General features: G+C 33.0%; 119 protein-coding genes (2 of these 119 only partly in view). 53 read left to right on the forward strand and 66 right to left on the reverse strand.

What is annotated here, in order from left to right:
• On the forward strand, nucleotides 1-2,301 hold the 3' portion of the coding sequence (locus RM538_RS02445; RefSeq protein ID WP_311331801.1) for a VPS10 domain-containing protein. 837 nt of this gene lie to the left of the window's left edge; the window shows 2,301 of its 3,138 coding nt (coding positions 838-3,138); its start codon lies beyond the left edge, outside the window; its stop codon occupies nucleotides 2,299-2,301.
• Nucleotides 2,302-2,397: 96 nt separating this feature from the next.
• On the opposite strand, the gene RM538_RS02450 is transcribed toward RM538_RS02445, so the two are convergent.
• Genes RM538_RS02450 through RM538_RS02460 form a run of 3 tightly spaced genes read right to left on the reverse strand, consistent with a single transcriptional unit; the run spans nucleotide 2,398 to nucleotide 4,544 of the window.
• Complete coding sequence (locus RM538_RS02450; protein WP_311331802.1) at nucleotides 2,398-3,303, reverse strand: EamA family transporter; 906 nt, start codon at nucleotides 3,301-3,303, stop codon at nucleotides 2,398-2,400.
• A gap of 9 nt (nucleotides 3,304-3,312) precedes the next feature.
• Complete coding sequence (locus RM538_RS02455; RefSeq protein ID WP_311331803.1) at nucleotides 3,313-3,477, reverse strand: Lacal_2735 family protein; 165 nt, start codon at nucleotides 3,475-3,477, stop codon at nucleotides 3,313-3,315.
• 29 nt (nucleotides 3,478-3,506) lie between these two features.
• Nucleotides 3,507-4,544 (reverse strand): glycosyltransferase family 9 protein, encoded by a 1,038-nt coding sequence (locus tag RM538_RS02460; protein WP_311331804.1) that lies wholly within the window; start codon nucleotides 4,542-4,544, stop codon nucleotides 3,507-3,509.
• Between the two features lie 426 nt (nucleotides 4,545-4,970).
• Between RM538_RS02460 and RM538_RS02465 the strand changes: the two genes are divergently transcribed.
• Nucleotides 4,971-5,585, forward strand: coding sequence for a hypothetical protein (locus tag RM538_RS02465; protein ID WP_311331805.1), 615 nt, complete (start codon nucleotides 4,971-4,973; stop codon nucleotides 5,583-5,585).
• Between the two features lies 1 nt (nucleotide 5,586).
• On the opposite strand, the gene RM538_RS02470 is transcribed toward RM538_RS02465, so the two are convergent.
• Nucleotides 5,587-7,146 carry a DEAD/DEAH box helicase gene (locus RM538_RS02470; protein ID WP_311331806.1) on the reverse strand — a complete coding sequence of 520 codons (1,560 nt, stop codon included), beginning with the start codon at nucleotides 7,144-7,146 and terminating at the stop codon, nucleotides 5,587-5,589.
• Between the two features lie 79 nt (nucleotides 7,147-7,225).
• Nucleotides 7,226-7,840 (reverse strand): YqaA family protein, encoded by a 615-nt coding sequence (locus tag RM538_RS02475; RefSeq protein ID WP_311331807.1) that lies wholly within the window; start codon nucleotides 7,838-7,840, stop codon nucleotides 7,226-7,228.
• Between the two features lie 153 nt (nucleotides 7,841-7,993).
• Between RM538_RS02475 and RM538_RS02480 the strand changes: the two genes are divergently transcribed.
• Nucleotides 7,994-8,554 carry an ExbD/TolR family protein gene (locus tag RM538_RS02480; RefSeq protein WP_311331808.1) on the forward strand — a complete coding sequence of 187 codons (561 nt, stop codon included), beginning with the start codon at nucleotides 7,994-7,996 and terminating at the stop codon, nucleotides 8,552-8,554.
• Here RM538_RS02480 and RM538_RS02485 read toward each other — a convergent pair.
• The gene (locus RM538_RS02485; RefSeq protein WP_311331809.1) at nucleotides 8,551-8,799 is read right to left on the reverse strand and encodes a DUF1456 family protein; all 249 of its coding nucleotides are present in this window, start codon (nucleotides 8,797-8,799) and stop codon (nucleotides 8,551-8,553) included. The two genes, RM538_RS02480 and RM538_RS02485, sit on opposite strands and share 4 nt — an antisense overlap.
• Nucleotides 8,800-8,859: 60 nt before the next feature.
• Between RM538_RS02485 and RM538_RS02490 the strand changes: the two genes are divergently transcribed.
• Nucleotides 8,860-9,438 carry a pseudouridine synthase gene (locus tag RM538_RS02490; protein ID WP_311331810.1) on the forward strand — a complete coding sequence of 193 codons (579 nt, stop codon included), beginning with the start codon at nucleotides 8,860-8,862 and terminating at the stop codon, nucleotides 9,436-9,438.
• On the opposite strand, the gene RM538_RS02495 is transcribed toward RM538_RS02490, so the two are convergent.
• Together RM538_RS02495 and RM538_RS02500 are read right to left on the reverse strand one after the other, a co-directional pair.
• Nucleotides 9,421-10,065 (reverse strand): LamG domain-containing protein, encoded by a 645-nt coding sequence (locus tag RM538_RS02495; protein ID WP_311331811.1) that lies wholly within the window; start codon nucleotides 10,063-10,065, stop codon nucleotides 9,421-9,423. The two genes, RM538_RS02490 and RM538_RS02495, sit on opposite strands and share 18 nt — an antisense overlap.
• Nucleotides 10,066-10,111: 46 nt before the next feature.
• A complete protein-coding gene (locus RM538_RS02500; protein ID WP_311331812.1) occupies nucleotides 10,112-10,318 on the reverse strand; it encodes a hypothetical protein in 207 nt (68 codons plus the stop codon).
• Nucleotides 10,319-10,443: 125 nt separating this feature from the next.
• Between RM538_RS02500 and RM538_RS02505 the strand changes: the two genes are divergently transcribed.
• From RM538_RS02505 to RM538_RS02530, 6 genes are all read left to right on the forward strand, one after another.
• Nucleotides 10,444-11,310 (forward strand): sigma-70 family RNA polymerase sigma factor, encoded by an 867-nt coding sequence (locus RM538_RS02505; protein WP_311331813.1) that lies wholly within the window; start codon nucleotides 10,444-10,446, stop codon nucleotides 11,308-11,310.
• Nucleotides 11,311-11,403: 93 nt separating this feature from the next.
• Nucleotides 11,404-12,294 carry a mechanosensitive ion channel family protein gene (locus RM538_RS02510; protein ID WP_311331814.1) on the forward strand — a complete coding sequence of 297 codons (891 nt, stop codon included), beginning with the start codon at nucleotides 11,404-11,406 and terminating at the stop codon, nucleotides 12,292-12,294.
• Between the two features lie 208 nt (nucleotides 12,295-12,502).
• On the forward strand, nucleotides 12,503-13,345 hold the full coding sequence (locus RM538_RS02515) for an OmpA/MotB family protein (protein ID WP_311331815.1): 843 nt from the start codon (nucleotides 12,503-12,505) through the stop codon (nucleotides 13,343-13,345).
• Nucleotides 13,346-13,691: 346 nt separating this feature from the next.
• A complete protein-coding gene (locus RM538_RS02520) occupies nucleotides 13,692-18,017 on the forward strand; it encodes an Ig-like domain-containing protein (RefSeq protein WP_311331816.1) in 4,326 nt (1,441 codons plus the stop codon).
• A gap of 48 nt (nucleotides 18,018-18,065) precedes the next feature.
• The gene (locus RM538_RS02525) at nucleotides 18,066-18,992 is read left to right on the forward strand and encodes a PorP/SprF family type IX secretion system membrane protein (RefSeq protein ID WP_311331817.1); all 927 of its coding nucleotides are present in this window, start codon (nucleotides 18,066-18,068) and stop codon (nucleotides 18,990-18,992) included.
• Between the two features lie 14 nt (nucleotides 18,993-19,006).
• The gene (locus RM538_RS02530) at nucleotides 19,007-20,935 is read left to right on the forward strand and encodes an OmpA family protein (protein ID WP_311331818.1); all 1,929 of its coding nucleotides are present in this window, start codon (nucleotides 19,007-19,009) and stop codon (nucleotides 20,933-20,935) included.
• A gap of 142 nt (nucleotides 20,936-21,077) precedes the next feature.
• Here RM538_RS02530 and RM538_RS02535 read toward each other — a convergent pair whose 3' ends face one another.
• Nucleotides 21,078-21,803 carry an SDR family oxidoreductase gene (locus tag RM538_RS02535; RefSeq protein ID WP_311331819.1) on the reverse strand — a complete coding sequence of 242 codons (726 nt, stop codon included), beginning with the start codon at nucleotides 21,801-21,803 and terminating at the stop codon, nucleotides 21,078-21,080.
• A 72-nt stretch (nucleotides 21,804-21,875) separates the two neighbouring features.
• On the opposite strand from RM538_RS02535, the gene RM538_RS02540 reads away from it, so the two are divergent.
• The 3 genes from RM538_RS02540 (at nucleotide 21,876) to RM538_RS02550 (ending at nucleotide 24,105) form a co-directional block, all read left to right on the forward strand.
• Nucleotides 21,876-22,487 (forward strand): M15 family metallopeptidase, encoded by a 612-nt coding sequence (locus RM538_RS02540; protein ID WP_311331820.1) that lies wholly within the window; start codon nucleotides 21,876-21,878, stop codon nucleotides 22,485-22,487.
• Nucleotides 22,488-22,561: 74 nt separating this feature from the next.
• Complete coding sequence (locus RM538_RS02545; protein WP_432279790.1) at nucleotides 22,562-22,834, forward strand: DUF3817 domain-containing protein; 273 nt, start codon at nucleotides 22,562-22,564, stop codon at nucleotides 22,832-22,834.
• Nucleotides 22,831-24,105 (forward strand): mechanosensitive ion channel family protein, encoded by a 1,275-nt coding sequence (locus RM538_RS02550; RefSeq protein WP_311331822.1) that lies wholly within the window; start codon nucleotides 22,831-22,833, stop codon nucleotides 24,103-24,105. Before RM538_RS02545 ends, RM538_RS02550 begins: the two co-directional genes overlap by 4 nt.
• Here RM538_RS02550 and RM538_RS02555 read toward each other — a convergent pair.
• The 19 genes from RM538_RS02555 to RM538_RS02645 all read right to left on the reverse strand — a co-directional run bounded on the left by RM538_RS02555 (nucleotide 24,102) and on the right by RM538_RS02645 (nucleotide 42,630).
• Nucleotides 24,102-24,491, reverse strand: coding sequence for an acyl-CoA thioesterase (locus RM538_RS02555; RefSeq protein ID WP_311331823.1), 390 nt, complete (start codon nucleotides 24,489-24,491; stop codon nucleotides 24,102-24,104). The genes RM538_RS02550 and RM538_RS02555 overlap by 4 nt on opposite strands.
• A gap of 1 nt (nucleotide 24,492) precedes the next feature.
• A complete protein-coding gene (locus RM538_RS02560) occupies nucleotides 24,493-25,380 on the reverse strand; it encodes a DUF72 domain-containing protein (RefSeq protein WP_311331824.1) in 888 nt (295 codons plus the stop codon).
• Between the two features lie 36 nt (nucleotides 25,381-25,416).
• Nucleotides 25,417-26,328 (reverse strand): Ppx/GppA phosphatase family protein, encoded by a 912-nt coding sequence (locus RM538_RS02565; protein ID WP_311331825.1) that lies wholly within the window; start codon nucleotides 26,326-26,328, stop codon nucleotides 25,417-25,419.
• 1 nt (nucleotide 26,329) lies between these two features.
• A complete protein-coding gene (gene ppk1 / locus RM538_RS02570) occupies nucleotides 26,330-28,399 on the reverse strand; it encodes a polyphosphate kinase 1 (protein ID WP_432279791.1) in 2,070 nt (689 codons plus the stop codon).
• Nucleotides 28,400-28,404: 5 nt separating this feature from the next.
• Nucleotides 28,405-28,890 (reverse strand): SixA phosphatase family protein, encoded by a 486-nt coding sequence (locus RM538_RS02575; protein WP_311331827.1) that lies wholly within the window; start codon nucleotides 28,888-28,890, stop codon nucleotides 28,405-28,407.
• Between the two features lie 29 nt (nucleotides 28,891-28,919).
• Nucleotides 28,920-29,567: a pyridoxamine 5'-phosphate oxidase gene (gene pdxH, locus RM538_RS02580; RefSeq protein ID WP_311331828.1), complete on the reverse strand. Its 648-nt coding sequence runs from the start codon at nucleotides 29,565-29,567 to the stop codon at nucleotides 28,920-28,922.
• A gap of 72 nt (nucleotides 29,568-29,639) precedes the next feature.
• On the reverse strand, nucleotides 29,640-30,545 hold the full coding sequence (locus RM538_RS02585) for a ribonuclease Z (RefSeq protein ID WP_311331829.1): 906 nt from the start codon (nucleotides 30,543-30,545) through the stop codon (nucleotides 29,640-29,642).
• A 112-nt stretch (nucleotides 30,546-30,657) separates the two neighbouring features.
• Nucleotides 30,658-31,473, reverse strand: a complete 816-nt coding sequence (locus RM538_RS02590) for a prohibitin family protein (protein ID WP_311331830.1) — start codon at nucleotides 31,471-31,473, stop codon at nucleotides 30,658-30,660.
• 30 nt (nucleotides 31,474-31,503) lie between these two features.
• Nucleotides 31,504-33,537 carry a VWA domain-containing protein gene (locus RM538_RS02595; RefSeq protein ID WP_311331831.1) on the reverse strand — a complete coding sequence of 678 codons (2,034 nt, stop codon included), beginning with the start codon at nucleotides 33,535-33,537 and terminating at the stop codon, nucleotides 31,504-31,506.
• Between the two features lie 104 nt (nucleotides 33,538-33,641).
• A complete protein-coding gene (gene fabG, locus RM538_RS02600; RefSeq protein WP_311331832.1) occupies nucleotides 33,642-34,388 on the reverse strand; it encodes a 3-oxoacyl-[acyl-carrier-protein] reductase in 747 nt (248 codons plus the stop codon).
• Nucleotides 34,389-34,480: 92 nt separating this feature from the next.
• The gene (gene sucD / locus RM538_RS02605) at nucleotides 34,481-35,353 is read right to left on the reverse strand and encodes a succinate--CoA ligase subunit alpha (protein WP_311331833.1); all 873 of its coding nucleotides are present in this window, start codon (nucleotides 35,351-35,353) and stop codon (nucleotides 34,481-34,483) included.
• A gap of 81 nt (nucleotides 35,354-35,434) precedes the next feature.
• The gene (locus tag RM538_RS02610; RefSeq protein ID WP_311331834.1) at nucleotides 35,435-35,848 is read right to left on the reverse strand and encodes a nuclear transport factor 2 family protein; all 414 of its coding nucleotides are present in this window, start codon (nucleotides 35,846-35,848) and stop codon (nucleotides 35,435-35,437) included.
• A gap of 1 nt (nucleotide 35,849) precedes the next feature.
• The gene (locus tag RM538_RS02615) at nucleotides 35,850-36,785 is read right to left on the reverse strand and encodes a UDP-3-O-(3-hydroxymyristoyl)glucosamine N-acyltransferase (RefSeq protein ID WP_311331835.1); all 936 of its coding nucleotides are present in this window, start codon (nucleotides 36,783-36,785) and stop codon (nucleotides 35,850-35,852) included.
• 9 nt (nucleotides 36,786-36,794) lie between these two features.
• Nucleotides 36,795-37,568 (reverse strand): class I SAM-dependent methyltransferase, encoded by a 774-nt coding sequence (locus RM538_RS02620; protein WP_311331836.1) that lies wholly within the window; start codon nucleotides 37,566-37,568, stop codon nucleotides 36,795-36,797.
• Complete coding sequence (efp, locus tag RM538_RS02625; protein WP_311331837.1) at nucleotides 37,568-38,134, reverse strand: elongation factor P; 567 nt, start codon at nucleotides 38,132-38,134, stop codon at nucleotides 37,568-37,570. Before efp ends, RM538_RS02620 begins: the two co-directional genes overlap by 1 nt.
• Nucleotides 38,135-38,154: 20 nt before the next feature.
• Entirely contained in the window at nucleotides 38,155-38,940 is a 786-nt protein-coding gene (gene lpxA / locus RM538_RS02630; RefSeq protein WP_311331838.1) for an acyl-ACP--UDP-N-acetylglucosamine O-acyltransferase, read from the reverse strand.
• Nucleotides 38,941-40,347: a bifunctional UDP-3-O-[3-hydroxymyristoyl] N-acetylglucosamine deacetylase/3-hydroxyacyl-ACP dehydratase gene (locus RM538_RS02635; RefSeq protein ID WP_311331839.1), complete on the reverse strand. Its 1,407-nt coding sequence runs from the start codon at nucleotides 40,345-40,347 to the stop codon at nucleotides 38,941-38,943.
• Nucleotides 40,340-41,365, reverse strand: a complete 1,026-nt coding sequence (gene lpxD / locus RM538_RS02640) for a UDP-3-O-(3-hydroxymyristoyl)glucosamine N-acyltransferase (protein ID WP_311331840.1) — start codon at nucleotides 41,363-41,365, stop codon at nucleotides 40,340-40,342. The genes RM538_RS02635 and lpxD overlap by 8 nt, the downstream gene beginning before the upstream one ends.
• A gap of 35 nt (nucleotides 41,366-41,400) precedes the next feature.
• Entirely contained in the window at nucleotides 41,401-42,630 is a 1,230-nt protein-coding gene (locus RM538_RS02645; RefSeq protein ID WP_311331841.1) for an HD domain-containing protein, read from the reverse strand.
• 124 nt (nucleotides 42,631-42,754) lie between these two features.
• Here RM538_RS02645 and porX point away from each other — a divergent pair, with 124 nt between their 5' ends.
• From porX to RM538_RS02670, 5 genes are all read left to right on the forward strand, one after another.
• Nucleotides 42,755-44,305, forward strand: a complete 1,551-nt coding sequence (gene porX, locus RM538_RS02650; protein WP_311331842.1) for a T9SS response regulator signal transducer PorX — start codon at nucleotides 42,755-42,757, stop codon at nucleotides 44,303-44,305.
• 97 nt (nucleotides 44,306-44,402) lie between these two features.
• The gene (gene tsaE, locus RM538_RS02655) at nucleotides 44,403-44,816 is read left to right on the forward strand and encodes a tRNA (adenosine(37)-N6)-threonylcarbamoyltransferase complex ATPase subunit type 1 TsaE (RefSeq protein ID WP_311331843.1); all 414 of its coding nucleotides are present in this window, start codon (nucleotides 44,403-44,405) and stop codon (nucleotides 44,814-44,816) included.
• A gap of 253 nt (nucleotides 44,817-45,069) precedes the next feature.
• Nucleotides 45,070-45,585 carry a hypothetical protein gene (locus RM538_RS02660; RefSeq protein WP_311331844.1) on the forward strand — a complete coding sequence of 172 codons (516 nt, stop codon included), beginning with the start codon at nucleotides 45,070-45,072 and terminating at the stop codon, nucleotides 45,583-45,585.
• A gap of 59 nt (nucleotides 45,586-45,644) precedes the next feature.
• Nucleotides 45,645-46,844, forward strand: coding sequence for an alanine dehydrogenase (locus RM538_RS02665; RefSeq protein ID WP_311331845.1), 1,200 nt, complete (start codon nucleotides 45,645-45,647; stop codon nucleotides 46,842-46,844).
• Nucleotides 46,845-46,911: 67 nt separating this feature from the next.
• The gene (locus tag RM538_RS02670; RefSeq protein ID WP_311331846.1) at nucleotides 46,912-47,289 is read left to right on the forward strand and encodes a hypothetical protein; all 378 of its coding nucleotides are present in this window, start codon (nucleotides 46,912-46,914) and stop codon (nucleotides 47,287-47,289) included.
• Between the two features lie 40 nt (nucleotides 47,290-47,329).
• On the opposite strand, the gene RM538_RS02675 is transcribed toward RM538_RS02670, so the two are convergent.
• Nucleotides 47,330-48,502 (reverse strand): proline dehydrogenase family protein, encoded by a 1,173-nt coding sequence (locus RM538_RS02675; RefSeq protein ID WP_311331847.1) that lies wholly within the window; start codon nucleotides 48,500-48,502, stop codon nucleotides 47,330-47,332.
• A gap of 73 nt (nucleotides 48,503-48,575) precedes the next feature.
• Here RM538_RS02675 and aroB point away from each other — a divergent pair, with 73 nt between their 5' ends.
• Entirely contained in the window at nucleotides 48,576-49,643 is a 1,068-nt protein-coding gene (aroB, locus tag RM538_RS02680) for a 3-dehydroquinate synthase (protein ID WP_311331848.1), read from the forward strand.
• Nucleotides 49,644-49,715: 72 nt separating this feature from the next.
• Nucleotides 49,716-50,006, forward strand: a complete 291-nt coding sequence (locus RM538_RS02685) for a hypothetical protein (RefSeq protein WP_311331849.1) — start codon at nucleotides 49,716-49,718, stop codon at nucleotides 50,004-50,006.
• Nucleotide 50,007: 1 nt separating this feature from the next.
• On the opposite strand, the gene RM538_RS02690 is transcribed toward RM538_RS02685, so the two are convergent.
• The 3 genes from RM538_RS02690 to RM538_RS02700 all read right to left on the reverse strand — a co-directional run bounded on the left by RM538_RS02690 (nucleotide 50,008) and on the right by RM538_RS02700 (nucleotide 52,260).
• A complete protein-coding gene (locus RM538_RS02690) occupies nucleotides 50,008-50,520 on the reverse strand; it encodes a DinB family protein (protein WP_311331850.1) in 513 nt (170 codons plus the stop codon).
• Between the two features lie 61 nt (nucleotides 50,521-50,581).
• Nucleotides 50,582-51,064 carry an Lrp/AsnC family transcriptional regulator gene (locus tag RM538_RS02695; RefSeq protein WP_311331851.1) on the reverse strand — a complete coding sequence of 161 codons (483 nt, stop codon included), beginning with the start codon at nucleotides 51,062-51,064 and terminating at the stop codon, nucleotides 50,582-50,584.
• 38 nt (nucleotides 51,065-51,102) lie between these two features.
• Nucleotides 51,103-52,260 (reverse strand): M14 family zinc carboxypeptidase, encoded by a 1,158-nt coding sequence (locus RM538_RS02700; protein ID WP_311331852.1) that lies wholly within the window; start codon nucleotides 52,258-52,260, stop codon nucleotides 51,103-51,105.
• A gap of 291 nt (nucleotides 52,261-52,551) precedes the next feature.
• On the opposite strand from RM538_RS02700, the gene RM538_RS02705 reads away from it, so the two are divergent.
• From RM538_RS02705 to RM538_RS02715, 3 genes are read left to right on the forward strand one after another with little or no spacing between them, the layout of a single operon-like run.
• On the forward strand, nucleotides 52,552-52,965 hold the full coding sequence (locus tag RM538_RS02705; RefSeq protein WP_311331853.1) for a helix-turn-helix domain-containing protein: 414 nt from the start codon (nucleotides 52,552-52,554) through the stop codon (nucleotides 52,963-52,965).
• 41 nt (nucleotides 52,966-53,006) lie between these two features.
• Nucleotides 53,007-53,381 carry a DNA topoisomerase IV gene (locus tag RM538_RS02710; RefSeq protein WP_311331854.1) on the forward strand — a complete coding sequence of 125 codons (375 nt, stop codon included), beginning with the start codon at nucleotides 53,007-53,009 and terminating at the stop codon, nucleotides 53,379-53,381.
• A gap of 29 nt (nucleotides 53,382-53,410) precedes the next feature.
• On the forward strand, nucleotides 53,411-54,235 hold the full coding sequence (locus tag RM538_RS02715) for a TerC family protein (RefSeq protein WP_311331855.1): 825 nt from the start codon (nucleotides 53,411-53,413) through the stop codon (nucleotides 54,233-54,235).
• Between the two features lie 10 nt (nucleotides 54,236-54,245).
• Here RM538_RS02715 and mscL read toward each other — a convergent pair whose 3' ends face one another.
• The 4 genes from mscL to ychF all read right to left on the reverse strand — a co-directional run bounded on the left by mscL (nucleotide 54,246) and on the right by ychF (nucleotide 60,528).
• Nucleotides 54,246-54,674 (reverse strand): large-conductance mechanosensitive channel protein MscL, encoded by a 429-nt coding sequence (mscL, locus tag RM538_RS02720; RefSeq protein WP_311331856.1) that lies wholly within the window; start codon nucleotides 54,672-54,674, stop codon nucleotides 54,246-54,248.
• Between the two features lie 10 nt (nucleotides 54,675-54,684).
• Nucleotides 54,685-57,375, reverse strand: coding sequence for a DNA gyrase/topoisomerase IV subunit A (locus tag RM538_RS02725; protein WP_311331857.1), 2,691 nt, complete (start codon nucleotides 57,373-57,375; stop codon nucleotides 54,685-54,687).
• 81 nt (nucleotides 57,376-57,456) lie between these two features.
• The gene (locus tag RM538_RS02730; RefSeq protein WP_311331858.1) at nucleotides 57,457-59,307 is read right to left on the reverse strand and encodes a DNA topoisomerase IV subunit B; all 1,851 of its coding nucleotides are present in this window, start codon (nucleotides 59,305-59,307) and stop codon (nucleotides 57,457-57,459) included.
• A gap of 126 nt (nucleotides 59,308-59,433) precedes the next feature.
• Complete coding sequence (gene ychF, locus RM538_RS02735; protein WP_311331859.1) at nucleotides 59,434-60,528, reverse strand: redox-regulated ATPase YchF; 1,095 nt, start codon at nucleotides 60,526-60,528, stop codon at nucleotides 59,434-59,436.
• 192 nt (nucleotides 60,529-60,720) lie between these two features.
• On the opposite strand from ychF, the gene RM538_RS02740 reads away from it, so the two are divergent.
• The gene (locus RM538_RS02740; protein WP_311331860.1) at nucleotides 60,721-61,188 is read left to right on the forward strand and encodes a hypothetical protein; all 468 of its coding nucleotides are present in this window, start codon (nucleotides 60,721-60,723) and stop codon (nucleotides 61,186-61,188) included.
• 52 nt (nucleotides 61,189-61,240) lie between these two features.
• Here RM538_RS02740 and RM538_RS02745 read toward each other — a convergent pair whose 3' ends face one another.
• Together RM538_RS02745 and RM538_RS02750 are read right to left on the reverse strand one after the other, a co-directional pair.
• Nucleotides 61,241-62,041, reverse strand: coding sequence for an alpha/beta hydrolase (locus tag RM538_RS02745; protein ID WP_311331861.1), 801 nt, complete (start codon nucleotides 62,039-62,041; stop codon nucleotides 61,241-61,243).
• Nucleotides 62,041-62,901 carry an alpha/beta hydrolase gene (locus RM538_RS02750; protein ID WP_311331862.1) on the reverse strand — a complete coding sequence of 287 codons (861 nt, stop codon included), beginning with the start codon at nucleotides 62,899-62,901 and terminating at the stop codon, nucleotides 62,041-62,043. Before RM538_RS02750 ends, RM538_RS02745 begins: the two co-directional genes overlap by 1 nt.
• A 109-nt stretch (nucleotides 62,902-63,010) precedes the next feature.
• Between RM538_RS02750 and RM538_RS02755 the strand changes: the two genes are divergently transcribed.
• Nucleotides 63,011-64,141 carry a sensor histidine kinase gene (locus RM538_RS02755; protein WP_311331863.1) on the forward strand — a complete coding sequence of 377 codons (1,131 nt, stop codon included), beginning with the start codon at nucleotides 63,011-63,013 and terminating at the stop codon, nucleotides 64,139-64,141.
• A gap of 20 nt (nucleotides 64,142-64,161) precedes the next feature.
• The gene (locus RM538_RS02760; protein WP_311331864.1) at nucleotides 64,162-64,524 is read left to right on the forward strand and encodes a hypothetical protein; all 363 of its coding nucleotides are present in this window, start codon (nucleotides 64,162-64,164) and stop codon (nucleotides 64,522-64,524) included.
• Here RM538_RS02760 and RM538_RS02765 read toward each other — a convergent pair.
• Nucleotides 64,521-64,874, reverse strand: coding sequence for a 4Fe-4S dicluster domain-containing protein (locus RM538_RS02765; protein ID WP_311331865.1), 354 nt, complete (start codon nucleotides 64,872-64,874; stop codon nucleotides 64,521-64,523). The two genes, RM538_RS02760 and RM538_RS02765, sit on opposite strands and share 4 nt — an antisense overlap.
• 61 nt (nucleotides 64,875-64,935) lie before the next feature.
• Between RM538_RS02765 and RM538_RS02770 the strand changes: the two genes are divergently transcribed.
• The 9 genes from RM538_RS02770 to RM538_RS02810 all read left to right on the forward strand — a co-directional run bounded on the left by RM538_RS02770 (nucleotide 64,936) and on the right by RM538_RS02810 (nucleotide 73,212).
• Entirely contained in the window at nucleotides 64,936-65,994 is a 1,059-nt protein-coding gene (locus RM538_RS02770; protein WP_311331866.1) for an acyl-CoA reductase, read from the forward strand.
• A 185-nt stretch (nucleotides 65,995-66,179) separates the two neighbouring features.
• Entirely contained in the window at nucleotides 66,180-67,247 is a 1,068-nt protein-coding gene (gene serC / locus RM538_RS02775; RefSeq protein ID WP_311331867.1) for a 3-phosphoserine/phosphohydroxythreonine transaminase, read from the forward strand.
• A 46-nt stretch (nucleotides 67,248-67,293) separates the two neighbouring features.
• The gene (locus tag RM538_RS02780) at nucleotides 67,294-68,244 is read left to right on the forward strand and encodes a D-2-hydroxyacid dehydrogenase (RefSeq protein ID WP_311331868.1); all 951 of its coding nucleotides are present in this window, start codon (nucleotides 67,294-67,296) and stop codon (nucleotides 68,242-68,244) included.
• Nucleotides 68,245-68,371: 127 nt separating this feature from the next.
• Nucleotides 68,372-69,013, forward strand: a complete 642-nt coding sequence (locus tag RM538_RS02785; protein ID WP_311331869.1) for a DUF937 domain-containing protein — start codon at nucleotides 68,372-68,374, stop codon at nucleotides 69,011-69,013.
• 117 nt (nucleotides 69,014-69,130) lie between these two features.
• Complete coding sequence (locus tag RM538_RS02790; protein ID WP_311331870.1) at nucleotides 69,131-69,550, forward strand: DUF6146 family protein; 420 nt, start codon at nucleotides 69,131-69,133, stop codon at nucleotides 69,548-69,550.
• Nucleotides 69,550-69,855: a DUF6787 family protein gene (locus RM538_RS02795; protein ID WP_311331871.1), complete on the forward strand. Its 306-nt coding sequence runs from the start codon at nucleotides 69,550-69,552 to the stop codon at nucleotides 69,853-69,855. The genes RM538_RS02790 and RM538_RS02795 overlap by 1 nt, the downstream gene beginning before the upstream one ends.
• Nucleotides 69,852-70,184 carry a hypothetical protein gene (locus RM538_RS02800; protein ID WP_311331872.1) on the forward strand — a complete coding sequence of 111 codons (333 nt, stop codon included), beginning with the start codon at nucleotides 69,852-69,854 and terminating at the stop codon, nucleotides 70,182-70,184. Before RM538_RS02795 ends, RM538_RS02800 begins: the two co-directional genes overlap by 4 nt.
• A 57-nt stretch (nucleotides 70,185-70,241) precedes the next feature.
• The gene (locus RM538_RS02805) at nucleotides 70,242-72,647 is read left to right on the forward strand and encodes a TonB-dependent receptor (protein ID WP_311331873.1); all 2,406 of its coding nucleotides are present in this window, start codon (nucleotides 70,242-70,244) and stop codon (nucleotides 72,645-72,647) included.
• 10 nt (nucleotides 72,648-72,657) lie between these two features.
• Complete coding sequence (locus tag RM538_RS02810) at nucleotides 72,658-73,212, forward strand: type 1 periplasmic binding fold superfamily protein (protein ID WP_311331874.1); 555 nt, start codon at nucleotides 72,658-72,660, stop codon at nucleotides 73,210-73,212.
• 72 nt (nucleotides 73,213-73,284) lie between these two features.
• On the opposite strand, the gene RM538_RS02815 is transcribed toward RM538_RS02810, so the two are convergent.
• From RM538_RS02815 to msrA, 4 genes are all read right to left on the reverse strand, one after another.
• Nucleotides 73,285-75,777, reverse strand: coding sequence for a zinc-dependent metalloprotease (locus RM538_RS02815; protein WP_311331875.1), 2,493 nt, complete (start codon nucleotides 75,775-75,777; stop codon nucleotides 73,285-73,287).
• A gap of 98 nt (nucleotides 75,778-75,875) precedes the next feature.
• Nucleotides 75,876-76,184, reverse strand: a complete 309-nt coding sequence (locus RM538_RS02820; protein ID WP_311331876.1) for a hypothetical protein — start codon at nucleotides 76,182-76,184, stop codon at nucleotides 75,876-75,878.
• 71 nt (nucleotides 76,185-76,255) lie between these two features.
• Complete coding sequence (gene folE, locus RM538_RS02825; RefSeq protein ID WP_311331877.1) at nucleotides 76,256-76,855, reverse strand: GTP cyclohydrolase I FolE; 600 nt, start codon at nucleotides 76,853-76,855, stop codon at nucleotides 76,256-76,258.
• Nucleotides 76,855-77,400, reverse strand: a complete 546-nt coding sequence (msrA, locus tag RM538_RS02830; protein ID WP_311331878.1) for a peptide-methionine (S)-S-oxide reductase MsrA — start codon at nucleotides 77,398-77,400, stop codon at nucleotides 76,855-76,857. Before msrA ends, folE begins: the two co-directional genes overlap by 1 nt.
• 149 nt (nucleotides 77,401-77,549) lie before the next feature.
• Between msrA and RM538_RS02835 the strand changes: the two genes are divergently transcribed.
• The 10 genes from RM538_RS02835 to RM538_RS02880 all read left to right on the forward strand — a co-directional run bounded on the left by RM538_RS02835 (nucleotide 77,550) and on the right by RM538_RS02880 (nucleotide 88,263).
• Nucleotides 77,550-79,988 carry a DUF5916 domain-containing protein gene (locus RM538_RS02835; RefSeq protein WP_311331879.1) on the forward strand — a complete coding sequence of 813 codons (2,439 nt, stop codon included), beginning with the start codon at nucleotides 77,550-77,552 and terminating at the stop codon, nucleotides 79,986-79,988.
• Nucleotides 79,989-80,046: 58 nt separating this feature from the next.
• Nucleotides 80,047-80,700, forward strand: a complete 654-nt coding sequence (locus RM538_RS02840; RefSeq protein WP_311331880.1) for an ABC transporter ATP-binding protein — start codon at nucleotides 80,047-80,049, stop codon at nucleotides 80,698-80,700.
• Between the two features lie 6 nt (nucleotides 80,701-80,706).
• Complete coding sequence (locus RM538_RS02845) at nucleotides 80,707-81,492, forward strand: TIGR02757 family protein (RefSeq protein ID WP_311332155.1); 786 nt, start codon at nucleotides 80,707-80,709, stop codon at nucleotides 81,490-81,492.
• A 121-nt stretch (nucleotides 81,493-81,613) separates the two neighbouring features.
• Nucleotides 81,614-82,828, forward strand: coding sequence for a GAF domain-containing sensor histidine kinase (locus RM538_RS02850; protein WP_311331881.1), 1,215 nt, complete (start codon nucleotides 81,614-81,616; stop codon nucleotides 82,826-82,828).
• A 46-nt stretch (nucleotides 82,829-82,874) separates the two neighbouring features.
• Nucleotides 82,875-83,738 carry a histidine kinase dimerization/phospho-acceptor domain-containing protein gene (locus tag RM538_RS02855; protein ID WP_311331882.1) on the forward strand — a complete coding sequence of 288 codons (864 nt, stop codon included), beginning with the start codon at nucleotides 82,875-82,877 and terminating at the stop codon, nucleotides 83,736-83,738.
• A 10-nt stretch (nucleotides 83,739-83,748) separates the two neighbouring features.
• Nucleotides 83,749-84,078, forward strand: coding sequence for a sensor histidine kinase (locus RM538_RS02860; RefSeq protein WP_311331883.1), 330 nt, complete (start codon nucleotides 83,749-83,751; stop codon nucleotides 84,076-84,078).
• A gap of 39 nt (nucleotides 84,079-84,117) precedes the next feature.
• Nucleotides 84,118-86,040 (forward strand): BatA domain-containing protein, encoded by a 1,923-nt coding sequence (locus tag RM538_RS02865; protein WP_311331884.1) that lies wholly within the window; start codon nucleotides 84,118-84,120, stop codon nucleotides 86,038-86,040.
• Nucleotides 86,037-87,290 (forward strand): dihydroorotase, encoded by a 1,254-nt coding sequence (locus RM538_RS02870; protein WP_311331885.1) that lies wholly within the window; start codon nucleotides 86,037-86,039, stop codon nucleotides 87,288-87,290. The genes RM538_RS02865 and RM538_RS02870 overlap by 4 nt, the downstream gene beginning before the upstream one ends.
• 1 nt (nucleotide 87,291) lies before the next feature.
• The gene (locus RM538_RS02875) at nucleotides 87,292-87,606 is read left to right on the forward strand and encodes a hypothetical protein (RefSeq protein ID WP_311331886.1); all 315 of its coding nucleotides are present in this window, start codon (nucleotides 87,292-87,294) and stop codon (nucleotides 87,604-87,606) included.
• 3 nt (nucleotides 87,607-87,609) lie between these two features.
• Entirely contained in the window at nucleotides 87,610-88,263 is a 654-nt protein-coding gene (locus RM538_RS02880; RefSeq protein ID WP_311331887.1) for an alpha/beta hydrolase, read from the forward strand.
• Here RM538_RS02880 and RM538_RS02885 read toward each other — a convergent pair.
• Complete coding sequence (locus tag RM538_RS02885; protein WP_311331888.1) at nucleotides 88,260-88,772, reverse strand: hydrolase; 513 nt, start codon at nucleotides 88,770-88,772, stop codon at nucleotides 88,260-88,262. The genes RM538_RS02880 and RM538_RS02885 overlap by 4 nt on opposite strands.
• 2 nt (nucleotides 88,773-88,774) lie before the next feature.
• Nucleotides 88,775-89,551: an MBL fold metallo-hydrolase gene (locus RM538_RS02890; RefSeq protein ID WP_311331889.1), complete on the reverse strand. Its 777-nt coding sequence runs from the start codon at nucleotides 89,549-89,551 to the stop codon at nucleotides 88,775-88,777.
• Between the two features lie 81 nt (nucleotides 89,552-89,632).
• Here RM538_RS02890 and RM538_RS02895 point away from each other — a divergent pair, with 81 nt between their 5' ends.
• The gene (locus RM538_RS02895) at nucleotides 89,633-91,087 is read left to right on the forward strand and encodes a TonB-dependent receptor (protein ID WP_311331890.1); all 1,455 of its coding nucleotides are present in this window, start codon (nucleotides 89,633-89,635) and stop codon (nucleotides 91,085-91,087) included.
• A gap of 51 nt (nucleotides 91,088-91,138) precedes the next feature.
• Here the strand turns inward: RM538_RS02895 and bcp are convergent, their stop codons facing one another.
• On the reverse strand, nucleotides 91,139-91,591 hold the full coding sequence (gene bcp, locus RM538_RS02900) for a thioredoxin-dependent thiol peroxidase (RefSeq protein ID WP_311331891.1): 453 nt from the start codon (nucleotides 91,589-91,591) through the stop codon (nucleotides 91,139-91,141).
• A gap of 89 nt (nucleotides 91,592-91,680) precedes the next feature.
• Between bcp and RM538_RS02905 the strand changes: the two genes are divergently transcribed.
• Nucleotides 91,681-92,346 (forward strand): endonuclease III domain-containing protein, encoded by a 666-nt coding sequence (locus RM538_RS02905; RefSeq protein ID WP_311331892.1) that lies wholly within the window; start codon nucleotides 91,681-91,683, stop codon nucleotides 92,344-92,346.
• Nucleotides 92,347-92,376: 30 nt separating this feature from the next.
• Here RM538_RS02905 and RM538_RS02910 read toward each other — a convergent pair whose 3' ends face one another.
• From RM538_RS02910 to RM538_RS02950, 9 genes are all read right to left on the reverse strand, one after another.
• Nucleotides 92,377-92,991: a class I SAM-dependent methyltransferase gene (locus tag RM538_RS02910; protein ID WP_311331893.1), complete on the reverse strand. Its 615-nt coding sequence runs from the start codon at nucleotides 92,989-92,991 to the stop codon at nucleotides 92,377-92,379.
• A 159-nt stretch (nucleotides 92,992-93,150) separates the two neighbouring features.
• A complete protein-coding gene (locus tag RM538_RS02915; RefSeq protein ID WP_311331894.1) occupies nucleotides 93,151-93,714 on the reverse strand; it encodes a hypothetical protein in 564 nt (187 codons plus the stop codon).
• A gap of 86 nt (nucleotides 93,715-93,800) precedes the next feature.
• Nucleotides 93,801-95,450 carry a serine hydrolase domain-containing protein gene (locus RM538_RS02920; RefSeq protein WP_311331895.1) on the reverse strand — a complete coding sequence of 550 codons (1,650 nt, stop codon included), beginning with the start codon at nucleotides 95,448-95,450 and terminating at the stop codon, nucleotides 93,801-93,803.
• 161 nt (nucleotides 95,451-95,611) lie between these two features.
• Nucleotides 95,612-96,178 (reverse strand): hypothetical protein, encoded by a 567-nt coding sequence (locus RM538_RS02925; RefSeq protein WP_311331896.1) that lies wholly within the window; start codon nucleotides 96,176-96,178, stop codon nucleotides 95,612-95,614.
• A 161-nt stretch (nucleotides 96,179-96,339) separates the two neighbouring features.
• Entirely contained in the window at nucleotides 96,340-96,549 is a 210-nt protein-coding gene (locus tag RM538_RS02930; RefSeq protein ID WP_298956338.1) for a YgaP family membrane protein, read from the reverse strand.
• A 75-nt stretch (nucleotides 96,550-96,624) separates the two neighbouring features.
• Entirely contained in the window at nucleotides 96,625-97,251 is a 627-nt protein-coding gene (locus tag RM538_RS02935; protein WP_311331897.1) for a Crp/Fnr family transcriptional regulator, read from the reverse strand.
• A gap of 3 nt (nucleotides 97,252-97,254) precedes the next feature.
• Nucleotides 97,255-98,124 (reverse strand): cation diffusion facilitator family transporter, encoded by an 870-nt coding sequence (locus RM538_RS02940; RefSeq protein ID WP_311331898.1) that lies wholly within the window; start codon nucleotides 98,122-98,124, stop codon nucleotides 97,255-97,257.
• 166 nt (nucleotides 98,125-98,290) lie between these two features.
• Entirely contained in the window at nucleotides 98,291-99,055 is a 765-nt protein-coding gene (locus tag RM538_RS02945; RefSeq protein WP_311331899.1) for a DUF6090 family protein, read from the reverse strand.
• Nucleotides 99,056-99,757: 702 nt separating this feature from the next.
• On the reverse strand, nucleotides 99,758-101,122 hold the full coding sequence (locus tag RM538_RS02950; protein WP_311331900.1) for an NAD-dependent succinate-semialdehyde dehydrogenase: 1,365 nt from the start codon (nucleotides 101,120-101,122) through the stop codon (nucleotides 99,758-99,760).
• A gap of 154 nt (nucleotides 101,123-101,276) precedes the next feature.
• Between RM538_RS02950 and RM538_RS02955 the strand changes: the two genes are divergently transcribed.
• Complete coding sequence (locus RM538_RS02955; protein ID WP_311331901.1) at nucleotides 101,277-101,690, forward strand: glyoxalase; 414 nt, start codon at nucleotides 101,277-101,279, stop codon at nucleotides 101,688-101,690.
• Between the two features lie 2 nt (nucleotides 101,691-101,692).
• Here RM538_RS02955 and RM538_RS02960 read toward each other — a convergent pair whose 3' ends face one another.
• Nucleotides 101,693-102,367 carry a DUF2461 domain-containing protein gene (locus RM538_RS02960; RefSeq protein WP_311331902.1) on the reverse strand — a complete coding sequence of 225 codons (675 nt, stop codon included), beginning with the start codon at nucleotides 102,365-102,367 and terminating at the stop codon, nucleotides 101,693-101,695.
• A gap of 72 nt (nucleotides 102,368-102,439) precedes the next feature.
• Entirely contained in the window at nucleotides 102,440-102,988 is a 549-nt protein-coding gene (locus RM538_RS02965) for a type 1 glutamine amidotransferase domain-containing protein (protein WP_311331903.1), read from the reverse strand.
• Between the two features lie 192 nt (nucleotides 102,989-103,180).
• Between RM538_RS02965 and RM538_RS02970 the strand changes: the two genes are divergently transcribed.
• Nucleotides 103,181-103,615 carry a hypothetical protein gene (locus RM538_RS02970; RefSeq protein ID WP_311331904.1) on the forward strand — a complete coding sequence of 145 codons (435 nt, stop codon included), beginning with the start codon at nucleotides 103,181-103,183 and terminating at the stop codon, nucleotides 103,613-103,615.
• A gap of 69 nt (nucleotides 103,616-103,684) precedes the next feature.
• Here RM538_RS02970 and corA read toward each other — a convergent pair whose 3' ends face one another.
• Entirely contained in the window at nucleotides 103,685-104,767 is a 1,083-nt protein-coding gene (gene corA / locus RM538_RS02975; RefSeq protein WP_311331905.1) for a magnesium/cobalt transporter CorA, read from the reverse strand.
• Nucleotides 104,768-104,831: 64 nt separating this feature from the next.
• Here corA and RM538_RS02980 point away from each other — a divergent pair, with 64 nt between their 5' ends.
• Nucleotides 104,832-105,629, forward strand: coding sequence for a LytTR family DNA-binding domain-containing protein (locus RM538_RS02980; protein ID WP_311331906.1), 798 nt, complete (start codon nucleotides 104,832-104,834; stop codon nucleotides 105,627-105,629).
• A gap of 86 nt (nucleotides 105,630-105,715) precedes the next feature.
• Nucleotides 105,716-106,837 (forward strand): serine hydrolase domain-containing protein, encoded by a 1,122-nt coding sequence (locus tag RM538_RS02985; protein ID WP_311331907.1) that lies wholly within the window; start codon nucleotides 105,716-105,718, stop codon nucleotides 106,835-106,837.
• Nucleotides 106,838-106,877: 40 nt separating this feature from the next.
• Here the strand turns inward: RM538_RS02985 and hisIE are convergent, their stop codons facing one another.
• Genes hisIE through hisG form a run of 8 tightly spaced genes read right to left on the reverse strand, consistent with a single transcriptional unit; the run spans nucleotide 106,878 to nucleotide 113,895 of the window.
• Nucleotides 106,878-107,492, reverse strand: coding sequence for a bifunctional phosphoribosyl-AMP cyclohydrolase/phosphoribosyl-ATP diphosphatase HisIE (hisIE, locus tag RM538_RS02990; protein ID WP_311331908.1), 615 nt, complete (start codon nucleotides 107,490-107,492; stop codon nucleotides 106,878-106,880).
• A 4-nt stretch (nucleotides 107,493-107,496) separates the two neighbouring features.
• Complete coding sequence (gene hisF / locus RM538_RS02995) at nucleotides 107,497-108,252, reverse strand: imidazole glycerol phosphate synthase subunit HisF (protein WP_311331909.1); 756 nt, start codon at nucleotides 108,250-108,252, stop codon at nucleotides 107,497-107,499.
• Nucleotides 108,242-108,979, reverse strand: a complete 738-nt coding sequence (gene hisA / locus RM538_RS03000; protein ID WP_311331910.1) for a 1-(5-phosphoribosyl)-5-[(5-phosphoribosylamino)methylideneamino]imidazole-4-carboxamide isomerase — start codon at nucleotides 108,977-108,979, stop codon at nucleotides 108,242-108,244. Before hisA ends, hisF begins: the two co-directional genes overlap by 11 nt.
• Nucleotides 108,970-109,557 carry an imidazole glycerol phosphate synthase subunit HisH gene (gene hisH / locus RM538_RS03005; protein ID WP_311331911.1) on the reverse strand — a complete coding sequence of 196 codons (588 nt, stop codon included), beginning with the start codon at nucleotides 109,555-109,557 and terminating at the stop codon, nucleotides 108,970-108,972. Before hisH ends, hisA begins: the two co-directional genes overlap by 10 nt.
• The gene (gene hisB, locus RM538_RS03010) at nucleotides 109,557-110,690 is read right to left on the reverse strand and encodes a bifunctional histidinol-phosphatase/imidazoleglycerol-phosphate dehydratase HisB (RefSeq protein ID WP_311331912.1); all 1,134 of its coding nucleotides are present in this window, start codon (nucleotides 110,688-110,690) and stop codon (nucleotides 109,557-109,559) included. The genes hisH and hisB overlap by 1 nt, the downstream gene beginning before the upstream one ends.
• A 1-nt stretch (nucleotide 110,691) precedes the next feature.
• Nucleotides 110,692-111,738 carry a histidinol-phosphate transaminase gene (hisC, locus tag RM538_RS03015; protein WP_311331913.1) on the reverse strand — a complete coding sequence of 349 codons (1,047 nt, stop codon included), beginning with the start codon at nucleotides 111,736-111,738 and terminating at the stop codon, nucleotides 110,692-110,694.
• Nucleotides 111,738-113,027 (reverse strand): histidinol dehydrogenase, encoded by a 1,290-nt coding sequence (gene hisD / locus RM538_RS03020; RefSeq protein WP_311331914.1) that lies wholly within the window; start codon nucleotides 113,025-113,027, stop codon nucleotides 111,738-111,740. The genes hisC and hisD overlap by 1 nt, the downstream gene beginning before the upstream one ends.
• Nucleotides 113,028-113,037: 10 nt before the next feature.
• Entirely contained in the window at nucleotides 113,038-113,895 is an 858-nt protein-coding gene (gene hisG, locus RM538_RS03025; protein WP_311331915.1) for an ATP phosphoribosyltransferase, read from the reverse strand.
• Between the two features lie 293 nt (nucleotides 113,896-114,188).
• On the opposite strand from hisG, the gene RM538_RS03030 reads away from it, so the two are divergent.
• Both RM538_RS03030 and RM538_RS03035 read left to right on the forward strand, forming a co-directional pair.
• Complete coding sequence (locus RM538_RS03030; protein WP_311331916.1) at nucleotides 114,189-115,118, forward strand: OmpA family protein; 930 nt, start codon at nucleotides 114,189-114,191, stop codon at nucleotides 115,116-115,118.
• On the forward strand, nucleotides 115,111-115,343 hold the beginning of the coding sequence (locus tag RM538_RS03035; RefSeq protein ID WP_311331917.1) for a helix-hairpin-helix domain-containing protein. Its footprint extends 361 nt past the window's final position; only the first 233 of its 594 coding nucleotides appear in the window; the start codon lies at nucleotides 115,111-115,113; its stop codon lies beyond the right edge, outside the window. The genes RM538_RS03030 and RM538_RS03035 overlap by 8 nt, the downstream gene beginning before the upstream one ends.

Below are 115,343 nucleotides of genomic sequence, written 5' to 3' on the forward strand. Positions count from 1 at the left end.
TTGTATGTTTCTAACAATGCCGGTAAGTCTTTTACTCAAGTAAGTGGTGATAATAGGCTAACACAACGTGCTTGGTATTATACAGAGGTTTTTATAGACCCTAATGATGACGAAACTGTATATGTGCTTAGTGCCCCTGCCCTACGCTCTAAAGATGGAGGAAAATCATGGGAACGCATCACAGGGACACATGGAGACTACCACGATTTGTGGATTAACCCAAAAAACTCAAAAAACATGGTTATTGCTAACGACGGTGGCGCTGCGGTATCATTTAACTTTGGAGAAAGCTGGTCGGGTCAAGATCAAATGCCAACAGCACAGTTTTACAGAATTAACACAGATAATCAATTTCCATATAATATTTACGGAGGACAACAGGATAATACATCGGTTAAAATTGCGAGTATGTCATTAGGAAGCGGAGGTATTTCGGTTAGTGATTGGACTGCTGCTGCAGGTGGAGAAAGTGCTTTTTTGGCTTTTAATAAAGAAAACCCAAAGCAAGTAGTAGGCGGTAGTTACTTAGGTACTATTGAAGTATTAGACATGGATGCTAAGGCAAGTACCGGAATTATGGCAACACCACATCAATACTTAGGTAGAGAGGCCCGAAATATGGAATACCTATATAATTGGAATGCACCTATTATTTGGTCTCAACACGAGCCACAAACAATTTTTCATTGTGCACAGAAGGTGGTAAAATCAACCGATTTAGGAAAAACATGGACAGAGTTTTCTCCAGACCTAACTAGAGATATTGATGAAAAACAAGGCAATGGCGGTGGGCCTTATACCAATGAAGCCGTAGGAGCCGAAAATTATGGAACCATAAGTTATATAGTAGAATCCCCTCACAGTAAAGGAGTTTTCTACACAGGAAGTGATGACGGATTGGTTCATATTACGCAAGACAATGGAGCCACTTGGCAAAACATTACACCAAAAAATTTAGGTGAAACATTAGTAAATGCAATAGAAGTATCTCCTCATGACCCTGCAACGGTATATATTGCTACTACAAAGTATAAGCTAGGCGACTACTCCCCTGCATTATATAAAAGCACCAATTATGGTAATAGCTGGACATCTATAAATAATGGTATCCCAATTGGAGCCCATACACGTGTTGTACGTGAAGACCAGAAAACAAAAGGAATCTTATATGCTGGTACAGAGCTAGGTGTTTATATTTCACTTAACGATGGTGCAAATTGGCAATCGCTACAATTAAACTTACCAGTAACCCCTATAACAGATTTAAAAGTGCATAATAATGATCTTGTTGTTGCAACTTCTGGACGTTCGTTTTGGATTTTGGATGACATTCATGTGTTTTCAGAATATGTGCAAAACAAGAATACATTTTCAATATACCAACCAGCCAATACGGTTTATGGAAATTGGTATAGTGCCATGAGTGGTGATATTTCAAAATTTGACGGAACACAGGAGTTTACTGGGGTAAATCCAGCAAACGGAATTGTTTTATACTACAATTTACCAGTTGTTGAAGAAGATACGCCAATCACCCTTACAATAAAAGATAGTAACGGGAATGTGATTAACACCCTAACTTCAGAAAAAGATAAAAACTATATTCCACATAATGGTGGTGGTGCCCCTCCTACTCCTACTCTTTCAAAAAATGTGGGACTTAATCGTTTTGTATGGGATATGCGCTACCCAATTATACCTGGAGTGCCTAAGGTGTATATTGAAGCAAACTTTAGGGGACATAAAGTTATTCCCGGAACCTATACGTTTGAGTTAGATGCCTTCGGAAAAAATAAAACAACAACAGCTACTATTAAAGATAACCCTTTACATCCAACTACAGCTATGCAATATCAAGAGTTTGATGCTTTTATGAAAGATGCTGAAGCAAAAGCAACCGTAATGCATAGTATGGTAAATAGCTTAAAGAAAAGTCAAGATGAATTAGATAATGTAATTGCTACTTTAAAGACAAGAAATAACTCTGAAGCGCTAGTTACAAAAGGGAAAGAACTTGTAAAGGCTTTAGACACTTGGGATGGTAAAATGGTACAACGTCGCTCACAAGCCTATGATGATGTTGAAAATTTTGTAAATATGTTTACAGCAGAATATCTATTTATGATTAATGCAACCGATAGTAGTTTACCTAGAGTAAATGAGTCTTCTAAAAAACGTAAAACTGAATTAGATGCACAATGGGTAGGATTAAAACGAGAAGGCGAGCAACTTAAAAATAGAATAAAAGAATACAATAAAGACTTATGGAATGCTGGGATTGGAGCAATTTCAGTTGAGTAAGTAAGATTATTGCCTTTTAGATAACGTTGATTTTAGTGTCAGTTCGAGTGTTTTTCTAACTACAGAAGAACTACTCTCCGTTTTGAAAAAATAACGTTAAGGAGCTTTTTTAATTAGTTTTCGCTTAGCTGAATTAATAAAATACACCCCCGTTAACAAAACTCCAGCGGCAATAATTGTTTGAGTGCTTAGAGGTTCGTCCAAAAAGTACCATCCAAGAAATACAGCAACCATAGGATTAATATAGGCTGCGGTTGCAACTTTTTCGGTAGAGACTTTTTTTAATAAATAGTTATAAGAAGTAAAAGCCGCAATGCTGCCAAAAATAATTAGTGCTATAATCGAAAGAGTAGCCGTTAAACTCCACGCTGAGGGAGCAACCCAGTCTTCACCAAAACTAAAACTAGATATTGCAAGCATGATTCCTCCAAAAAACATTTGGTACCCTGTTGCGATAAAATAGTTTTTAGGAAGTGTAGCTTTTGCTACAAATAAACTACCAATGCTCCAACTTAGTACACAGGTAAATATCATGACAGCAGCAAATACACTTTCGTTTTCAACCACAATACGCTTTTGACTTACTAATAAATAAATCCCAAGAATACCAAGTAAAACTCCAATAACAGATTTTGTTTTTATTTTAATTCCGTAGAGTAACCGCATTAAAATTAAAATCACAATGGGCTGTGTAGAAGCTTCAAGCGAAGCAAAACCACTATCCACATATTGTAGTGCCCATACAATTGTGCCATTTCCGTATGCTAAAAATAAGAAGGCCGCAATTAACGAATTTATAAATTGCTTTCTAGGTATTAAAATAGGTATTTTAAGTACTAAAGCTATGATAAATATTAGTCCTCCCGCAATTATAAAACGTAAGGAAGAAATCATAAGAGGTGGCAACTCTGTTACTACAATCTTGTTAAGCAAATAAGTAGATCCCCAAAAAACATAAATGGAAAAGAAAGCGAGAATGAGAAGTATTTTGTTCTTATCCATTCCCTAAAATTAGTCAAGATTTTCTATTTCCTGCATAATGCTTTCAGCTGCTGCTGCTTTTTCATCACTAAGCTTTCGGTTTGATGTAGATAGCTTATGTGACTCTTCTAAAAGTTTTTGATACTGAGCGTATAACTTTTCTTTTTTTGTTTTCTTCTTAAATAATCCGAACATTCTTTTTTATTTTAAAGATACCACGGTTTTTAGAGTTTTTCTTTTAAAATATCAATTACTTGCTTACTATTTTTTTCTGAAGTGTTAATTGCACAATTAGCACCACCATAAGGCTCATACTTTGAAATAATTGGACTATTAAACAATCCAATTGTGGTGGCATTTGTTGCAGCTGCTAGGTGCATTACGCCTCCATCAACACTAATAAAAGCAGAAGTATTTTCTATTATTGCTGCCATTTCTCTTAGGTCTTTACTGTAAAACCAAAGTGCTTTAAAGTCAATTTGTGAAACGTTTTCAATAGGTAACATTTCAATAATGGTATATCCTGGAAAAGCTTGTAAGAGTTCGCTGTAGAACGTTTCCCACCATTGCTTAGGATATAATTTGGTGCCAGTAGCAAAAGTATATATACAAATTACTGGCGCATCTGTTTTTGAAATTTCTTTGAGTTTTTGCTTTCCTATTAAAATTTCATCTGAAGTAAGCTTTAGATCAAGTTTAGGAACATTAGAAAAGTTACTATCTATACCAGCTCTTTCACAAAAAAGGCGGAGCCTATATACTGGCATTTTTGCAATGTGCTTAAAGTCTTTAATCTTTTCAAGCGCTGTTTTGTCCTCATCATTTAAAAGCTTATAATCTGCTTTTGCCATCTGGGTATAAAGCTTCCCTGATGAAGAACCTCTCACAACATTCATAGAGATATCATACTTCTTATTTTTAATCTTTAAAATTTGAGAAATATAATGCAACGGTTTTTTGAGACCTTTTTTAGGGAGTAAAATAATTTGATTGATATTTTTATACTCCTTAAATAATATAGGGGCAGCTCCCCCTTGTGCAATAATATCGATACGTGCATTAGGAAAAATTGTAGAAACCTCTTGTAGCAATGGAGTGATTAAAACCAAGTTTCCTAGCCTATGATTTGTTCTAACTAACAAAATACTTTTAACTCTTATTGCATCTATTGGTTTTGTTACCTTCTTTGAGGGTTTTCCAATAAATATATTTGTAAGAACTCGTACAGTATTTCTTTTAAATTGATTCCCCTTTTTTAACACGTGATAAGTTTATAACAAACATACATTTTAAAACTGAAAAAAAACTTCATTCTTATTTTCAACTTCTTAAGAAATAAATTTCAACAAAATAACATGTTGTTTTACAGTTAGTTGTAATTGATTGTAGTTCCATTGTATTTTTTTGGCATGCTAGTTGAAAATATACAAAACAAACAAGTACTAATTTTTAAATATGTCATTATGAAAAATCTAAAAGACACCTGGACAGAAAAGTTAAAGAAATGGAATGAAAAATTAGAAGAATTTGCAAAAGCAAGTAGTTATGCAATCCACAGATAGTATTTTTACATTCCAACCGACTTTTTAAAACCTTTTATGTAAGTGCGTAAAAGGTTTTTTTATTATTAATACTTGTTGTAGACTACTCAATTAATTACTTTTGAAATACTAACTAAATTATTTGCTTTGAAAAAAACACTTTTTACACTTCTTGCCTTACTTTTCACTTTAACTACGCTAGCTCAAAAAGAAAAAATTAAAATTACAGATGAAAAACAAAATAATAGACTTTTGTTGTTTGCATCTAATACTAGTGAAGAAGATCTTGACGTAACGCTTACGGTTTCAGGGACTGGGTTTAGACAAAGTACTCGTAAACCAAGAGCATATAGAGTTCCCGCAGCCTCAAAAGTACCTATGTTAAGCCTTGTAATAGAGCGAGGAAAAAAACCAGTTTACTCGTATGAGCTTGATGTAACGTCAGAATTATCAAGAAGAGCAATTAGAAAACCAGCAACTCCTATTAAAATAGACCCTGATAAGCCTATTTTAATTTATATTACTGAAAACTGTACTACCTGTGATAGTATTGTTTCTCGTTTAGACAGCAGTTATTATAACTATAGAAAATTAGTACTAGCTGAAAAACCAGAAGTAAAGAAAACTATTGTTGGTGCTTTTAAAAACACAGTAACTCCTTACGAAGAAATTTCGAATCCAATAATAAGCCTTGGAGGTAAATTATATTCTGAAATTGATAGCTACGAAGCATTGCTTGTAGCTCTAAAAGAAGAAGAATAATCTAATCTTCTGGTGGATATCCATGGATATCTTCAAAAATACTATCAAAGTTTTCACGTAGGTAACTCCTTAGTTTTAATCTGTAATCGTTTTTAAGCCAACTAACAAAGTTGTGTGTGCTTTTAGAGATACACTTAGTATATTTTTCAATTCTATGGTCAATATCGTCTCCTAAGTCCTTTGCTAGCGTTAAAGCATCAAAAACATCTTCGCTATTTTCAATACAAATCTTAGCATGTTGTTCTATAGATCGTTCTAATATAACCTTAGTAGATTCGCCGTTTTTAACTGAATCTACGTACGCTTTATTAATATTAAAATATACTTCCTCAGAGTTAGAGAATTTTTTACGTAACTCATCCGGCATCTCGTACCTAAAGTTACTCTCTATTTCTTCATCATCAATTAAATGATCCATGTAGAAAGAAGGTGACTTAAATATACGTTGCCAATCTAAATCTTCTCCCCAAGGTCCAAATCTGTGAAAATTATTCCCTAAGTCAATTACAGTAAATGTATTTTTATTAGGTAATACACGAGAACCACGCCCTATCATTTGGTAGTATAATGTAAGTGAACGGGTCGCTCTATTTAAAATAATACTTTCTACAGTAGGTTCATCAAAACCAGTTGTTAGTATACTTACCGAGGTTAGTATTGCGTCTGGTGTTTCTTTAAACCACTTTAATATTGCTTTACGTTGATTTTTGCTAGCGGTATTATCTAGATGCATTACAGGATAACCTTCTCTCCTAAAGGTATCATATACATGCAAAGAAGTACTTATACCGTTATTAAAGATTAAAGTCTTTTTACCTTTACTACGTTCTTCATAAGCTTGTAATAGCCTACTTAACATATCTGCTCCACTATACAAATCGTCTGATGATTGTACAGTATAATCACCATTAGAGCCTACAACAAGTGTAGTTAAGCCTACATTATATGAATGTGTTTCGGCTTTAGATAAAAAACCATTATCTATCAAATCAGGGATGCTCTCCCCTACTATTAATTCATCATAATTATCTTTCATTGGAAGTTCTACATTAGAACTCAAAGGCGTAGCAGTTACACCAAGAATAAAAGATTCAGAAAAGAATTTAAAGAGTTTTGTAAATGAATTATAGTGAGCCTCATCAATTATTACTAGGCCTACATCAGAAATATCAAGCTTGTCTTCCTTAAGTCTATTGTTAAGTGTTTCCACCATTGCAACAAAACACGCATATTCCTTTTGATCATCCAGATTGGCTTTACTACTTACTATTTTATTACGAACACCAAACTCTGTAAGCATTGAAGCTGTTTGTTTACAAAGTTCTATTCTGTGGGTCATTACAAGCACTTGCTTGTTATGATGCTTTAAGTACTGACGAACAATTTCAGAAAATATAACTGTCTTCCCACCTCCTGTTGGTAGTTGGTATAGTAGATGATAATCATCTGGCTTTTCTTCAAAACTTTTAAAGATTTTATCAATAGCGCCTTTTTGATAGCTATATAAATCTTTATCGGTTTTTCTCTCTAACAATGCTAATTCTGCCGCAGAAGTACTCATAAAATGTGAAGTCGGGGTTTTTTAATTTTTGCAAAAATACCCACAAATTAAACTGTTAACCAAGTTTTTTTGAAAAAAGTTATACAATATTGAAAATTGCTATTGCATAAAGGTAGAAACGCACAAAGCGAAGTGTACCAAAAAGAAGGTAATTTCTAAAGCTATAATTAATAGTACCTGCTGCCATACTTGTCATAGAAAATGGAATAGGTAAAAGTGCTCCAACAACAATCATAAAGCCACCCCAGCGCTTTACATTCCTAAGGTGTTTCTTCATCTTTACTTCCATATAGTCATATACCGAAGGTATTTTTAAGAACCATTTTCCAATAAAATAAGAAACAATACCCCCTAAATAAGATAGTGTTGCAAGCAATGATAAAAAAACAATAGGATTTACTGTTTTATCTGCCCAAGCAATAAAAATTTCTGGTGGAATAAGTCCTAGAAGAGATTCAGAAATAAAGAAAACTAGCAAAATATGCAAAGGAGCATAGGTGTTTGTAATATGTGTAAATAATTCACTAAAATCTATTACATACCTGTCTAGTAGAAACAAAACAGCTACAAAACCTATAATTATTGGAAATGAAGCTTTTAAGCTTTTACCAATAAAGGTGTAAAAGCCTGTTAAGCTGTAATATTTATGCATCCTTTTGATGCCACTTTCTTTATTTTTTTTATTTTCTCTCATGCTTCTTACTAACGGCAAAAATACTACCATTATTAACTATTTAAAGTATTTTATTAAAACTTTATGAGATTTTAATCCCTATGGTACAGAAAGCTATGACGTTATGGCACTTTATTTGAAGTTTTCAAACTTTAACTTAAAATCCATTGACGTATGAGACATTACAAAAACAGACCCGAAGTGCATGCAGGGAGCATGGCAGATATTGCTTTTTTGCTACTTATTTTCTTTTTGATTACTACGAAAATACCTAATGAAAAAGGTGTTATGCGAGGATTACCACAAAAATGCCCTCCAAATGTTGAATGCAATATTGATCTTAACGAGCGTAATGTTTTGCGTCTCCTTGTAAATGAAAAAGGAGAGTTATTCTTGAATGATGATACTATTGAAATGAATAATCTAAAAAACGAATTAAAAATGTTTATAGATAATAATGGAGATAAAACATGTACCTATTGTAATGGTGATTCAATTATTACTTCTTCAGATAATCCAAAAGTAGCAGCAATATCATTGAGTACACATCGCAAAGCGCCTTATGCAACATTTATTGAGGTTCAAGATGAAATCACTAAAGCATACTATGACTTAAGAATGGTGTATGCTGAAGCGGTTTTACAAAAGAAAACCACAGAACTTTCAGAAGAGGATATAGAAAAAATTAAAAAGGCATACCCTTTTGTGCTCTCTGAAGCAGAAATTATAGATTAACTTTTCTTTTCCTTCTTAGGAGGCATTGGTCCACGTAGATGAATTACAAGGCCATTTAAAAAGTTACGTAAAAATTGATCCCCACACTCCACATATTTGGGGTGATTGGGGTTTCTGTAAATAGCATTAATTTCACTCTTAGAAACAGCAAAATCAACAAGACTACAAATCTTAACGATGTCTTCATCTCGAAGTTTATGTGCTACGCGCAACTTCTTCATTATATCATTATTGGTAAGTGCCATGCTTCTTGTATTTTTGAAAGTATAAAGATACGATGAATACTTTGTAAGCAGCCTATAAACATGCAACATCATTATTTTAAACTTTACAAACCTGCTGGATATTTAAGTCAGTTCGTTAATAATGGTCCAAAAAAGAAATCTAAAAAACTGTTGGGTGAATTACATACATTTCCTAACGGGACAATGGCAGTAGGAAGGCTAGATGAAAATACCGAAGGACTTCTTTTTTTAACAACAGACGGCGCTTTCAATTATAAAATAACAAAGGGAACTATAGAAAAAGAATACTTCGCTCAAGTAGATGGATTAATAACAGATACTGCAATTAAGGAGCTTACTCAAGGTGTAGATATTTCAGTAAACAGTAAACCTTACACTACATTACCAGCTAAAGTAAAAACTATTGAAGCCCCTACTCTAGCACCACCTCCATTTAAAATTAGAGATGCCCGTCATGGACCTACTTCGTGGGTTTCTATTACAATTACTGAAGGAAAATTTAGACAAGTACGTAAAATGACTGCTAAGGTAGGGTTTCCTACTTTACGGTTAGTACGCTACAGGATTGGGGCTGTTACAATTAATGATTTAGAACTTGCAGCGGTAAAACCACTAGACCCATTAATCATTGATGATTAAAAAAGAAGCTCTATATCCTGTGAGTAAATTCCACTCTTTAGCAGAAATAAGCATGTCTTTATCGTCATAAATATGTAGCTCTGCAGTATTAGGTCCTGATGCACCTTGATTTAGCGCAATAAACTCTACTTTATTTATCCCTTTTTCTAAAGGAAGATCAAATCCCTGAAATGAGCCTTGTAGTGTTACGTATGATTGTACTACATTATCATTAACTAGTACACGTATTCTATCACCATCTACAAACTCATGGTCACGATATAAGACGTTTACAGTAGAGGCCTTGGTAATGACTTCACCTAAGTTCTGGTCTCTACCATATTTTTCTGAAGCTTCTTTGTCTTTGGTAAAGTATTTAGGAGCATTGTTAGTTTTATAATCTAAAAGCCCATCCCCTTTCGTAATGTCTAGCTTTTTATCATTCTTGCTAATATTTGGATCTATGTTAGAAGTAATAGGCTTGTTAGGGTTAGTTAAACCTCTAACCTTTGTATTAGGAAGCTTTAAACCTTCCGGAGTTGGGTCATTTTTTTCTGCTTCAATTTTAACTTTAGGCTTTGCTGTTTCAATTTGTGCTTGAACAAAAAAAGTGGTTAATAACAGTAAGGTGAAAAATAAATGCTTCATAATAAACGTTCTGTCACAAAAATAAATCAAAAATTACACCAAAAAATTATTTTTTACTCCTTTTAAATCTTTTTACAAAAAAATATAGCAGTAAGATTAAAATTGGTAATACAATATAAATGATAATATCTGTTGTATTATCCATATCTATTGGTCTATTAGTATCTGGGTGAGGCACTTCGCTTGGTATTTGAGCAACACTATTTATACCAAAAAATATGAATACAATGAATATGATTTTTGAATACTTCATCTTTATAATATAACAAAAAAGCAAAGAAATTGTATTAAGAAATTAACAAATTATGTTAATTTTTTGGAAAAGTGGATTTAAGAGCTTATAATGATTTTCAAATAAAAAACAAAACACACACTTATATGAGACAACTCAAGATTACCAAGCAGGTTACAAACAGAGAAACAAAATCATTAAATAGTTATTTACAAGATGTGAGTAAGATAGAAATGATTACTGCTGAAGAAGAAGTTGAGTTAGCACAAAGAATACGTCAAGGAGATCAAAGAGCACTAGATAAGTTAACAAGATCTAATCTACGTTTTGTAATATCTGTTGCAAAACAATACCAAAACCAAGGACTACGTTTACCAGATTTAATTAACGAAGGTAATGTTGGTTTAGTAAAAGCCGCAAAACGTTTTGATGAAACTAGAGGTTTTAAGTTTATCTCATACGCTGTATGGTGGATACGTCAATCTATTTTGCAAGCAATTGCAGAGCAATCTAGAGTAGTACGATTACCTTTAAATAAAATTGGAGACATTAACAAGATTCGTAAAGCCTCTATACACTTAGAGCAAATTCACCAACGTAAGCCCTCTGCTTCAGAGATAGCAAAGGAGCTTGATATGAGTGAACGTAAAGTAAAGTCTTCATTGAAAAATTCAAATAGAAGTTTATCCATGGACGCACCTTTTCAAGAAGGTGAGAATGACAATAACCTTTATGATGTAATTAGTTCTGGTGAGTCACCAAACCCAGATAACTCGTTGTTACATGAATCTCTAAAGATAGAAATTGATAGAGCCTTAGATACATTATCACCTAGAGAAGGTGATGTGGTTCGTCTTAACTTTGGCTTAAGCGGGCAACCAGCAATGACACTTCAAGAAATTGGTGATACGTTTGATTTAAGTAGAGAACGTGTTAGACAAATTAGAGAAAAAGCTATTAGAAGACTTAGACACGAATCTAAGAGTCATATTCTTATGAAATATTTAGGATAATAAGCCGCTTTAGCATAAACTTTTATAATTTCATTAATTTAATTTAGGCAGATAATTATTAAATTATCTGCCTAATCATTTATAAACCATTTTATGAAACTACAACTAGCTTTTAATATTACCGACGCGCTAAATAAACTATGGGGTAAATTAGAAGGATGGCTAGATGCCATTATCTTAAAGCTCCCAAATTTTATTCTAGCAATATTGGTTTTTGTGATTTTTTACTTCATAGCAAAAGGAGTAAAAAAAATAGTCAACAAAATTTTACTTAGTAGAATCAAAGAGAAGTCAATTCAGCAAATAATTCAACAAATAATTTTTGCTATAATACTTCTAATTGGGTTTTTTGTAGCACTTGGTATCATGGATCTAGACAAAGTATTAACTTCTGTCTTAGCAGGTGCAGGTGTTGCAGGTCTTGCAATAGGATTAGCATTACAAGGAACACTTAGTAATACCGTTTCAGGTTTTATTCTATCATTTTTGCCTAAAGTGAGTATTGGTGATTGGATAGAAAGTGATGGTACGGTGGGAGCTGTTACCGAGATTAACTTAAGAAATATCACAATCAAAAGACCAGATAATAACTATACTATAATACCTAACTCTTCATTTGTAGATAATCCATTTACAAATTATTCAATAACCAAAAGATCTCGTATTATGGTTGCTTGTGGTGTTGGATATGAAAGTGATTTAGAAGCAGTAGAAAAACTTACTGTGAAAATACTAGGAGAAGCTTTCCCACAACAAAACAATGAAGAAGTTGAATTCTTTTATACTGAATTTGGAGATAGCTCGATTAACTTTTTAGTTCGTTTCTGGGCAGATTTAAATAATGGAAAAGAAAAATTTATGCACCAGCATAAAGCAATTAAAGTAATTAAGAAGCACTTTGATGATGCAGAGATTAATATTCCTTTCCCAATACGTACATTGGACTTCGGAAAAAATAAATTAGAAGTAGTAAAAGATAACTAAAAGTTTACTTTTTAATAGTAGTATTTAAAAGAGCGTTTAAAAGCGCTCTTTTTTAATTTACTACGGCCATTATTTTAAATTTTTAAGAGTGTTTAACACATCTACTTAACAACATCATTTATTTAACAAAACAATAGTAATTCTTAGTAAAATTTTTGGTGCAACCCTCTCTTATATTTGTCTCACAAACCATAAATAACTTAGAACAATGAAAAAATTATTCGCAATTACACTAGTAGCTGGATCATTAATAACAGTCTCTTGTGTGTCTAAAAAAAAGTACTTAGAACTTGAAGGAAACTACAACGACACAAGGTCTGAATTACAAAAAACTCAAGTAGAAAAAGAAGAAATTGAAGCAAAGTATGCTAAGATTGAAGAGCGTGTTGCAAACTATAATGCTAAGATTAGCTCCTTAACAGATAGTAATAATGCAAAATTAGAGCAGTACGAGAATGTTGTGTTATCAAACAACGACAAGGAAAAGATGAAAAAAGCCTTAGCAAATGTTGATCAAAACAAATTAGCAGAAGCAAAAACGCTACAAGATTCAATGAACCTCATTGTCTCACACAACCTAAAGAAGAATCTTGATAACTCTTTAATTGCAGAAGGTGAAGAAGACGATATTGAAATAAATATTGATGAGACGGTAGTAATGATTACTATATCAGATAAGCTTTTATTTAAGTCTGGAAGTTATAAAGTAAATCCTAAAGCAGATAATTTACTTGAAAGGCTTGCAAATGTTATTAATAGCGAGCCTGCACTAGAGGTAATGGTAGAGGGTCATACCGATGCACAAACTGTTAAACCTGGTTCATATATAAAAGACAACTGGGATTTAAGTGTAGAGCGTTCTACGGCAGTAATAAGAAAATTGCAAGAAGACTTTAATGTTGCACCAGAAAAATTAATTGCAGCAGGTAGAAGTAGTTTTCATCCTTTAACAGAAAATGAATCTAAAGAAGGAAGAGCAACCAACAGAAGAACTAGAATTGTGATTCTTCCAAATCTTGATAAGTTTTTGGCCTTACTTTCTGCCAACTAATAAACTGAAAGTAAACACTTATGTAAGCGCAGCTATGTTATCCATCGCTGCGCTTTTTTAATGTCAACACTTCTTTTAATTAACAATTTATTAACATTTTATTATGATAATATTACCTTTTATCGATTAATTTAGCATTATAACCGTAACAACTCCCTATAATTTTGTTTCGCTATAGAAACGTTTTTTGACATTTTGAATATTTAAGATAACTCAAAAGTAGTTTGCTTACCAACAAACAATTTTGAAATTATCTTATTTAGAAAGAATTAATAGAAGAAAGTATCCCCAGATTCTATTAATAGATATAATCAATAAAGTAAGTTGAATTTAAAATTACCTACTTATGAAACTTTCTACAACTATCCAATGGGGATACTATGTATTAAAACAATCAATACTTTTTAGTCTAGTATTGGGAATTACTACTAGTGCAAATGCACAGACAAAAATTGTCGCAAATCAAATTACTTTTGAGAGTAATGTTGATAATTCCGCTAACACAGTCATCGAAAATGGCGATTTTGGAACCTTAAATTCTTATGGAGGTATTGCAATTGGAGTTGGAGCGTACTCTGGAGAATTAGAGGTAGAATATCCAGCTACAGTACCAGCAAATACTACAAGTTACGTCCGTATAGACTTTGACGAAGATTTTCTTAACTGCCTTCTTGGAGGAAACCTTGGGGGGCTTTTGGCAGATTTGGTAGGAAACATCATATTTGGAGACCACTACTTTGAAATAGAAGCCCGTAATGGTACAACTACAGTACTATCAAACACTTCAACTAATCCACCTAGTAGTGAGAGCTTTAGAATTGTTGTTGATAAAGATGGTAATTACTACATTGCTATTACACCAGATCAAGATTACAACCGAATTTACATTGAAGACAATACAGATGCATTGTTACTTGGTGTCTTACAAAGTACAGATGTGTACAATGCATTTTATTTTACAGATAATCAATGTGCAACAGATCCTCTTTTTACAGATTTTGATGGTGACGGAATTACGCTAGATGCAATTCAACTTGGCGGTGCTGGAGTTACTAATCCAGAATTTGCTATAGATGACGATCCAGATAATTATTCAGAAATAAGCATGGGAACCCTTGGCATCCTTGGCTCTATGGAACAAACTGTTTACTTCCCAAATCCATACACTCCTACTGATGATTTTAATGTGACACTTGCTGTCGACCCAACCTTACTTACATTGGGTCTATTAAACAATGTAGAAGTTTCAGCGTGGAACGGAACTCAAATGGTTTTTGAACAAGATATAGCATCTGTTATTAATTTAGATGTGCTTACGTTATTACAAAACGGACAAAGAGCAGATGTTCTTTTTGAACCTGGAGCAACTTTTGATAGGGTTAGTATAAGTATTTCCTCCCTAGTAAGTGTAAACCTTGCACAATCTTTAGACTTCTATGGTGTAACAATAATGGGAACTGTTGCTCCTACTACAAATAGTACAGACCAAGATTTTTGTGTAGTAAACAATCCAACTGTTGCAGATATTCAAGTAAACGAAGGAAATGTTACTTGGTATGATGCGCCAACAGATGGTACTGCTTATGAAGATACAGATCCATTAATTAACGGGAATAGCTATTATGCAACACAGACTATTGATGGCTGTGAAAGCGAAGAAAGACTTGAGGTTACTGTTTCTATAGGAGATGCTGCAACACCAACAACAAACAGCCCTAATCAAAACTTTTGTTTAGTAAACAACCCAACTGTTGCAAATTTACAAGTAAACGAAACTGTAACGTGGTACAACGCCCCTATAGATGGTGCAGCTTACAATGCTACAGACCCATTAATAGATGGTGCAGCTTATTATGCTGCACAAACAGTTGATGGATGTGAAAGTTCCGTTAGACTGGAGGTTGTTGCAAATGTAGATGATGCCGCAACACCAACTACAAGCAATACCGACCAAGATTTTTGTGTAGTTGATAATCCAACAGTTGCAGATATTCAAGTAAATGAAACTGTAACGTGGTATGATGCTCCTACAGATGGAACTGCATATGATAGTACAGACCCCTTAATTGATGGAACAATCTATTATGCAGCACAAACTGTAGATGGCTGTGAAAGCTCTGTTAGGCTTGCAGTAGACATAAACGTTGGAGATGCACCAACACCAACCACAAATAGTACAAATCAAGATTTTTGTGTAGTAGATAATCCAACAGTTGCAGATATTCAAGTAAATGAAACTGTAACATGGTATGATGCACCTATAGCCGGAACTGCTTATGATGCTTTAGATTTGCTAATAGATGGTGCTACTTACTATGCAGCACAAATTATAGATGGCTGTGAAAGTTCAACTAGATTAGCAGTACTTATAAATGTTGGAGATGCTTCAACACCAACCACAAATAATCCCAGTCAAGATTTTTGTGTAGTTGATAATCCAACAGTTGCAGATATTCAAGTAAACGAAACTGTAACATGGTATGATACACCAATAGGTGGTACTGCATATGCACCAACAGATCTACTTATAGATGGTACAACTTATTATGCAGCTCAAGTAATTGGAAGTTGTGAAAGTTCAGATAGATTAGCGGTGGCAGTTTCGGTTGGAGATGCTTCAACACCAACTACCAATAGTAATAATCAAGATTTTTGTTTAGCAAATTCTCCTACGGTAGCAGATATACAAGTAAATGAAACAGTTACATGGTATGATGCTCCAACTGGAGGTAATCCTTATAGTACTACAGCCCCTTTAATTGATGGAACAACCTACTTTGCATCTCAAATTATTGGAAATTGTGAAAGCTCACAGCGATTAGCCGTAACAGTTGAAGTAGGAAACACCCCTACTCCTACTACGGATGACACATCTCAAGGATTTTGCCTAATTGAAACTCCAACAGTTTCAGACATCCAAGTAAACGAAACAGTTACTTGGTATGATGCACCAACAGGAGGTAATCCTTATGCAAGCACAGATCCTTTAATAGACGGAAACACTTACTATGCATCGCAAATTATTGGTGGATGTGAAAGCTCACAACGCCTTGCTGTTCTAGTTACTATAGGAAATGCAGAAACTCCAACTACTGAAAATCCAAATCAAGACTTTTGTGTTGTTGAAAATCCTACAGTTGGAGACTTACAAGTAAATGAAACAGTTACTTGGTACGATGCACCAACAGAAGGGACTCCCTATACAAGTACAGATTTATTAGTAAATGGAGGCACATATTACGCAGCACAAATAGATAATGGTTGTGAAAGTTCTGAGAGATTGGCTGTAAATGTTACAATTAGTGATGCACCTACGCCAACTACAGAAAGTGACACTCAAGACTTTTGTTTAATGAACAACCCTACTGTTGCAGATATTCAAGTAAACGAAACAGTTACATGGTATGATACACCAACAGGAGGTAACCCATATGACAGTTCAGACCCGCTAGTAAATGGAGTAACATATTATGCTGCACAAACTGTAGATGGATGTGAGAGTTCACTTCGCCTTGAAGTTACAGTATCAATAGGAGATGCTCCAACTCCTACTACTAATAACACAGAACAAGACTTTTGTGCTACAGACAATCCAACTGTTGCAGATATTCAAGTAAATGAAACAGTTATTTGGTATGATGCACCAACAGAAGGTAATCCTTATGCAAGCACAGATGCATTAATAGATGGAAACACTTATTATGCATCACAAATAGTAGATGGATGTGAAAGCTCACAACGTCTTGCTGTTCTTGTAATCTTAAATGGAGTTGCCAATCCACTTATTACATCAGATGCAGGCAGTCAAGTATGTCTAAGCACAGCAGTTACATATACTACTGAGGCTAGCAATTCTGACTATATATGGAATGTTACCGGAGGTACAGTAATGGATGGTGGAGGATCCAACGATAACTTTGTTACAGTACTTTGGGATGAGCTAGAGAATACAAATGTTGAAGTTTCTTATGAAACTCCAAGTGCTTGCGGTAGCTCTGCCACAACAACATTAAATGAAACAGTTGAAGTATGTGCAGATTTAACGATAACAAAAACTGTAAATAACCCAACACCAATGGTTGGTGAGAATGTAACATTTACTATAACAGTAACAAATAATGGCCCAAATGATTTTGTGGATTTATCTGTTGAAGAATTAATGCCTTCAGGCTATGAGATGGTAAATTTTAATACATCTATAGGAAGTTATAATGCTACTACTGGAATATGGTCTATAGAATTAATCCCAACCGATGCTGTTGGAGTATTAAGAGTAGTGGGTGAAGTATTAGGGCAAGGAGATTACCTAAATACAGCTTCTATTATGGAGTCTAATCCCATAGATGCTGATACGCAAAACAACATAGCTAGAGCGAGTATTGACCCAGTATGCTTATTTGTCTATAATGAATTCTCGCCCAATGGTGATGGTATTAACGATACCCTAGTTATCTCATGTATAGAGAACTTCCCAAATAACCAAATACAAGTATTTAATAGATACGGAAGCCTTGTCTATAAGGAGCAAAATTACTCTAATAATTGGAATGGAGTTGGAAATGTAAATGGTGTTTCAAAAAGGGATCAACTCCCATCAGACACTTATTATTATGTCTTGGAACTTGGAAATAATGAAAAACCCAAAACCGGGTGGTTATTTCTAATTAAGTAATTCTACGAAAGACAATTCAATTAATTCAAATTATTAAAAAGAGAAATAATGAAAACTTCAATCATATACAAAACAATGGGATTACTAGTGTTTATAATTACTTCTAGTAATATAAATGCGCAAAATAGTCCTCAGTACACACAATACATGTATAATACAATGAGTATAAACCCTGGATATGCTGGATCGCTTGGTACTTTAGACATCGTTGGGACCTATAGAGATCAATGGGTTGGCATAGAGGGTGCTCCAGTAACACAAAACCTTGGAATTCATGCTCCGTTACGAAACGATAAAATGGGTCTAGGATTAAATATTGAAAATGATAACCTTGGTCCTGCAAGCCAATTTTTTGCAGATGGTAATTTTTCATATACATTACAGTTAAGCCCTACCGTTAAAGTAGCACTTGGTGTAAAAGCAGGGATAAAATTATTTAACGTTGATTTTACTGAAGGAACATTTCAAAACCCAAACGATCCACTTGCTCAAAATATAGACAATAGGATAACTCCCACACTAGGAGCTGGAGCTTTTTTCTACACAGATAACTGGTATATAGGACTTTCGGTTCCAGATTTTACAGCAGATGACTTTTATGATGATGTAGAGCAAGCAGTTGCTCAAGAAGAGATACAATACTTTTTGATGGGAGGTTATGTTATAGATATGAGCCCAAGCCTAAAGTTTAAGCCAGCATTTTTATTAAAATATCTAGATGGTTTTCCTGTAGTAGTAGATGTGTCTGCAAACTTCCTATTTAATGAACGGTTTACTCTTGGAGCAGCATATCGTTATGAAGATGCAATAAGCGGTCTAGCGGGTGTTATGGTTTTTGATGGATTTTTTGCTGGATATTCTTATGATTATACCCTAACTGATTTTTCAGATTATAACTCAGGAACACACGAGATTATATTACGATATACTTTACCTAAAAAGAGTAAGAGAGTTAATTCACCAAGATTCTTCTAAAAAAACAAGTTACCATGAAATTTATACTATACATACTATCTATCTTAATAGCAACTACTGCTTTTTCACAAGCTGAACTTAAAAGAGCAGACAGGTTATACAATAATAATTCCTTTATAAAAGCAGTAAAAGTTTACGAAAGCTATATAAATGAAGCCAATAAAGTTGAACTTGAAACATATTTAAAAGCTGCGGAGGCTAATTACAATGTAAATAATATGAGGCAAGCTGCCACCTATTATGAAAAGGCATATTCGCTTTCAAATACCTTAGAAAAACAACACGTCTCAAGATATACTAGATGCCTTAGAAGTGTTAGAGAATATGACAGAGCAAACACTATCTGGCTCTCCTATCTAGATTCACAGGGAGATAAAGAAGCTATAGTTAGCTACAAAAAAGAACTAGAAAAGTTTGAAGTAATTCTTAATGATGAGACTCCTTCAAGGTATACACTAATTAATTTAAACTCAAATACAGAGTATTCAGACTTTGGTACTGCTTCTTTTAATGATAAAATTGTTTTTTCTTCTTCTAGACCAGGTGCCGCAAAAGAGCTATACGCCTGGAATGAACAACCCTACTTAAGCCTTTTTGTTGCAGATACAACAAGTAGCGGAGACTTGAAGAATCCAAGCCTACTTTCAAGACAAATAAATACAGAATTTCACGATGCTACTATTGCATTTTCTAAAATAAACAATACCGTTTACTTTGCTTCGAGCAATATTAACAAAAACAGATTGGTGCTTGATTATTCTAGAAATAACAACTTCAAGTTATATAAGGGAGTAATTAAAGATGGAAAAATAATAAACAAAGAAGCTATACATTTTAATAGCGATGAGTACTCTATTGGTCATCCTCATGTAAGTGATGATGGTAAATTATTATTCTTTGTTTCTGATATGCCAGGAGGATATGGAGAGGCAGACATTTATTACGCAAAAATTTATGAAGATGGAATGATTTCAAACCCTATTAATGCAGGCCCTTTAGTAAATACACATGGCAATGACTTCTTCCCATTTACAATTGAAAATGCTTTTTATTTTGCTTCAGATGGTCATGCAGGTTTTGGAGGGTTAGATATTTACGAAGGTATATTTAACTCAAAAGATGGTTTTTCTGAAATTAAAAATATAGGAAAGACTGCAAATACTGCTTATGATGACTTTGCAATTTACTTTAACGAGGACCATGAAACAGGGTATGTTTCTTCTAATAGACCTAATGGTAAAGGGGATGACGATATATATTATTTCAAGAGAGAGCCACTTCCTTGTGATCAATTCATTACAGGGACAGTAATAGACAAACAATCTAGACAGGTTTTATTTAATACTAAAATTACACTCAAGGATTTAGACAATAATTTACTATTCTCATTAGTGACTAATGAACAAGGAGCGTATTCAACTGAAATACCATGCGAAACAAGAGTTGTAATTTCTGCTGAAAAGGAGAAATATATTTCAGCAACTAAAGAAGCAGAAACATTTGATATAGATGGAGATTATACAGCCCCTACAGACTTTGAACTTAACAAGATTGAAGACATTATTGTAGTAGATGAAGGAGTAGAAAAAATTAAACTAGATCCTATCTTTTTTGAGTATGATAAATCGGAAGTTACGCCACAGGCAGCTATGGTATTAGATAAAGCGGTTTCTGTTCTTAATGATATCCCAGATATGGTTATTAAAATAGAGGCACACACAGATTCTAGGGGAAGCGATGAGTATAATTATGAATTGTCCAATAAAAGAGCAAAAGCTACGCAAGAGTACTTATATAGCCAAGGTGTTGATAAACGTAGAGTTGTGAGTGCAAGAGGGTTTGGTGAGCGAATGTTATTAAACAAATGCAAAAATGGAATAAAATGTAGTGATGAAGAACATTTTAAAAATAGAAGGTCAAACTTCATTATAGTAAAAAGATAATACATAAATAACTATACATCATCTTTAATGGGGATTAAAAGATAAGTAGGTTGTTTATATCTGCAGGGTTAACGAGTTAGATTTGGTAAACCTTTTAAGTTAACCCTGCATAATTTAAATCTATATATTAGCAATCAAAAAATTACTTAGCAGATGGAGGTACTGTTGGCCTAACTTCTATTTTGCTTGGTAATGTTCTAGGATGCATTTTTAATAAATCTACAACAAGCTTCCCTATATCCTCACTTTGTATCTTCCAAGCATCTTTTTCATTAGGCTCATTATTATTAAAATAGGTAGCTACAGAGCCTGGCATAATAGTACTCACTTTAACATCGTGTTTTCTAACGTCCAACATAGCTGCTTGTGTAAATCCAGTTAGTCCAAATTTACTTGCATTATATGCACTTCCCCCAGCAAAAAAATTAGTCCCTGCTAAGCTAGAAATACTTATGTAATAACCTTTGTTTTTAATAAGTTGCTCCAATCCAGCCTTAAAAGTATAGAAAGCTCCTGTAAGATTGGTATCTATGGTTTCTTTCCATTGCTTAATAGATAAATCCTGGATGGAACCAAAATGACCTAACCCAGCATTCGCTATTACTATATCAATTTTCCCAAACTCTTTAACGGTTGTTGCTATAGCATCTTCTTGATCCTTATAATCTCTAACATCTGCAACTATACCAATAGCATGAACACTATCATTACCTTGAGAGTTTAACAAACTTGCTGCCTCTTTTACGTTGGCTTCACTCCTACTTGTAATAGCAACATTAATTCCATGTATTAATAATTTTTGAGCAATACCAAATCCTATTCCTTTGCTTCCACCAGTAATTAATGCAACTTTTCCTTTTAAATTCATAATCATCAATTTTTACTCAAAGTTACAAAGGACTACTAGCTTTTGTTATTAAATAATCCTTAATTTTAAAGAATGAGAATATTTTTAGCTTTCATAATAATTATAACTGTTAGTTTCACTTCTCAAGAACAAAAGACAACACTAGTCAATTTAAAAGAGCTTTCTTCAACATTTGATTATGAAATACGTTATGCTACACCTAATAACTTTATAGGCGAAACACTTTATGAATGCGAAGCTTGTTTACTTCAAAAAGAAGTTGCAAATGCACTCATCCAAGCTAATGAGTACTTTTGTGAGTTAGGTTATAAAATTAAAATGTATGATTGTTATCGTCCATTATCTGTACAAAAAAAGATGTGGGCCAAAGTACCAAGACCCACCTACGTAGCTAATCCCTATGGCAAAGGAAGTATCCATAATAGAGGTGCTGCTGTGGATATTACACTTGTTACACTAGATGGCTGTTATGTTGAAATGGGAAGTGATTATGATTTTTTTGGGCGTGCTTCTCATATTGATAATTATACTTTATCTGAAGAAATACTGTATAATCGAAACATACTTCAAACCGGAATGAAGAAATTTGGATTTCAAACTGTAAGGACAGAATGGTGGCATTTTAGTTATAGAAAAAAGAGTTACACAGTTTTAGATGAACCATTACCTTGTCACAAAAAATAGTTAATAACAACACCTAAAAGATTTATAATTTTTACAAATACTATCTTTGTATAAAGATTCATGATTTGAAAAAAATAATTAAGATTTTTAGAATTATAAGTACACTAGAAGCAATTTCATTTTTAGTATTATTAGGTATAGCAATGCCACTAAAGTATATCTGGGAACTTCCTAAAATGGTTGAAATTGTTGGGATGGCACATGGTGTTTTGTTTTTGTTATACATTGCCGGTGCTGTTTATGTTTCACAATTGCTTAATTGGTCCACAAAAACATTAGCAATTGTTGTTTTGTGCTCTATTTTACCATTTGGTCCCTTTTACGCAGAACGTAAATATTTACCATGAACGAAAAATTAATAACTACAGTAATTGAGTTTTTTAAAGAGTTATTTATTTCAAATGGAATGAATAATAATCTTGCTTCTATCCTAGGAGTATTGCTTAACTGTATCATTTTCATTTTTGCAGTTACATTATTAGATATTATTACTCGTAAGTTTATTGTTCAAGGCTTTAAAGTATTTAGCAATCGCTCAAAAAACACCTATGACGACTATTTAGTTAAAAGTAATTTTCCCCGTTATATAGCTCATTACGTTCCGTTAACACTTTCTTGGTACTTTATACCTTTTCTCTTTGAGGACTTCCCTCTTATAGAATCTGCACTTTTAAAAGTTGTTGATATCTATTTGGTAGTATTAAGTGTTCTTGTGATAAGGAGTATTTTACGAACCACCAAAAACTATTTAGATAAAGACCAAGACTATGCAGATAAGCCTCTACAAAGTTATTTGCAGGTATTAATGATATTTGCATGGGGTATTGCCATCTTTTTTATCGCAAACATTTTAACAGGTTTTTCTGCAAAAAGTCTTACTACTTTAGGTGCAGCCTCTGCTATTATACTATTAATCTTTAAGGATACAATACTTGGCTTTGTTGCAAGTATCCAAGTTACTGTGAACGATATTGTACGAATTGGAGATTGGATTACCTTTAGTAAATATGGAGCAGATGGTCATGTGACTGAAATTAACCTAGCTACTGTTCGAGTACAAAATTTTGATAACACCTTTACCACTATCCCAACATATAGTCTTACAGCAGATTCTTTTCAGAACTGGCGGGGTATGCAGGAGTCTAAAGGAAGACGCATTAAACGTTCAATCTATATAAAACAAAACTCAGTACGTTTTTTATCTTCTGAAGATATTGAGCGTTTAAAAAACATTCAATTAATAAAACCTTATATAGAGCATAGAGAAAAAGATGTAGCAAAATATAATAGACAAGTTGAAGCAGATAAAAGCTTATTAATCAACGGAAAAAACCAAACTAACTTAGGAGTTTTTAGAAAGTATGCAGATGCTTTTTTACATGAAAACCCTGCAATAAATAAGGATTTATTTTTAATGGTAAGACACCTAGCTCCTACTGATAAAGGAATCCCTGTTGAAGTGTTTTGCTTTAGTTATGATAAAAATTGGGAGAATTATGAACACATACAAGCTGATATCTTTGATCATCTATTAGCTGCCGTATCCTATTTTGACTTAGAAATTTTTGAAACTCCGAGTGGGAAAGATTTTAAAGAGCTTGTCAGCCTAAAAGACTAATCAGCCAATCTATCTTTTACATATTCTACTTGTGTTTTTCCATGAGGTTTTGGTTTCCCATTTTCATCTAGACTTACCATAATAATGGTGTCTATGGTAATAATAACTTCTCGTGTCATTTTATTACGTACTTCACAAGCAAGTGTTAAGGAGCTGCTTCCAAACTTTACTACTTCAATACCTATTTCAATTATATCCCCTTTTCTCGCAGAACTTCTAAAGTTTATTTCACTCATATACTTCGTTACCGTACGAGTGTTCTCTAACTGAATTATAGCATATAAAGCTGCCTCCTCATCTATCCACTCTAGAAGTCTCCCGCCAAACAGCGTTCCATTTGGGTTTAAATCTTCAGGTTTAATCCATTTACGTGTGTGAAAATTCATTTTAAAATAAAGTATTAGGTTTATCTATTGTAGGTATATGCAACGAAGTTCCAAAACGCTCATTCGCTTTTTTTATAAAATGCGCTGAAAGCAAAGGAGAAGCTTTTTCATGGTTTTGGTGAACAAAAAAGTAAATGTTTTGTAACCCTTGAGCTATCCATTCCTCAAGCCTATCTACCCAATCGTCTAATCTTGTGTAATCACTTTCATGGTTGGCTCCATTATAACGTATAAAAGCAGTATCACTTGTCATGCGCATATGCAACAAATCTCTACGCCCAGCAGTATCAACAATAACATTAGTCGTATTAGTTTTGTCTAAAATAGCGTATAATTCGTCTGCGATGCCCGTATCATTAAACCAATCTGTATGTCTAAACTCTACAGCCAAATCTATATCCTTAGGGATACTTTCAAAAAAAGGAAATAATCTATCTATGCTTTTTGGCGCAAAATTATTATGCATTTGCAAGAAAGGCATTTGTAGTTTCTCTTTTAAATTAGAAACGCTTAAAATATATTCGTTTAAATAAGCTTCATAGTCATTAAGGCGTTTCCAATGGCTTACGCCTTGAAACACTTTTGGGAAAAACCTAAAATTATCTGGAGTCTTATCATACCATCCCTGCACAACATCAGGTGAAAAAACTCTATAAAAAGTAGCATTTAATTCAATACTATTAAACTGTGTACCGTAATACGTTAGCTCATCTTTGGTACCTCTAGGATAAAAACCTTTCAGGTCTGCCCTATTCCACTTTGCACATCCTACATACAAATTTGGCACTTTCCTTTTTTTGAACCCTGAAAGTACTTTTTTAGTGTCGGGATGGTCTGGAGGTAATGTAAAATCTATTTCTCCTGGATTATCTACTTTTCCAAATTTCATTAGAGTGTGCTGTTATTGTGATTTCTAAAATATAAACTATTTTACCTCCATACGCTTCGCTTCACGCTCATTATAAAGGCTTTTAATAATACCATCTGCTAGTCCGACTTTAGGAACAAAAATGTTTTTTGCTTTACTCCATTTCATAGCAGATAAATAAATTTTTGTAGCAGGTATAATTACATCGGCTCTGTCTGGATTCATTTGTAATTCAAAAATACGTTCGTGATAGGTTTTATCTTTTATCATTTCAAAATAGTTACTCAAAAAGAAATAGCTTAAAGGCTTCCCTATTTTTTTACCACTATACTTATAAATACTATTAATATTTCCTCCAGAACCAATTACGTTAATCTTTCTAAAATCTTTGGTGTGTGTTTTTATCCATTTTTTTACTTCTTCCCAAATGGTATCACGCACCATGTCATTTATAATACGTACAGTACCTAATTGAAAAGATTTTGAAACAACAGATTTTCCATTCGCAAATACGGTGAACTCTGTACTTCCACCTCCAACATCTACATATAAAAATGCTTTGTTATCATCTATAAGATCGCGCAAATCTGTAGAGGCTATTATAGCTGCTTCGTCTTTTCCATCTATGATATGAATACGAAGTCCGGTTTCTTTAAATATTCTTTTTGCAACTTCCTCACCATTTTTAGCTTCTCGCATTGCTGAAGTTGCACAAGCTCTATGGGTTATTACTTTATGGTTTTTCATTAACAACGAAAAAGCTTGCATAGCATCTAACATACGCAGTATATTACCTTCAGAAATATTGCCTTCCAGAAAAACATCGGCTCCCAAACGAATAGGAACTCTAACTAAAGATGTTTTTTTAAATTGAGGAGGATCACCTTCTCTTTCAATAACAGTAGCAATAAGTAAACGTATGGCATTTGAGCCAATATCTATTGCTGCGTATTTTTCTATTCTTAGCAAATTATTTATTTAATTTTTCTTGATAATAGTCGTATAGCTTAAATTGTGATCGAATACGGTTATTAGAGTTTGTAACCCGGTATTGATTGTCTTGTTCTTTATTGATTATTCTAGCTTTTACATTATCATTCCAGCTAATATCAAAAGTATCTATAATTTCTTTCTTTATACCTTCATCATAAATAGGGCATGAAATTTCTACACGATTATCAAGGTTTCTACCCATAAAATCGGCAGAGGAAATATAAACTTTATCAATCCCCGCATTCTTAAAAATATACACTCTAGGATGCTCTAAAAACTTATCTATTATGCTAATAGCTTCAATATTCTCACTCATCCCTTTAACTCCTGGAATCAAGCAACAAATCCCTCGTATAATAAGTTTAATTTTCACGCCTGCATTGCTGGCGTCATAGAGTTTATTAATCATTTTAAAATCTGACAGACTATTCAATTTTAGTTTGATACCACTCACCTTTCCAGCCCTATGATTTTTAATTTCATTTTCAATTAGATTATAAAGGGCATTACGAGTGTAATGTGGTGAAACAATGAGGTGGTTATATTTTTTAATCTTGTAGTTTACTTCAAAGAAGTCAAAAACTTTATTGATCTCTTTACAAATTTTTCGATTTGATGTAAAAAGTGTATAATCTGTATAAATTCTTGCGGTTGACTCGTTAAAGTTACCGGTACTTACGAAAGCATATCGCTTAATTTTTTCGTTTTCAAGTCGCTCTACAATACAGGCTTTACAATGCACTTTGAGTCCAGATACACCAAATATTAACTCTACACCTTCACTTTGCATCTGTTCTGCATATTTTATGTTTGCTTCTTCATCAAAACGTGCTTGCAACTCTATCTGTACAGTAACATCCTTTCCATTTTTTGCTGCATTAATTAGAGAGCTAGCGATATGTGAAATTTGCGCTAAGCGATAAATGGTAATCTTTATAGACTTTACATTAGGGTCAAGTGCAGCTTCACGTAAAAACTTAACAACATAAGAGAAGGTTTGGTATGGAGCATACAGCAAATAGTCTTTATTTGCTATTTTATTAAGTAAACTACCTTCTAAGCTTAGACCTTTAATACGTAGAGGAGCAATTTTATCATACAAAAGGTCATTTCTGCCTAAGCTTGGAAATCCCATATAGTCTCTACGATTGTGATAACGACCACCAGGAATAATACTATCTGTAGTATCAATTCCCATTTTATCCATTAAAAAGCGTAGCGTTTCATTGTCTATATTTTTATCATAAACAAAACGAACAGGGTCTCCTGCACTTCTGTTTTTTACACTTTTTGAAATTTTATCAATAAAACTTTTACTTAAATCACTATCAATGTCTAGCTCTGCATCTCTTGTAATTTTTATCATATGAGCCGAAATACTGTCATATTTAAAAATACTAAAGATGTTATTTAAACAATACCGAATTAAATCATCCAGAATAATTATGTATTGTTTGTCACCTTCCTTTGGCAACACAACAAAGCGATCAATAATTTTAGGAATTTCAATTAGTGCATAGTTATTTTTTGTCCCAAAAGTATTATCGTCCTTAGACATTACCATTTTAATGGCAAGATAAGCTGCACTATCTTTTAATGAAGGAAACTCTTCTAGTTCACCAATCATTATAGTTACTAATGCAGGACTTACTTTTCTGAGAAAATAATCTGAAATAAAAGTTTCTTGACTTTTCGTGACTTGGGTTTCATCAATTATAAAAATGTTTTCTTTCTCAAGTTCTTCTTCAATATCACTTAAAATTGATAAACTAGTTGCTTGATGTTCTATGACAGTTTTTGTAATCTCTTCTAAGAGCTCAGTAGCCGAAATACCTCCTAGCGCACCTCTACCGCCTTTTCCTGCGTCTACGATACGTTTAATTGTCGCATAGCGAACCTTAAAAAATTCATCTAAATTATTTGAGAAAATTCCTAAGAATCTAAGACGTTCAATAAGCGGAACTGTTGTGTCCTTAGCTTCTTGTAAAACTCTTGCATTAAACTGTAACCAGCTTAGTTCTCTGTTTCTATAGTGATATTCCAATATATTATTTATTTTAAATCCCTAGGGAATAATGTCTTAATGGTTTTTCCTGTAGTGATATCACTCCATGATTTTTCCTTAAACTCAATAGCTACAAATCCACTTGTTGGAAGATTATCAATGTATTTATTACCAAGCATATTTACGATAGAAGTAAATGCATGGTTATGACCAACTATCATAACTCTTTGTAAAGAATCATCAAGGCCTTTAATAATTTTCATTACATTTTGACCACTAAAGTCATATAAGTCATGGTTGGTGCTAAAGTCTTTATCTTCAACTTCAAAAGCATCTTTAAAATAATTTGCAGTTGTTAGTGCTCTATTGGCATCACTACTTATTATTTTTTGAGGTGGTGGCATTTCTCCTTTTATTGTATTTGAGACTAATGTACCATCTCTTCTACCTCTTCCCTTTAATGGTCTTTGATGATCAATAACATCGTGTTTCCAGGATGATTTTGCGTGACGAACCATATATAAAGTTTTCATAATAAAGTTTATACTTTTAGTATTAATAATTATGGAGCTAATCGCTCAATTTTCCAGTCTAGTTTGTTTTTTAAACTATATCGTATTCTATCGTGTAATCTATTAGGTCTTCCTTGCCAAAACTCAAATTCTAAAGGAGAAATTAAAAAGCCTCCCCAATGGTCTGGTTTTGGAACTTCAATATCTATAAATTTTTCTTCTAATTGTTTTAAGCTGTTTTCTAGTTCTTCTCTATTTGCAATTACGTCGCTTTGCGGCGATACCAATGCACCTAACTGACTCCCTTTTGGTCTTGAAGCAAAATAATTAATAGAGTCTTCCTCACTTGTCTTATTAGCTACACCCTTGATTATTATTTGTCGCTCTAATGCTGGCCAAAAAAAAGAAATAGAGACATTTGGATTTTTATTAATTGAGATACCCTTTTCGCTTTTATAGTTAGTGTAAAAGTAAAACCCATTTTCATCATACTTTTTTAATAGCACTACTCTACCCTTTGGAAAACCATCAACTCCTATAGTTGTTAGAGTCATTGCATTAACCTCTTCAACAGTATTACTTTCTTTTGCTTCAAAAAACCATCTCTGAAATTGTTGCATAGGATTTGCATCAATGTCTTTAACAGAAAGTGCTCCTTTTTGATATGATTTTCGGTAATTGTGAAGTTCTTTTGCCATAAGTAAAAATCCAAAGCAATTTACAAAGAATGAAACTCTAATAAAACTAGAAAAAGATTAAATGTAGGTTAATTATAAATCAAAAACTTTACCGTCGTTTGCCAACAAAACATTCTCGAAGAGTAATGAAGCTTGCTCTTTAAACAAAGTAATATCTTTATATCTTCCTGAATAATGGCCTAATATTAATCTACCTACATTTGCCTTTTTAGCAATAGCCGCTGCCTCTTTTGCAGTACTGTGCATTGTTTTGGTTGCTAATTCATGATGCTCATCCAAAAAAGTGGCTTCATGATATAAAGCTGTAGCATTTGATATTATAGGAATAATTTCTGGATAATATGCAGTATCACTACAATATGCATAAGTTTTAGGTCGCGGCGGATCTTTTGTAATTAATTCATTTTTTATAAGCTCCCCTTCTCTATTTTCAATATCAAAACCTTGTTTTGCTTTGTTAAAGTAGGCTTGATCTATTTTATAATTAACTGCAGCTTCGATATCTAGATTCCTTTCAGATGGCTTTTCAGAAAACAAAAACCCATTTGTATATACCCTATGTTTTAGTGGAATTGTAGTGACAGTTACTTTATCATCTTCATAAATAACTTGGGAAGTAGTGCTTTCTAACTCATGAAAGTATAAATCATAGTTAGTCCAACTCTTTCCAAGCTTTAATTGAAGTGTAATAGCCTCTTTAATTCCTTTTGGACCATAAACGTGCAATGGTTCTTCTCTTCCTAATAAACGAAAGGTTGATATTAAGCCAACTAATCCAAAAAAATGGTCTCCATGTAAATGAGAAATAAAAATATTCTTAATCCTTGCAAATTTAACCTTAAACCGTCTTAATTGAACTTGTGTACCCTCACCACAATCTATTAAAAATAAATTTCCTTTTACCTCTAATACTTGTGAAGTGGGATGCGCATCGTATCGTGGAGTAGCAGAATGACAACCTAAAATTGTTAATTTCAAAGATTAAATGTTTTTGTAATAGTGGTTCTCTTTAATGTGATTCGACAGGCCACAGCTAGACATTATTTAGTCAGGTTGAGCCTGTCGAGGTTTAAATTTGTTAACTATTAATCTAGTTATTTCCTAAGATAAGTGGTAAACCACTATCCCCAGAACCGACTACAACCACCTTAGTATTTGGAGATTCACTTAGTTTTAATGTGGCATCAATCCCTTTATCCTGCAATATTTTATCGGTTAAAGATGCGCTTAAAATACGGTTGGCGTCTGCCTTACCTTGTGCTTCAATACGTACTTTTTCTGCTTCTTTTGCTGCTGTAACAAGTCTAAATTCGTACTCAAGAGATTCTTGTTCTTGTTTTAATTTACGCTCAATAGCTTGCTTAATGGTTGGTGGTAATGTTACATCTCTTACCAATACTTCATTAAGTTGCACATATTGTTTCTCAAGAATTTTTTTAGTTTCTGCAAAAATTTCGTCTTGTATTGCATCACGCTTACTACTGTATAGTTGTTCTGGTGTATAACGCCCAACAACACTTCTTGCAGCACTTCTTATGGCAGGTTTAATAACTCGATCTAAATATCCTTCACCAAGATTTTGGTGTAGTTTTCCAAGATCATTATAAACAGGCAGGTACCACGCAGAAGCATCAATTTGTATTTCTAGTCCATTAGAAGAAAGTACTTTCATTTGCTCAAAAAGTTCTTGCTGTCTTACTTCATACACGATAACATCATTCCAAGGAGCAACAAGGTGAAACCCTTCTCCTAGTGGTGGTTCATCTATTACAACACCACCTCCAAAGGTTTTATATAAAACCCCTGCTTCACCCGAGCCAATTGTTACTGCGGATTTTGCTAGGACAATGATTAATAATATTGCTGCGATAATTATAGGTATTCCAATTTTTGGTAATTTTTCCATACTATTTTATTTAGTTATTTTTATTTAGTGTTATATAAGTCCGTTGTATTTTCGAATAAACCACTCAGCTGCTAGCACAAAAACTAGTAATGCTAGAAGATATTTCCAATCTATTAAAGGTACAATTTTTTGTTCGCTTTTTTGAATAGATTTGAAGCTATTATCAGTAAGTAAAAAGTCTATAAGTTTTTGATTTTCAGAAATAAAGAATGCCTTTCCACCAGTATTAGTCGCTAATCTATCTAGCTTTGTTACATTGGCGTTTAAAAACTGCTGTTCTACATTAAAATCTAAAATTGTGAAGCTTCCGCTTCTTTGTATTGTTTCATCATCTACTGAAACTGTATAGTCATATTCTCCAGCTGGTAAGCTAGTGAGATTTACTTGGTAAAAGTTATTTTTAAGTAATAAAGGGAAAACTGTTATTTTGCTTGTTTCTTTCTCTTTTACAGTTATAGATAGTGATGCTCGAGGGTCAAACACAAAGTTTTTATCAAAATATTGCGCAGAAAGTTGAATGGCAGTATTATTATAGTAAAAAGATTCGTTAGCAACCTCTAACCTACTCCTACGTTTATTGGATGCCAAGTATTGAACTAATTTTGCAAAAAATCCATCAAACTCCTCAAAACTCCCACTATTAAGATAAGAACGAGCTCTCCACTTCCAGAGACCTTCACCATCCAAAATAGCATCTCGTTTTCCATTTAGCTCCATAGTGGCAAGCATAGGACTCCCGCTATTAATACCATTAATGGTTTGTTTCAGCAATTCTTCATTAGGAATTACAATCGATAACTCTCCAAATAACGTTTTTAATGGAGGAAAGTCATCAAAACCAATATCTTCTACAGCAAAAGTTCCATAGTTAGAATTTATGGCAGCTAAGACCTCTTCGGTTTCATTTGTAACTTCTTTTACATAATTTTTCTGAATACTATTTAAAAACACCCAGTCTGTTTGAAGACCAGTAATTGTAAGTGTATTTTTGTTCAGTTTAGAAATTTCTTGAAATACTGACGCAAAAAATCTGTCAGGTTGATATAGAATTATAAGTTGATAATCATCTAATACTTCTATAGCTTCTTGAGGTGTTTTTATTTCTAACCTACGCTGCTCATTACTAGTAATAGATTTTTTAAGAGCACCCAAGTCTGGATGAATTATTTTGCTCACCACAAGCACATTAGTTGCTTGGTCTATTACTTCTACAGCAAAGCGCTTGCTATTATTTACTTTATTTTTTTCTTCGGAAAGAGGAACAAGTTGTACTGTATATTTTTGTATTCCTACACTAGAGGCTGGTAACGTAAGATTAATAGTTTTTGTGTTTTCTACTTCAGAAAAAGAAACTGTTTCTCTATATACTGTTGCAGCTCCTTGTCTAATAACAAATTGAGTTGTTATTGGTCTTGCTCCACTATAAACCAATAAGGCCTCTACTGGAAATTGGTTTTTTAAAAATGCATATCTATTTGTATTAAGTTGCCCAACTCTTAAATCTACAAATTTTGTAGAATCTCCAACTATAATAGGGCATACAGGATTCTTTTGAGTTTGTGAAGTAAATTCATAATCGGCTCCCAAAGTTTGGTTTCCATCTGTAATAATAACGGTTGGAGCTACTTCACTTTTAAACAAGTCATCTATTTGTTTTAAAGCAGTAGTGATATTTGTGTTTTTTTTAGAAAATGAAATAGAATCATTATCACTAAGTGTACTTCCAAAGGTAAAGAGAGAAATATCAAACTTATCTTGTAAATCTCTATTTTGTTGTAGCTTTTTAATTGCCTCATTTACTTCTTCTACTCTATCTAACTCGTTTATTGAAGAAGAATTATCAACTAGAACAGGCAATTTGGGTTTTACTATTGTATAGGTCTCTGAAGTAAATTTTGGATTAATTAAAAGTAGCAAAACCAGAAAAATTGTAAGAAAGCGTAGTATTCCTAAGATCCATTTTAGATTAGTAGAGAGTTTACTTTTATAACCATACATAAATACTGAAACACCAAGAGCGATAACTCCTGCAATTACAATGTATAATATGGTTTCTGCGGACAATAGTTTGAATTTAAATGTTTAGAAGTATGCGTTAAAGTGTATTTTAATTAGCATAACATCTATAAGTCTTAATTTTAAAAGCGGAGCGGTCTAATGTCTATATTCTAGGTAAGCATCCCTCCGTCCACATTAAGAACTTGCCCTGTAATATATGACGATAAATCACTTGCCAAAAACACACAAGCATTAGCAATATCTTCTGGAGAGCCTCCACGCTTAAGCGGAATTGCATCACGCCATGACTGGACAGTAGCTTCGTCTAGTTTACCTGTCATTTCGGTTTCAATAAATCCAGGAGCAATAGCATTGCAACGTATATCACGAGATCCTAGTTCTAGTGCAACAGACTTAGTAAAGCCAAGAATACCTGCTTTTGAAGCCGCATAATTAGTTTGACCAGCATTACCTTTTACACCCACTACAGAGCTCATGTTAATGATAGATCCCTTACGTTGTTTTAACATAGGACGCATTACAGCCTTAGTCATGTTAAAAACAGACTTCATATTTACTTCCATTACTTGGTCAAAATCTTCTTCGCTCATGCGCATTAACAAATTATCTTTAGTTATTCCTGCGTTATTTATTACCACATCAATAGCTCCAAAATCTGCCATTACATTTTTAATAAGTGTTTGAGCATCCTCAAAACTAGCAGCATTACTTTGGTAAGCTTTAGCTTGAACTCCCATTTTTGAGACTACTTCTGCAATAGCATTTGCAGCTTCGGCTGATGAACTATACGTAAAAGCTACGTTAGCTCCATGGCTAGCAAATACTTCTACAATCCCTTTTCCTATACCACGGCTACCTCCTGTAATAATGGCTGTTTTTCCTTCAAGTAATTTCATATACTGGTTAATTTAATATACTTATTAATAGTATCAAATATAAAAAAAGCCCAGCGAAATTGCAGGGCTTTTATCATATCTTTTATGAGCAGCTATCCTAGGACTTCTGCTACTTTTTTCCCAATCTCTGCTGGAGAATCTACAACATGAATACCACACTCACGCATAATTTTTTTCTTTGCCTGAGCAGTATCATCACTTCCTCCTACAATAGCTCCTGCATGACCCATAGTACGTCCAGCTGGAGCTGTTTCTCCTGCGATGAATCCAACTACAGGTTTCTTGCTACCGCTTTCTTTATACCAATGTGCCGCATCTGCTTCTAATTGACCACCAATCTCACCAATCATTACCACAGCTTCAGTATCTGGATCATTTATTAATAACTCAATTGCTTGCTTAGTAGTGGTACCAATAATTGGATCTCCACCAATACCAATAGCCGTAGTTATTCCTAACCCTTGTTTTACAACCTGATCTGCAGCTTCATAGGTAAGTGTTCCAGATTTTGAAACTACTCCAACTTTTCCTTTTTTGAAAACAAACCCAGGCATAATACCCACTTTTGCTTCTCCGGGTGTAATTACTCCTGGACAGTTAGGCCCTACAAGTCTACAATCTCTATCTTTTATATAATCTGAAGCTTTAATCATATCACCAACAGGGATACCTTCAGTAATTGTAATTATAACTTTAATTCCTGCGTCTGCTGCTTCCATAATAGCATCTGCTGCAAAAGCTGGTGGAACAAAAATAATAGTTACGTCAGCGTCAGTTTCTTTAACTGCTTCTTCAACTGTATTAAAAACAGGCTTATCAAGATGTGTTTGACCACCTTTTCCTGGTGTTACACCGCCAACTACATTAGTTCCATACGCTATCATTTGTTCTGCATGAAACGTTCCTTCACTACCGGTAAAGCCTTGAACTATAATTTTTGAATCTTTATTTACTAAAACACTCATTGTTTATTGTATAATTAAAATTGAAATTTTCCTTAAAATTTGATGCAAAGATACTTGAATAAAAATCTATTTAAAAAGAATTTAAACTTTTACTCTATGGTAAGATTCTGAAGTATCATCTTTTTCTGTAACTGGTTGACTTACTTGGTAACCACGATATAATTTTCCATCTTTCACTTCCCAAATAGCTATAAAATGTGCAATTCCTAGTTCTTCGTCAGGGTTCTCAATAGTTCGTATATAATATTTATAGCGAATAGTTACGTGATTACCATCTTCTAGTAAATGACTTACCTCAATTCTAAGATCGTGATATGTTCTTCTTATTTCAGTAAAAAACTCTGAAAAATCATCATAATTCATAATAGTCAATCCATCTGTACTATTCCATATTACGGTTAGTTCTGAATGAAAAAATGTTTCTAGCACAGAATCATCTTTTAAAATATTTGAATTGTAAAAATTACGAACTACTTCTTTAGCTGTTTTACTCATGCTATAACTTATCTAATTTGTCTATTATATCTGGAATTAGCCTAATAGAAGCTAACTCTTTATATTTTTTTCTAAAATCATCTGCTGGCGTACCAAAGTAAGATTTAAATCCAGGTAATGATTTACTAACACCACTTTGTGCAGATATTACTGCTTTTTCTCCTATAGTTACACCACTTGTAATACCAACTTGTCCCCAAATGGTTACAAAGTCCTCTATAAGAACACAACCAGCAATGCCAACTTGAGAAGCAATTAAACATCGTTTCCCAATTATTGTATCGTGCCCAACATGTACTTGATTATCTAGTTTTGTTCCCTCACCAATGGTTGTAGAAGCTGTTACTCCTTTATCAATAGTACAAAGCGCTCCTATATCTACATTATCGTTAATAACGACATTTCCACCACTTAATAGCTTATCAAACTTTTCTGGTCTATTTTTATAATAAAAAGCATCTGCTCCCAATACTGAACCTGCATGTATAGTTACACCATTACCAATAATTGTATTGTCATAAATACATACATTAGAGTGTATTGTACAATCATTACCAATAACTACATTGTTACCAATAAAAGTATTAGGTTGTATTACTGTGTGTAGCCCTATTTTAGCAGAGTCTGCTATAACAGCTCTTGCTGGTATAAATGGATTAAAATGATGAGTTAATGTATTGAAATCACGAAAAGGGTCCTCAGATATTAGTAAAGCTTTACCTTCTGGACAATCTACTTTCTTGTTAATCAAAACTATAGTTGCCGCAGACTGCAAGGCTTTATCATAATATTTAGGGTGGTCTACAAATACTATATCTCCAGGCTGTACTACATGTATTTCGTTCATTCCCAAGACTGGGAAGGAAGCATCACCCACAAAATCACAATCTAAAATTGTAGCAATGTCTTGTAAAGTTTGAGGCTTTGGAAACTTCATTCTATAAAATTACTTCTTTTTTCCATAAATGATTGCTCTAGCAAACAAAAAATGTAAAAATGGAATTTTAGAAAAGAAAACGTCTAGTTTATAACCAAATTTATTAATCCAATTATTATAATTTTTATCACCAAAAATTTTTAAAGAAATAAAACCAGTTATAACAGTAAAAAAGTCAAAGAAATAATGGTCAAAAGTAAATTTACTACGTATTAATCTAAAATCTTTACCCACCAAGGCGTGCTCATCTGGTGTTCTTTCTCTTTTATTAAAAGCCCGGTACAGTTTATAGAGTGGATTCATATTGAGAGGTTCTAAAAACAAAATTTGCCCACCAGGTTTTAATACTCGATGAATATGATTAATAGATTGCTCAATATCTAAATGGTGAAGTATAGCTCCGCCATACACAACATCAAAGGTATTGTCATCAAAAGTAAGATTATTGGCGTCCATTAAATGAAATTCTGTATCAAATGGTAATCCTTTTGCGTTATTAATCCCTTTGTTTAGTTCTACTTGAGAAATATTAATACAGGTTAACTTTTTGGGCTCAACTCGACCTTTAATCCATGAAATCCACGAATGAGAACCAATCTCTAAGACATTTTTATCTTGAAATGTTGGGATTAATTTATCAAAGATTTTAGCCTCACGCTTATACGAATAATAGAAAGAATGCCTACGTAACTTCTTAATTTTAGTACGATCTAATTTATTTTCGTCCCAATATTCTGCTTCTGTTCTGGCTATTTCTTCGTTAGTACGTGTAGAAGTACTCATTATTCTTTTATACGCTCTTGATATTGTCCTTTTTCTGTATCAATTCTTATTTTATCTCCTTCATTAATAAATAGCGGAACGTTCACTTCAGCACCTGTTTCAACAGTTGCAGGCTTAGTAGCATTTGTAGCTGTATTACCTTTTACTCCTGGCTCTGTAGCGGTAACTTCAAGAATAACATGTGCAGGTAAATCTACTGAAAGTGGTGAGCTATCTTCAGTATTAATTAATACGGTAACTACTTCTCCTTCCTTCATTAACTCTGGAGTATCTAATGCTTCTTTTAATAATCTAATTTGAGAGTAGTCTTCAGTATTCATAAAGTGATACCACTCACCTTCATTATATAAAAACTGAAACTTATGTGTTTCTACTCTTACATCATCTATCTTATGTCCTGCTGAAAAGGTATTATCAACTACTTTTCCTGTAGTAACACTTTTTAGTTTAGTTCGAACAAAAGCCGGTCCTTTACCAGGTTTAACATGTAAAAACTCTATTATTTTATAAATATCATTGTTATAATGAATACATAATCCTTTTCTAATATCTGAACTTGTTGCCATTGTTTTTTGTTTCTCTTTAATTAATTATTACTAAAATACCCTTTCATAATTCCTCGTTTAGAATTCTTTATAAACTGAAGAATTTCATCTCGTTCTGGAGTTGCTTCCATTTCTGCTTCAATAATTTCGGCAGCTTGGGTATTATTATAATTCTTTTGATATAAAATTCTAAAAATATTTTGAATCTCCTTAATTTTCTCAGGAGTGAATCCTCTTCTACGCAGTCCTATTGAATTAATTCCAACATATGAAAGTGGCTCACGTGCTGCTTTTACATAGGGAGGAACATCCTTACGAACTAATGAACCACCGGTTACAAAAGCATGATTCCCTATCATACAAAACTGATGTACAGCTGTCATACCAGCTAGTACAACATGATCACCTACAGTAATATGTCCTGCAAGTGTACTATTATTTGAAAAAATACAGTTATCACCCACAATACAATCATGTGCGATGTGGCAATATGCCATAATCCAACAGTTTTTTCCAACGACAGTTTTTCCTCTATCTGCAGTACCTCTGTTTATAGTAACATACTCACGTATGGTGGTACCATCCCCTATTTCGGCAGTTGTATCTTCATCGTTAAACTTTAAGTCTTGAGGTATAGCAGAAATAACAGCTCCTGGAAAAATATTACAATTTTTTCCAATTCGAGCGCCTTCCATTATGGTTACGTTAGAACCAATCCAAGTTCCTTCTCCAATAACAACATTGCTGTGAATAGTTGTAAAGGGTTCTATTACTACATTTTTAGCGATTTTAGCTCCAGGGTGTACGTATGCAAGTGGTTGGTTCATTTATGTGTTTTTAGTTTTTACAATTTGGGCCATAAGCTCAGCTTCGGTTACCAATTTATTATTTGCATAGGCATTACCTTGCATATGGACTATACCTCTTCTAATAGGTGTTATTAATTCTAATTTAAAGACCAAAGTATCTCCTGGGTTAACTTGTTGTTTAAATTTTACATTATTAATTTTCATAAAAAATGTAAGGTAATTCTCTGGGTCTGGAACTGTACTTAATGCTAATATTCCACCTGTTTGTGCCATTGCTTCAACAATAAGAACCCCTGGCATTACTGGAGCTCCTGGAAAATGACCTACGAAGTATGGTTCATTCATTGTTACATTCTTAAGTCCAACTACATGAGTATCACTTAATTCTAAAATTTTATCGACCAATAAAAAAGGTGGTCTATGGGGAAGCATATCCATAATTTGATTTACATCCTTTACTGGGGTTTTGGATAAATCAAATTGTGGTATTTTATTTCTACTTTCAAGTTTAATTAACTTAGAAAGTTTCTTTGCAAATTGTGTATTTACATGATGACCAGGCTTATTAGCAATTACTTTACCTCTTATTCTTGTTCCAACTAGTGCTAAATCCCCTATTACATCAAGTAATTTATGTCTTGCTGCTTCATTTGGGTAATGCAAGTTAAGGTTGTCTAGTATACCATTAGGCTTTACTGAAATTTCATCTTTACCAAAAGCCTCACGAAGTTTTTCCATTGTTTTTGGAGACAACTCTTTATCAACATAGACGATAGCGTTGTTTAAATCTCCTCCTTTAATAAGGCCGTGTTCTAGAAGCATTTCAATCTCATGTAAAAAACTAAAGGTTCTGGCGTCTGCAATTTCTTTTTTAAATTCTGAAATATGCTTTAACGAAGCATTTTGTGTTCCCAATACCTTTGTTCCGAAGTCAACCATAGTTGTAACTTGGTATTCTTCTGAAGGTATTATAGTTATTTCACTTCCAGATTCTTCGTCTACGTAAGAAATTACTTCCTTAACAATATACTCTTCTCTTGGAGCATCAAGCTCTTGTATTCCAGCATTTTCGATAGCTTCAATAAAAAATTTTGAAGAACCGTCCATAATTGGAGGTTCAGAAGCATTTAGCTCGATAATACAATTATCTACTTCCATACCTACCAAAGCAGCTAATACATGTTCTGAGGTTTGGATCTTTACACCCAACTTCTCTAAATTAGTACCGCGTTGTGTATTTACTACATAATTAGCATCTGCTTCAATAACTGGGCTTCCTTCTAGATCTACTCTCACAAAAGTATAGCCATTATTTGCAGGGGCTGGTTTAAATACAATAGTAACTTCCTTACCAGTATGAAGACCTACTCCTGTTAAAGAAGACTCTTTACTAAGGGTGGTTTGCTTTGCTATACAATTAGTCATTTTTAGTCTTTTTTTCTATTGAATTAAAACGCTCTATTATTTTAGGTAAGTTTTTAAAATGAACGTAGCTTTTATTAAAGTCTCCATAGTTTAATGCAGGCGAACCTTGAAGTGTTTCATTATCCTTTACATTACGCCCTATACCACTCTGTGCTTGGATACGTACATTATCTCCTATAGTGATATGCCCTACAATTCCTACTTGACCACCTATAAGACAGTTTTTTCCAATTTTAGTAGATCCAGCAATTCCTGTTTGGGCTGCAATTACAGTATTTTCTCCTATTTCAACATTATGGGCAATTTGGATTTGGTTGTCTAACTTAACACCTTTTTTAATTACAGTAGAACCTAGTGTGGCTCTATCTATAGTTGTTCCTGCTCCTAAATCTACATTATCTTCTATAATTACATTACCAGTTTGTGGAACTTTTGAATATTCTCCCTTTTCATTAGGCGAAAAACCAAAGCCATCTGCACCAACAATTACACCACTATGGATTACACAGTTATTACCAATTAAAGATTCTGAATAAATTTTAGCTCCAGCAAATACAATAACATTATCTCCCAATACAACATTATCTCCTATATAAGCATTGGGGTAAATTTTACAATTGGTTCCAATTTTTACATTTTCTCCTATGTACGCAAATGCACCTATATATATATCATCTCCATATGTTGACGACTCTGCAATAAAAACAGGTTGCTCTATGCCACTCTTATTCATTTTTACTTGATTGTAATATTCAAGTAATTTTGAAAAGGCCTTGTATGCGTTTTCAACTTTGATAAGAGTTGTCGAAATTTTATTTTCTGGAACAAAATCTTTATCCACAATTGTTATGGATGCTGCAGTCTCATATATGTAGTGCGTGTACTTTGGGTTGGCTAAAAAAGTTAAACTCCCTTTGGTACCTTCTTCAATTTTAGAAAGCTTAGAAACCTCTACTTCACCGTTTCCTTCTATTTCACCTTCAAGTATTCCCGCTATTTGGGTTGCTGTAAATTTCATGTATTAAATTGTGTTGCAAAAATAGAAAAAAAGGATTAGTTATTGGTTTTAGGGTAACAGATGTAATATTTAGTCACTTTTTTTGATAATGCTTTTAGGTTTAATTGATCACTAGCCTTTGCTACATCTACAATCTTGCCGTTTTTGGCAAGTAAATTTATAGTGTCTTTTTCCATACTATATGCTTGATTAAAAATAGTACCTGTAAACACAAAATAAGATGTTTCGTTTTCAGAAAGGTTGTGTTTGCTCATAAAAAGTTTTTTCTTTTCAGAAATTTTATCTGGATTAATTGGCTTCTTTTTAAGCTTAATTTTTAGTAAATTTCTATTTAGAATCATTTCGGAGAGGGTTCTAAGTACAAAATCTTCGTTGGTTGCCCAAGACTTCATTGCCGAAACTATATCGTAATCATCCAATTTTGAAAACACAGTTAATATTTCTTCTGTAAATTCATTTTTTGATATACTATTATTCAAGAAAAATGAGAGTGAGTCACTTGCAGGAAGTGTAACACCATTTCGAGTTAATTCTTTAGCCCTCTTTAAAACTCTAAGCAATAATTGCTCAGCTACTATTCCTGTTTTGTGCAAATACACTTGCCAATACATTAAGCGTCTTGCTACAATAAATTTTTCTACAGAATAAATTCCTTTTTCTTCTACAACCAGTTTGTCATTTTTCACATTAAGCATAAAAATAAGACGTTGAGAGCTAATAGCACCCTCTGAAACACCAGTATAAAAGCTATCTCTTCTCAAATAATCTAATCTGTCCATGTCTAACTGACTTGATATTAATTGATGCAAGAATTTTCGGTCATATTTGTTTTTAAAAATTTGGATTGCTAACGTTAATCTGTTGTTAAACTTTTTATTTAGCGCTTCCATAAAAAGTAAGGAAATAGCCTCGTGGTTAACGTTCTCTACAATACTGTTTTCCATAGCATGGGAGAAGGGACCATGTCCAATATCGTGTAAAAGGATTGCAATATAAAGCGCTTCTTCTTCAGTAGTAGAGACTTCAACACCTTTGTTTCTAAGTACTTGTATTGCTTTTTGCATTAAAAAATATGCTCCTAGTGCATGATGAAAACGAGTATGATGTGCTCCTGGGTAAACCAAATAAGACATACCCATTTGAGAAATTCTGCGTAGCCTTTGAAAGTAAGGATCTTCAATTAATTGAAATATGAGTTTACTTGGAACAGAAATAAAACCATAGATTGGATCGTTAATGATTTTATGAGTAGGGTTTGGATTCAAACTTTAACTTTAAATTAGTAGTAGGCACCATACTAGTGTGCCAATAGACTTTTAATTTTGATTACAAATTATAAATATAAAAGTGAATGAACAGTCCGTTCTATTCGCAAACAAATATACATATATGAGCGATATTAAAGTACTTTGGGTTGATGATGAAATAGATTTATTAAAGCCTCACATAATTTTTTTAGAAAACAAGAACTATAAAGTTACTACAGCGCAAAGTGGTACAGAGGCACTAGAGGAAATAAAGCAAGAGAGTTTTGATATTGTTTTTCTGGATGAAAACATGCCTGGCCTTACTGGTTTAGAAACTCTTACTGAAATAAAGGAATATAATGCTACTCTTCCAGTTGTTATGATTACAAAAAGTGAAGAAGAATATATTATGGAAGAAGCAATTGGCTCTAAAATTGCCGATTATTTAATTAAACCCGTAAACCCAAACCAAATACTTTTAAGTCTTAAGAAAAATCTTGATCATTCTAGATTAGTTTCAGAAAAAACAACCTCAAACTATCAGCAAGAGTTTAGAAAAATAGCAATGGATATGTCCATGATTAACTCTTACGAAGGTTGGGCAGAGCTTTATCAAAAATTGGTTTACTGGGAGTTAGAACTAGAAAACATTGAAGATACTGGAATGTTTGAGATTTTAGAGTCTCAAAAAACAGAAGCAAACACACAATTTTGCAAGTTTATTGATAAAAATTACCCTAATTGGTTTGATGGTAAAGATGATGCTCCTGTAATGTCGCATACCCTTTTTAGAGACAAGGTAGTTCCAGAATTAGAAGATAAAACCCCAACCCTGCTAGTTGTAGTCGATAACTTACGTTATGACCAATGGAAGGCATTTGAGCCCTTTTTAGCGAGTAGTTATAAAAAACAAAACGAAGAACTTTTTTATAGCATACTACCTACTGCAACACAATACGCAAGAAATGCTATATTTTCTGGATTAATGCCAGCAGATATGGAAAAAATGCATCCAGAGTATTGGTTAAATGATACTGATGAGGGCGGGAAAAACATGAAAGAGGATAAGTTTCTAGCGGCGCAATTAAAACGTTTAGGCCTTAATCTAGACTGGAGTTATACAAAGATATCCAGCCTCAAACAAGGAAAGAAAATGGCAGAAAACTTTAAAGCCCATAAAGATGAAGACCTTACCGTGGTTGTTTATAATTTTGTAGATATTCTATCTCATTCTAAAACAGAGATGGAAGTAATTAAAGAACTGGCATCCACAGATAAGTCTTATCGCTCTCTAACTCAAAGTTGGTTTAAGAACTCTCCACTTCTAGATATTATTACCCAAGCATCTCAATTAGGCTTTAAGTTAATTATCACTACAGATCATGGTACTATAAACGTAAAAAATCCTTCCAAAGTAATAGGAGATAAGAATACTAGCTTAAATCTTAGGTACAAAACTGGAAGAAGTCTTACATATGAAGACAAAGAAGTTTTAGCAGCAAAAAACCCTAAAACAATACATTTGCCAACAATTAACATGAGCAGTTCCTTTATATTTGCAAAAGGAGATTTGTTTTTTGCATATCCTAATAATTACAATCACTACGTAAGCTATTACCGTAATACCTATCAACATGGAGGAGTTTCTCTAGAAGAAATGATTATTCCGTTTACAGTTCTTAACCCAAAATAATATATTATTTGTAGGATAAGTCTTGTTAAAGTGTATTTTATCGAAAAATAGGTCGATTAATCGATTATAATGCTATATTTGAAATCCATTAATTTATATGGAACGTACGTTTAATTTAAATACCATAAACGAAGTTGTAAGTGAACTCTTGCAATTAAAAGAAACTAGGGTATGGCTTTTTAAAGGAGAGATGGGTGTTGGCAAAACTACCTTAATAAAGGAGTTAGCTAAACAATTAGGTGTAAAAGATACATTAAGTAGCCCTACCTTTTCTATAGTTAATGAGTATCAAACAAGTACTGAAAAAATTTTTCATTTCGATTTTTATCGAATAAAAAGTGAAGATGAAGCAATGGATATGGGAGTAGAAGAATACTTTTATAGTGGCCACTTTAATTTTATAGAATGGCCTGAAAAAATTGAAACATTAATTCCCCAAGAATATGTTGAGGTAACACTTAACAAAAATAAAAATGGAAGTAGAACTGTAAACCTTAAGCTAGTGAACTAAAATTAACACGATAATATAATTTCATTATTTACCCATAAAAGGTAATTTTTTTCGGCAAGTAACACATCTTTAATTACAAAAGACAATAGTACAATATAAGCCCAAAAAAAATTAAGGACTTGCCTTTTTAAACAATAGATTTGTGCTATTAACCTCACAAACTATAACATTATGAAATTATTAAAAGTACTATTTATCGTAGCAATTTTCGGGACAGGTTTATTTGCATCTTGCACGCCAGAAAGCATAGAAGATGGACAAAACGAACAACAAATCGACAAAGCAGACATCATCGTCCCTAGTAAGGGGTAGTATAGTTGCGTTATTAATTGCAATAACGCCATACATTTTTTATACATATGAAAGTTTCCCAGATACAAAAACCTGGGAAACTTTTTTGTTTACTTACGAAGCTAACTGGTACCAAAAGGTATATGTTTCAGTTTGGACTATGATGGGTAAGTTTATCCCATTACTTTTATTATTTATATGGTTTTTCACAAATAAGCATTGGTGGTATCATGTTCTTTTGATTCCGATTGGAATGTTCTCTTTTCAATTATTTAATGTTATTAATGATGACACAAGCTTTGTGGATGAAGTTGAAATCTGGTGGTTATTTCCAATAATGCTTGTTATTATACCATTTGTTTACTTAGTAAGAGCTAAGTTATTCCACAAATTACGAGGAGATGACTTACAAGCCTTTGAAGAAGACTTAATGCAAAAGAAAAGCTTTTGGCGTCAAATTAAGGATTTGTTTCAATAATATTTTCATATAAAATTTTCGTTTTTAATTTGTAACTTGGTAGTATATAACCAATAGCCATGTCACAACCTAATTCCCCTTTTACTAGAGCTCAACTTCTCCCTCAAGAAGAGAAACTAGAAATTTCTAAACAAAAAGGAGAGCTATACATAGGTATTCCAAAAGAAGCGTATTTTCAAGAGAAACGTATTTGCCTAACACCAGATGCTGTTGCAGCAATCGTTGCCAATGGACATCGAGTACTTATAGAAAAAGGTGCTGGTACCGAAGCTGGTTTTAGCGATGATGCATACAATACTGCTGGTGCTACACTAACAAATGACACAAAAAAGGTATTTGAATGCCCTATGATCTTAAAGGTAGAACCCCCTACCCTAGAAGAGTTAGAACTAATCAAACCAAAATCTGTTTTACTTTCTGCTTTGCAACTTAAAACAAGACAGAAAGAATATTTTAAAATACTCGCAAAGAAAAAAATCACGGCACTAGCTTTTGAGTTTATAAAAGATGAAGACCATAGTTATCCTGCAGTAAAAGCATTAAGTGAAATTGCAGGAAGCGCTTCTGTTTTAATTGCTTCGGAGTTGTTAGTGCATCCAGAATATGGAAATGGATTACTCTTCGGAAACATTAGCGGCGTCCCTCCTGTTGAGGTTGTTGTAATTGGTGCCGGTACCGTTGGGCAATTTGCAGTACGTGCTGCATTGGGAATGGGAGCAAATGTAAAAGTGTTTGACAGTTCCATCACAAAGCTTAGAAAAATTCAAACAAATGTAGGGCAGCCATTATATACCTCTACTATTCAACCAAAAAACCTATTAAAAGCCTTACGCCGCTGTGACGTTGCTATTGGAGCAATTAGAGGGTCTAATCGTTCTCCTGTAGTCGTTTCGTCTACAATGGTAGAAAACATGAAGCCAGGTGCAGTAATTATAGACGTAAGTGTAGATATGGGTGGTTGCTTTGAAACTACGGAGATTACATCACATGATAAACCAATTCATATAAAGCATGGGGTTATTCATTATGGAGTACCAAACATTCCTGCTCGATACCCTAAAACAGCATCAATTTCAATAAGTAATATTTTTACCCCATATTTATTAGAAATAGCTGAATGTGGCGGGCTAGAAAATGCCGCTAGGTATGATTATGGATTGCGAAATGGCCTATATTTCTATAGAGGAATATTAACAAACAAGTCGATTTCAGACTGGTTTGAGATGCCTCATAGTGATTTGAATTTATTGATGTTTTAATTATTTTGTAGGACTACAGAAAAATAATCAAAGTATTTACAACTATCTTTGCTTTAAATTTTAGTAAATGAAACTTATTCATAGACTCGCCTATTATCTTGGTGGATTTGTAATTGGACTTATTATTTTATTTTTCTTTTTAGGTGGAAAAGATGCTTCATGTGATTACTCTCCAAATGCACGCACATTAAAAAATATACGTCTAAAAAAAAGAGAGTTTAACCCAAAAACACTACAAACTCTTCAGAGTAAAGGACTTGACACAGCTGCTATATCTAGTATTTTGAATAATGGAAATGTTTTGTTTTCTGAAAGTAATCGTGATTTAGACTCATGCAAACAATATGTAATTGAAGGAGAGATTAAAGAAACTCTATTAAAAATAACAATGGAGAATTGTGCAGAAGTAGCTAGGCTTTTAGACGTCAACTTTCAGCAAGAATAATAACCTACAATTATCCGTTGTCAAGTTATTTTTTAGTTAGTTAGGCTTTTCTTCTTTCTTTCTCTTTTTTTAATAAAGATAATTCTCTACTTGTTTGCCCAGCGACTGAGGTATTTTCTTCTGCCCTTCTAATTAAGTACGGCATCACATCTTTTACGGGGCCAAATGGGGTATATTTAGCAACATTATAACCTTGCTCTGCAAGATTATAGCTTATGTGATCACTCATGCCATATAATTGTCCAAACCACACTCTATTGTCATTATTAGTTAGACCTTTTGCTTCCATAATTTTTACTGCCAAATAACTACTTGTTTCATTATGTGTTCCTAAAAATAAATGAATATCATCAAGGTTATCCAAAATGTATTTCGTCACCTCATTAAAGTTGGCATCAGTTGCAAATTTGCTTTCACAAATTGGAGTTTCATACCCATGTTCTTCGGCACGCTCATTTTCTTTTTCCATGTAAGCACCTCTAACTACCTTAAAACCTAGCTTATATCCTTTCTCTTTTGCTTTTTTATGTGCCTTTTTTAAATATGCTAATCTGTCCCAACGGTAGCATTGTAGGGTATTAAAAACAATAGGATACTCTTTATTATATTTTTCCATCATTTGCTCGCATAAATCATCTGCAGCATCCTGCATCCATGATTCCTCACCATCAATTAACAGAGAAATATTACAATCGTAAGCTACTTTACAAATCTTTTCATATCGAGCAATTATACGCTCCCATTCGCTTTTTTCACTTTCTGTAAGTTTTTGTTTTTCAGTAATCTTCTGCCATATTTTAAATCGACCAAAACCTGTAGGCTTAAATACCGAAAAAGGCATTGCGTCTTTTTTATCAGCAAACCGAGTAAGTTCAATTACCTTGGCTAAAGTTGCATCAAATTGTTCCTCCTCTTCTTTCCCTTCTACCGAATAATCTAAAACCGAATGCACGTTTGCACCATACAGCTCATCAACAGTTGGCATACAATCTTTTTCATTTACTCCTGCGCAAAAGTGATCAAAAACTGTGGATCGAATAAGACCCTCAACAGGTAAATTCATATTTAATGCAAGCTTGGTTGCTGCAGTACCTATACGAACCAATGGTTCATTAGCTATCATTTTAAAAAGAAAATAAGCACGTTCTAATTGTGAATCACTCTTTAGCTTAAAAGCAACTTCAGTATTATCGAAAAGTGAATTTGATGCCATAAAATAAAAATAATGTTCACAAATATAGTTAGATTTGATCTCACTTTAATCGCAAAAATAGAAACTACATAGTATGAGAGGATTAACCAAAATAGAAGGGGGAATATATGAAGCTATGGAAGGTTACGAGGCTATACGTAGCTTTATAAAAAGCTATAATCCTTCAACAACTTTTGTGTTGGTAGATAACCATACCAAGAAGGTTTGTTTGCCTTATTTTTTGGACAAACTAAGCATAGAAAAAAAAATAGTAGTTCTTGAAATGCCTAATGGTGAAAATCATAAAAATATTAAAACTTGTTTGCAATTATGGCAAGAACTATCAAATAAAGGGGCAGACAGAAAAAGTCTGTTACTTAATCTTGGTGGCGGTGTTGTAACTGATTTAGGTGGATTTATAGCCTGTACGTTTAAAAGAGGTATTCAATTTATTAACATCCCCACTACTCTATTAGCAATGGTAGATGCCTCTGTAGGTGGCAAAAACGGTGTAGATCTTGGTTCATTAAAAAACCAGATAGGTGTTATTAAACAACCTAATTTTGTGATTATTGATACAGAGTATTTAAAAACACTCTCAGAAACTGAAACACGCTCGGGTTTTGCTGAAATAATAAAGCATGGGCTTATTACTTCAAAATCTTACTGGAATAAAGCAATAAACTATTTTATAGTTACCGAAGAAGAGCAAAAAAATATAATTTGGGAATCTATTAAAATTAAAAACAAGGTAGTAACTAAAGACCCACTTGAAAAAGGGGTTCGAAAAACACTAAATTACGGTCATACACTTGGTCATGCAATTGAATCTTATTATTTAACTCATAGAGAAAAAAGATTGCTACACGGTGAAGCTATCGCAGTTGGGATGATTTTAGCTAATTTTATTTCTTCTGAGTTATTACAGTTCCCCAAAACAATACTAGAAGAAACTTCAGATAAAATTATTTCAATATTTGGCAAAGTTACATTTAACGACTCAGCCATTTCAGAAATAATAAAACTCCTCATTCACGACAAAAAAAATGTAAATGGAGAGGTGCGGTTTGTATTACTAACTAACTTTGGAGAGGTAAAAACAGATTGTAAAGTCCCTAACTCCCTTATTCACAAAGCTTTTGAATACTATAAAAATCTCTAATATTTTACATTTAATTAATTTTATGTATTACTTTTTTTACTAGTTTTAAACTATAAACGATAGCAAACCAATATGAAAAGAGTCATTGTAGATTTTAAAAAATTAACACCAGAAATACTTAATCTTTTGGTTTCAAAATACCCAGATGGTTATGATGATGATCATGTGATTACTTTTAAAAATGCAAAAAATGAAACTATTGAGGCGGTAGAGGTTAGAACTGATGATTCTATCTACTTGGTTAAAGTAAGTTCTAAGCTAGAAAACTCGATGGCAAATTTTGTGGAAGATGATTACGATGATGAAGACTACAACGAACCAATTGTTGAATTAGAGCAAAAAGGTTCTGAAGAAGAAGAATAAGCTATAAATACCTTTCTTTAATAATATTTATATGGTGTACCTCATGTCCACAAATGATGTACCCTGCAGCCCTCACAGAAAGTTCATTTCCACTTGCAATACCTTTCTTTTTTAAAGTATTTTCATTAAAGCTTTTAAAGAGTGATATGGTTGCTGTACGTACCGCAATAAACTCTTTTAATAATTCATCAAGATGTAAGTCGCTAGAAGTGTTTTCTATAAATTCATCTTGGTCAAAACCAACTAGTTTACCCCCATTGGATCTTGCAAAATACAATGCTCTATAAGCAAAAACTCTTTCGGTATCAATAATATGAAGCAACACTTGCAGAGGTGTCCATTTCCCATCTGCATACCTATAGTTTAATTTTTCTTTAGAAATATTTTCAAAAAAATCATGCGTTACTAGCATGGATTTGGCAAGAGACTCTAAGATATCATTAGACGAGGCTAAGTTTATATACTGTGCAAAATAAGGGTTAAATTCGGTTGGTTCTAGTAAATCAGTAATCATAAAAAATATAAAAGCCTAAGATACTAAAATCATAGGCTTAAAATTAATTAGAGTTGTTTATTTAAACAATATCGTTAAAGATTGAGTGCATTAATCGTTTCTTATCATTAATACTCTCTTCCAGGGAAATCATTGTCTCAGTCCTTGTAACTCCTTCAATATCATCTATTAAATAAATAATATTTTTTGCATGTGTTGTATCCCTTGCGCGAATTTTACAAAAAACATTGAACTTTCCTGTAGTTACATGTGCAACAGTAATAAAAGGAATTTGGTTAATTCGCTCAAGAACAAACTGTGTTTGGGAAGTTTTATTCAAGAAAATACCTACATATGCAATAAAAGAGTACCCCAGTTTTTTATAATCTAATCGTAGTGAAGAACCAGTTATAATGCCAGCTTCTTCCATTTTTTTCACTCGAACATGTACTGTACCAGCTGAAATAGAAAGCTTTTTTGCTATATCAGTAAATGGAGTACGTGTATTTTCAATCAACATATCTAAGATTTGATGATCTGTGTCGTCTAATTTAAATTTGGCCATAGTAAATATTTCTGCTACAAAAATAGCGCCTTTAATTGTTATGAAAAACTATCTATTGAAAAAAAAGTAGTATTTGGGTTATTTTTATCAATTATATGCAATACTTTTTGACCAATAGTAATTTTATCGTGAGAATTTATTAAAACTTCACTCCCATTCGCATCTACTTCAAGGTGACCATAAACATCTGTTAAACTACCTATTGCGTCTATAGTAGGTGTAAAAACAATTTTATTGTCTAGTAAGTTTTCCACAAATTGAACTGCAATAGTTTGAAATGAGTTCTCCTTAGGTAGCTTTACATTTTTAATAAGAACATCCTTATAGTTTTTTTTATTCTCTGGAATTGCATTGTATATATCTATACTTGGATTACCAGCATTAGAATTAATTTTAAATAAATCTAATAATGCAAAGCATATATGCTTTCTAGTAATTTCTCTCTGATAATCGTTCTCATAGTGCCCCGCCTCAAATAATATAGTAGGCACTCCTGCCATCTGAAATGTATCTCCTACGCAGTTTTTATTGAATCCATCGTCATATCTACCAATTTGGTTTTTAACCTCACTAGAAGCGTTTAAAAACAAGCTAGCGATTATCTCCATAGCTTCTTTTCTAGCGGAAGTTATCGTTCTATCTTTATCTGCTGAAGGCGCTAGATATGATATTGTAGCTGGCAACCCACTTTCTAAGCCATAAATAGTGCGTTGATCATGCATGTTTAAACACAAATCTGGCGAAAAAGCTTTAAAAACTGAGGAAAGAACAACACTCTCGGGTTCAGTTTGGTCTTGTGCATCTCTATTAAGATCAACATCTTTAGCGTTATTTCGGGTATAGGCTTCGGCTCCATCAGGATTTAAAATGGGCAGTATAGTCAATGTGTAAGTACCTAAAAACTTATTTACAACTTCTTTACTAGTGGTTTTATGAGATAAGAACCCTAAAAAATCGAAGATAGCCTTAGTAGTTGTCGTTTCATTTCCATGCATTTGAGACCAAATAAGTACTTTTTTAACCCCATGACCTAATTGTATTGAAATAATTTCTTTGTCTAAAACAGAATGACCTACTACTGAAATTTTACAAAAAGAAGGAAGGATATCTAGAATAGGCTTAATGTGATTAAGCGTAATATATCTACCTAATAATTGCTTCTCAAAAAACTGTGCGTATTGTTTTTTACTGTCCATTATAAATTTATCTGTTACAAAGGTAAACAAGCACAAGTTTACAATTGTAAACATGAAATTGAATGAATTTGTTGTGTTAAGTAAACAAACTTAGCAATCAACTACCCTTATTTTAACAAAACCTTTATATAATCAATTATATTGAAATTAATTAATTTATTTTCAATTATTTAACTATTTTAATCTAAAGTAAAACTTCTAATATAAAGTAATGAATATGAATAAGTTTTGGGTTAAAATATAAAATAAGTTACATTTGTAAACGTTATAGGCATAACTAGAGATGTTACAATGGTAAACAGTAAGGAGTTCACAAAAAGATTAGAAAAAATCATAGATTTCTACGGGTTATCTGCTACTGCTTTTTCTGAAAAAATAGATTTTAATAGGTCTACTATTTCTCACCTACTCTCTGGTAGAAATAAACCAAGTTTAGAATTTGTAATGAAAGTTGTTCAGACTTTTCCAGAAGTAGAATTGTATTGGTTATTAAATGGAAAAGGGTCCTTCCCTTCTGAAAGTAAAACAGTAAATCAAAATTTATTTTCAGATACTTCATTGTCAAAAAATGAAATTGTTGAGCAAAAACAAAATCTACCTTCTCAGAATACTGCAACAGATATCTCAAAAACCACTTCTAGTTCAGAAATAGATAGGATTGTAATTTTTTATAAAGACGGTACTTTTAAAGCGTATTCTAATTAATTGTTTCTATAATTTTTCAGAAATTTGTAGAAAATTGAAATATGCGCTTTTTTTTAATTGCCTCCCTCCTTTTATTGTTAGTTAGTTGTTATTCTGTAGAAAGAGACTGTAGCTCTTTTAAAACTGGAACATTTGAGTTTGAAGCTGTTATAGGAACTGAGATTTTTAAAACTAAATTTACTCGAAACGATTCTATAGAAATTGATTATTTTAGAGGCAAGGCTGACACTTCTTCTATTAGATGGATTAATGATTGTGAGTATATTGTAAAAAACTTGAATCCAAAGAATATGGCGGAAGAAAAGGCAATACACATGAAAATTTTGAGTACTCAGAACGATAGTTATACTTTTGAATATAATATTGTTGGTGAAGAAAAGAAGCAAAAAGGAACAGCAATTAAAATTAGTGAATAACTGCACAACCCTAACCAAATAAAAGTCAAATGTTTGAAATTTTAACCTCTCCAGATGCAATAGTAGCATTAGTAACATTAACATTCCTTGAAATTGTACTAGGTATAGATAATATTATATTTATCTCACTCGCAGCCAGTAAACTTAAAAAAGAGCACCAAAAAAAGGCTACAAACATTGGGTTGTTCATGGCAATGATAATTAGAATTTTACTATTGTTTGGTATTTCGTGGTTAGTTGCTATGGAAGCTCCCTTCTGGCACATTAACCTATCTTGGATGTCTGCCGGGGTTAGTGGTCAAAGTGTTATTTTAATTATCGGGGGGTTATTTTTATTATATAAAAGTACAAGCGAAATTCATGAAAAGGTAGAAGATAAAGGTCATGATGAGCGCGAAGTAAGAAAAGGAAGAGCCACTACTCTTACCAAAGCTATCATACAAATTTGTTTAATAAACATTGTCTTTTCGTTCGATTCTATCTTAACAGCAGTAGGTATGACAAACGGATTGAGTGATAACCCAACAGATGCATTAGTAATTATGGTAATTGCTGTTGTTATATCTGTAATTATTATGATGGTATTTGCAAATCCTGTAGGGCGATTTGTAAATAAACACCCTACCGTTCAATTATTAGGGCTTGCATTTCTAATTCTTATTGGGTTTATGCTAATTGCAGAAGGAGCTCATTTATCTCATATTGTTATATTAGATCAAGAAGTTGGTACAATACCAAAGGGGTACTTATACTTTACAATTGCGTTCTCTTTGTTTATAGAGTTTATCAACATGAAATATCGCAAGAAAACTAGTGATATTGTTAGCACAATACCTGAAGAAGATCAAGATTAGGTTTTAACTTCTATTTCTTCTTTTTCAAAATTTTATTTTGCTCTTCCATTAAGCGCTCTATATTTGAGAGTAGCTCTATATTTTTAGGGGTAACGACTTCCTTATTTTTTGGGTCTTCTGCTTTGTTTTTGAAACGGTTGATAAATTTTATAACTACAAAAATTGTAAAAGCTATAATTGCAAAATCAATACATGCTTCAATCATTTCTCCATATCCTATTGCTACTTCCTCCACTTTTTCTGAAGCTTCTCGTAGAATAATTTTTTTGTTGGATAGATTAACATCGTCAGTTAATAATGATAAAGGTGGCATCACCACTTTTTTGACCAATGTATTAACAAGATTATTAAATGCAGTACCTATAATGATACCAACTGCCATATCAATTAAATTACCTTTTATAGCAAAGTCTTTGAATTCTTTAATAAACGATTTCATTTGCTAAAATTTAAAACAAGGTAGTCTGGCCTTCCCCATCAACATCTCCTTTATCCTCAATGTTATTGGTACTTGCTTGAGAAGTAGTGCCCTCAGAGTCTTCTTTTTTATCTTGCTCTTGAGAAGTAATTGATTCTTCTTCTATTACATCTATATCTTGCGCTTCCTTTTTTACAGGAGCTTCATAAGGCAATGGATCCAGAGGGTTTATTTCAAGCACTTTGTCTTTAGTTAATTGATTACCCATAGCCGTAATTCCCTTAACAGAAATAAACTCTTCTAAATTAACTTCTAGATTATCTTTTCTTTCTTTTCCACGCTCTTTAACAAAAACTACTTCTGCCATAGGACGATGGTCTGTAAAAATAGCTTCTAAAAAAGACTTTGGGTGTTCTGTGATAATAGACTCTATTCTATCTGGATTTTCAATTAAAAACCGTTTTACATAGTAAAGTTCTTTCTCTCCCTCCCAGTAAATAACAGATAGTGGCTTTTTTGGTTCCCATTTTTCTAACACTATTACATCATCCCCAAAATGCAAAGTCATTTCCGGGATTACTGTTTTCACCTCTCCTTTTTGATTGATTATAAGCAGCCTGTCTTCACTTGTAAACTCTCCTAACAACTCACCTCTACCTTCTACATTAAGACGTTGTACAGTCTCATCAAACCATATTTTTCTAGGCTTTAATGTAGAAAGTCCTTTTTCTTTTAGCTCTATACGTTTTACAGCATATTTTGTGACAATATTTCCCTTAGAGCCACGTCCTTTTACTAATTGGTCTGCAAAGTCAAGATCCCATTTTAGCTTTTTTATACTTCCACTTTGTCGTAATAATACTGTTACAATCTCTGCTTCCCCATTTGGGTTTGCTGTAAAATATATAACCTTAGAGCCTTTTGTTCCGGCAGTCATATTATACTCCCTATCTCTAGTAACAGATGTTACCGCAAATCGCTTTACATACGTAGCTCCACGTGGCCCATCTTTATATATCATGTTATATATGGTACGCTTATCTTTCTTTTTAAAGACAGCTACATGGATAATTCCTTTACCAATAAAGGTCTTACTATCTACTTTGGTCACCATCATAGTACCATCTTGTGTAAAGACAATAATATCATCAATATCACTACAATCTGTTACATACTCATCACGACGTAAGCTAGTACCAATAAAACCTTCTTCTCTATTTACATAGAGTTTAGTATTTCGTATAACAACTTTTGTTTTTTGAATCTCATCAAATACTCTAATTTCAGATTTACGCTCTTTACCCTCACCATAGTCCTTTTTAAGTCTTTTGAAATAAGCAATAGCATAATCAATTAGGTTTTCAAGGTGATTTTTTACTTCTGCAATTTGATCTTCTAGAGCTTCAATCTTTTGTTGTGCTTTATCTATATCAAATTTTGAAATACGTTTAATCCTAATTTCTGTGAGCCTAACGATGTCTTCTTCAGTAACAGCTCTTTTTAAATGCTTTATGTGTGGTTGTAAACCTTTGTCAATTGCTTTAATTACACCTTCCCAGGTTTCCTCTTCTTCAATATCACGATAAATTCGTTTTTCAATAAAGATTCGTTCTAAGGATGCAAAATGCCATTGTTCTTCAAGCTCGTTGAGTTTAATTTCTAGTTCACTTTTGAGTAAAGCAACTGTTCTATCTGTAGAACGACGAAGCATTTCAGAAACACCAATAAATAAGGGTTTGTTGTCTTCAATAACACAACCTAGTGGAGAAATAGAGGTTTCACAAGCTGTAAACGCATATAAGGCATCAATCGTTTTATCAGGAGAAATTCCCGATGGAATATGCACTAAAATCTCAACTTCTGCAGCTGTATTATCTTCAATCTTCTTGATTTTAATCTTTCCTTTATCATTTGCTTTAAGAATAGAGTCAATTAAACTAGAGGTTGTAGTAGAGTACGGTATCTCCTTTATAACCAATGTGTTCTTGTCTAATTGATCTATACGTGCTCTACTTCGTATTTTGCCTCCACGAAGACCGTCATTATAATTGGTAGCATCCATAATACCACCTGTCATAAAATCGGGTAACAAAGTAAAGCGCTTACCTTGCAAATGTTTTACAGAAGCATCTATAAGTTCTATAAAATTATGTGGTAGTACTTTTGTTGAAAGACCAACAGCAATCCCCTCTGCACCTTGTGCGAGTAACATTGGGAACATAACCGGAAGATTGATGGGTTCTTTTCTACGACCATCATACGAGGCTTGCCAATCGGTTATTTTAGAGTTATAAACTACATCTAGCGCAAACTTGGATAAACGTGCTTCTATATAACGTGAAGCCGCTGCTCTGTCTCCTGTTAACACATTTCCCCAGTTTCCTTGTGTATCAATCAATAAGTCCTTTTGACCTATTTGCACCATGGCGTCGGCTATACTCGCATCTCCATGAGGGTGATACTGCATGGTATGCCCCACAATATTTGCCACTTTATTATAGCGTCCATCGTCTAGATCCTTCATAGAATGCATAATACGACGCTGAACGGGTTTAAAACCATCTTCTATGGCCGGCACCGCACGTTCTAGTATTACATAACTAGCATAGTCCAAAAACCAATCACGATACATGCCTGTAACGCGGGTAATAGTTTCGGTTTCTTGAGGAGTCTCAAGATTTTCGTCTAATTCTTCTTCGTTATGTTGGTTATCTTCGTTCATATCAGTATCCCTTGATTACGCCTTAGGATGATATATCGGTTTATAATTTTAAAATCGTAAATCTAAATTTCATAACTATCGTCACCCTTCTACCTTATCAAGTTCCACCTTTAAATTATTAATAATAAACTCTTGTCTGTCTGGGGTGTTTTTACCCATGTAGAATTTAAGTAACTCTTCAATACTCATTTGCTTGTCTAGCATTACAGGGTCTAGCCGTATATCTTCTCCAATAAAATGGACAAACTCATCTGGTGAAATTTCCCCTAATCCTTTAAATCGAGTGATTTCAGGCTTTGGCTTTAATTTTTCTATGGCAGCAACACGCTCTTCTTCACTATAACAATAAATAGTTTCTTTTTTATTACGTACTCTAAACAACGGTGTTTGCAGAATATATAAATGTCCTTCTTTTATAAGTTCTGGAAAAAACTGAAGGAAGAATGTGATTAAAAGTAATCTAATATGCATTCCATCCACATCGGCATCGGTAGCAATCACAATATTGTTGTATCGAAGGTCTTCCATAGAATCTTCTATGTTTAGTGCCGCCTGCAATAAATTAAATTCTTCATTCTCATACACAATCTTTTTGCTAAGACCGTAACTATTTAAAGGCTTTCCTTTAAGACTAAAAACAGCTTGTGTATTTACATCACGACTTTTTGTGATACTACCACTTGCACTATCACCCTCGGTAATAAATAGTGTAGATTCTAAGTTTCGTTCTTTCTTGGTATCTCCGAGGTGAATACGGCAGTCTCTAAGTTTCTTGTTATGAAGACTCGCTTTTTTAGCTCTATCTCTGGCTAGCTTACGGATACCACTAAGCTCTTTACGTTCTTTCTCTGCCTGAACTATTTTTTTCTGAATCTTCTCTGCTGCTTCAGGATTTTTATGAAGATAGTTGTCAAGATTTCTTTTTACAAAATCATTAATAAAGGTACGTACGGTAGGCAATCCGCCACCCATATCAGTTGAGCCAAGCTTTGTTTTGGTCTGACTTTCAAAAACAGGCTCCATTACCTTGATGCTAACAGCAGAAACAATTGATTTACGGATATCGCTGGCATCGTAATTTTTTCCATAGAATTCACGAAGCGTCTTAACTACCGCCTCACGATATGCAGATAAGTGTGTTCCACCTTGTGTGGTGTTTTGTCCGTTTACAAAACTGTGGTATTCTTCGCTGTACTGCGTGCGGCTATGGGTTAAAGCTACCTCAATATCATCTTCTTTAAGATGAATAATGGGGTACAGCATATCTTCTTGTGTAATGTTTTCTTGAAGTAAGTCTTTAAGTCCGTTTTCTGAATAAAACTTCTCCCCATTAAAGTCTATGGTTAATCCAGGATTAAGGTACACATAGTTTTTGAGCATACGCTCTATGTACTCGTTTCTATATTTAAAATTCTTAAAAATAGCTTCATCAGGTATGAAGCTTACTTTGGTACCTTTTCTTTTAGAGGTTTCTTCTACTTCTGAATCTACCCTTAACTCTCCAAGTTCAAACTCGGCATACTTTATTTTGTTATCTCTAACCGATTCTACTTTAAAGAAGGCTGAAAGGGCATTAACGGCTTTTGTACCAACACCATTAAGTCCTACCGATTTCTTAAAGGCACGAGAATCGTACTTTCCTCCCGTGTTCATCTTAGAAACTACATCTACCACTTTACCTAGCGGAATACCACGGCCATAGTCACGTACACGAACTTCCTTATCTTTAATACGAACTTCGATGGTTTTACCAGCTCCCATTACAAACTCATCAATACAGTTGTCAAGGACTTCTTTGAGTAGAATATAAATACCATCATCTGGAGATGAACCATCTCCTAATTTCCCAATATACATTCCTGGACGCATACGAATATGCTCTTTCCAATCGAGGGAGCGTATATTGTCTTCGGTATATTTAGTTTCTGCCATAAAATTTGCTGAATGGGTGTTAAATATAGGATTTCAGCATAAAATGAGAAATGAAACTAAGGGAAAGTAATTAACAAAAAATAGGGGTAATTGTTAGTAATTTATTCCTGTCTTCGCAGGAATTTGTTACACATTAAATCTAAAGTGCATCACATCTCCATCTTTTACAACATACTCCTTCCCTTCTACTCCTAGCTTACCAGCCTCACGTACTTTTGCTTCACTTCCAAAAGAAACAAAATCGTCGTATTTAATTACTTCGGCTCTAATAAATCCTTTTTCAAAATCGGTATGAATTACACCAGCCGCTTGTGGTGCTGTGGCTCCCACAGGTATTGTCCAAGCACGGACTTCTTTTTTACCTGCTGTAAAATAGGTTTGCAAATCAAGTAATGTGTATGCTCCACGAATTAGTTTTGCAGACCCAGGTTCTTCTAACCCTAAGTCTTCTAGAAATAATTGACGTTCTTCAAAGGTTTCTAATTCGGTGATATCGGCTTCTGTTCCTACAGCGAGGATAATTACTTCGGCGTTTTCATTTGCAACAGCAGCTTTCACTTTTTCTACATACTCGTTTCCTGTTGCAGCAGCATCTTCATCTACATTACAAACATACATTACAGGTTTTGCAGTAATGTACTGCATATCTTTAATGTAGTCTTCCTTTTCTTCTTCAGTAAAATTTATTGCACGTACCGAGATTCCAGATTCTAGTGCTTCTTTTACTCGAACTAATAAGGCTTCTTCTGTTTGTGCCTCTTTATTTCCAGTTCTGGCTGCTCTTTTTACCTTGTCTAACTTTTTCTCAGTAGTCTCAAGGTCTTTTAATTGAAGCTCAATATCTATCGTTTCTTTATCACGAACTGGATCTACACTCCCATCTACGTGCACAATGTTGTCATTATCAAAACAACGCAATACATGCAAAATCGCATCGGTTTCTCTAATGTTTCCTAAAAACTGATTTCCTAATCCTTCACCTTTGCTTGCTCCTTTTACTAACCCTGCAATATCTACAATCTCCACGGTGGCAGGGATTACTTTTTCTGGTTCAACCAATTCCTCCAACTTTAATAAGCGGTTATCTGGTACATTTACAACCCCAATATTTGGCTCGATAGTACAAAAAGGGAAATTTGCACTTTGTGCTTTTGCATTAGACAAACAATTAAACAACGTTGATTTTCCAACATTAGGCAATCCTACAATACCTGCTTTCATATAGTTCCCACGTACGTGGTTATCTTTTTAGTTATACGATATTTAAGGCTGCAAATATACGGCTTCATTTGGATTGAAAAACAGTTATAGCAACCCTAACAAATAAATTATAGGAAAACTTTGAGATGTGTTTGACTTTTATTTAACACAATTCGTTGTAGATTAGCATAACAATCTTAAAATAAGAATATTATGAAATATATAATGAGTTTTATTACTGTAGCACTTTTCTTCGGAATTACAGCTACTGCACAAGAAAATAAAAAAGAAAAACAGGTTATTAAGAAAGTTGTTAAAAGAGACACAACAGTAAAAACCAAAATTGTCAAAGAGGTAAATACCGAAAAAGGTATTATTAAAGTTGAAGGTACAGATGAAGTTAACCAAGACTCTAAAGTTATTACCAAAAATGACAAGAAAGTTGAAGTTGTTAAGGACGCTATAGAAGTAGATGATAGCAACAAGGCAAAGATTAATGAAATACAACGTAAAAAAGCCATGTTACTTGAAAAGTCCAAAAAAGAGCAATTGGAAAAAGCCAAAAAAGAAAAAGAACTTTTGGCAAAAAAGAAAGCCGAACTTCTAAAGCAAATGGAAGAAAGAAGAAAGGCGCTTGAGAATAGACCAAAAGGTATGGCCAAGCTTAAAAAAGACAACTAGTCTGCCTTTAGCAAATTAAACATAATCCCGCTTACAATGTAAGTGGGGTTTTTTATTTTAATAATTTGGCAATATTAGCTCTGTATGCTTCAAAATCTATTAAATTATTATGAGTTCCATTCTCAATTGTAATTAGCTGTCCTTGATCTGGCTTAAACAACTCATAGAGCTTTTTCCCTGAAGCATAAGGCACTACACTATCGTCTGTGCCATGAAAAATAGTAGTTGGAGATTGAATAGTTTTAACAAAACTATGCGTTGGAAATTTATATTTAAGCAATTTTTTTACAGGTAAAATAGGGAATCGCTTTTGAGCAATTTGTGTAAGATTGTAAAAAGGTGTCTCTAAAATTAATTGACTTGGTTGATGCTTTGAAGCTACATAACTAGCAAAAGTAGTACCCAGTGACCTACCATAAACAATAATTTGATCTTCGGGAAATTGTTTGTTTACGTGTTCATAAAACAAATTTGCATCATTATATAGTAATGTTTCGGACAACTCACCTGTACTCTTTCCATACGTGCGATAATCCATAACAACAACGTCATAATTGTATTGCGTAAAATATTGAGTAATAACACCCCAACGTGATAAATCTCCAGCATTTCCATGGAAATATAGAATCACACCTTTAGGGCTCTTAGATTTAAAATGTATGGCATTTAATAACGCTCCATCTTCAGTAGCTAAAGAAAACTCTTCAAAAGGCTGGGTGAATTCATACTGGTAATCTTGCGGTAATTGGGTAGGTAAAAAGATTAGTTTTTCTTGCATAAAATAGAGTAAAGAAACAACGCACAAAGCTACTACTAAAAGTGTAATAGTTAATTTCTTAAAAAAACTTTTCATTATTTTTTATAGCTGTGTTTTACACCAATACTAGTGGTTGATAAATCTATGGGTTTTTCTTCCCCAAGTATTATTTCTTCTAAGACTTTATGGTAGGATTCAAAAGTATTCATGTTTTTATGTCCGCCACCAATAATGGGATAAAGCCTAGTAATTTTAGGTTTAATTTCAGAAAGCTTTACACTACTCTTAAAGGGAATTAATTTATCATTAGTACCATGAATAATATGTACAGGACAGTTTACATATTTTAGCCACTTATATGTTGGCATTGGATATTTTAATAGAATAGATAGCGGCATAAACGGCATATAACGTCCAGTCACTTTGGTTAAACTATAGTAAGGAGCATCTAAAATAAGCATCTTGGGATGATTCATAGAAGCTAGTTTAGTAGCAAAGCCAGAACCCATAGAGCGACCATAAAGAATAATATATTTTTCTGAAACGCGCTCTCTTATTTTGTTGTAAACATATTGTAAATCACGTTTTAAGGCCTTTTGACTTCGTTTTCCAATGCTTTTACCAAAGCCTCTGTAATCGACCATAATTACATCGTAATTATGTCTAGTAAAATCTACCGCAAATTTCCCCCAACCTTTAATACTCTTGGAATTTCCCTTAAGATAAAGCACTACTCCTTTTGGGTTTTTAGTTTTAAAATGTAAACCATTAATAACTGCCCCATCTCGAGTTTCTAAGTTGTACTCTTCTACTACTTGATTATCATAATAAAATTTAAACTCTTTGGGTAGTTTTTCAGGTTTAAAAAGAAAGAAATCTTGTAAATAATACAATAGAATACTTATTACTATATATATAGCAATAATCCAGATAACTGTATGTAACCAAGCCGGCATATTTAAATGTACAAAAATTATCTAGCTTACAACTTTTGAACAATTCTTTATGTATAATACAAACCGATTAAAGTATTTTTTTATCTTTAAAGTGTTATTGATAAGAATTATGGGGAGACATTATCTACAAGAAGAACTCTACGACTTAATAAAAAAAGATGAGAGTATCTTCGAGTTTTTGCAGAATTCTGCACTAGATGGTCTATGGTATTGGGACTTGGAAAAACCAGAGAATGAATGGATGAATGACAGATTATGGGAAGTCTTAGGTTATAATCCAGTTGAAATGCCCCACAAAGCAGCAGCGTGGCAAGAAATTATTAATCAAGAAGACCTAGCATTAGCTATAGATAATTTTAACAAGCATTGTGAAGACCCAAACCATAAATATGACCAAAATGTAAGATACCAACACAAAGACGGCCATACAGTATGGGTTCGCTGTAGGGGAATAGCAATTAGAAATAAAGATGGCGTTCCCATAAGAATGCTTGGAGCGCATACCGATATTACTGAGCTTAAATCTATTGAAGAAGAAATGCGCTCATCATTAATGGTTAGCGAAGACCAAAATAATAGATTAAAAAACTTTGCTCATATAGTGTCCCATAATCTTAGGTCACACTCTAGTAACTTTGGGATGTTACTTGATTTGTACATTTTTGAAAATCCTGAAAAAGGAGGAAACGAACTTATTTCTAGCTTAAAGCGAGCTTCAGAAAATTTAAAACAAACTATTGAGCATCTTAATCAAGTAGTCTTGATAAATACTACTGTAGAAGAGAATTTAACTGTTGTTAATCTTTCAAAAGCCATACAATCTGCTTTAACAAATATTAGTTCTATGCTTAAAACTACTGGAACTAAATTAATAAATGAAACAGACCAAGGCCTAGAAATAATAGGAATAGATGCTTATATAGATAGCATTCTTCTTAACTTTCTTACTAATGCAATTAAGTATCGTAATAAAAAAGTAGATTCCTACGTAAAAATTAGTACAAAAAAGAAGAAAAAGTTTGTTGAATTGTCGATTGAAGATAATGGAATGGGAATTGATTTAAAAAAGAACAGACGTAAGCTTTTTGGAATGTATAAAACATTTCATGGAAACAAAGATGCACAAGGTATTGGTTTATTTATATCGAAGAACCAGATTGAAGCTATTGGTGGTAAAGTAGATGTAAAAAGTACGCCAGAAGAAGGTACTCTATTTAAAATCTATTTTAAATTAGCATAAAAATTTTGTAAATTTATTACATGAGGTTATCCAAGTACATATTTTTATTCACTACACTTCTATTATTTATTAGTTGTGATAAAGAAGATGATAGAATTCCATCCACTAATAATGCCATTTTTGTTGAGTTACGAAACTTTGAAACGGGTGAATATTTTTTAGGAACTATAGATGCAAATCAAGCAATAGAATTTAGAGAAACTCCCAATAACGCCCAAGAAAGTAATTTAGAAGTAAAAGAAGACAGAAAGATTTTTTATACTTATAAACCAAATGATGGCTTTGACGGAAGAGATTATGTTTCTTTCAAAAAAACAAAACTTGAAAATGGTGAAGTTACTACCTTAAGTACTCTAGAAATATATTTTCTTATAACTAATTAACTATCGCGGTGCATAAAAGATTGCTTACCAAGTAATTCTTCTTCTGTTTCCACATTATCTTCGTCAGGAACGCAACAATCTACAGGGCATACTGCAGCACATTGAGGTTCTTCATGAAACCCTTTACATTCTGTACATTTATCTGGAACTATATAATATACCTCGTCACTTACGGGCTCTTGTGTTTCATTAGCATTCACTTCTTTTCCGTTAGGAAGCACTACATTTCCGTCTAGATCTGTTCCGTCTGCATAACGCCAATCATCCGCACCCTCATAAATAGCAGTATTGGGGCATTCTGGCTCACAAGCACCACAATTAATACATTCGTCTGTTATAATAATCGCCATAGCTTTTCTTTTTCTAACTTTGCGCAAAGTTAACATCAAAAAGAAGTAATACCAAACCTACATGCAATTACAACAAAGAATTAACGCATTTGCTCAATTAGGCACCTTTTTAAACCAGTTTAGAGAAAATATTCCTGTAAAAGACGAAAGTCTTTCTTTAAATGACATTTTTTACGAAAAAATGGAAGCCTGTATAACAACTGCTCATATGCAAAACAGTTGGTTTACTCCAGATAATCTTGCATTTACGTTTAAAGCATGGGGAGGTATTCTTACAAAACAAAATCTTGAAAAATGGTATTCTATATACAATATTGAAGACATAAAACCCAAAACGGTAGCAACTATAATGGCAGGAAATATACCTCTGGTAGGGTTTCATGATTTTCTATCTGTGCTACTAACAGGACATTATATTAAAGCGAAATTATCCTCAAATGATAAAGTTTTATTGCCTTTTCTAGCAGAAATTTTAAAAGAAATACATCCTTCTTTTATTGACCGTATTCAATTTACAGAAGAAAAATTAGAAAATTTTGATGCAGTAATTGCTACAGGAAGTAATAATACGGCAACTCATTTTGAGTATTATTTTGGAAAATACCCAAATATCATTAGGAAGAATAGAAACTCTGTAGCTATTCTTACTGGTGAAGAAACTAAAATTGAATTGGAGTTACTAGCCAATGATATTTTTCGATATTTTGGTTTAGGTTGCCGTAATATTTCAAAAATATTTATTCCACAGGATTATAACTTTGATCCCTTTTTTAATGCAATGTACACTTGGAAAGGCATAATTAATAATCACAAATACATTAATAATTACGACTACAACAAGGCTATTTATTTAATGAGCAACATAAAGTTATTGGACAACGAGTTTATGTTGCTTAAGGAAGATTCTGGCTACTCCTCTCCTATTTCGGTTGTGTTTTATGAGTATTATGACAATAAAGAAGCATTGGAGAAAAAACTTGTTTCAGAAAAAGAAAATATACAAGCTGTCGTATCTAAAATTGGTTTTAAAAATGAAATTCCATTCGGAAAAGCGCAAACTCCAAGCCTTTGGGAGTACGCCGATGGTGTAGATACTTTAGAGTTTTTAAGCCAACTATAGTCAAAAAATATGCTTTATGATTAGTACACGTAAGTGTAAAAAACTTCTTAATAATTTTGTTTCTTTTTTAACCTAATTTGCTACTACTTTTTACATCTTTGTATTTTTAGAATCCTTTCCTAAATTATTTTAGAAAAGAAATAATAGTTAATTAAAATTGATTCCATTAGCCGTGGGATATTGATATGAAAAAACATAATTTTAGTGCTGGCCCTTGTATCCTTCCGCAAGAAGTACTTAAAAAAGCTTCTGAAGCAGTAGTAAATTTTAATAACCTTGATTTATCTCTTGTTGAAATATCACACAGAAGTAAAGATTTTGTTTCTGTTATGGAAAACGCTAGAGCCCTGGCTTTAGAACACCTAGGGTTGCAAAACAAAGGCTATCAGGCTTTATTTTTACAAGGCGGAGCAAGTACAGAGTTTTTAATGGTTGCTTACAATTTACTGCAAGATAAAGCTGCTTACCTTAACACCGGAACTTGGTCTTCAAAAGCAATAAAAGAAGCTGGGCTGTTTGGTGAAGTTGTAGAAATAGCATCATCAAAAGACCAAAACTTTAATTACATTCCAAAAGGATATACTATTCCTACAGACATTGACTATTTTCATTGTACTAGTAACAATACCATTTTTGGAACGCAACTTAATACCTTTCCTGAGACTAGCGCGCCACTAATATGTGATATGAGTAGTGACATCTTCTCAAGGCAATTAGACTTTTCAAAATTTGATTTAATTTATGCAGGAGCACAAAAAAACATGGGGCCAGCTGGCACTACTCTTGTTGTTGTTAAAGAAGATATCTTAGGGAAAGTTTCAAGGACAATACCATCTATGCTAGACTATAAAGTTCATATAGGCAAGGACAGTATGTTTAATACTCCCGCAGTTTTTCCTGTATATGTATCTATGCTAACCTTAGAGTGGTTAAAGGAAAAGGGAGGTATTACTGCTATTGAAAAAATAAATAACCAAAAAGCAACATTATTATATACCGAAATAGATAGAAACCCACTATTTAAAGGCTTTGTAGCAACAAAAGAAGATCGTTCAAAAATGAATGCGACCTTTAACCTAGTAGATGAAGCTCATAAAGAAACTTTTGATAAGCTCTGGACTGAAGCTGGAATTAATGGGCTTAATGGTCATAGAAGTGTTGGTGGCTATAGAGCATCAATGTACAATGCATTACCACTAGAAAGTGTACAAGTTTTAGTTGATGTAATGCAAGAACTAGAACGAGGCGCATAACTAAAGCAAACAGAATTTTTTAAACCAAAAACTTAAACTTCACTTAATGAAAATATTAGCAAACGATGGTGTATCACAAACAGGCATTAATGCACTTGAAGCAGCTGGTTTTACAGTAATTACAACTAAAGTAGCACAAGAACAACTTAGTAACTATATAAATGATAATGATATTTCGGTGCTTTTAGTCCGTAGTGCAACAACAGCTAGAAAAGAATTGATAGATAGTTGTCCTTCTCTTAAGATTATTGGAAGAGGTGGTGTAGGCATGGATAATATTGATGTTGAATATGCTAGAGAAAAAGGATTACATGTTATAAATACTCCAGCGGCATCATCAGCCTCTGTTGCTGAATTGGTTTTTGCACATTTATATGGTGGAGTTCGCTTCTTATTTGATGCGAATAGGAATATGCCTTTAGAAGGTGAATCTAAATTTAAAGTACTAAAGAAAAGTTATGCTAGTGGCCGAGAATTAAGAGGGAAAACTTTAGGCGTTATTGGTTTTGGACGTATTGGTCAAGAAGTTGCCAAAATAGCACTAGGCTGCGGAATGAAAGTAATTTATAGTGATAGTTATGTGGAGAAAACTACTATAAAACTTCCCTTTTATGATGGGCAAGAAGTATCATTCAACTTAGCGCACCAAGACAAGAAAGTTGTTTTAAATGAAGCAGATTTTATTACTCTACATGTCCCTGCACAAAAGGAATATGTTATTGGTAAAGATGAAATTAAAGAAATGAAAGACGGTGCTGGTTTAATTAATGCTGCTAGAGGTGGTGTAATAGATGAGCTAGCACTACTAGATGCACTTGAAGCAAATAAGCTTTCTTTTGCTGCACTAGATGTTTTTGAAAACGAACCAACTCCTGCTATTAAAGTATTAATGAATGGTAAACTTTCATTAAGTCCACATATTGGCGCAGCAACTAAAGAAGCTCAAGATAGAATTGGAACAGAACTCGCAGATCAAATAATTTCAATTTTAAAATAACAAATTCAACCCTTTAAACTTCGATTTTATCGAAAACAAAATGTAATCATCTAGTATTAAACTAGTAATACTAGGAGTTACTAAATATTTAGTTATCTTAGAGAAACTAATTTATAATAAAATAAAAATGGCAGGAATTTTAGACCTTTTAAATAGTGACTTAGGAAAGCAAGTGATTAGCGGAGTAAGTCAAGACACAAATCAACCGCAAGACAAAACAGCACAAGTAGTATCTATGGCACTTCCCCTTTTAATGGGTGCCATGAAGCGTAATGCAAATTCACAAGAAGGAGCATCAGGATTAATGGGTGCATTAGACAACAAGCACGATGGTAGTATTTTAGACAATCTTGGAGGATTATTTAATGGTGGAGTAAACGAAGATGTAAAAATCGACGGTTTAGGAATTTTAGGGCACGTACTTGGTGGTTCTCAAGACAATGTTGTTGGAGCATTATCGCAAAAATCTGGTATGGATTCTGGAAATGTAATGAAAATTTTATCTGTAGTTGCACCTATAGTGCTTGGATATTTAGGAAAAGAGAAAAGAAAGCAAAATGTACAAAGTCAATCTGGATTGGATGGACTTCTAGGTGGAATGCTAGGTGGCGGAAAACAACAAAACAAACAACAATCACTTATTGAGTCTTTATTAGATGGAGATAATGATGGTAGTATTATAGACGATGTTGCAGGAATGGTACTAAGTGGTGGAAATAGTAAAAAAAGTGGTCTAGGAGGACTTCTAGGTGGACTGTTTGGAAAATAGACACCTCTTTTTTACAAAAATTACCAAGCATCTAGTCACTAGATGCTTTTTTTGTTAAAGGAAGCTTAATTAATAGTACCTCAGGTATCATTTTAGTATTTTTATAAAAATTTGCCAATGAAGTATCTTATTACAATTTTAACTTTTGGTGTATTACTTTACAGCTGTGATGCAAGTAAGTCTTCAATGCAAGGAGATAAAGACACCAATGTAGCTTCAGATACTGTTCGCATTGCGAATGATAGCCTAGAGTATGAAATCTTAATAATCGAACCAGGGTTTAATTCATTTTTAATTTCACAACCCCCAAAGGGCTATTACAGTTTAACATTTTTAGAAAATAGAAATAGAATATTTGTTACTGAATATAATTTAAGAGTATCAAATGCTTTACAATATGGTCCTAGCCTATATCCACAGAGAATTAATTACGAGTTTAATGTAGATTACGGTATGGAAGTAAATTATAAATTGTATAATTACTTTTTATATTTTCAACAAAAATACAATCAGCGTTTTCCAGGAAGTAGAAATTAATGAAAGGATTAAAAAAGCGTTGGAATATTACTAGTAACTGGCAGCTAGTTGTCATCTTTGTAGTCTTTGCAATAACTGGGAGTACCTCTGCAAAATTTGCAGGTCCTTTAATGGAAATTATTGGTATAGAAAAAGAGGCTACAAATGGTTGGGTATATTGGCCAATACGTTTACTCGCCATATTTCCTCTATATCAGGTTTTCTTGGTATTTTTTGGTTGGTTATTTGGAGAGTATCAATTTTTTTGGAACTTTGAAAAAAAGATGCTAAAGTCAATGAAATTAGGTTTTCTATTGAGAGAATGAAAAACAAAATAAAAAATATAGTCACAGGCTTTGTTGTTTTCTTAGCTACAGTATTTCTGTTACCAACTGTGGTACAGAGTATTCACGCTTTAGATGGGCATCACCATGTTGAAACCTGTAAAGAAATCACGACGCATCTCCACCAGAAGCAGGTAGATTGTAGTGTTTGCCATTTTCACCTATCTAATTTCACTTATTCAGAAATAAAATATACACAAACTTCTATTACTTCCTATAAAACTTTAGTAATAGATTTTTATACTTCTTTTTACTATTCTCATAGTGTTAGTGATAACCCACTAAGAGGGCCTCCAATTTTACTTTCTTAACAAAAAGAGCCCTTATTATTTTATTCCACATAGGTGGAAATCAATTTAAATTAATCGATGCGAATTATTGCACTTGTATTGCTATGTTTATATAGCAATCTAACTCTGTACAGTCAAGATTGTAACTATACTTTAGAAGGTAAAATTATAGACCTTCATGATGGTACTGCCCTTAGTGGCGCTACTATTATTGTAGTAGGTCCAGAAACAGCATACCTTTCTGATTTAGATGGAAAGTTTATTGTTAATGGACTATGTAATCAGGAATATAAATTACAAATTTCTCATCCTGAATGTAATACAAAAGTGTTCACAGTTTCTATGAATACTGAAATTGTTACTAAAGCCTTCAGAATAGAACATCATCTTGAAGAGCTTAATCAAATAACAATTTCTGGAAATGCATATGCTACAAAATCTGAAACACTTTTAGAAAATACCATTTCTCAAGAAATAGTTGAAAGTTACAGCAACGGTTCATTAGGAGATGTATTAAATACGCTTAGTGGCGTAAGTTCTTTAAATACTGGAAATACTGTTGTTAAGCCTGTAATTAATGGATTGCATAGCAGTAGAGTAACTATAATAAATAATGGAGTACGTATGCAAGACCAAGAGTGGGGAGCAGAGCATGCTCCTAATATAGACTTAAATACTGCTAGTAACATAACTGTACTTAAAGGCGCCTCTGCATTACAATATAGTGGTGATGCTGTGGGAGGTGTTGTTGTTTCAGAGCCACTAAGAGTAGCGCTAAAAGATTCACTTTTTGGTAAAACAATACTAACTGCAGCTAGTAATGGTAGAGGCGGATCTATAACTTCTACCCTTACAAAAAGCTATGAAAATGGTTGGTTTGCAAGTCTTCAAGGTACTCTAAAGAGGTTTGGAGATTTTGAAGCACCAGATTATGTGTTAAGTAATACAGGTTTTTTTGAAAGAGATGCATCCATTCGTGTTGGTCTAAATAGAATCTCATATGGAGTTGAAGGCTACTACTCTATTTTTAAAAACAAAATTGGGATTCTAAGAGCTTCACATCTAGGAGGCGCAGAAGATCAGGTTGTTGCAATTAATAGTGAAAGGCCATTAATTATAAGAGACTTTACATATGACATTGATGTTCCAAGACAAGAAGTAACACACCATCTAGCAAAGATAAGTGCATTTAAAAAGTTTGATAACCTTGGAAAGGTTTCATTTCAATATAACTTTCAGAAAAATAACAGGTTCGAGTTTGATATAAGACGAGGAGATGATGCTGATAAAGCATCGGTAGATTTAGAATTAACAACTCATGATATTGCCTTAGATTTATTATCAGATCTTTCAGAAAACACTACGTTAAAAACAGGTATTACTGGAGTATATCAATCCAATTTTGCCGACCCTACAACTGGTGTAAGAAGGTTAATTCCAGATTATGATATGTATAAGTTTGGAGGTTATGGTGTAGTAGATTTTACACTTTCTGAAAATCTTTTATTGGAAGGAGGTCTTCGATTTGATTACACCTATATGGATGTATTTAAATTTTACAGGACGTCACTTTGGGAAGAAAGAGGTTATGATGAGCTTTTTCCAGAATTAGTTATTGAAGATTTGGGAGACCAATTATTAACTAACCCTGAACTTACATTTAATAACTTTTCAGGAACAGTTGGTGCTACCTATCGCTTTAATGATATCTATAACTTGTTTTTCAATTATGCATTAGCATCAAGGGCTCCTAATGCATCAGAATTGTTTAGTGAAGGATTACACCATAGTGCTTCTAGGATAGAATTAGGAGACCTACGGTTTAATTCTGAAGTGTCACAAAAAATAAGCTTAACCTTACAGCGTAACGCTAGTAATTACTCTTTTACCGTAAACCCCTATATTAATTTTATAGAAGACTTTATAGTAATCGAACCAACTAGTGTACAGCAAACTATTAGAGGAAACTTTCAGGTTTGGGAATATCGACAAACACAAGCTTCGCTTGTTGGTGTTGATATTAATTTTGAAACACCTTTAACAAGTCAATTAGACTTTGATACTCAATTTGACATTGTAAAAGGAAGAGATAAAACTCGCGATTTACCTTTAATAAATATGCCTGCTGCCACGCTTAAAAATAGATTACAATACAATATGCCAAAAATTAAAAACCTACAGCTTTCATTACAAAGCGAGTATGTTTTTAGGCAAAACGAATTCCCAGACACCAATTTTGAAGTTTTTATCCCTCAAACAGAAACATTTGAAGTTGTTGACGTAAGTACCCCACCAGATGCTTATCATTTATTACATTTTGGTGCGAATATGGATTTTAAAGTCAATAGTAAATCAAACCTAAATTTTGGATTAAGAATAACAAACCTATTGGATACATCATATAGAAACTATTTAAATAGACTACGGTACTATGCAGATGATTTGGGAAGAAATATTCAATTAAACATTAAAATTAACTATTAAAAACAAAAAAATGAAAACAATTAAATTATTAAGTATACTATTTATATCATCAATATTACTACAATCATGTTCTAATGACGATGATACGCCAGAAGAAGTAAATGAAGAAGAATTAATAACAACCTTAATTGCAACTTTACGAGATGCATCAACAGGAAGTTCGGTGACTTTAACTTTTAGAGATCTTGATGGTGATGGTGGTGATGACCCAGTTGTTACTCCTGGTACATTAGCAGCTAATACTACTTATAATGGTACAATACAAGTATTAAATGAAACTGAGACTCCTGCAGAGGATATTACGTTAGAAGTTCTTGAAGAAGATGATGAACACCAGTTTTTATATGTAATTGGAGGTGGGTTAAATGCAACTACCGAATATACTGATGCAGATGGAGATGGAAACCCAATTGGTGTTACTTTTAACCTTACTACGGGTGATGCTAGTTCTGGTACATTAACGTTTATACTTCGTCACGAGCCTACAAAACCTAATGATGGTACACCTGCTAGTGCAGGAGGAGAAACTGATATTAGTGCTCCTATTCCTGTAAATGTGCAGTAATCTTCATAAGTTTTGAAAATAAAAAAACGGCTCTAGTTAGAGCCGTTTTTTTATCTAATAGGGATACTATTATTATTTAGGGTCCAAAATAAGGTCAATACGTTCTACTAGATCTTGTAAATGGTATCTACTCATTCTATCACTTGTTCTTCCAATAGCCGCACGAGCGTTACGTCTTAAGTTGTTTAATTCTGCTCTTACTACAGGACGTATATCACTCTGGCTTACATTAACTGAAGTTATACCTCCAAACCTTCTTGCAAATCCTGGAATATTTTGATCTTCTGTCATTAAATACTCCATTCTATCCACATATGCTCTTTGTAAGTTTCTTCTATAAACATCAATTTTTTTACCTCTTGATAATTCACTAAAGATTCCTTGACGTAGATCTATCATCATATCTAATAAACCATAAGCTTCATCACCATTAATTGTTTCATTTTCAATTAAACGTGCCATACGACCAAAGTCTAGCATATTATTAAGTGTACGCACTTGAGTTCCACGTATTCTCTCTACGCTTCCAGCAGATTGTACTTTATCAAAGATATTATTATCTAGTAGCCATTCTGGTGTAGTAAATAATTGATCTTGGATAAACTGCATGCTCTCTTCTTGTCTATCTGTAGCAACATGTGTATAAACAGCTCCTTCTTGATCATACGTTTTATAGTACTCATAGACACCGCCAATATTTGAAGATACATGTCCCATATAACGGTTGTACTGTCCTAGTACTTGACCATACATGGTTTGTAAATCGTCATAGTTTTTACCATGTTCAGCAGTCCATTCTATAAGGTTAGGTACTATTCGTTTTAAGTTCATAATACCATAGTTACTTGCCTTAACTGCATCATCACCTAAATCTTCGGTTTGAGAACTTGGGTCAATTACTCCAAACTGCTGTCTTCCAAAACGATACATTGGATCTCCAGCTTTTTCTAATATCCAAGAGTCTAAAATTTCTTTTTCTTCTTCAGCAGTATCAACACTAAGAATAGGTTTGTAACCCCACATTATAGCGTATTTATCATAAGGACCAATGTTAGGCATTAAAGCAACACCGTCATCACCTGGTTGTGCAACGTAATTAAAACGAGCATAGTCCATAATTGATGGAGCCGTTCCATATTTTTGAGTAAAGGCAGCATCACGTAATTTATCTACTGGATAAGCAACACTACTTCCCATATTATGAGGCAAGCCTAATGTATGCCCTACTTCGTGTGCAGATACAAATCTAATTAAACGCCCCATAACTTCATCTTTAAAAGCTACTCCTCTAGCATCTGGGTTAATCGCAGCAGTCTGGACAAAGAACCAATTTCTAAGCAGTGTCATTACGTTATGATACCAGTTAATATCACTTTCTAAAATCTCTCCACTTCTTGGGTCACTAACATGAGGTCCATTTGCATTAGGAATTGGAGAGGCTAAATAACGTACTACAGAATAGCGAACATCTTCTGGGCTCCAGTCTGGATCTTCTTCTATAGTTGGAGGGTCTTTTGCAATAATTGCATTTTTAAAACCTGCAGCTTCAAAAGCTACTTGCCAGTCTTCTATTCCTTGTTTTATATATGGCCTCCATACTTCTGGAGTAGCACGGTCTACATAATAAACTATTTGTTTTTTTGGCTCTATTAGTTCTCCTCTATTAAACTTTGCGATATCTTCGTCTTTAACCTCTAGTCTCCATCGATCTAAATAACGTACTGTTTTACTTTCTTGAGCATCAAGTCCATAATCTATTTGTCCTCTAGCAAACCATCCTACACGCTGGTCAAAATAACGACGGCGCATTTGTTCTTTAGGTAATAAAATCATCGAGTTATTCATTTCTAAAGAAATAGAACCTGTACTCGCATTAGAAGGTGGCTCACCAGCTTCATACGTTTTAACATGTCTTGCTTCTATATTTAATGGATAACTTTTAAGAGTTTCTATATAAGAACGACTAGCATCTAAGCGAGTTACTTTATAATTTCTTCTTCTATTTGCAGGGAAACCTAGAGCTTTTACATCTTTTTCGAATAAAGGGTTTACATTAATTACCGTTGCGGTAGAATCATTATTAAACGCTTTTATTGGAAAACTATAAAGTATAGGCTCAAAATTAGAGTTTTCTACTGCTTCACTTACTGGTAATGAATCTGAAGCAACTACTTGATGTGACACAACGCGTAGTAATACTTTTTTATCCTTTTTCTGCCAACGTAATACTTGAGTATTTTGTTTACCACCACCAAAACCAATACCTGATGCAGTTTTAGCGATACGAGTAACCATTAACATTTCCCGATCAAATAAGGTGTCTGGAATTTCGTAGAAATAATCTTCTTTTACTTTATGGACGTGAAATAATCCACTATCGGTCTTTGCCTCCTTAGTAATGACATCTTTATACTTTTTAATAGCATTTTTGTCTTTAGAAGGTTTTTTTGCAGCTGCAGCAGTAGCCGCTCCTTTTTTGTTTTTTGCGCTTTTTGTTGATGAACACCCAAGCAAGGTGAGTGAAGCCATGGTTAACACAGCTCCATAGAGTAAATGTTTTTTCATTTGGAAGTTTTTATTTGCTTTCGAATTTACGAAAACAAACCCCTTAAATTGTTAACGATATCTTAACATTTTAGAGGGTTTTACTAAACTTTGATATTTTACTCGTTAACTTCTACTTCTATAGTTTGTGGTGTAGGATTTTTTTGAGTTGAAAATATAAATGTGTATAACCACATTAACGTAAAAGTTGGAATAAAGTCTGTAAACGGTAAGATTTCTTCAATAAAAACAATTACAGAAGCTATTTTACCATCTTGTCCTTTATACATTTCACTCATTTTTTTTGCTGCATATGGAGCCCAAAGTATATCTAAAAAAGGTCCAACTACTGGTATAAAAGTGGTTATCATACCCCCAGCATCCATTAATAACCCTTTTCTTAACAATTTATATTTATTTTCTTGCATAGTGTTGTGTTTAAGTATTACTGTAATAACAAACGCAATAAACTTGCCAAAAATTGCTAGTATATAAATACTTACGATAAATCGTTACTTATTAATTTTAAGAATTCGTTTCGGGTTTCAATTTTTTCAAATTGTCCCCTAAATCCTGAAGTAGTTGTTACACTATTTTGTTTTTGCACACCACGCATCATCATACACATATGAGAGGCTTCTATAACAACTGCAACACCTTTAGGTTTTAAAGTATCATTAATACACTCTAAAATGTCATGAGTTAAACGTTCTTGCACCTGAAGTCTTCTTGCATAAACATCTACCACTCTAGGTATTTTACTAAGTCCAACAATATATCCATTTGGGATATACGCAATATGCGCCTTACCAAAAAAAGGAAGGATATGGTGTTCACATAAAGAATACAACTCTATATCCTTTATAATAACCATATCGTTATAATCTTCAGCAAACATAGCGCCTTTTAAAATCTCTGCTGGATCTTGACAATGACCTGAAGTTAAAAACTGCATTGCTTTTGCAGCTCGTTCTGGGGTCTTTATAATTCCTTCTCTATTTATGTCCTCCCCTATTCCTTTAAGGATTTCGGTATAATTACCTTTTAGTTCTGAAGTTGTTTTCTCTTCGTATTCTTCAAATGATTTGTAAGATCCCATTATGCTTTTTTGAGTTTATCTGAATAATATTTTTTAATTTTTTCGACTTTTGGAGCTATAATAAACTGACAATAAGGTTGTTGTATGTTTTCATTATAATAATTTTGATGATCCTCGGTAGCTTCATAAAAAACATCTAGTGGAGTTACTTCTGTTACTATAGCAGCATCAAAAACTGCATTTTTTTCTAAGAGTGAAATAAAATTTTCTGAAGCCTCTTTTTGTTCTACTGTGCTGTAAAAGATAGCGCTTCTATACTGTGTACCTTTATCATTACCTTGTTGGTTTAAGGTAGTTGGATTGTGTGTTGCAAAAAAGACTTCTAACAATGTTTCAAATGAAACAACATAAGCGTTGTATTCAATTTTAATTCCTTCAGCATGTCCGGTTATACCCATACATACTTCACGATAAGCAGGGTTTTTAATATGTCCGCCAGTATATCCAGAGGTTACGGTTAGCACTCCATCAATTCGTTGGAAGACTGCTTCAGTACACCAAAAACAACCTCCAGCAAAAACAACTTGTTCTATTTTTTTATTCATTATTTAAACAAAATTACTATTAATTAACAGGTCAATACTTTTATATTCCTCTTTTTAACTTTTCATTAATAAAGCCAACTAGACAATAAAGGTAGCTTTGCCGCAATCAAATTTCAACGTTTTAATACTACTTATCAAATATATTCCTATTGAAAAAAATTACCTCTTTCCATTATGTAAGTAATTTTCTAGTGTTGTTTTTTTCTGTTTTTATACTAACTGCGCAAGAAAAAAAAACATTAGAAGCAACAAGAATTAATACATCAATTAAAATTGATGGTCTATTAGACGATGCAATATGGCATGAATTACCAACGTATGGTAATTTTAATATGTATCAACCGGGTAATGAAGGTACAATAACAGAAGAATATAGAACTGAAGTAAAGATGGCGTATGATGATAAAGCTATATATGTCGCTGCATATATGTTTCATCCTAACCCTGAAGAAATCTTGAGTCAGTTTTCGCAACGAGATGAAGTTTTTGTCCAGGCAGACAATTTTACATTTGCTATTAATACTCTAAATGACGGTATAAACGAAACACGATTTTTTGTAACAAGTGCTGGGACTATTGGAGACTCTAGTGTCACCTTAAACAATCAAGATTTTGGTTATAATGTAGTTTTTGAATGTAGAGTAAGTAAAGATAATAAAGGTTGGTATGCAGAATATAGAATACCATATAACGCTTTAAGATTTCCAGAAGTAGATGTGCAGAATTGGAGTGTAAACTTTTATAGAAGATTAGTAAAAGAGAATGAAACACATACTTGGAATTTTATTGAAAATGGTGTAGGAAGAGAAACTCAATACAATGGAAATATAACAGGAGTAAGCAACATTGATCCTCCTGTAAGACTTACTCTATTCCCATTTGCACAAGGTTTAGTAACCAATTTTGATGGAGAAACTGAATCTGATTTTAGTGCTGGAATGGATGTGAAATATGGTTTGAGTGATAACTTCACCCTAGATGCTACACTTATTCCTGATTTTGGGCAAGCTTCGTTTGATAATGTTAGGCTTAACCTTGGGCCTTTTGAGCAGACTTTTAATGAAAATAGACAGTTTTTTACTGAAGGTATTGATCTGTTTCAAAAAGGAGGTATTTTCTTTTCAAGAAGAGTTGGAAACGGTCCATCGGGTTCGGTTGGTGAGTTAGCAGAAAATGAAGAGGTTATCGAGTTTCCAAGAAGAGTAAAATTATTAAACGCCTTAAAAATATCTGGTCGAACAAAACAAGGACTTGGAGTTGGTTTTTTTAACTCTATAACCGAAAGAACCTTTGCTAAAATTAATGATACAGTATCGGGAGAAACTAGAGAAGTACTTGTAGAACCTTTATCTAATTATAATATAGTAGTACTAGACCAGCAGTTTAATGAAAACTCTTCTATTTCTATTATAAATACTAATGTAACTAGGGATGGAAGTTTTAGAGATGCTAACACCTCTGCATTTGTGTTTAATGTAGCTGATAAAAAAAATCATTACGGAGCATCTGGAAGAGCAATTGCTAGTAATGTCTATGAAAATGGAGGGGTTACAAGTGGGTTTTTGTCTGAATTGGATATTGCAAAAATTTATGGAAACTTTAGATATAGAGTTGGACATGATTTTTCAAACACTACCTACGACATTAACGACCTAGGGTTAAACTTTAGAAACAACTTTAATAATTTTGTTGCAGGTGTTTCTTATGAAATTTTTGAACCTACAAATACTTTTAATAGATACAGAATAGGCTTCACAGGAAGACATAATAGATTGTACAAACCAAATGTACAGACAAGTAACACGTATAATTTAGATGTCTTTTTCTCTACAGTTAAAAGACTAAGTTTTGGTGGAAACCTTGGTTATAATTCAGATACAGATGATTACTTTGAACCTAGGGTTCAAGGAAGGTTTGTTACCTTTAATGAAAATCTTGGAGGGCGAATATGGGTATCTACAGATTACAGAAAGAAATTTGCTTTAGACGCAGGTGTGGGATATCGAAACTATTTTAATGACCCACAAAAAAATTATTTCTTTGACTTTTCTCCAAGGTATAGATTTTCAGATAAATTGTTAGTTGTTTATAGATTAGACTATTCTAATATAAATAATGGTTTTGGGTACATTGATAACAATGATTTTAATGTGTTTTTGGGACAACGAATTGTTACAAATATTGAGAACCAAATTACTGCAAATTATAACTTTGACCCATATAAGGCAATAGACTTGCGCTTCAGAAATTTCTGGAGTACAGCAGATTATAGTGATGAAATCTTTTTTAAACTAAATGATGATGGTACAAGAACACGATTTGATTATGACACGTCTGAGAATAACCCAAACAGGAATTTTAATATTTGGAATCTAGATCTTAGCTTTAGGTGGCGTTTTGCTCCGGGTAGTGAAGCTACTCTACTCTACAGAAATCAAATTTTTAATTTGGATGAGCAATCTACTATTGGTTATGGTGAGAGCTTGAATAGATTATTTAACCAGCCACAACAAAATACAGTATCACTAAGGATAACCTATTTTATAGACTACAATAACATAAAGTATTGGTTCGATAAAAATAGTTAAACACTATTCGTTGTAGAAATTACAGTAATTACCTATTTTCACATTTCTAAATTTAAGCATGATAACTGCAAAAAACATTCATAAATATTACGGGGATTTACATGTACTTAAAGGAGTTAATTTAAGGATAAATAAAGGTGAGGTTGTATCTATTGTTGGTGCATCTGGAGCTGGAAAAACAACACTTTTACAAATTCTAGGTACTTTAGATTCTTATTCTGAAGGTGCTTTAACAGTAAATAATACCGAAATATCTAGTCTAAATAGAAAACAATTAGCAAGATTTAGAAATGACAGTTTAGGGTTCATATTCCAATTTCATCAATTATTACCAGAATTTACAGCTTTAGAAAATGTTTGTATCCCAGCTTTTATTAAAAAAACTGAAAAACCAGTAGCAGAAAAAAGAGCCAAGGAACTTCTAGCTTTTTTAGGGCTATCACATCGTGAAAATCATAAACCAAATGAGCTCTCTGGCGGAGAACAACAACGTGTAGCTGTTGCTAGATCATTAATTAATAACCCATCTATTATTCTTGCAGATGAACCTAGTGGTAACCTAGATACCGAAAGTGCCGAGAACTTACATAACCTATTTTTTAAACTTAGAGATGAGTTTGGACAAACTTTTATTATTGTTACCCACAACGAGGAACTAGCAGATATGGCAGACAGAAAGCTAGTAATGCAAGATGGAGTTATTGTAAAATAATCATATATCGCTAACAAATTAAAAATAGAACACCTCAAAGACTTTCTTGATGAGAAAGCTGAACTTTACGATAACCCAAGATTTATTGAAAGTGACCCTATCCAGATTCCACATCAATTTACAAGGAAAGAAGATATTGAAATTATAGCTTTTTTAGTTGCCACTATTGCATGGGGTAATAGAAAAGGTATTATTAATAACGGTAACAAATTGGTTACCATTATGGGTAACTCTCCTTATGATTTTATTCTAAATTACTCTTCAGTAAAATCAAAAAAAGGAATACTACAAAACTTCGTTCATCGAACTTTTAATGCTGTCGACCTAGATTATTTTATTCTATCACTTCAAAATATCTACTTAAATCATGATGGTCTTGAATCAATATTTTCAAACCATCAAACTAAAGATTCACTACAACCAGCTATACATCAATTTAAAAAAGTCTTTTTTGAATTAAATCATGAAAAAAGGACCGAAAAGCACGTTAGTGACCCGTTAAAAAATTCAGCTGCAAAAAGAATCAATATGTTTCTACGATGGATGGTACGTCCTAATAATACTGGTGTTGACTTTGGTTTATGGAAATCTATATCTACTTCAAAATTATCTTGCCCTCTTGATGTTCATACAGGAAATATTGGAAGAAGACTAGGTTTATTACACCGAAAAACTAATGATGCAAAAGCGTTAATAGAATTAGACAGTTCATTACGAATGTTTGATAAATATGACCCTGTTAAGTATGACTTTGCTTTATTTGGATTAGGCGTTTTTGAAAATTTTCGTTAACAAATATTTAACTTTTTTCTTTTTTGCCTATATTTGTGGCTTGGCTCTAGATAGTCACGTGACATTTTACCCACTTAATTAGATCTACTTAAGCACAGGTAGTAATTATATAAAAGCAAAAATGATAGCCCCAAAAAATCACCCGCATGAAGACCAACGTCTAGATGCCGTAAAGGATACTGGGCTTTTAGATACTATTGAAGAAAAAGAGTTTGACTCAATTACCGCTTTAGTAGCTAATATTTGTGATGTACCAATTTCATTAGTTACACTTCTGGATAGTAAAAGAAATTTTTTAAAATCACATCATGGTGTTCCTTTTAACGAGTCACCTAGAGATATTTCTTTTTGTGGTCATGCAATTTTAGAGCAAAAACAGATATTTATAGTTCCAGATGCTCGAGAAGATATTAGATTTGTTAATAATCCGCTTGTAAAGGAGCATAATGCTATATTTTATGCTGGCGTTCCATTATTAAACCAGAAACAACTTCCTATTGGAACTTTATGTGTTTTTGATACAAAACCTAGAAAACTTACTGAAAAACAAAAACATACATTAATTGCCTTGGCTTTTCAGGTAGAAAACCTTTTTGAGACTAAAAGAAAAAATAAGGAATTAGCACTTCTTCAAAATGAACTTGAATTAAAAAATAATGATCTTAAAAACTTTGCTGGTAACATTTCTCATGATTTAAAAATGCCATTGGCAAGAATGATTGTTACTGCAGATATGCTTAAAAGTAAATATGATGATGTTTTAGATTCTAAAGGTGTAGAATACTTAAATTATTTAAAACAATCTGCACTTACTCTTGGAGAATATATAACAAGCACACTTGAGTATTATAAAGAAGATGTTAATCAAGGTAAGACATCCATAAAAGCATTCTATTTTAATGATTTGATAGAAGAAATTTTAGATTTATTAAATATTGGGGATGATTGCGAAGTAAATTTTCCAGAAGATAATTTGATGATTGAAAGTCATCGCTCTGTCTTAAAACAAATATTCTTAAACCTTATTGGAAACAGTCTTAAATACAACGATAAAGAGAAAATCATTATAACATTAGACAATAAAGAGACAGAGGATTACTATTATTTTAAAGTTAAAGATAATGGTAGAGGCATTTCTAAGAAAAACCAAAAAGAAATATTTACATTATTTAATGCTTCTTCCGAACCTGACAGAAATGGAAATAAAGGGCACGGTATAGGCTTGGCTACTGTTAAAAAACTAGTTACATATCTAAATGGAGAAATTTCAGTTAAATCTGATGAAGGTGTAAATACCTCATTCCAGTTTTCAGTTAAGAAAATTATGTTAAAGTAAAAAACGGAACTCCTTTTTTTACGTATATTTTTCCACAATTAAAAAAATGATTGCCCCAAACTATCCCCATAATGAGTCTGAAAGGCTTGCTGCCGTACAGTCCTATAACTTGCTTGACACTTTAGAAGAAGAGGATTATGATTCTATAACAAAATTAATATCACAAATCTGTGATGTTCCCATTTCTCTAATAACTTTAATAGACACCCATCGTAATTTTTTAAAATCACATAGAGGAGTTGATATTAATGAATCACCACGAGATGTTTCATTTTGCAGTCATGCAATACTAGAACCAGATACTCTCTTCATAATTGAAGATTCTAGAAAAGACCCTAGGTTTAAAGAGAACCCAATAGTATCTAAAAGAAGTGCTATTTTTTATGCCGGAAAAGCATTGGTAAATAAAGATGGCTTCCCGTTAGGCACCTTATGCATTTTTGACACCAAACCAAGAAAGTTAACTTCGTTACAAAAAGAGGCCATTGTTAATCTTAGTAAGCAAGTTGTTCATTTATTTGAGTTAAGAAGAAAAAATATAGAATTAGAGAAAGTTCAAATTGAATTAGAAAACAAAAATAAAGACCTAAAAAATTATGCAGGTATTGTTTCTCATGATATTAAATCTCCACTTGCAAATATTACAGCACTTGCCAGACTTATACTAGAAGAAAATAGAGAGAAATTTGATGATACAACACTCCAGTATTTTGATTTTATAGAAGAGTCTACCGAAAACTTAAAGGAGTATGCTAATGGACTTTTACAGCAATATACATCCCAAGATCAATTTTTTGATGAGGCAGAAAATGTTCAAACAAAGGAGTTTTTTGAGACATTTAAGGATATCCATATGCTCAGTAAAGATGAGTTTAAATATCCAACAAAAGGTGTATTAAAAAAAAGTTAATAAATATGCCTTGTCACAAATTTTTAATAATCTTATAGATAATTCTATAAAATACAACACTAGCGATAAAAAATCTGTGATTATTGAAATAGAAGAAGATAAAAATTATTACACTTTTAAAGTAAAAGATAATAGTCGAGGGATTGATGATGCTAAAAAACATGAAATTTTTGAACTTTTTAAAACAGCTGGAATAAAAGACAAGTTTGGGAAAGAAGGAACAGGAATAGGTTTAGCAACAGTAAAAAACTTAGTAACAAAACTTGGTGGAAAAATTACACTTACCTCAAAACTGGGAGAAGGAAGTACTTTTACCTTTACTGTAAAGAAATTGTTATAGTAGCCGCACATTTTATATATTTGCCAAATTAATCTTGGAATGCAGTTTAAACACCCAGAACTTCTTTACGCACTATTCTTACTGCTCATTCCAATTATTATTCATTTATTCCAGCTTAGGCGCTTTCAAAAAGTAGATTTTACAAACGTTGCGTTTCTTAAAAAAGTAACCTTACAGACAAGAAAAAGTTCACAACTTAAAAAGTGGCTTACCCTCTTAACTAGGTTATTATTGCTTGCTTGTATAATAATCGCATTTGCACAGCCTTTTTCGGCATCCAAAACAGCACTAAATACAATTAAAGAAACAGTTATCTACATAGATAATTCACATAGTATGCAAGCCAAGGGAAATCGTGGCGAGCTCTTGCAAACTGCTATTCAAGATGTTTATAAAAACCTTAGTGGGGATGCTAAAATTACCTGGTTCACAAATAATTTTGAACGTAAGGATGCCTCTGTACAAGAAGTTAAAAACGAGCTGCTTTCACTTACGTATTCCAATTCGCAGCGTACTATAGAGGATGTTTTACTTAAAGCCAACCAACTTTTTAGTGATAATGAAGCTTCGGATAAGCAATTGTTAATTATATCAGATTTTCAAAATCAAACTAAATTTCCAGCCATTCCTGAAGGTGTAACTGTAAATACCATACAATTAAGTCCTGTAACAACTTCAAACATTAATATTGATAGTGTTTATATAACAAACAAAACTATTACAAATACTTCTCTAGAAGTTCTTGTTACTACTCAGGATCAAACTGTTCAAACCATCCCTGTTTCATTGTACAATGGGAGAAATTTAATAGCAAAAACAGCGGCAGACTTTTCTAGAAACCTACAAGATAAAGTCCGCTTTGATGTTGAAAATACAGATATTTTTGAAGGAATTATTAAAATTGAAGACCCTAAACTACTTTATGATAATAGTCTTTACTTTAGTATCAATACACCTACAAAAATTAAAGTTTTAAGTATTAATCAAGCAAATGCAAACTTTTTACAAAGACTTTTTACTTCAGAAGAGTTTGACTATTCTCAACAACAGTACAACAGTCTAGATTATAGCACAATACCAAATCAAAACTTTATCATCTTAAATGAATTAGAACAAATTCCAGCTTCACTTACAAGTGCATTAACTGCTTTCAGTAAAAATGGCGGGAGTATTTTTGTGATACCAAGTAATTCTTCAGAAATAAGTTCGTACAACAAATTACTTCAAAGTTTAGGAATAGGTAGTTTTTTCCAAAAAATAGAGCAAGAAAAAAAGATTACGCAAATACAGTTTGGGCATCAGCTTTATAAAAACGTATTTGAAAAAGAAGTGGTTAACTTTCAGTATCCAAAAGTAAACAGCTTCTACCCTACTGCTAGCACTAGTGCAAATGCGCTGCTATTTGAAGACAGCAAACCTTTTATTATAAATAACGCCAATACTTTTGTTAGTACTGCTCCTATTAATATTGACAATTCAAACTTTCAAAGTTCACCATTAATTGTGCCTACTGTCTATAATATGGCTCAATTAAGTTTGCAATTACCTGAGCTTTACTATACTATTGGTAAGCAAAACAGTTATGCAGTACCTGTTCAATTACAGCAAGATGAAATTGTGACACTAAAGGACAGTATTACAAGTTTTATTCCTCTTCAAGAAACTAAAGAGTCTCAAGTAATAATCACAACGACCAATGAGCCATCAAAAGCGGGAGGTTACAAAATTGAAAATAAAGGCACATACTTGAAAGATGTAAGCTATAATTATAACAGAGCAGAGAGTAACTTGCAGTATGGTAATCCTGACAATTGGGAAGGAGTCACAAATTACGCTTCAATTAACGAGGTTTTTCAATCTATTAGTGATGCAAACTCAATTCAATCGTTTTGGAAATGGTTTGTTATTTTTGCTTTGTTATTTCTAGGTATCGAAATGTTAATTCTAAAATATTTTAAATGAATATCTTACTAAAATCTGCAACTATAGTGGATGCTACAAGCAAGAACCACCTTAAAAAAAGAGATATTCTTATTGAAAAAGGTATTATTAAAAAAATTGCCGCATCTATACCAAATCCTGAAAACATTAAAGAATTACAACTTGATAATTTACACGTGTCTCAAGGTTGGTTTGATTCTAGTGTTTGTTTAGGCGAACCTGGTTACGAAGAGAGAGAAACTATTAAAAACGGTCTTGATACTGCTGCAAAGTCAGGTTTTACTCATATTGCAGTTAATTCAAATACTTTTCCTGTAACCGACAGTAAATCTCACGTAGAATTTTTAAAGTCTAAAGCTAATAAGCACGCGACTTCACTCCTACCAACTGCTGCTTTAACAACAAAATGCAAAGGTGTTGATCTAGCAGAATTATACGATATGAAACAAGAAGGAGCTTATTCTTTTTACGATTACAAACAACCCATAAAAAACCCTAATTTATTAAAGCTAGCATTACAATACACGCAAAGTTTTAATGGTTTGGTACAAAGTTTTCCTCTTGAAAGTCAAATAGCCCCAAAAGGAATTGTAAATGAAGAAGAAAACAGCACCAGACTGGGCTTAAAAGGTATTCCTGCCCTTGCCGAAGCACTTCAAATTGCGCGGGACCTATATATCTTAGAGTATACAGGCGGTAAATTACATATTCCAACAATCTCTACATCAGCATCAGTAAAGCTAATAAAAGAAGCAAAGAAAAAAGGCTTGCAAATTACTTGTAGCGTTGCCATAAACAATTTAATGTTAACTGATGATGCCTTAGAATCTTTTGACACAAATTATAAACTAATGCCGCCATTACGAACTCAAAAAGATGTGAATGCCCTTTTAAAAGGTATAAAAGACGGCACAATAGACGGAGTAACAAGTGATCATGACCCTATTGATATTGAAAACAAAAAAACAGAATTTGACCATGCCATGTATGGAAGTATTGGGTTAGAATCAGCTTTTGGAGCACTCAATAAAGTAATAGGCACAGAAGCAGCCATAGTAGCGCTCACAAATTTAAAATCAACTTTTGATATTTCAGAATCATCAATAACTGAAGGAAATAAAGCGTGCTTATCCTTATTTAACCCTAGCAAAGAATGGACGTTTAATACACAAAATATTCTTTCTACTTCCCAAAATGCTGCCCTTTTAGGACAAAAACTAAAAGGAAAAGTATATGGTGTATTTAACAATAAAAGATTAGTAGTAAACTAATATGGTACCACAAGGAAAAAATAAAGCCGTTATTGCCTATCTAACTCTTATAGGTTTCTTTATTGCTGTATCTATGAACAAAGATGAAAAGCACGAGTTTGCAACTTGGCACATTAAAAACATGTTTGGTTTGCTCTTACTGCTTTTTGTTTCATTAGTATTTCAATATCAAATAAGTTTGCTTTTTGGTGATATTTTATGGGGAATATCTGCACTATCATGGCTATTCTCACTAATTATGGCAATCACAAACAAAAAGATTGGACTCCCTTACTTAAGTGAAAAATTTCAAGATTGGTTTACATTTTTAGATTAAATAATGAATAAAAAAACACTTCCTCTAGAACATAACTACAAAGCTCCCAAGGATACAAATAATGCACCTGCCATTATTATGTTACATGGTTTTGGAAGCGATGAAAACGATTTGTTTTCCTTTGCAAGCGAGCTACCGGATAACTACCATATTATATCATTGAAAGCCCCAATCCCAATGCAGCCTTATGGAAATGCATGGTACAATATCTATTTTGATGCTAATGACGGGAAGTTTAGTGATACAGAACAAGCTATTGCATCTAGAGACTTAATCTCAAATTGTATTGACGTTATTATTAAAGAGTACAAAGTAGATGCTTCAAATATTACTTTACTTGGCTTTAGTCAAGGAACAATTTTAAGCCTTGCAATAGGATTAAGTTATCCTGAAAAAGTAAAAAACATTATTGGGTTAAGCGGTTATATAAACGAAGATATCCTCAAAGAAGATTATAAGGATAATAATTTTAAACACCTATCAATTTACAGCTCACATGGAAGTGTTGACCAAGTAATTCCAGTAGATTGGGCACGTAAAACAAAGCCTTTTTTAGAGAAACTAAATATTGAGTGTGACTATTCTGAGTTTCCTGTGGGGCATGGTGTCGCTCCTCAAAATTTTTATGAATTTAAAGAGTGGTTAAGTAAGCACTAGTTTTTCTTAGGCTTCGGGTTTCCATATAAAACAGAACCTAAAACTTGCACATCTAACTCATTATTTTCATCAAAATAGTACTCTACTATCATCTCTCCCCAGTAACTACCATCAGTAAAATCTGCCATTACCCATCGGTGGTTAAGAAATTTAAGAGAGTTTACTCGCATAGGAGCCTCAATACCTTCATACGGAATTAAAGGATTACCATTTGCTCCTGTATTTTGGTCGTAAATAAAATCTCGAACCATGTTTTCTGCGTCAATGGCTTCCATACCTAGCTTTTCAATATAGGTCATAGCATCATCATTTCCTCTAAGCGAAAAATAGTTCATAGTAGCTATACTATCTGTCAACTTTTCCACTACTACTTCGTTCTCTGAAGTTTGTTCAGTAAGTGTTTGTATTGTTTGTTCTTGACTTTCAAATATTCTTTTTTCGTTCATGTATTGAAAAATGATATACAATACTGCAAAAAAGAATAAATACATAAATATGCTTTTCTTCATAACTATAAGGTAAGTTTTAGTCCGTCGTACGCTAAATAAACGTTTTCTGGGAGGTTTTGTGATACTTCATCATGAAATCCTAACAAATGACTTATATGAGTTAAATAAGCACGTTTAGGGTTTACTTTTTTAATAAAAGTAAGAGCTTCTTCAAGATTAAAATGTGATTTATGGTGTTCTATACGTAATGCATTAACTACAAGAATATCACAATATTTAATTTTTTCAATTTCAGCTTCAGGCATTGTTTTTACATCAGTTAAGTAAACAAAATTATCAATTCTAAAGCCTAAAACTGGTAGTTGGTCATGAAAAGCTTCAACAGCAATTACTTTCTTTCCTTTAATTGTAAAAGGGGTATCCTTATTAATTACTATCTCTTCAATAGTAGGAGCGCCAGGATATTTATTTTTAGTCTCAAAAATATACGCAAAACGACTATGTAATGCTTTAAAGACCCTACTTTCAGCATAAAAAGGGATATTTCCTTGCCTAAAATAAAAAGGGCGAATATCGTCTATGCCAGCGGTATGGTCACTATGCTCATGGGTTAATAAGATTCCGTCTAGTTGCCTAACATTTTCGCGTAACATTTGCTGTCTAAAATCTGGCCCACAATCAATAACATAATTGGTATCTTCCCATTGCAAGAGTACAGAAACACGTAACCTTTTGTCTTTAGGGTTTTCACTTAAACACACAGGGTGTGTGCTGCCAATAATAGGTATTCCTTGTGATGTTCCTGTCCCTAAAAAAGTGATTTGCAAAGGCGATTTCATTCACACAAAAATAACAGTATTTTTTTTGTTTGCCTATTGTATTTGCTACCTTTGTTAAAGCCCTTACAAAAATAAATTGCTATGCCAGACATGATTAAAGGAGACAAGGAATTTGAAAATATTCCCTCCACAAGAAGTAAAGCACTACGAATTAATCTCAATGAAAATATTTACGGTACGTTTGCCGAAATAGGTGCTGGACAAGAAACAGTACGAAATTTTTTTAGAGCTGGTGGTGCCTCTGGTACTATTGCAAAAACCATGTCGGCGTATGATAAGGATTTTAGTGATGCCATTTATGGAGTGGAGAGCGATAGCCGTTATGTTACTGAGGCACGTCTCAAAAAAATGCTAAATCATGAAATGGAGCTTATTGAAAAGCGTATAGACCGTGAAAAACATCCTAATAAAATGTTTTTTGCCTATGCCAATACAGTTGCAACTATTGATTTTGCTAAAAAATATAAGGGACATGGTTGGGTTGGAATTAGATACCAAACCGATCCAAGTGAAGACTATAGTGAGATTATTTTACATATTAGATTTCATGAAAACGATGCCGTAGCACAGCAAATTACGCTAGGCCTTCTTGGAGTAAATCTTATTTATGGTGCATACTACAAATATGACCAACCTAGAAAATTACTTCGCTACTTGTACGATCATATTGATAAGGATAAAATAGAAATTGATACTATTAACTTCTCTGGACCTAAGTTTAAAGATGTTGATAACCGATTAATGAGTTTACAGCTTATTAAAAATGGAATGACAGAAGCCGTAATTTTTGGCCCTGACGGAAACAATATTCTACCTGCAAGACTACTGTATAAGAAAAATATTTTAGCATTACGCGGAAGTTTTAGACCTGTAACTAAGGTAAACATTGATATGTTTGAAAAATCGTATGAGATGTTTCTTGCTGAAAACAAAGTTGAAAAAGACAGAACCGAAGTTATTTTTGAAATTACACTCTCTAACCTTAAAGCAGAAGGTGAAATAGATGAAGAAGACTTTATGTATAGAGCTCGTTTACTTTGCTCACTTGGCCATACAGTAATGATATCTAACTTCCAAGAGTATTACAAAGTTGTAGAATACTTCTCTAGATACACAAAAATGCGTTTAGGACTTGCTATGGGAGTAAATAACTTGGTTGATATTTTTGATGAAAAATACTATCGCCATTTAAGTGGTGGAATTCTAGAGGCCTTTGGTAAATTATTCTTTAAAGATTTAAAAGTCTATTTATATCCTACTTACAATTCAGAAACGGACACTTATACAACAAGTGATAACTTAAAGGTGCATCCACGAATGAAAGAGTTATATAAATTCTTTAAATACAACGGGAAGGTAGTGGACATCGAGAACTTTAACCCAGACATTCTAAACATCTTCTCGAGAGAAGTACTAGAAATGATTGAAAACGGAAAAGAAGGTTGGGAAGATATGCTGCCTGAAGGAGTTGCAGATATTATAAAACAAAAACAACTCTTTAGTTGCAAACAACAACCTCAAAAAGCAACAAGCTAAATAAAAAAACCCGCTAAAAAGCGGGTTTTTTTGTATTAACAATATCTGGTATTACTCTAAAATTTGAGCTGCATGATCTTTTGTTTTCACTTTGTCAATCACACGTGAAACCACTCCTTTTTCATCTACAATAAATGTTTTACGGTGAATTCCATCGTATTCTCTACCCATAAATTTTTTAAGCCCCCAAACTCCAAAAGCATTTATTACTTCTTTATTTTCATCTGCTAGTAGCGGAAAAGGGAAATCAAATTTCTCCTTAAAGTTACTTTGTTTTTTCTCACTATCTGCACTAACACCCAACAACTCGTAGCCTTGCGATTGTAGCTCTGCATAGTTATCACGAAGGTTACAAGCCTCTGCTGTACACCCAGGTGTATTTGCTTTTGGATAAAAGAAAACAACTAACTTCTTTCCTTTATAATCACTTAAACTTATTGCGTTTCCATCTTGATCGTTTACTGTAAAGTTTGGTACAGTATCTCCTGCTTTTAATGTTTTCATAGTGTATTTTTGTAAAAATTACCTCTTATAAAAAATGTCGAAGTTTCAATTGAAAATTAATTTTCGATTTTCAATCAAAATTACTGAAAATGAACAAGCAAGAAAAGGTACATTTCGTTATTGAAACGTTAAATGATTTATATCCAGAGATTCCTATTCCATTAGATCATAAAGACCCATATACACTTTTAATAGCCGTATTGCTATCTGCGCAAAGTACAGATGTACGTGTAAATAAAATTACCCCTTTATTATTTGAAGTAGCAGATAACCCATATGATATGGTAAAGCTAACAATAGAAGAAATACGAGATATAATTAGACCTGTAGGTTTGTCGCCAATGAAGTCTAAAGGAATCCACGGACTCTCACAGATATTAATTGATAAATACAATGGCAAAGTGCCTCAAGATATTGCATTACTAGAAGAGCTTCCAGCTGTTGGACATAAAACTGCAAGTGTAGTGGTAAGTCAAGCATTTGGGATTCCTGCTTTTCCTGTAGATACTCATATTCATAGGCTTATGTACCGTTGGGGATTTACTAATGGGAAAAATGTAGTACAAACAGAGAAAGATGCTAAGCGTCTATTTCCTAAAGACCTGTGGAACTCTTTACACTTACAAATAATATGGTATGGACGCCACTACTCCCCTGCTCGTGGTTGGAAACTAGAAAACGATATTATAACTAAAACCATTGGGAGAAAAAGTGTAATAAACGAGTACTACAAAGCAAAGAATAAAAAAAAATAAAATTGAATATGACCGAAACTAGATAGTAGGTTAAGAGTCTAAACTACTTTTTTTGCATTTAATTAGATACATTGGCTGGTTTTCTTCTACTTCTATGATTTCAAAAAGCCCGTGTTTTTCAAATTCTTTTTTTACAGATTCTTTATCGTAGTAGAAAATTTTTGCTCCTTTATGGCTTTCGTAGCGGTCTTTACTTATCAATTGGCCATTTCCAAATTGAGTTGCTTTTTTTGTTATAGCGGTAAAAACCATAAAACCGTTTTCTGTCAATTGGTTATAACAGTCTTGAATTAGTTTTTCTCTTTCTTCTCTGTCTAATAAATGAATAAGCGCATAGCAAAAAATTCCATCATATTTTTTATTATCAAAAGGCATTAAAGATACAGAGCCGTGAAAAATGTTCAATTCAGTTCCGTAATGTTTTTTTGCTAATGCTATGGCTGTTTTTGAAATTTCAATTCCAGTAACTTTAATTCCGTTTTCGATAAAGGGTTGAGCATTGCGCCCATATCCAATTCCTGGAATTAGAATATTATTTACAAATTCTTCTAAGAAAAAGTTTTTTGTAAGATCAGCAGACTTTGCAGGGCTCATTCCCCACATTTCTTGCTTGTCGTTAAAGGCTATTTCCCAAAATTCTGTCATTAGTATTGGTGTTGTTGATATTGTAAACAAAGGTCTGGACTATGAGTAATTGTGTCTAAACATTATAATTAGCAAATAGAAACCAACAGAAAATCCTCGCGGATTTTCTGAGTACACACAAAACTAGCTATTAATTATAGCTACTGTTAGGTGTAATTTTTATTTTATTTTTTGTTCTAACTCTGTGTCAGTCCAAAGTTTTTTTTCTCTATTCACGTAATTATAAATGTCCAAAACCATTCTTTCGAATAAACTTAAGAAATCATTTCTTGTTTTTTCACTCAAAACTTTTTCATTAGTAATATTTTCAAATCTTTTAGGAATTGGATAACGTGTCCAATATGGGATTCCTTCAGACAAAGTTTTTAGTAATTCAATTTCTGAACGAGAAAATTCAAACGAATCCAATTTTCTTGATAATTCTAAAAGGTTATGATTACTCGATATTGAGTTGTCAATTTTTCCGTTTTTTAAATAATTTGGGTTTCTAGACACTAGATATGCCTTCATTAAATTTTCCATTGAAAACCCAATTAGTAAAAAATAGGAACGTGATATTCCAGATTTTTGAATAATAATTTCTCCATTTGAGTCAGTCTTCGTTAAAATACTATTATTCCTTTCTTTATATAAGATTTCACTTGAATCCAAAAGTTCATTTGCATATTGAATCCATTCCATTGGATGACCTAATTGTTCGTATTTTTCGGGACTGTTTTTCATTTTTCAAATTACACCCAACGTTAAGTACATGAAGTGTAGCCTGCCGATAGGCAGCTATGATTTCATATCTAGTGTTGTGCCTCGTTTTATTTTTCAATTTCAGGCAGAATATAATTTTTGATTATTCGCTCGGGTTGAAAACCCTTTCCATTTCTATAATTGCCTGATGTAATAACAACAATTAATTCATATTCAGGAATAACGACCAAATATTGACCACCTGAGCCTCTCGCTTCAATAGAATTAATTTTTTTACCATTGATATTATAGGTTTTGTGCCAAAAAAGATATCCATACTCATTTTTGTCTATGGTGTTTTCAAGTACCTTGTACTTATCAAATGACTTATTCACCCAATGTGGTGGTAATATTTCTTTTTCTTCCCATATACCATTATTCAAATATAGTTGCCCAAATTTCATTATGTCTCTCGGAGTAAGGTACCATCCACCGCCAAAATATGGCTGGTCTTCATTGTTAGTTTGGATTCTATAATTTTGGATAGATAGAGGTGCGAATAACTTTTTATGAATATAAAACTCTAACCTTTCGTCTATTGAAGAGCTAATGATTGGAGATAGCAAATGAGGATTTCCAGAACCATAGTTTGCCTTTTCTCCTGGTTCGTAAATCATAGGAGCCTTTAAAATATGGTTCGTCCAATCCTCTTGGCTTTGGTATGCTCCTTCATTGGCGAATGAGTTCCGATTCAGTCCAAAGTCAATAGCATCCAAGCCACTTGACATAGTGAGAAGGTGGTGAATAGTAATTTCATCTTTCCCTTCTTTCCAATCTATTTCTGGATATTGATTTTCAAAGAACTCCTCAATAGGTAAGTGCTCTTCGGATAGTTTTTGTTCAGCAATTGCAATGCCAACCAAGGCAGAGGCAAAGCTTTTAGATAGCGATCGGGTATCGTGTGGAACACTTGATGTAAAACCATCAAAATAGGTTTCAAAAATCACTTCTCCGTATTGAGATATAACCACTGAATGAGTTCCTTCTAACGTATCATTCTTGATATCTGTTACAAGCTTAGAAAAATGCGAAGAATGACTATTATCAATTGATTCTGAATAATCCCCAATTAGCCATTGTTCATAGGGCAAGGGTGAGAGTTCAATTTTTGTGCTCTCTTTCAGAAAATTAAGGGTAAGGTCAATCCGCTGCTCTTTTAGCTTGCCGTTAAAATTTAGGTTTGAGCGGATATCTCTAAATTCAAAATTGTCGTGACCAATTTTAAAATCTTGTCCCCACATGTAATGATAAGTTGGCTCTTTAAAAAAAGTAGAAGCAGAATAACTATTATCTTCCTGTTTATCCAATGAAAAGTACATTGTGGGCAAGAATGAATCTTCGATTAAAAGATTCCAATTACCCGACCAGTTTCCTTTTGAAGTTAAATTCAAATCAATATTTGATAAATGATGTCCTGTTTGCACAAAAGCGATTGGGGTTGTTTGTGTTGTGTCGATTCTTATGATTAATTGGTCTTTATATTGACCAACTAAATAAGTCGCATTTTCAGCTTTGAGCGGAATTTCTGTTATGCTATTTTTACCTTTAAATACTGATGTACTACCTTCCTCTGTTGTTATTATTTCAATATTGAATTGAAATGGATTCTTATATTCTAATTTACCTGCCCAACCACCAACATAATTCTCGAGGGATTTTTGAGCATTACATGAGGTAATAGTGAGTAGGGTTATTATTAGCAAAATATGTATTCGCATTATTCTGTTTTTTCTAATGAGGCACAACGGTTTTGTGTATGGTTAGTTGCGTGTTTAAGCAACTAATTTAGCAAATACAAACCAAATAGAAAATCCGCGAGGATTTTCAGAAGTAGGCGAGAACAAGCAATTACTTATAGCCATTGTTGTGCTTAGTTTTTTTATTTCTTTTCTAAAAATTCTTTGACTACGGTATAATAATCTTCGCCATATTGTTTATAAAATTCTCCATTTGGCTTAATAATTAAAAACCCAGCACAGTTTTGATGTTCAGTAAAAACATTTTCATAAAAAAATCCTGAATCAACTATGAATTCAGTCATTTGTTCATAAATCTCTTTGTTATAAGAATCTTGAGTATAAACAAAGAAATCAATTGCATCATAGTTAGAACTCATTCTTGATGAAATGCTAATTCTGTTTTTGATTACTTGTGTATTAGTTTCTTCACTCAATCGGACAATTATGCAATTCGGTGCTTTTTGGTTATAGTTTATAAGAATTGACTTGTCAGTAGGAAAAGTGGTTTTTAATTCGGTTTCCAGTTTTTTAATCAGTTCATCATATTCGGTTTTGTTTAAAGTTCCAGAGTAGGCTGTTCTGCTTTTTTTGTATTTAGAGTTCGGATAAGTATTTACTTTTGTATTATTAATATCTTTATTCGTTCCACAAGATATTAGTAGAATTACAAATATTAAATAAGTTCCTTTCTTTAAAATGTTGTTCATAGATTTTGTTAGGTCAAATTAAGCACAACGGTTTGTGTATGAGCCGTAGCGGATTTTACCCAACTAAACTGTCAGTTAGCAAGATACTTAATTAGACGCAAAAACGGTCCAAGTATGCACTTAAACCGCTATTGCTTATACACTTTGTTGTGTGCAGCCTTTTATTTTTCTTTGATTTTGCAAGTTTTGATTCCAAACGGTGCATAAAGTGGACAAAAGCTAATCACACTTGTTAAAACGAAAACACCTGCAAGCACCAATAAAACAATACCTAATGTACCTGAAATTGTTCCTGTAAAATAAAGAATGCCAACTATTGCAGCGATTATAACTCTTATAATTCTGTCTGCTGAACCCATATTTTTTGTCATAATTGAAAATTTTAAATTATTGAAAGATTACCTTACAAAGGTAAATAGTCGTCTAGAGATATGCAGTGACTGTAGTCACCACTTGTCAATAATTCTTATTTTACCTGATTTTTGTTCAACTTTCCCATCTGTTTCAAGCTTTTTTAAAACTCTAGTAACTACTTCACGAGCAGTTCCTAATTCATTCGCTATTTGGGAATGACTCATATTAACAGAATTGTTTTGACTTAATTCAGTTTTCTTCTTCAAATGGTCGTATAGTCTTTTGTCCATCTTATCTAATAACAAACTACCTATTGTGTCTAATAGCTCCGAATATCTCAGATTAAACTGATTGTAGAAAAGTTCATTGAAGTCTGGGTATTCTTTTAACCAAGTTGGTAACAAATGAACGGGTAACAAAAGAACTGTTGAATCTTCTTCTGTTTGTGCAAATACTTTACTCGGTGTATTTTTTAAAGCCGCATAAAAAGACATTACGCAGCTTTGGGCTGATTCGATATAGTAGAGTAGCAATTCTTTCTCATCAAATCTTGAATATACTTTTATCAGGCCATTAACAACAATCGGTAAAACTTTGACATACTGCTGTTCCCTTAAAATTTCAGTTCCTTTTGGAAATTCCTTAATGTTAGATTCTTGCAGTATTTTTTCAACCAAATCAGGTTTAAGAAAGGATAATATTTTTCTGTCAAGTTCCATTCTTTATTTATCTGGTTCAATGTGGATTAAGACGTGTCCTAAACTTGGTATTTCATTTCGCAAATGGTCCTTTAAATAATGTGCAATATCGTGGCCATCCTTAACAGAAATTTCTCCATTAACAATTGCGTGTAAATCAACGTGGTATTTCATTCCTGCTTTTCGAATAAAACATTTTTCTGTTCCAACTATACCTCTAACTTTTAAAGACTCTTCTCGAATTTCTTCCAATAGGTCATCATATAAATGCTCATCCATAATTTCTCCTAAAGCAGGTCTAAAAATTAAATAGCTATTGTATAAAATAAAAGCAGAAGCTAATAAAGCTGCCCAATCGTCAGCTGTTTCATATCCTTTTCCGAAAATTAAAGCGATAGAAATTCCAATGAATGCCATAATTGAAGTAATTGCATCACTTCTATGGTGCCAAGCATCTGCCTTGAGTGAAGTGCTATTTGTCTCCTTACTTTTTTTTATTACTATTCTAAAGGACACTTCTTTCCATATGATAATTGCACCAAGTACAATCAAAGTCCAAGATTTTGGAACCTTATGAGGTGTCTGAATATTTTGAATGCTTTCGTAGGCAATAATAGTTGCTGATGTTACAAGAAAAGCTACTACTAAGAATGTTATTAGCGGTTCAATTTTTCCGTGTCCGTATGGATGATTTTTGTCTGCTGGCCGTTTGGCATATTTTAAACCAAATAGCACAAGTAGAGAGGAGAAAATATCGGTTGTTGATTCTATTGCATCAGCAATGAGTGCATATGAATTACCAAAGAATCCTGCAAGTCCTTTAATCAAAGCTAAACTGATGTTTCCAATTATGCTAAAATATGTAGTTCGTATTGCAGTTTGTTCGTTATTCATTCAGTTTTTCAGGTTGCATACAACGGTTTTGTGTATGGTTAGTTGCGTGTTTAAGCAACTAATTTAGCAAATACAAACCAAATAGAAAGTCCGCGAGGACTTTCGTAAGTAGGCTATAACCAGCAATGAATTATACACGTTGTTGTGCTTTCGTTATTTATACTTTTCAGTTCTGGTCTTCGTTCAGTTCGGTCTTTATCAATTTTATGATTGCTTCTATTTCATTGTGAAGGTTTTTTCGATAACCTAAGGCTTCATTCGTTAGAACAGACTTGATTCCCATTAAGTTTCGCACTTTCGGATGTGCCATAATTTCAATATAGTCGTTTTGCGGACCTAATGAAATATTATAATCAGGCATCTTAAATTTTAGAAGTGGAAGGAAGTTAACATATTCGACACAAATTTCATCAATTCTAATTTGATGAACATTCATTCTATCCTGAATTAGTTTATCTAGATTATAAATATTTGCCTCTAAGACGCTCAGTCGGTCTCGAATAGAATCGTTCTGGACAATTGTGATTTTCCCAGCATTCTTTAAATCCGAATAAGTATTAATTACAGGAAATTTTATTTCAAAATCCCAAAACGCTTTGTTGAAATATTCTTTTGTTCTATCTGAATTGGTTAATACTGTCTTTAATGAATCATTATGTAGTATCGTTTCAATAATGTCAAGATAATTTTGCTCACTTCTGATATACTCTTTTGAAAATTCTTTTGCGGAATTTAAATCTTCAAGTAATACATTCAGAATTTCTTTTTCAACTTTTCCAATTTTCCTTGTTTCATTCCAATTATTAATCTGTAGTGCAATCAAAATTCCAATGACAACCAGCACAATCTCTCCGAGTGCATAAATCAAGTACTTACTAAATTTACTTTCAGATAGCAGTTTTTGTCTAATTTTTCTAAAGAATTTTATCATTGGTTAGCGGTTTGTCATAATGAAGCACAACGTATTTGTGTATGATTAGTGCGGAAGGAGCTTTAGCTATTTTAGCTTAGGCTGAGTCGCTTGCGACGAAAACTCCGCTGGAGAAAAATAGCAAGGCTCTGACTTGCCAATTCTCCGATTAGATAAATATACAAATTGTAGGATAATTTCCTCGTATTAACCAGTTAAGCATTAATTATACACGTTGTTGGCATTTCGTTGTTTTGTTCAGAGTACTAATTATCCAGCTTATTTCAGTTTTTGTTTTTCCAGCGTTTGAGTGAATTCGCACAGATTTTTATTCCGCAAAATTTTTCAATTCCGATTGAGTGAACAATTCTGAAACTTGCTAAATTACGCGTATAGTTAAGGTTTTGGTTTTCGATTCCAGTTACGAGCTAAAAGTTCAGACGTAATTTTCACTTATCATTCTTCAGGCATTAATTAATCATTGGTAATACAAATTCCTTGAAAATGTAAAATATAAGGGCTCCAACTATCATTCCGATATAGAAGTTTCGCTTATTTTTTGGTTTTTTATTTTCCATATTATCTTCAGTTATTAATTTTTTATTGAGACAGTTCACAATGAATGCCAACTTGTTATATCGTTTTATTTATTAGTGTTATCCCGTAAATAAATCAGGATACCATGAGTTTTTTGTTAACGTTATCCTGTAAAGCTACATAATTTTAACTAGTTGTAATATAGACCGTTTTTCTATTTACAAATTCTTGGATACCATGACTGCTTAACTCTCTCCCGTAGCCGCTTTGCTTTACTCCACCAAAAGGGAGTCTTGGGTCACTTTTTACTAGCGTATTTATAAATACTGCGCCTTCTTCAAATTGAGATATATAAGGTTGTATAGACTTTATATCTTTTGTAAAAATAGAGACACCTAACCCAAAGTTTGAGTTGTTTGAGAGCTCTATGGCCTCTTCTATATCTTTAAAAGGTAGTATAGGGAGTACGGGGCCAAAGGTTTCTTCTTTAAACAAAGACATCTTTGTGGTAACATTATTAACAATTGTAGGTTCAAAATAAGCGTTTTGCCTGTTCCCTCCTAGTAATACATTGGCACCCATTTTTATAGATTTCTGTAAAATTTCTTCAAGTTCTACTGCTAGGTCTGTTCTTGCCATCGTACCAATATAAGTTTCGGCATTGCTTGGGTTACCACTCTTAAGTTCTCTTACTTTTTTTACTAGTTTTTGGGTAAACTCATTTTCTATATCCTTATGTACCAAAAGTCGTTTTCCAGCAATACAACTTTGCCCTGTATTTTGAAATCGAGCCTGCACCACAGTATCTAGAGTAGCATCAATATCACAGTCTTTTAATGCAATTAAAGCATTGTTACCTCCAAGCTCCAAAACAGTTTTCTTTATATTTTCTCCAGCTTTACTTGCTACAGCACTACCAGCAGGGCCACTTCCCGTAATTGTAACAGCTTTTATAATAGGGTTTTCTATAATGGAGGCTACTATATCACTCTTAATTAACAGCGTTGTAAAGCAATTTTTAGGAAACCCAGCTTTTTCAAAAACTTTTTGGATATTTAATGCACTTCCAAATACGTTTGAGGCGTGCTTTAATACAGCAACATTACCAGCCATTAATGCTGGAGCAGCAAACCTAAATACCTGCCAGAATGGATAGTTCCAGGGCATTACTGCCAGTAGTACGCCTAGCGGTTCGTAGGACACATAACTGGTTTCGGCATCGGTTTCTATTATCTCGTCTTCTAGGTGTGAAGCGGCATTTGCTGCATAATACTCACACACCCATGCACATTTTTCAATTTCGGCGATAGATTGTGAGATGGGTTTGCCAATTTCTTCAGTAATTTTCTTTGCGTAGGTTTCTTTATTCTCTTTGAGTTCTTTTGCAGCGTTGTTAAGTAGTTCTTTTCTTTCAGTAAACGAAGTTGTTTTCCAGGAAGCGAATCGCTTTTCTGCTTTATCTAAAAAAACTTTTACTTCTTTTTTGGTGTGCGTTGTAAAAGACTCTATTTCTTTCTGAGTGTACGGATTTATTGAAGTTACAGTTGGCATTTTTATTTTTAAAGTTACATAAAATAGGTATTAATTTTGTGTGATTTAGGACTACTTTAACGCACAAGTGACTGTTAAGAACCCTTTTATAACTTACCTAATATTATTTAAAATTGTACGTGCTATTTTATAATTTTAATAAAAATCCTAAATCATGGAAGCTCGCGATCTTACTTTATTGAAATTACGTCCCAATATCCCATCTGCTAAGGTAAATGATGGTATGAGCGACGAAGAGATGTTTCAGAATGCAACGCTACGTCCTATTGCAAAACTTCAGAATAACTTGTTGGTTGAAGTCTTTAAAAACTATATCAAAAAACACAAAAATGTATTTTACGACCTCTCTATAGAGAAACGTCTAGATTATATAGATAATGCCATCCACAAGGATATGAAGTTTAGAAATGGACTTAAAGGAATTATTATTGGGCAATTTACGATAGATGAATATAAAGTCTACACAGATAATTCTTCGGCACTTAATAAGCGTATGATGAATATTGTAAAAGAGCGTCTTAAAAGTAACGTACAGCTGTTAGAGCCTTCTTCTTTACTTGCTAGTTAGTTTTACTCTAATAGAGAAACTCCATTTAAATCTGTAGTTAATACTTCGCTCATATAATCGAAGTATGGACGTAGCAATTGAAAGTGATACAATAGTTTTTCTGAAAAATCTTCGGAAAAAACCTCTTTGTCTGTAAATTGATGTGTTACAAAGTAACTTTTTAAACGGATTAGGTCTATATTAGGGTCTTCTTTGCTGAAGCCCTTAGGAGCTGTTTTTACTTTATATTCTTGATTAAAACCACCAAATGCTTTTTTAAATTTTGGAGCATCTAGAATACTTCTAACTTCTGAAGCATCCATCTCAAACTCTTTTCTAATGCGTAATAAATCTTTAGGCTCTGGATCAAAAAAGCCTCCAGCCATTAAGGAGTTACCGGGCTCTAGTCGTAAATAGTAGCCACCTCTACGGTGTGCACCTGCCCTACTAAAACTTACACTTCTATGTACATTGTAAGGTGTTTTGTCTTTGCTAAAGCGTATATCTCTATTTATTCTAAAAACCTTGACTTTTGCTATCTCATCATTCTTATTAAGACCTTTCTCAATTTCTGCATAAAAGGCTTTTAACTGTTTTTCATTTTTTTGATACTCCTTTTTATGCTCCTGCATCCAATCTCTGTGGTTGTTCTTTTTAAGTTTTTCTAAAAATTGAAATGAAGACGTTGGGATGTTCATAGTAAGTTTTTTATAAATATAAAAAAATCGCTGCAGGTGCAGCGATTTTTTGTTTTAGGGATATTATACTACTTATGCATGTTGTAGTTCGTGTTTACCTTCTTTAATCTCTTCGATTAATTTTGCATTAAATGCTGGAAGATCGTCTGGATTTCGGCTTGTTACTAATGCTTCATCAACAACAACCTCTTTATCTACCCATAATGCTCCCGCATTTTGAAGGTCTGTTTTTATTGAGTTATACGATGTCAAAGTTCTTCCTTTAACTACATCTGCTTCAATTAATAATTGCGGTGCATGGCAAATAGCGGCTACAGGCTTACTTTGCTTAAAGAAATCTCTAATAAATGTTAATGCATCATCATTCTGGCGTAATATATCTGGGTTAATTACTCCACCAGGTAACATTAACGCATCATAATCTTTTGCTGAAACATTATTTAAGGTATTGGTTACAGTATATTCATTAGACCAATTTCCGTCATTCCAACCTTTAATTGTTCCACTCTTATCACTAATTATATCTACTGTGAATCCTTCAGATTCCATTGCTTGTTTAGGAGATTTTAATTCACTTTCTTCAAAACCATTTGTTGCTACTATTGCAATTCTCTTTTCCATTTTATGTGTATTTTTTAAATTAATATTTGTTACCTCAAAGGTAAATTTATTGTTTCTCAAGTATCGTTATAGCCTTATTAAACTATAAGGCAAAAAGGTTAAGGTTGTATTAATGATATTGACATAGAGGCTTTTTTCTTAAACTCCTCTTAAAATTGTTTATATTTATAATCAACCTAAAACCAATTAATCATGATGACAACAACAAACAAACCCAACACCGCTTTTTGGATTATTGCTGTACTGGCATTACTATGGAACTTAATGGGGTTATTTCAGTTTTTTGGAGTAGCTTTTATGTTAGAAGCAATGGTAGAAGCCTTACCAGAAGACCAAGCCACTTTATATACAAGTATTCCGCAATGGTACATCATTGTATTTGGAATAGCCGTATTCTCTGGAGTACTTGCCTGTATTACAATGCTAATACGTAAAAAAATAACTGTTGTATTGTTTTTAATATCATTGCTAGCTGTATTAGTAGCACAAATCTATTGGATATTTGCTACTGATGTTATGGATGTTATTGGACCTACTGCTATCGCTATGCCACTTATAGTTATCGCAATAGCAATCTTTTTATACTTCTACAGTAAAGGAGCTGCACAAAAGGGATGGCTTAGGTAAAATTAGAGTTTAGAAGTATAGTTTTTAAAAGTTAAAAAACTATACTTCTAAATTTTATGATACTTGTATTTAAAGCCACTTTTTACGTTTAAAGTAGTAAAGCATTGCAAAAAACACCAAAATCATTGCGCCCCAAAGTACAAAGTACCCATACTTAAATTGGAGTTCTGGGATATACTCGAAATTCATCCCGTAAATCCCAGCCATGAAGGTAAGTGGAATAAAGATAGAAGCCATTATAGTAAGTACTTTCATGACCTCATTCATTTTATTACTTATGGTAGTCATATACATGTCCATAAGCCCCCAAATCATATCACGATATATCTCAACACTCTCAGAAACTTGTATAATGTGATCATATAAGTCTCTAATATAGTTTTGAGTTCTTTCTTCAATAAGTGGGGTCTCTGTCTTTTCAAGGCGATTAATAACCTCTCTTAGCGGAACAACAGCGCGCCTAATACGTAGAATTTCTTTTTTAAGCTTTTGTATTTCTTGAATTAAATCGTCTTCCGGAGACCCTTCAAACAGCTCATCTTCAATTTGTTCAATCTTTACTGTTAAAATTTCAATTACACTAAAGTAGTTATCCACTACAGCATCCAGTAAAGCAAACATTAAGTAATCTGAACCATTGGCTCTAATTTTTCCTTTGCTATTGGCAAGACGCTCTCTCACACTATCAAACACATCCCCATCTGCTTCTTGAAAAGTGGCTACATAACCTTTTCCCATTGTCATACTCACGTGCTCATTCACAAAAACACCCTCTTCATTGTAATGCAGCATCTTAAATACAATGAATAAGTAATCGTCATACTCATCCATTTTAGGCCGCTGGTTTGTTGTTACAATATCTTCTTGAATAAGAGGATGTAGGTTGTAGTACTCCCCTAGCCTTTCAATCTCTTTAGTATTGCTTAAACCATTTACATTAATCCATGTAACATTATCTGTTGATTTAAATTTAAAAGCATCTTCAATATTTGAAGTGTCAAATTGATTATAATGATCTTTTGAAAAATCTATAATCTCCAACTTGGTAACTTGAGAAGTCTTAGTACCCTTATAGGTTACCGCACCTGGCATTTCATTTTTGTTCTTCAACTTCCCAATTACAGTTCTGTTTTTTCTTTTTCTGTTTGCCATGAAAATAATATTTCAATACTAAGGTATATATTTTAAATTTACATTCTACTAAACCAAACAAAAATTGAAGTACAAATACCCTTTTGACTACGCTGTAAAAAACCATATACTCATTGGTGTTGGGTTAGCCATTTGGATTTTTGTATTTCTGTATTTTACAGAGCCTTTAGATGTTCATGAATTTGGCGCTACCGAAAAACTTATTTACCTCCCTATTTATGGACTTGTTGGTGCACTAGCCTATTTAATTATATTGCCATTTCAATCGTTTTTATATAGAAGTAATCGTGAGAATTGGTTTATACAAAGTGAATTCTTATTTACATTACTGTTTGTGGTTTTTGGTTTACTTGTCACTAGAAGCGTGTACTTGTATGTAATTATTGCTGGTGAACCTAATCCATATTCGCTTTGGTATTTTATAACTTCCATCTTTTTACCAGCTATTAGTACAATCTTGCCTATTGTTCTTATTGGTAGGTTTGCCCTTGGAAAGTATAGAGAAAAGAAAATTGAGGATAGTAAGATAGAAATTACAGGAGACGGAACGTATGAAGGACTCCGCCTCGAATTTAAAGAACTCATTGCGGTAAAAGCAGACGATAATTATGTGGAAGTATTTTTTGAACAAGGTGCAGTCTTAAAAAAACAACTAATTAGAAACAAGCTTTCTGTTGTTGCACATGAGTTACCTGAATTGTTAAAAACACACCGTTCCTATTTGGTAAATCCTATCCATTTTAGACAATGGAACAATCAAAACGGAAAGCTTTCCATGTATCTGTCACATGAAATAGAGGTGCCTGTTTCCAGAACATTTACCACTAGCGTTAAAGAGGCAATACAACTCGCCACAAAATAATTGCATTTCGCCCCAAAGCACCATATATATTGGTCTTATGTTTTTTTATGAAATATGTTTGCTTCAGAAATCAAAACCATAAAATCATGAAAAACTTAACAATCAAATTAGTCTTATTCTTAGTATTAACTTCTTTATTTTCTTCTTGCAAAGTAGGAAGGTTTGTTACGTATAATTTTGCAGACATTACAGACCACAAAATCTTTCCATCAAGAACTATAGAAACTAGTCAAGAGCCTTTTCTATATCCATATACCCAAAATGGATTTGTTCCAGACTCTTTAAGTGTTACTCGCAAGGGTAAGAACACAAGAGTGCCATTTAAAACCTACCTAGAAGATAATAAGACAGTAGCATTTATTATTATTCATAAGGATAGTATTCGTTATGAGAACTATTTCAACAAATATGATGAGACTTCTATAGTAAATTCATTTTCTATGGCAAAATCCTTTCTTTCAATTCTTGTAGGCTGTGCGCTTGATGATGGATTAATTACTTCTATAAAAGAACCTATAACCAATTACTTACCAGAATTAAAAGCGAATGGGTTTGAAAACATAACGATTGAGCATCTATTAAATATGGAGTCTGGTATTGAGTTTAATGAAAGTTATATAAATCCATTTGGGCATGCAGCAAGTTTCTATTATGGAACCAATATTAGAAAAGAAGTAAGTAAACTAAAGGTTGAAGTAAAAGAAGGTAAACGGTTTTCATACAGAAGTGGAGATAGTCAAATATTAGGTCTAGTGCTAGATGCAGCATTGGGAGAAAAGAATATTTCAGAATATTTAGAAGAAAAAATCTGGAAGCCGTTAGGAATGGAATATAATGCAACATGGAGCTTGGATAGAAAAAAAGATGGAGTAGAAAAAACCTTTTGTTGTGTAAATGCAAGAGCTAGAGATTTTGCAAAAATTGGAACTCTATATCTTAAGAAAGGAAACTGGAACGGAAAGCAAATAGTCTCTAAAGATTGGGTAGAAAAATCAACAAAATACGACACTATTAATAGTAAAGCAGGGCATTATCAACACCAATGGTGGATTAACAAAAAAGACAATTCTTACGAAGCTGAAGGCATCTTAGGGCAACACATTTATGTAAATCCAGAAAAAGAAATTATCATAGTCCGCCTTGGAAAAAAGGTTGGAAAAACGGGAAGTTGGACAAGTCTATTTCAGGGCATAGCAGCCAAGTACTAAGTATAAAACCTCGCTAATTTAAGATTAGCGAGGTTTTGTTTTATTCGTTTCTATCAAACTTATGTCTGGATTGTAATGTTCTTTCTACATCCCGCATTCTAAATCCTTTTGCTTGTAGTAACACCATGAAATGAAATAACAAGTCTGCGCTTTCATTTAAAAAAGCTAAATCATCATCATCCTTAGCTTCAATTACAACTTCTACAGCCTCTTCTCCAACCTTTTGTGCAATCTTGTTAATACCACGTCTAAAAAGCGAGGAAACGTATGATTTTTCATGATTTGGATCATCTTTACGGTCTTGGATAACGTCTTCTAAGTAGGAGATAAATCCAAAGTTAGAAATGTTCTTTTCATTCCAACATGTATCAGGCCCTTTATGACAGGCAGGTCCTTTAGGGTTAACTTGAACTAACAATGTATCGTTATCACAATCTTCCTTTAAAGAAACAACCTCCATATAGTTTCCAGTCTCTTCACCTTTTGTCCATAATCTTTGCTTACTACGGCTGTAGAAAGTTGCTAGGTTGGTACTTTGGGTCTTACTAAAGGCTTCTTCATTCATAAAACCAAGCATTAACACATTCTTTGTCATGGCATCTTGAACAATAGCAGGTATAAGACCATCTTTGTATTTTTTAAAATCTAGTTCCATAATTTTACACTCTAACAGGTATTCCCTGTTGCATTAAGTTATTTTTAAGGTTTGTTATTTCTATTTCTTTAAAATGAAAAACACTTGCTGCCAAGGCTGCATCTGCATTTCCTTTTGTAAAGGTATCTATAAAATGCTGAATATTACCAGCACCACCAGAAGCAATTACTGGGATGGTTAACTCTTTTGATAATTTAGCTAATGCATTGTTTGCAAAACCTGCCTTAGTCCCATCATTATCCATAGAAGTAAATAAGATTTCGCCAGCACCACGGGCTTCTACTTCTTTTGCCCAATCAAATAGATTTAAATTAGTAGGTACTTTACCGCCAACCAAGTGTACTTTCCATTCACCATCAATTTCCTTAGCATCAATAGCCACAACAATACATTGTGAACCAAATGTAGTGCTTAATTGATTAATTAATTCTGGGTTTTTAACTGCTGAAGAGTTAATTGAAACTTTATCTGCTCCATTTTTAAGTAATACCGAAACATCTTCTACTGAAGAAATTCCACCTCCTACTGTAAAAGGAATATTAATAGCTTCAGCAACGCTAAGCACTAAGTCTGAAAGTGTTTTTCTTCGCTCTTCTGTAGCAGATATATCCAAGAATACCAATTCATCAGCTCCATTTTCAGAATAGAAGGTTGCCAATTCAACTGGATCTCCAGCATCACGAAGATTTATGAAATTTACGCCTTTTACTGTACGTCCATTTTTAATGTCAAGGCAAGGAATTATTCGTTTAGTTAACATCTAGTATATATTTTTCAAGTTCTTTTAAGGAGATTCTGTTTTCGTAAATTGCTTTACCAATAATCACCCCTTCACATCCTATTTCTGCAAGCTTTGGGAGTTCATCAAATTTTGAGATACCACCAGAGGCTATTAAGTTTAATTTACTTTCTTGGTCACAATCTGAAAGAATTCGCTCGTATAAATCAAAAGACGGGCCTTCTAACATTCCATCTTTACTTATATCGGTACAAATTACATAGATAACTCCTTGTTTTTGATATGATTTAATAAATGGAATTACTTCTAGATCACTTTCTTTAAGCCATCCATTAATTGCAACTTTTTCATCTTTAGCATCTGCTCCCAAAATTATTTTATCTGAACCATATTTTTCTATCCAAGAATTAAACTCTTTAGCATTTGTAACAGCAATACTTCCACCTGTAATCTGTGAAGCGCCACTTTCAAAAGCAATATGGACATCCTCATTTGTTTTTAAACCACCACCAAAATCAATTTGCAAAGAGGTTTTTGTTGCAATCTGTTCTAAAACATTGTGGTTAACAATATGTTTACTTTTGGCTCCATCTAGGTCTACTAAGTGCAAATACTTTATTCCTGCTCCCTCAAATTGCTTAGCAACTTCTAATGGATGTTCGTTATATATTTTTTTTGTTGTGTAATCACCTTTACTTAGCCGTACACATTTTCCGTCAATGATATCTATAGCTGGTATTATTCGCATAGTTCTACAAAGTTTTTAATTAATTGTTCACCTAGTTTGCTACTTTTTTCAGGATGAAATTGCACTCCATAAAAGTTGTTTTTTTGTAATGCACTTGAAAATTGAGTTCCGTAATTTGTTAATGCAATTGTTTCTTTTACGAGTGGAGCATAAAAACTATGGACAGAATACATAAATGTTTTTTCAGGAATATTAGTAAATAAAGTGGATTGTAATCCTGAAATTGTATTCCAACCCACATGAGGTATTTTTAAACTAGTCTTAAATCGTTTTACATCAACGTCAAAAACACCTAAACCCTCTGTATTTCCTTCTTCAGAAGAGCTACAAAGTAATTGCATGCCTAGGCAAATACCTAAAACTGGTTGTGTAAGTTTAGGAATTACCACGTCTAACCCTGAAGCCTTTAACTTACGCATTGCATTATTAGCTTGCCCAACACCAGGAAAAATAACCTTATCTGCACTTTTGATTGCTGCAGCATCTGCTGAGAGGATAGCTTGATAACCCAATCGCTGCAACGCAAATTGAAGGCTTTTTATATTTCCGGCACCATAATCTATTATTGCTATTTCCATTATAATACTCCTTTTGTTGATGGTAAAATCATTTTTTCGGCATCTCTTTTTACAGCAGCTTTTACCGCTTTTGCAAAGGCTTTAAAAATAGCTTCTATTTTATGGTGTTCGTTTTTACCCTCAGCTTTAATATTTAAGTTTGCCTTTGCTCCATCTGTAAAACTTTTAAAGAAGTGATAAAACATTTCAGTAGGCATTTTACCAATCATTTCTCTTTTAAAATCTGCTTCCCAAACAAGCCAATTTCTACCGCCAAAGTCTATAGCTACCTGTGCTAAGCAATCGTCCATAGGCAAACAAAAGCCATATCGTTCAATCCCTAGTTTATTTCCTAATGCCTTTGAAAACACCTCGCCAAGTGCAATGGCAGTATCTTCTATAGTGTGGTGCTCATCTACTTCTAAATCACCTTTAACAACAACTTTTAAGTCCATTTGACCATGTCTGGCAATCTGGTCTAACATATGGTCAAAAAATGCAATACCAGTATCTATTTCACTTTTACCAGTACCATCTAGATTAAGTGATATGGAAATATCGGTTTCGTTTGTTTTTCTGGAAATGGTAGCAACTCTATCTTTAAGTTTTAAAAACTCATAAATTTTTTGCCAATTGTTACTTTCTAAGGCAATGTAACTATCTAACTCATCACGCTTAACTGTAATTTCATTAGTACCTAGATTTGTTTCATCATTGATAAAAATACCCTTAGAACCTAAGTTTTTAGCCAATTCCATATCAGTAAGTCTATCCCCTATTACAAAAGAGTTCTTTAAATCGTATTCTTCAGAAAAGTATTTTGTTAATAAACCTGTGCCTGGTTTTCTGGTAGTAGCATTTTCATGCGGAAACGTTCTGTCCAAATAGATCTCATCAAACACAACACCTTCATTTTCGAAAGATTTTAAAATAAAATTATGCACAGGCCAGAAGGTTTCTTCCGGAAAGACTTCGGTACCTAAACCATCCTGGTTAGTAATCATAACCAGCTCATAGTCTAGTTCTTTGGCTATTTTACCTAAATATGTAAATACTTTAGGATAAAATACCATTTTATCGAAAGCGTCTATCTGTTCGTCTGCTGTTTCTTTGATGATAGTTCCGTCTCTATCTATAAATAATACTTTTTTCATTTTATATATTTTGTAAAACTGAAATCAGTCTATTGGTTTCTTCTTTAGTTCCTACTGTTATGCGAAGTGTGTTCTCACAAAGTGGTTGTGTGCTTCTATTTCTTACTACGATTCCAGATTCAATTAATTGTGTGTATCTTTTAGTTGCATTATCTACTTTTACTAGTAAAAAATTAGCCTCTGAAGGATATATTTTTTGAACCCAATTAACTTGAAGTAATTCTTTAAATAAAAACTCTTTATTTACTTTTAATGAGTATATTTCATTATTAATTTTATTATTATCATTTAGAACATTAAGCGCTCTTTCTTGTGTTAATTCGTTTACATTATAAGGTGGCTTTATTTTGTTTAAAACCTCAATAATTTTACTAGACGCAAAGCACATTCCTAACCTAATTCCTGCCATACCATAGGCTTTTGAAAAGGTTTGAGTAACTATCAAATTTTCATATTCTGAAAGACGCTGTATCCAACTTTCACTCCTTGCAAAATCTATATAGGCTTCATCGATAACAACAATTCCATTAAAATTATTTAATAATTCAGTAATGTTCTCTTCAGAAAATATATTACCAGTTGGGTTATTTGGTGAACAAATAAACAATAGCTTAGAATTAATATCTTGTGTTTTAAGTATTTCATGAACATTAAGAGAAAAATCTTCATTTAAAAACACTTCCCTATTTTCAACAGTATTAATGCCTGCTAGCACTTTATACATTCCATAGGTGGGTGGTAATGTAATTACATTATCCTTATTGGGTTCGCAGAAAGCTCGAAACAATAAATCCAAAACCTCATCACTCCCATTACCCAATAAAATTGAGTCAATTGAAAGGTTTTTTATTGCACTTATTTTTATTTTTAACTGTTTTTGCTGCGGGTCTGGGTATCTATTGATATCCGTATCAAAAGGATTTTCATTAGCGTCAAGAAAAATCATTTCTTTATCAAAATCAGTAAACTCATCACGTGCCGAACTATATGGAGCTAAATTTTTAACATTCGCTCTTATTAATTTATCTAGATTAAAATTTTGCTTCATTATTCTTTAATTAGTTCTTTTAATCTTAAGGAAACAGCGTTTTTATGTGCTTGTAAACCCTCTGCATCTGCCATCAACTCTATAGCATTTCCAATATTTTGTATTCCTTTTTTGGTGATCTTTTGAAATGTGATACTTTTTAAAAAACTATCTAAATTAACACCACTATACTGCTTTGCATAACCGTTTGTGGGTAATGTATGATTAGTTCCAGAAGCATAATCTCCAGCACTTTCTGGCGTGTAATTCCCAATAAAAACAGAACCTGCATTTATAATATTTTCTACAAAAAAAGATTCGTCTTTTGCAACTACAATAAAGTGTTCTGGTGCATAATTATTGATTAGGTTTAATGCAATTTCTGAAGATTCCACTAAAATCATTTTAGAATTACTAATTGCTTTGCTAGCAACTTCCTTTCTTGGCAATAAAGCTAATTGCGCTTCTATTTCAATCGCTACAGCATCTAATACAGAGGCCTTAGTACTTACTAAAACAACTTGGCTGTCTGCACCATGTTCTGCCTGACTTAACAAATCTGATGAGACAAATGCAGGGTTTGCGGTTTCATCTGCAAAAACTAGAAGTTCACTTGGGCCTGCTGGCATATCTATAGCTACGTTATATCTTGTAGATAATTGTTTTGCCACAGTTACAAACTGATTTCCAGGTCCAAAAATCTTATATACTTTAGGGATTGTTTCTGTACCAAAAGTCATAGCTGCTATAGCTTGTATTCCTCCAACCTTATACAATTTTGTGACTCCACATAGCTGGGCTGTGTATAGTATAGCTGGGTTTATTGAACCATCTTCTTGTGGTGGAGTACAAAGTACAATCTCTTTACAGCCTGCTAAGCTCGCAGGGATTGCAAGCATTAATATGGTAGAAAATAATGGTGCTGAACCTCCCGGTATATAAAGGCCAACTTTTTCTATTGGCCGCTTTTCTTGCCAGCATTTAACCCCTTCTTGTGTGTTTACTAAAACGGGTTTAGTTTCTTGTGCTTTATGAAACTTTGTGATATTTGCTTTGGCAAGTTGTATGGCTTCTTTTAATTCTGAAGTAATTAAGTTACTAGCATTATCAATTTCTTCTTTAGAAACTTCAAGATTCTCTAACGTAACTCCATCAAAAAGGTTTGTATATTTTGCTAGTGCATAATTTCCTTTTTTTTGCACTTCAGAAAATACTTCATTTACAGTAGCTTCAATGTCATCTATAGTTTGGGTAGGACGCTGTAAGACTTCATCCCATAGTGTTATTGGTGGATTTGTAATTCTTTTCATTTTATATTTTTTACAATACCATTTTTTCGATTGGACAAACTAAAATACCTTCGGCCCCAGCATTTTTAAGCTGGTCTATTACTTCCCAAAATTCATCTTGATTTACCACAGAGTGCACACTACTCCAGTTATCATCTGCTAGTGGTAGTATAGTAGGGCTTTTCATCCCTGGAAGAATACTAATTATCTCATCTAGCTTATTGTTAGGAGCGTTTAAAAGCACATATCTTGAAGCACGACCTTTAAGTACAGACTGAATTCTAAATTGAAGTTTATTTAAAATTGTAGCCGTTTCCTCTGAAATTCTTGGTGAAACAGCCAAAACCGCTTCACTTTGCATCATCACTTCTACTTCTTTTAAATTATTCTTAAACAAGGTGCTACCACTACTCACAATATCGCAAATAGCATCCGCCAGACCAATATTCGGGGCAATTTCAACGCTTCCGTTAATTATGTGTAAATCTGCAGAGATACCACGTTCATCTAGATATTTTTGAGTAGTTACTGGATAGGAAGTTGCAATACGTTTTCCGTTTAAATCTTTAATGGAATCATATTCAAAAATCTTTGAAACCGCTAATGAGACTCTACATTTAGAAAACCCTAGCTTTTCAACTACTGCGATGTTTTCACCTTTTTCAAATAGTAAATTTTCTCCAATAATTGCACAATCTACAACACCATCTTTAAGGTATTGAGGGATATCTCCATTGCGCAAATAATATATCTCTAATGAGAAGTTCTTTGCCTGTGCTTTTAATTGGTCTCTACCATTATCTATGGATATTCCACAATCTTTAAGTAATGCCAGAGATTCGTCGTGAAGTCTGCCAGATTTTTGAACTGCAATTTTTAATTTTTTCATTCTATTTCTTTTAGATATAATTTTGATTTTTAGGTACAAAAAAACCCGTTTGAAATGCTCAAACGGGTTTTGAATATTTTTAAATTACAAAAATACCATACTACCTCGCGTGAGCGTGGAAAAAGATATGGTGGTGATGTAATGTGATGTATATCATAATAGATTACAAAGAAAAGAATTTAATGTTTAAACCTTGTGAATAAAGATGTAAAATTAATGTTAAATTAACCCTTTAATTTTTATAGATTTGTTTAGTGTCGAATTAATACTCAAAACAACCTTTAGTCCCCTGGATGAAAAACTTCGGTCTAGCTTTAATCATATTTTTGGTATGGTCCTTTTTTGGATTATGGTTATACTCTTGGGTTTCTCCCAACACGCCTAATACTAGTATAAGCGAAGTGCTTCCAAAAGAGAAAACAAAACAAGTAGATACCCCTGTAATAAAAGACACCTTAACTAAGAAAGAAAATACTGAAGTAGCAGCTTTAAAAATTCTTAAAACAGATAGTACAATACTAGCAAGTTATACTTCTGGTATTATTATAAAAAAGAATAGTAAAGATGTTATAATAGATCCAACTATAGATTATCAATATAAAATTGCAAGTTACTTAACCCAACAACCCAATTTAAATATAGAAGTAAATGCGCTCTATAGTCCAACTGAAGATTTTGAAACTCCTAATTATGGGTTTCAAAGAGGAAATACAATAAAAGAGAAATTAATTAGTGTTGGTATACCTTCAGAAAAAATTATAATTAAACCTGTTATTAAAGAATTTAAGTTTTCTCAAGAAGATACGTATAGTAATGGTATATCGTTTTCTTTCATTAAAGAAAGTGATGTGCTTAGAAGAGAAATAGATACAGATATTACAATTAATAAAACCGTTTATCCAAAATTTTCAAATAACGGAATATTAATAAACAAAGATTTACAGGAGTTGCTTGTACATGTAAAAGATGTGTTAAGTAAAAATCCAAATACCAAGATTGAAATTATAGGTCATACTGATAACGTAGGCAATGGTATTGATAATTATAGGCTTGGACTAGAATATGCTAGACAAGTAAGATGGTATCTGGTAAGTAAAGGCAAAATAGATGCAAAACAGATTAAAGCTTCATCTAAAGGCGAAGAAGAACCAATAGATACCAATGCCTCAGAAAGAGGTAGAGTAACTAATAGACGAATTGAAGTACTATTTACTAATGAATAATTTTACTGAATTTATAGCAGTCCTCCCTGACTATCTAGGCATTTTCTTGCTTATGTTTAGCACTTTCCTTATTGGTTACTTTTCTGCATCCTACTTTAAAAAAACAAAAGAGCGTAAAATTATAAAACGTCTTAAGGAAGAAGTTAATAAGTTACAAGTTCGCCCAAGGAAGAATGAAAGAGCTATTAACGATATTGAAACTATTTTTACCGAAATAAAACCTAA

It is taken from the genome of Patiriisocius hiemis (assembly GCF_031846325.1).
GTDB classification, from domain to species: Bacteria; Bacteroidota; Bacteroidia; order Flavobacteriales; family Flavobacteriaceae; genus Patiriisocius_A; species Patiriisocius_A hiemis.

Bases quoted from the DNA above. Each gene is read 5' to 3' on its own strand.
- RM538_RS02450 (WP_311331802.1), bottom strand. From the start codon at position 3,303: ATGGATAAGAACAAAATACTTCTCATTCTCGCTTTCTTTTCCATTTAT.
- RM538_RS02455 (WP_311331803.1), bottom strand. From the start codon at position 3,477: ATGTTCGGATTATTTAAGAAGAAAACAAAAAAAGAAAAGTTATACGCT.
- RM538_RS02470 (WP_311331806.1), bottom strand. From the start codon at position 7,146: ATGAGTACTTCTGCGGCAGAATTAGCATTGTTAGAGAGAAAAACCGAT.
- RM538_RS02475 (WP_311331807.1), bottom strand. From the start codon at position 7,840: ATGAGAGAAAATAAAAAAAATAAAGAAAGTGGCATCAAAAGGATGCAT.
- RM538_RS02480 (WP_311331808.1), top strand. From the start codon at position 7,994: ATGAGACATTACAAAAACAGACCCGAAGTGCATGCAGGGAGCATGGCA.
- RM538_RS02485 (WP_311331809.1), bottom strand. From the start codon at position 8,799: ATGGCACTTACCAATAATGATATAATGAAGAAGTTGCGCGTAGCACAT.
- RM538_RS02490 (WP_311331810.1), top strand. From the start codon at position 8,860: ATGCAACATCATTATTTTAAACTTTACAAACCTGCTGGATATTTAAGT.
- RM538_RS02495 (WP_311331811.1), bottom strand. From the start codon at position 10,065: ATGAAGCATTTATTTTTCACCTTACTGTTATTAACCACTTTTTTTGTT.
- RM538_RS02500 (WP_311331812.1), bottom strand. From the start codon at position 10,318: ATGAAGTATTCAAAAATCATATTCATTGTATTCATATTTTTTGGTATA.
- RM538_RS02505 (WP_311331813.1), top strand. From the start codon at position 10,444: ATGAGACAACTCAAGATTACCAAGCAGGTTACAAACAGAGAAACAAAA.
- RM538_RS02510 (WP_311331814.1), top strand. From the start codon at position 11,404: ATGAAACTACAACTAGCTTTTAATATTACCGACGCGCTAAATAAACTA.
- RM538_RS02515 (WP_311331815.1), top strand. From the start codon at position 12,503: ATGAAAAAATTATTCGCAATTACACTAGTAGCTGGATCATTAATAACA.
- RM538_RS02520 (WP_311331816.1), top strand. From the start codon at position 13,692: ATGAAACTTTCTACAACTATCCAATGGGGATACTATGTATTAAAACAA.
- RM538_RS02525 (WP_311331817.1), top strand. From the start codon at position 18,066: ATGAAAACTTCAATCATATACAAAACAATGGGATTACTAGTGTTTATA.
- RM538_RS02530 (WP_311331818.1), top strand. From the start codon at position 19,007: ATGAAATTTATACTATACATACTATCTATCTTAATAGCAACTACTGCT.
- RM538_RS02535 (WP_311331819.1), bottom strand. From the start codon at position 21,803: ATGAATTTAAAAGGAAAAGTTGCATTAATTACTGGTGGAAGCAAAGGA.
- RM538_RS02540 (WP_311331820.1), top strand. From the start codon at position 21,876: ATGAGAATATTTTTAGCTTTCATAATAATTATAACTGTTAGTTTCACT.
- RM538_RS02550 (WP_311331822.1), top strand. From the start codon at position 22,831: ATGAACGAAAAATTAATAACTACAGTAATTGAGTTTTTTAAAGAGTTA.
- RM538_RS02555 (WP_311331823.1), bottom strand. From the start codon at position 24,491: ATGAATTTTCACACACGTAAATGGATTAAACCTGAAGATTTAAACCCA.
- RM538_RS02560 (WP_311331824.1), bottom strand. From the start codon at position 25,380: ATGAAATTTGGAAAAGTAGATAATCCAGGAGAAATAGATTTTACATTA.
- RM538_RS02575 (WP_311331827.1), bottom strand. From the start codon at position 28,890: ATGAAAACTTTATATATGGTTCGTCACGCAAAATCATCCTGGAAACAC.
- pdxH (WP_311331828.1), bottom strand. From the start codon at position 29,567: ATGGCAAAAGAACTTCACAATTACCGAAAATCATATCAAAAAGGAGCA.
- RM538_RS02590 (WP_311331830.1), bottom strand. From the start codon at position 31,473: ATGGAAAAATTACCAAAAATTGGAATACCTATAATTATCGCAGCAATA.
- fabG (WP_311331832.1), bottom strand. From the start codon at position 34,388: ATGAAATTACTTGAAGGAAAAACAGCCATTATTACAGGAGGTAGCCGT.
- sucD (WP_311331833.1), bottom strand. From the start codon at position 35,353: ATGAGTGTTTTAGTAAATAAAGATTCAAAAATTATAGTTCAAGGCTTT.
- RM538_RS02610 (WP_311331834.1), bottom strand. From the start codon at position 35,848: ATGAGTAAAACAGCTAAAGAAGTAGTTCGTAATTTTTACAATTCAAAT.
- RM538_RS02615 (WP_311331835.1), bottom strand. From the start codon at position 36,785: ATGAAGTTTCCAAAGCCTCAAACTTTACAAGACATTGCTACAATTTTA.
- RM538_RS02620 (WP_311331836.1), bottom strand. From the start codon at position 37,568: ATGAGTACTTCTACACGTACTAACGAAGAAATAGCCAGAACAGAAGCA.
- efp (WP_311331837.1), bottom strand. From the start codon at position 38,134: ATGGCAACAAGTTCAGATATTAGAAAAGGATTATGTATTCATTATAAC.
- lpxA (WP_311331838.1), bottom strand. From the start codon at position 38,940: ATGAACCAACCACTTGCATACGTACACCCTGGAGCTAAAATCGCTAAA.
- RM538_RS02635 (WP_311331839.1), bottom strand. From the start codon at position 40,347: ATGACTAATTGTATAGCAAAGCAAACCACCCTTAGTAAAGAGTCTTCT.
- lpxD (WP_311331840.1), bottom strand. From the start codon at position 41,365: ATGAAATTTACAGCAACCCAAATAGCGGGAATACTTGAAGGTGAAATA.
- porX (WP_311331842.1), top strand. From the start codon at position 42,755: ATGAGCGATATTAAAGTACTTTGGGTTGATGATGAAATAGATTTATTA.
- tsaE (WP_311331843.1), top strand. From the start codon at position 44,403: ATGGAACGTACGTTTAATTTAAATACCATAAACGAAGTTGTAAGTGAA.
- RM538_RS02660 (WP_311331844.1), top strand. From the start codon at position 45,070: ATGGACAAAACGAACAACAAATCGACAAAGCAGACATCATCGTCCCTA.
- RM538_RS02665 (WP_311331845.1), top strand. From the start codon at position 45,645: ATGTCACAACCTAATTCCCCTTTTACTAGAGCTCAACTTCTCCCTCAA.
- RM538_RS02670 (WP_311331846.1), top strand. From the start codon at position 46,912: ATGAAACTTATTCATAGACTCGCCTATTATCTTGGTGGATTTGTAATT.
- RM538_RS02675 (WP_311331847.1), bottom strand. From the start codon at position 48,502: ATGGCATCAAATTCACTTTTCGATAATACTGAAGTTGCTTTTAAGCTA.
- aroB (WP_311331848.1), top strand. From the start codon at position 48,576: ATGAGAGGATTAACCAAAATAGAAGGGGGAATATATGAAGCTATGGAA.
- RM538_RS02685 (WP_311331849.1), top strand. From the start codon at position 49,716: ATGAAAAGAGTCATTGTAGATTTTAAAAAATTAACACCAGAAATACTT.
- RM538_RS02690 (WP_311331850.1), bottom strand. From the start codon at position 50,520: ATGATTACTGATTTACTAGAACCAACCGAATTTAACCCTTATTTTGCA.
- RM538_RS02695 (WP_311331851.1), bottom strand. From the start codon at position 51,064: ATGGCCAAATTTAAATTAGACGACACAGATCATCAAATCTTAGATATG.
- RM538_RS02700 (WP_311331852.1), bottom strand. From the start codon at position 52,260: ATGGACAGTAAAAAACAATACGCACAGTTTTTTGAGAAGCAATTATTA.
- RM538_RS02705 (WP_311331853.1), top strand. From the start codon at position 52,552: ATGGTAAACAGTAAGGAGTTCACAAAAAGATTAGAAAAAATCATAGAT.
- RM538_RS02710 (WP_311331854.1), top strand. From the start codon at position 53,007: ATGCGCTTTTTTTTAATTGCCTCCCTCCTTTTATTGTTAGTTAGTTGT.
- RM538_RS02715 (WP_311331855.1), top strand. From the start codon at position 53,411: ATGTTTGAAATTTTAACCTCTCCAGATGCAATAGTAGCATTAGTAACA.
- mscL (WP_311331856.1), bottom strand. From the start codon at position 54,674: ATGAAATCGTTTATTAAAGAATTCAAAGACTTTGCTATAAAAGGTAAT.
- RM538_RS02725 (WP_311331857.1), bottom strand. From the start codon at position 57,375: ATGAACGAAGATAACCAACATAACGAAGAAGAATTAGACGAAAATCTT.
- RM538_RS02730 (WP_311331858.1), bottom strand. From the start codon at position 59,307: ATGGCAGAAACTAAATATACCGAAGACAATATACGCTCCCTCGATTGG.
- ychF (WP_311331859.1), bottom strand. From the start codon at position 60,528: ATGAAAGCAGGTATTGTAGGATTGCCTAATGTTGGAAAATCAACGTTG.
- RM538_RS02740 (WP_311331860.1), top strand. From the start codon at position 60,721: ATGAAATATATAATGAGTTTTATTACTGTAGCACTTTTCTTCGGAATT.
- RM538_RS02745 (WP_311331861.1), bottom strand. From the start codon at position 62,041: ATGAAAAGTTTTTTTAAGAAATTAACTATTACACTTTTAGTAGTAGCT.
- RM538_RS02750 (WP_311331862.1), bottom strand. From the start codon at position 62,901: ATGCCGGCTTGGTTACATACAGTTATCTGGATTATTGCTATATATATA.
- RM538_RS02755 (WP_311331863.1), top strand. From the start codon at position 63,011: ATGGGGAGACATTATCTACAAGAAGAACTCTACGACTTAATAAAAAAA.
- RM538_RS02760 (WP_311331864.1), top strand. From the start codon at position 64,162: ATGAGGTTATCCAAGTACATATTTTTATTCACTACACTTCTATTATTT.
- RM538_RS02765 (WP_311331865.1), bottom strand. From the start codon at position 64,874: ATGGCGATTATTATAACAGACGAATGTATTAATTGTGGTGCTTGTGAG.
- RM538_RS02770 (WP_311331866.1), top strand. From the start codon at position 64,936: ATGCAATTACAACAAAGAATTAACGCATTTGCTCAATTAGGCACCTTT.
- serC (WP_311331867.1), top strand. From the start codon at position 66,180: ATGAAAAAACATAATTTTAGTGCTGGCCCTTGTATCCTTCCGCAAGAA.
- RM538_RS02780 (WP_311331868.1), top strand. From the start codon at position 67,294: ATGAAAATATTAGCAAACGATGGTGTATCACAAACAGGCATTAATGCA.
- RM538_RS02785 (WP_311331869.1), top strand. From the start codon at position 68,372: ATGGCAGGAATTTTAGACCTTTTAAATAGTGACTTAGGAAAGCAAGTG.
- RM538_RS02790 (WP_311331870.1), top strand. From the start codon at position 69,131: ATGAAGTATCTTATTACAATTTTAACTTTTGGTGTATTACTTTACAGC.
- RM538_RS02795 (WP_311331871.1), top strand. From the start codon at position 69,550: ATGAAAGGATTAAAAAAGCGTTGGAATATTACTAGTAACTGGCAGCTA.
- RM538_RS02800 (WP_311331872.1), top strand. From the start codon at position 69,852: ATGAAAAACAAAATAAAAAATATAGTCACAGGCTTTGTTGTTTTCTTA.
- RM538_RS02805 (WP_311331873.1), top strand. From the start codon at position 70,242: ATGCGAATTATTGCACTTGTATTGCTATGTTTATATAGCAATCTAACT.
- RM538_RS02810 (WP_311331874.1), top strand. From the start codon at position 72,658: ATGAAAACAATTAAATTATTAAGTATACTATTTATATCATCAATATTA.
- RM538_RS02815 (WP_311331875.1), bottom strand. From the start codon at position 75,777: ATGAAAAAACATTTACTCTATGGAGCTGTGTTAACCATGGCTTCACTC.
- RM538_RS02820 (WP_311331876.1), bottom strand. From the start codon at position 76,184: ATGCAAGAAAATAAATATAAATTGTTAAGAAAAGGGTTATTAATGGAT.
- folE (WP_311331877.1), bottom strand. From the start codon at position 76,855: ATGGGATCTTACAAATCATTTGAAGAATACGAAGAGAAAACAACTTCA.
- msrA (WP_311331878.1), bottom strand. From the start codon at position 77,400: ATGAATAAAAAAATAGAACAAGTTGTTTTTGCTGGAGGTTGTTTTTGG.
- RM538_RS02840 (WP_311331880.1), top strand. From the start codon at position 80,047: ATGATAACTGCAAAAAACATTCATAAATATTACGGGGATTTACATGTA.
- RM538_RS02850 (WP_311331881.1), top strand. From the start codon at position 81,614: ATGATAGCCCCAAAAAATCACCCGCATGAAGACCAACGTCTAGATGCC.
- RM538_RS02855 (WP_311331882.1), top strand. From the start codon at position 82,875: ATGATTGCCCCAAACTATCCCCATAATGAGTCTGAAAGGCTTGCTGCC.
- RM538_RS02865 (WP_311331884.1), top strand. From the start codon at position 84,118: ATGCAGTTTAAACACCCAGAACTTCTTTACGCACTATTCTTACTGCTC.
- RM538_RS02870 (WP_311331885.1), top strand. From the start codon at position 86,037: ATGAATATCTTACTAAAATCTGCAACTATAGTGGATGCTACAAGCAAG.
- RM538_RS02875 (WP_311331886.1), top strand. From the start codon at position 87,292: ATGGTACCACAAGGAAAAAATAAAGCCGTTATTGCCTATCTAACTCTT.
- RM538_RS02880 (WP_311331887.1), top strand. From the start codon at position 87,610: ATGAATAAAAAAACACTTCCTCTAGAACATAACTACAAAGCTCCCAAG.
- RM538_RS02885 (WP_311331888.1), bottom strand. From the start codon at position 88,772: ATGAAGAAAAGCATATTTATGTATTTATTCTTTTTTGCAGTATTGTAT.
- RM538_RS02890 (WP_311331889.1), bottom strand. From the start codon at position 89,551: ATGAAATCGCCTTTGCAAATCACTTTTTTAGGGACAGGAACATCACAA.
- RM538_RS02895 (WP_311331890.1), top strand. From the start codon at position 89,633: ATGCCAGACATGATTAAAGGAGACAAGGAATTTGAAAATATTCCCTCC.
- bcp (WP_311331891.1), bottom strand. From the start codon at position 91,591: ATGAAAACATTAAAAGCAGGAGATACTGTACCAAACTTTACAGTAAAC.
- RM538_RS02905 (WP_311331892.1), top strand. From the start codon at position 91,681: ATGAACAAGCAAGAAAAGGTACATTTCGTTATTGAAACGTTAAATGAT.
- RM538_RS02910 (WP_311331893.1), bottom strand. From the start codon at position 92,991: ATGACAGAATTTTGGGAAATAGCCTTTAACGACAAGCAAGAAATGTGG.
- RM538_RS02915 (WP_311331894.1), bottom strand. From the start codon at position 93,714: ATGAAAAACAGTCCCGAAAAATACGAACAATTAGGTCATCCAATGGAA.
- RM538_RS02920 (WP_311331895.1), bottom strand. From the start codon at position 95,450: ATGCGAATACATATTTTGCTAATAATAACCCTACTCACTATTACCTCA.
- RM538_RS02925 (WP_311331896.1), bottom strand. From the start codon at position 96,178: ATGAACAACATTTTAAAGAAAGGAACTTATTTAATATTTGTAATTCTA.
- RM538_RS02930 (WP_298956338.1), bottom strand. From the start codon at position 96,549: ATGACAAAAAATATGGGTTCAGCAGACAGAATTATAAGAGTTATAATC.
- RM538_RS02935 (WP_311331897.1), bottom strand. From the start codon at position 97,251: ATGGAACTTGACAGAAAAATATTATCCTTTCTTAAACCTGATTTGGTT.
- RM538_RS02940 (WP_311331898.1), bottom strand. From the start codon at position 98,124: ATGAATAACGAACAAACTGCAATACGAACTACATATTTTAGCATAATT.
- RM538_RS02945 (WP_311331899.1), bottom strand. From the start codon at position 99,055: ATGATAAAATTCTTTAGAAAAATTAGACAAAAACTGCTATCTGAAAGT.
- RM538_RS02950 (WP_311331900.1), bottom strand. From the start codon at position 101,122: ATGCCAACTGTAACTTCAATAAATCCGTACACTCAGAAAGAAATAGAG.
- RM538_RS02955 (WP_311331901.1), top strand. From the start codon at position 101,277: ATGGAAGCTCGCGATCTTACTTTATTGAAATTACGTCCCAATATCCCA.
- RM538_RS02960 (WP_311331902.1), bottom strand. From the start codon at position 102,367: ATGAACATCCCAACGTCTTCATTTCAATTTTTAGAAAAACTTAAAAAG.
- RM538_RS02965 (WP_311331903.1), bottom strand. From the start codon at position 102,988: ATGGAAAAGAGAATTGCAATAGTAGCAACAAATGGTTTTGAAGAAAGT.
- RM538_RS02970 (WP_311331904.1), top strand. From the start codon at position 103,181: ATGATGACAACAACAAACAAACCCAACACCGCTTTTTGGATTATTGCT.
- corA (WP_311331905.1), bottom strand. From the start codon at position 104,767: ATGGCAAACAGAAAAAGAAAAAACAGAACTGTAATTGGGAAGTTGAAG.
- RM538_RS02985 (WP_311331907.1), top strand. From the start codon at position 105,716: ATGAAAAACTTAACAATCAAATTAGTCTTATTCTTAGTATTAACTTCT.
- hisIE (WP_311331908.1), bottom strand. From the start codon at position 107,492: ATGGAACTAGATTTTAAAAAATACAAAGATGGTCTTATACCTGCTATT.
- hisF (WP_311331909.1), bottom strand. From the start codon at position 108,252: ATGTTAACTAAACGAATAATTCCTTGCCTTGACATTAAAAATGGACGT.
- hisA (WP_311331910.1), bottom strand. From the start codon at position 108,979: ATGCGAATAATACCAGCTATAGATATCATTGACGGAAAATGTGTACGG.
- hisH (WP_311331911.1), bottom strand. From the start codon at position 109,557: ATGGAAATAGCAATAATAGATTATGGTGCCGGAAATATAAAAAGCCTT.
- hisB (WP_311331912.1), bottom strand. From the start codon at position 110,690: ATGAAAAAAGTATTATTTATAGATAGAGACGGAACTATCATCAAAGAA.
- hisC (WP_311331913.1), bottom strand. From the start codon at position 111,738: ATGAAGCAAAATTTTAATCTAGATAAATTAATAAGAGCGAATGTTAAA.
- hisD (WP_311331914.1), bottom strand. From the start codon at position 113,027: ATGAAAAGAATTACAAATCCACCAATAACACTATGGGATGAAGTCTTA.
- hisG (WP_311331915.1), bottom strand. From the start codon at position 113,895: ATGAAAAAATTAAAAATTGCAGTTCAAAAATCTGGCAGACTTCACGAC.
- RM538_RS03030 (WP_311331916.1), top strand. From the start codon at position 114,189: ATGAAAAACTTCGGTCTAGCTTTAATCATATTTTTGGTATGGTCCTTT.